Genomic DNA, 100,695 nt, shown 5'->3' on the forward strand with positions numbered 1-100,695 from the left:
CCCGCGGTCACCCGCGTGAGCTGATCCGCGGTGGGATAAGGCACGCTCGGGCGCCGGCCTTCGTGCGCGACTTCGACGGTCAACCCGCCATCCGGGCGCAGCGAGGAGACCAGATTGGCGAAAGCGAGCGACTGACGTTGCGCGCTCGGCAGGCTGTCCTCGAACGGGTTGCCGACCAGGTCGCAACGCTTCACGGGCAGCTCATCGGTGGCCATGGAGTAGCCCTCGATGCCATTGCCGGTGAGACAGAACTCGCCGACGAAGGTCGCGATCTTCACTTTGCCTTTGAAGCCATTGGCGCGCAGCTGGCCCAGCATGTCGCGCAGCCGCTCCAGCCTGGCACCGGACAGCGGCGCCTCGCCATAAGGAACGGCTTCGGCGGTCACATTGTCGGGCTTGGTTGCGGCGGCCGCGACCAGCTGACCCGACTGAATGCTCGTCTGCAGCGTCGTCAGCTGTGCCTGCTGGCCATCGATGGTCGATTGCAGTGTCGTGACCGCGCTGCGCAGCGCCTTCGAGGTCTCGAGCTCTTTGGTATAGAACAGCGCCAGCACCAGCGCTGGAATCAGCGCGATGGCTCCGACTCCCGCCACCAACGGCCAGCGGCTTTGCCGCACGACGATGGTTTGAGTCTGCACCTCGGTCGGCTGCGGCGGCTGCTCCGGTGTGGTGCTCGCAGTTGCGGCAGGGACTGTGGGCGGCTTGCTTTCGGGCGCGATGCGGCGCGCGAAAGCCTCCAGACTGGCTAACACGAAGCGCCGCATCTCCGCGCTTTGCTCCTTGAGCAGCGGCGCGACAGCATTGCGAATCATGGTTTCGACATCGCCGCCGCTGGGGCGGGCCGGCTCAACCTGCACAGCGGTCGAATCTTCCTGGTGAGCAACCGTCGCTACTGGGCGCGGTTCGCGACGTTCGGGTAGCAATCGCAGCTGGTACAGCACCCGCGACACGTCGGAATGCTTCACGGTCTTCGGCAACACGCCAACGGCGCCGAGCGCGCGGGCCTGGCTGACGTACAGCTCGCCTTCCTGCGAGGTGTACATGATGACGGGAATGGTGGCCGTCTCCGGATTGCCCTTGATGGCCTGGATCGCCTGAAAGCCGTCCATGCCGGGCATGAGGTGATCCATAAAGATCACGTCCGGACGGCCCTGACGCAGGAACTCCAGGGCCGCTTCGGCCGACTCGGAGGAATCCACTTCCAGACCATAGCCTTCCAGCATGCGGCTCAATATGACGCGCGCGGAACGCGAATCGTCGACGATCAGGGCGCGCTTGCTCATGAGGAAGCAGGTGAGTGGGTAGTTAGTTCAAGGTGTGTAGGTTAAGCGTAGGGCGCGACAGCTCCAATAGGCTCGAAGCTTCTTAATGCCCGGTTGAGGAGTATGCTGGGGCTCGATCTCCGGTAAAGCGACGCAAGACGGCCACGCAGCCGTGGTCGTGGAGGTGATACCCCCATGGCAATCTCAGGGGCTCATTCGACCTCGGACATTCGCAACATCGCGCTGGTCGGCCAGGCGGGCTCGGGTAAAACCCTGCTGACCGAGAGCCTGCTGCTGGAGGCGGGCGTCATCCGCAACCGCGGCAGCCTGGAGCGCGGCACCACCGTTTGTGACTTCGACCCGCAGGAAAAGCAGCTGCGCCACTCGCTGGACGCCACGCTGGTGCATTTCCCGGTCTCGGACTGTCACATTCAACTGTTCGATACACCGGGCTACCCGGATTTCGCCGGCCGCGCTTTGACGGTGCTGGAAGCGGTCGAGACCGCCGCGGTCGTGGTCAGCGCCGTGAACGGGGTCGAGCCGGTCACTCAGCGGATGATGGATTTTGCCCGGGATCGCGAGCTGTGCCGGCTGGTCATCATCAACAAGATCGACGCCAAGGACGCGCAGCCCGAAGCGGTGCTGGCGCAGCTGCGCGAATTGTTCGGGCGCGAATGCCTGCCGCTGAACCTGCCCGCCCAGGGCGGCAACGCGGTGGTGGACTGCTTCTTCGATCCCGGGCCCGACGCCATCCAGCCGCCGGACTTTTCCTCGGTTGAGACCGCGCATACCGAGATCATCGACCAGGTGGTCGAGGTCGACGAGGATCTGATGGCGCTGTATCTGGAACAGGGCGAGGAGTTGTCCCCGGAGCAGCTGCACGACCCTTTTGAGCGCGCGCTGCGCGAGGGGCACCTCGTGCCGGTTTGTTTCACCTCGGCCGAGACCGGGGTTGGCATCAAAGAACTGCTGCAGATCTTCGCGCGACTCATGCCCAATCCTCTGGAGGGCAATCCGCCGCCCTTTCTTCGTGGCGAAGACGCGCATGCCGTGCGTGTCAAAGTGCGGCCGGATCCGAATGAACACGTGATCGCGCACGTCTTCAAGGTGAACATCGATCCGTTCGTCGGCCGGCTCGGCATCTTTCGTGTTCATCAAGGCACCGTGCGGTCGGGGGCGCAGCTGTTCGTCGGCGACGCGCGCAAGCCATTCAAGGTCGCGCATTTATATCGTCTGCAAGGCAAGGATCATGTCGAGGTGGCGCAGGCGATTCCGGGCGATATCTGCGCCGTGCCGAAAGTCGAAGAGATGCAATTCGATGCCGTGCTGCATGACTCGCACGACGAGGATCACTATCACCTGAAGTCCATCACCCTGCCGCCCGCGATGGCGGGCATTGCCATCGAGCCCGAGCGCCGCGGCGAGGAACAAAGGTTGTCGGACGCATTGCATAAGCTCGTCGCCGAAGATCCGGGCGTGCGTATCGAGCATCAGGCCGGCATGAATGAGACCGTGCTGTACGGCATGGGCGATCTGCACCTGCGCGTGCTGCTCGATCGCATGAAGGAACGCTATGGCGTCGGATGCAAGACCAAGTCACCGAGCATTCCTTATCGAGAGACCATCACGCGGCCTGCGGAAGGTCATCATCGTCACAAGAAACAAACCGGCGGCGCGGGGCAATTCGGCGAGGTGTATTTGCGCGTTGAGCCATTGCCGCGCGGCGAGGGGTTCGAGTTCGTCGACGAGGTCGTGGGTGGTGTCATTCCATCGCAATACATTCCTGCGGTGGAGAAAGGAGTGCGCCAGGCGTTGAGTGAAGGCGCGGTCGCTGGCTTTCCGCTGCAAGACATCCGCGTGATCGTTCATGATGGCAAGCATCACCCGGTGGATTCGAAGGAAGTGGCATTCATCGCGGCCGGTCGTCGCGCGTTTCTAAATGCGGTCGAGGAAGCGGCGCCGATCGTGCTCGAGCCGCTGGTGCGCGTCGAAGTCACCTCGCCGAGCACCGCGACGGGAGATATCACTGGTGATCTCGCGACTCGTCGCGGTCGGGTGAGTGGCAGTCAGGCGTTGGCCAATCAGCGTACGCGCATCAGTGCATTGGTCCCGCTTGCCGAAATCAACGACTACCAGTCACGCATCAAATCGCTCACCGGCGGTGAAGGTGCGTACACCATGGAGCTGAGTCATTACGATCCGGTGCCGCCGCGCAAACAACAGGAACTCGCGCAAGCATTCAAGCGTGCGGCGGACTAGCAACGACGTTTCAGTGTTTTGCCTGCTTGTTGACGTAGAGAAGGCTGCTGTTAGATCCACCGGCCGTAGCAAACGGCGCATCTCGAAACTGATTCAACAACGGAGTGCTGATCATGATGAGAAAGAAGTGGGTGGCGGCTGCTGCCCTATTGGCGATGTCCGCGGGCGCGCTGGCCGATGGGACGTATGAGTTCGACAGCGTCACCAATCTCACGCACAGCGGCAATAGCATCACTGGTGTCCTGGTCAACGATACCGTCCCTACCACACTGACCCTGCCTCTGCAGAGTCAGTGCTTCAGCTGGATGCAGCTAATGATGACCAATCCCGGCGCGTTTACGCTCACTCTCACTATTGCGAGTTCGTCGGGAGGAGGCGGCCCGCCGCCGCCGCCCACTCTCAACTGCCAGTTGAACGCGAAGCCTTGAGGTAATCCTTAGAGGGCACCGGGTCAGGCGACTGACCCGGTGTTTGCAAAGTTGTAAACCCAAGGTTGCGCTCAGAGCGCCTTCCTGAACCGATACATCACCTGATCCGTCTTGTGTCGAACTGCTGGATCGAACACGGGCTTGGTGTGATCGTCTTCGGCATTGGCGAACGCCTTGCTGTCGGCTTCGAAAGTCAGGCCCGCTGCTTCGAAGTCACGCTTGATGATGGCGGGGTCGATGCGATGAAGTGCGTCGACGCTGGTGGCCGGATCCGCGCCTGCGGCAGCGACGTGGTCCACTACGACGACTGACGCGCCCGGCTTCAACGCCGGAACGAGTTTGGCGAGCGCCTGCGCCGGATCGGTGTTCGGCCACGAGCCGTCCTTCGCTTTCCAGTGCAGATCGTGATACGACATCACGAACAAGGCAGCGTCGAGAGTGTTCGGCTCGAACGGCGCTTCCTCGGGCGGCATGGTGAGCTGCACGACGTTTGCCAGGCGATCGTTGCCGTAGCGCTGCGCCGGCTTCTCGCCCGAGAATTTCAGATACTCGGGATTGTTATAAGCGATCACCTGACCATCCGGGCCGACGATGCGCGCCAGCAGCTCGGTGTAGTAGCCGCCGGCGGACAAGTAATCGACCACTTCCATGCCCGGCTTCACTTCGAGGAACGTCAATACCTCGCTCGGCTTGCGCCACGAGTCCTCATCCGTATCGCCGGGCAGGCGATCGATACTGCCGATGGACGCATGGATCGCAGCCTTGTCCTCGGCCGACAGCTCGGACGTGGTCGCAGCGGGCGCGGCTTGCTCGGCAGGAGGTTGTACGGGTGGCGGCGCTTTCTTGCAGCCCGCGACAGTCAGCAATGAAACGGAAACGGCCAGCAACAGGGCGCGACTCATGGCAGCTCCTTTGAATGTTTTCAATCAGCTTTGGATCATCGCTTCGAGCCGTTGTGCCAGTTGGGTCAGCTCGCGTTGCAGATGGCTGCGTTGCTCCGGAGTCAGTGATGTGTCGATGGCGCCCAGGACCACGAGCGATTGCTCGCGATTCTGCGCGGCCTTGGTCTGATAAGCGCGAGTCCACTGGCTTTCCGGCGTGCGCAGCAGCGCGAGAATACGCTCCTCGACTGCGGCCGGCGACTGACCTGCGGTGAAGCGTTCACGGAGCGCGTCGAACATCGCCTTGCGCCAGCGTGTCTGACTCTCGAGCCAGTCGGAGGTGGTGGAGTCGAAGCGTTTACTTTGCTCGGCGATCAACAGGCGCTGTTCCTTGGTGACCGAGCCGGTCCAGCGCTTCAATTGTTTCTCGATGTCCTGGGCGCGCTTCTCGTGCCACTTGCCGGCGGCGAGCGCCTTGAGCTCCTCCTCGTTGCGCTCGCGGGACTTCTGGGCGAGGTTGTTTTCGAATTCGGTGAGTTGCTCGGCCGACAGGCTCATCAATAGCCGCGCGGCGTCGGGTGCGGCTTGCTCGACCAGGCGCGAGCCGAACTGCTCCACCTGCGCTTCGATGCCTTTGTATGTCGAGGCGTTGCCCGGATGCGCGGCGGTCCCCGCCAGCTCGCGTAAAAATTTCGCGTAACGCACCAGCTCAGAGCTGCGATGCCATTGCAGCGTGCTTTCCAGCCACGAGCGCAGATCGCCGCGCTGACTCTTGTCGAGCGACACCAGATCCTGGATGTACCAGGCGGCCAGGGTGTCCAGCCGGTTATAGAAAAAGTTGGTGCAGGCGGAGACGCCGAGCGTCACCGCCAGCAACAACAATATTCGTGCACGAGCGGGAGACGCGGCGGTGCGAGTCATCCTGTCATTTGTGAACGACGGCCGTCGAAGCGCGGCACACCAGACGATACCCCAACCGCATGGATTGTGGAGCGCTTCCTGTTTGTAGCATTTGCAAGAGCAGGTTGGTCGCGGTGTAGGCGAGGTCGTAAGTGGGCTGATGCACGGTCGTGAGCCGCGGCCAAACGGTTTTCGCGATGTAGGTGTCGTCGAATCCCGCCACCGACAGGCGTTCAGGAACATTGATGCCCAGCTCGTGCGCGGCCATCAGCACGCCGGCGGCCATGTCGTCGTTACTTGCGAAGATGGCGGTGGGCGCATCCGGCTGTGTGAGTAACTCTTTGGCAGCGTCCATGCCCGACTCGAAGACGAAGTAGCCCTGGCGCACGAACCGATCGTGATACTCGATGCCGTGCGCTTCGAGCGCCGCCTTGTAACCGAGCAGCCGCTGACCGCTGGCGAAATGATCCGGATGGCCGATGATGAAGCCGATGCGGCGGTGACCGAGCCCGATCAGATATTCAGTCATTTCGCGCGCGGCGCCGGCATCGTCCATGTCCACGTACGGCGTTTGATGTGGCACATCGTTCGGGGCGACTCGAACGAAGGGCAGGGCGCGCCGGTCCAGAGCTCGCATCAGATCCACGGACTCGCTCAGCGGCGCGGTCACGATCAAGCCGTCGAGATGGGTCTGGTCGACCAGCCCGAGCACGTCACGCTCCATTTCTTCGCCGCGGCCCGTGACCTGATGCATGAGCAGCTGGAAGCGGTCCTCACGGCAGCGGGCCATGGCGCCGTGTTGTACATCGACGATGTAGTTGGCGCTGGGATTCTCGTAGATCAGCCCGATCAGGAACGAGCGTCGGCCCGCCAGGCTGCGCGCCGACAGGCTCGGGTGATAGTTGAGTTTCTTGACGATGGCGAGCACTCGCTGACGAGTTTCCTCGCGCACGTTGGGCTCATTGTTCAACACCCGCGAAACGGTTTTTATGGCGACGCCGGCTGCTTCGGCCACGTCTTGGATTTTCGCCCGGCGGGGCGGTGCTTTGATCATTGCGGACACTTATAACAAATAACTCATTCGCAGCCGGCGATGTCGTTCAGGCCCGACTCCAGCCGTACGTTGGCGATGCCGAGCTCGAGCTTGCCAGCAGTGGTCAGCAGGAACGGCGCGGTGACATTGCGCAGGTCGGCGCCTTTGCTCTGAAAACAGTGCAACGGCATTTTCAGCTGGCGCCATTCTCCCCCCGGCGCCTGTTTCAGCTGCGCGTCGATGGGCAAGTCTCCACGACAACCCGGTCCGCATTCAATGCCAAGCGTGACTTTGCCGGTCGGCGGCGTGTCGACGCGGTACTCGAAGGTCACCGACAGCTGGCCGTTGGCCTCGCGTTGCAGGTCGATCGGAGCGTCGCCCTGCAGAGCGAAGGTGGCGGGGCTGCGGCCCGACCACTTCGCCAGCCGGGCATCTTCCTGAGCGGCATGATCCAGGGCGCTGACGCTCAGCGCATCGTCTTGTGAGTTGCCGCTCGCCGTGGCCAATACGGTTCTAGCTGCGTCGCCATTGCCGACTGCGAGCTGCCACCCCGCGGCCGGGCGGCCAGCGGCGAAATAGCTGTGAGTCGAGGTCTGGCCCGCAGGTGTAGCCGGGATTGCTTCGGACAGCAGGGGAAAGTCGGAGGTGTCCTGATAGGTCAGGCCGTAGCCGTAATCGAACAGCGGGGCTTCGGGTGCGCCTTCGCTGTTGAGTTTCAGCGGGCTGCGCGGCCACGCAAACGGCAGCTTGCCTTTGAAATCGTAGTTCACCGAGCCATCTTTCTTGGCGAACAGCACGTCCGCGATACCGCCGCCTTCCGAGCCGGGCAGCCACGCCGCGACGAACGCATCCGACGCGTTCAAATAGGGGTTCACCCACATCGGGCGGCCCGACAGGAACAGCGCGATCACCGGAATTTCCTCGGCACGCAGCTTCTTCAGCAGCTCGAGATCCTTGGTGTCGCCAGGCTTGTATTGCAGAGTCGCTACATCGCCCTGGAATTCCGCGTACGGATCCTCGCCGAACACGACGACGGCGACGTCTGGCTTACGCGTGTAGCTGCCGTCCACGCTCAGGGTCGCCTGGCCGCCGCCCGCCGTCACTGCGGAGCGGATGCCCGCAAAGATGGATTCGGCCTTGGGGAATTGTTTGTTGGTGATGCCGGTGCCTTGCCAGGTCAGCGTCCAGCCGCCGTTTTGTTTCGGCAGATTGTCCGCGCCGTCGCCGGCCACCAGCACTTTCATGTTGGGCTTGAGCGGCAACACCTTGTTGGCGTTCTTCAGCAGCACCAGCGACTCGCGCACTGCTTGTCTGGCGACTGCGCGATGCTCGGGTGCGCCGAGCAGCTCGAACTTGCCACCGGACGGGCGGCTCGACGGCTTGCCCGCTTCGAACAGGCCGGCACGCAGCTTCACGAGAAGAATGCGCCGCACGGCGTCGTCGAGTCGGGCCATCGGAATTTCGCCGGCGCGGACCTGAGCCAACGTATTTTCATAGAGCCCTTTCCAGCTATCGGGCGCCATGAACATATCGAGGCCGGCGTTGACGGCGGCGGGACAGCTCACCGTCGTGCAGCCCTCGACCTGGCCGTGCGCATTCCAGTCGCCGACAACGAACCCGTCGAAGCCCATGCGCTCCTTGAGCACATCGGTCAGCAGGCCCTCGTGACCGGTAATCTTCTTGCCCTGCCAGCTGGAGAAAGACGCCATCACGACCTGCACGCCAGCGCCGATCGCGGCGACATAGCCGGGCGCATGCAAATCGCGCAGCTGTTCTTCGGTGATGCGGGCGTCGCCTTGATCGCGGCCTTCGAACGTGCCGCCGTCGGCGAGGAAATGTTTGGCCGTGGCGATGACGTGATTGCCACCGCGCAGGAAGTCCGGCTTGCCTGGATCGCCTTGCAATCCCAGCACGATGGCGTGCGCGTACTCGCGCACCAGCATCGGATTTTCCGAGTATGACTCGTACGCCCGGCCCCAGCGCACGTCCTGTGCGACGGCGATGGTCGGGGCGAACGTCCATTCCTGCCCGGTGACGCGCAGCTCGGTCGCCGTGATCGCGCCGATCTTGCGCATCAGGTCGGCATTGCGAGTCGCGCCGAGTGCGACGTTATGAGGGAACAACGTCGCGCCAATGATGTTGTTGTGGCCATGAACCGCATCGACGCCCCACATGATCGGAATGGCATGCTTGCCGTCGCGCGTGTCCATCGATGCTTCGTAGAACGCGTCCGCAGCGGCGAGCCACACCCTCGGCGGCGCGAGGTCATCGCCGCCGGGCGCGGAGTTGCCGCCATTGAGCACCGAGCCGAGCCGATACTTACGCACGTCCTCGGCGGTGACGCTGCCGACGTCCGCTTGGATGATCTGGCCGACCTTCTCTTCCACACTGAGCGAGCTCAGCAGATCGTTCAGGCGTGGTTCGAGCGCGGTGTCATCCAATGCGGGCAGCGAAACTTGAGGCCAGATTTCCGGATGCACATTGGACGCGGTGGTGATGCGACTGGGCTGAGTCTCGCCCGTCGTTGCTTCCTGCTTCGAGCATCCCGCCACAGTCACGGCCAGCAGTGTTGCCACTATGGCGCGACGAAGCTCGGCGTGCGCGCATGCGTCGATCATTGTTTGCCCCCGTTGGATCGCTGTTCTGACCAAACAGAATTCCACAGCCGTGACAACGTTGTCAATTTGTCTATGTGCGAATTCACCCGGAGCCCGGCTTGGCGGGCCCGCGCGGGCTCGTCATGATGCCGCCGATGACGAGCGTCTCCGGCTTACAACAATCGCAGCGACCGACACGCGTTCGTGCTCGCAATCTTGCTGCGATAGTCGCGGTGGTCGGTGGCGTCGTGCTCACAACAGCCGTGCGCGCGGTGGACGATGTGACCTTACACATCGAGCGCATCGACGGTGACGGCTGGAGCGCGAGCGACGTGGTCGTCGACCTGGGATTACCCGAGAACAATGCGCTGGTCCGCGCGCGAGTGGGCAAGCTGAACGTTACCGCGTTCTCGCAAACACTCACCGATGTTCAGATCGAATGTCCGTCGCTGGATCTGAGCGGCGACGTCATTGCGTGTCCCAAAGCGCGGGTGCTCGCGGATTGGCCGGCGTTGGGCAAACAGTCGCTCGATGCAAACTTGAAATATGGACGGGCCGACGGCTCGCTCGACGTGGCAATACAGGGCTTGCGCGTCGATGACGGGCGCGTCGCCTTACAGGGCGCGCTCCGCGATGCAGGCTGGAATGCGAAAGCTCATCTGCAGCAGGTGCCCATCGAGCGACTGATGAAGCTCGCCGCGGATCTCAAAGCACCGCTGCCCGCGGGGCTGGCGGCCACCGGGCTCATCGATCTCGACATCTCGGCGCGCGGCAAGCAAACAAATCTCAGCGAGGCGAAAGTCACCGGCTCCGTGCACGAACTGACGGCCAACAATGAGGAGGGCAGTCTGGCCAGCGACAAGTTGTCCTTGCAGGTGGAGGCGAGCGTGCGAGGCTCGGCGCAGCAGTGGACGTTCGATGTCGCGGTCAAATCGTCACAAGGGCAGGCATTCGCGCAGCCGATCTTCGTCGACCTGTCGGCGCATGCGATGTCGCTGCAAGCGCAGGGCAAGCTGAGCGAGGGCAAGTCGCTGACGTTCGATCGTTTCGCGCTGGATCATGCGGATGTCGCGCAAGCATCTGGCAGCGGCCGATTGGAACTGGATCTGGAACAGCCCGTGCGCGATCTCAATGTCGAGCTGACTGCGCTGCAATTCCCCGGCGCGTATGAGAGCTACTTGCAGCCGCTGCTCCTCGACACGAGCTTCAAGTCGATGCAGACCGCCGGCAGCATCGGCGGCAAGCTGTCGATGACCGACGGCGAGCCCCGTCGCATCGATCTGCGCTTCAACGATCTTACTGTCGATGATGGCGCGGGCAATCTGAATCTGTCGACGCTGAGCGGCGACTGGCACTGGCTCGGGGAAGAGAGCGGCGACGATTCTGAAGAGGACGAAGCTCCGGCCAGCCGCACGCTGCAGGTCGCGCAATCGCAATTGAAGTGGCAGGGCGGCGCGCTGCTGGGACTGGACCTGGGCGCGAGCGAGCTGAACTTCACGACTCAGGGGCGACAGTTCCGGCTCACGCAGCCCGCGCGCATTCCTCTGCTCGATGGCTCTATCGATCTGGAAACGTTCCGTGTCCGCAATGCCGGTCTGCCTTCGGTGGCGTTTTTGGTCGACGCGACGCTGCAGCCGATCAGCGTGCAGAAACTGTGCAACGCCTTCGGTTGGCCGGAGTTCGGTGGAAGCGTTGGTGGCGCGATTTCAAAGCTACGCATGCGCGAAGGCATCATCACGCTCGGCACGACACTGCACGCGCAGGTATTCAACGGCGAAGTCACGATCAGCGATCTGCGCCTGGAGCAGCCGTTCGGTCAGTGGCCGCGGTTCTATTCGAGCATCGCGCTCAATAATCTGGACCTCGAGCCGATGACCAGCGCGTTCTCTTTCGGGCGCATCACCGGCCGGCTGTCGGGCGCGATCAATGGACTGCAGCTGTTCAACTGGACGCCAGTCGCATTCGACGCGCAGCTCTACACGCCACGCAACGATCGATCCCGCCATCGCATCAGCCAGCGCGCGGTGGAGAACATTGGCAGTATGGGTGGCGGCAGTGCTGGCGTGACTGCGGCGCTGTCGAGCGGCTTCCTGCGCTTCTTCGAGGACTTCAACTATGACCGACTGGGCATTTCCTGCCGGTTGCATAACGAAGTGTGTGTCATGGACGGCGTGGCACCGGCGCCCAATGGCAATTACTACCTGGTGAAGGGCAGGGGGCTGCCGCGAATCGATGTCATCGGCAGCTCGCGTCGCGTCGACTGGCCGCGCCTGGTGGAGCAATTGCTGGCGGCGACCCAGTCTGGAGGGCCGGTGATGCAATGAGCGAGGCGTCGCTTTGCTAACTCTGTTGACGGCTTGCCAGCAGCCGACTGTAATCGCGTTCGAGTCCCAAGGAGCTTCTGATGCGTTCCGTCTCTTACAAATTTGCCACGTTGTTGTGCCTGGCCGCGTGCCTGATGGTCGCCGCGTGCGTCACCATCAATGTTTATTTTCCAGCTGCCGCGGCCGAAAAGGCGGCTGACAAGATCATCGACGACGTGTGGGGGTCGAGCGGCCAGCCCGCCAAGAAGGGCGACCAGCGCTCGGCGCTGCCCGCTCAGTCCGGCGACCTGCTGCTGGCAGCTGCGCATTCCGTATTGAATCTGCTGGTGCCCGCCGCTGAAGCGGCACAGGCCGACCTGAACGTCGCGACGCCGGCGGTTCGGCAGCTGACCCAATCGATGGAAGAGCGCCATGCGCGCCTGAAGAAGTACTACGACTCCGGCGCTGTCGGTCTCACCCGCGATGGCCTGGTGGAAGTGCGCGATCAGAATCTGGTGCCGCTGCCGGAGCGCAATGCCACGCGCAAGCTGGTCGCCGATGAGAATGCCGATCGCGCCAACTTGTACCGTGAGATCGCGACCGCCAACGGCCATCCGGAATGGGAAGCGGACATCCGCACCACCTTCGCCGAGCGCTGGGCCAGCAAGGCCGCGCCGGGTTGGTTCTATCAGGACAAGGACGGCAACTGGAAACAGAAGTAGCGGTGCTGGGCAGGATGCCCGAATGGCGGGAGCGCAGGGATGCGCAGGACCGGCCTCCAGCTGGCAACAAAAAAAAGCCCCGCATACGCGGGGCTTTTCGTTTCCGAGTCGACGAGTCTTCGAGTTGTTGGGTGGCGTCGGCTAAATCTGGAAACGTCGCTGTTGTCGCTCAACCCTTCTAGCTCCCGCCTCGCCTGATTATTACCAGGACGGAAGGCTGCGCATCCCTGTCGCTTGTGATTCGCTCCCACTCCCCTCGCGGTGCCATCCCCGCTTCTCTGCCACTTCACTGCTCCGTTCCCGGTAGCAGCGCTGGACCTATCCAAGCAAGCCACATGCCGTTCGGCTTGCGGTGCGTGCTGGGACAGGAACTTAGTACTAATCGTCGCGCTAACGCAACTACTATTTGGGGAGGCTTGCACGAGGCCTGTAAGGAATCTCGACGCCGATGCGCCATCGTAGTCACCAGACTACGCGCGGCTTTGGCTAAGTCCTTGGAATCTCCAGGGCGATGCTGACGCCCTGCTGGTCGGGCAAGTTCGTTGCGGTGACGCCACTACCGTGGAAGTCGGCGATCAGGCGCACGATATAGAGGCCGAGCCCGAGATGGGGTTTGCCATCGGAGCTGCCGCGGCTGCTGACCAGCGACTCGAACAATCGACCGTCCAGATGGGGAGGCAGGGGCGGACCTTCGTTACTGACGCTGAGTCGGTACTCGCGCGGCCCGACGTCCAGTGCCAGGGTGATCCGCTTGCCGGCCGGCGTGAAGTCGCTGGCGTTGTCCATCAGCTTGTCGAGCAGCTGCGCAATCAAGTCGGGCGAGCCGTCGATCATGCATGACTCGCCAGGGACGTGGGTCTCGATGCGATGCTGCACGAAGCTCTGGCGATAGGCCTGGCCCATATTGCGCACCAGTTCGCTCAGATCGAAACGCACGCGATCGGTGTGCTCGATGCTTTGCTCCACGCGCGTCGCCTCGCTCAACGCGGTCAGGATCGCATGCATGCGGTTCGTCCCGCTGCGGGCCCGATCCACATAGCTCTGCGCATTCGGCGGCAAGGTCTCTTCGGAGACGAGGTTGTCCAGCGAGGAACTGACAATGGTCAATGGCGTGCGCAGCTCGTGCGACAGCTTGGTGCCGAGCGTTTGCAAATAGATCGTGTATTCCTTCACGCGGCCGAGCAGCGTGTCATAACTGCGAGCGAGTGCGCCAAGCTCGTCTCTTGCTTCCGTGCCGGGGATGCTGTGCTCGATCCGACCTTCCGCCGTCAACGCAGTTCTCGCGGCACGGCTCAGTCGGCGAATGCGATGCGAGAGGCGCGCGGCGAACACCAGCGTCACGATGACTGAGAACAGCGTCGCGACCAATGTGATATTCAGCAGACGAGTGAGTGCCAACTCGCGGACCAGCACGAGCTGCTCGCCCGGCTGTTCGACCACTAGCGCGCCCAACAACTCATCGCCATAACGCACCGGCACGGCGGCACGCACCAAGGAAGGTTCGCCACTCGCCTGATCGAACCAGATCGCGGCGTTCTTGCCAGCGCGAGCTGCATCGACCGGCGGACCCCACATTCCATATGGCAAGCCATACGGCTGAGGTTTCACCGAGCTGCTCGGAAACAACCCGCGATACATCGAGCGCATGAAGCCGTACTCGTCCGTTTGCAGGCCAGGATAGGTCGATGATGTATTCACCGTGACCGCCCCCGCGCGCGCAAGCAGCCAGCCATTCACGTCGACGACCGACACGCGAACGCCATCGGGTGCGTACTGCTCCAGTCGCTGCTTCAATGCTTCCGATCCGGTGTGGACCCACGCGAGCCCGCGCGTGCCAGCAATGGTCGCGTTGTCTTTGTCGAGCGCGTACACCGCCAACTGGGTGCCAAATAAATTCTGCGGTCCGCGTAGTTCGACTGCGTAGCCCGTCGATGTTTCACGCCACACGCCGGTGATGTATGGCATGTCTTCGGAATGCGGGCGCCAGGGAGAGCCGATGTCACAAGGGCGCACGATGATGGGGCCGGGTGCCAATGCGCTGATGGACCACGCGCGTTCGCGACTGAATTCGTCGCGCGTCAGAATGATCAGGCGATCGGCGCCCCGGACCGGGACAGTCTCATTGTCGGTCGGCGTTTCGTAGGCGCGGCGTGTTGTTTTGACTTCTGCGTACATGTGCAGGAAGCGACCGTGCACGCCGAGTCGAAGCAGTGGCGCGTTCGGCTGAGTGCTGCCAAAGCCAGGCACGGGGCGCGTCGGCTCGGGCCATTCATCCGCGAAGCCATCGATGAGCGGCTGCGTCAGCAGCAGCGGAGCAAACAAATCGCCGCGATTCGGATCGAACGTGTCGCGCAGGTCGCCGGTGCGATACAGCAACTCAGGCTCGCTGGCCACTACGCGGCCCAGCACATCGGCGGTTGTCAGCAGCGCCGCTTCCTGGCCACTGCGCAGCGTGTTTTCCATCTGCTGCGCATATTTCCAGCCGGCCCACGGCAGGATCAGCGTCAACAGACTCAGCAGCAGCAGCTTGGTACGAAGAGACATCCGGGCGGTCGCGTCAGGCTTCCTTCCAGCGATAACCCATGCCGTACATGGTCTCGATGTTATCGAAGGACGGCTCGATGGCCTGGAACTTGCGGCGAATGCGTTTGATGTGCGAGGTAATAGTGTTGTCGTCGAGCACGACGTTGGCGGCATCCATCAGCTGTTGCCGATTCTTCACGTGGCCGGGATTCTTGGCCAGCGCATGCACGATCCAGAACTCGGTGAGCGTCAGGCCGAGCGGCTGGTCATTCCAGGTGGCGTGCAAGCGAGCGGCATCGATCATCAGCGCGCCCCGCGAGATCACCTGGTCACGATTCGACGGTTGAGTCAGCGCATCGATGCGGCGGAAGAGGGCGGTCACGCGCGCGATCAGGTGCGTGAGCGAGAGATCCTTGGTCAGATAATCGTCGGCGCCCAGACGCAGTCCGGACACGGCATCGAGCTCACTGTCACGAGCGGTCAGAAAGATGATCGGCAACTCCGCCGACATCGAGCGCAACTCGCGACACAACTCGAAGCCCCCTTCGGGCTCCTCCTTCAGACCGACATCGATGACGGCCAGGTCCGGCAAGCGAGCGCGGAATGCCTCGATGGCTTCCTTGCGCGAGCCGTAGGTGCGCACGGCATAGCCATTGCGCTGAAACGCAGCGGCATAGTTGTCGCGGATCGCAGGTTCGTCTTCGACGATGGCAATGACTTTCTTCATGGCGCCCAGTGTACCGCCGCCCCGGCCCCGGGGCTCCCTGGCCATAATTAATCACAATCTGCCCGCGGCACGCCCTCTGACAGCGATCATGCGTCCGCCCTGAGGAGCGGTAATAGCCCCAACGCCGAGCATCACCGGCGTTGGAGAACCGCCATGATCGACCGACAGCTTCCCGCCAACCCCCGCGTCCGCGCCGGCTCGTTGCCGCAGCAGCCTGCGCCCGAACAGCCCCGCCATTGGATGCACGGTCACGCGCCCAGCTTCAAGGCGCTGGCCCGCGATCGTCAGCGTCGTGAGCAGGCTTGGGCTTGGTTATCGCTGGTAGTGCTGATCGTTTGCTGGGACGCTTCCTCACGCTTGGGCGAGCGTGTCTCGCCGCCCCGCGCCCGGATTGCGCACGCGGTTGCGGAGGAGGAGATGTTTCGGTCGTCAGCTTCGTTTAGCGTGGATTTGTGAATTGTTTGTTTAGGGCGAGTGTCGGTGGAGCTTGCCGGATGAGAGCGTTGGTGGCTCGGCGGTGGCTGTCGGGGGTCTCGGGAAACTCGCGAGCGTCTTCACTGTTGGTGGGCTTTGCGTTTGATGGCTGCCGCATGATTTGGGCAGTGGCCGTTTCACCGGCGGTGTCGCTCGCCCTGAACGCGCTAACGCGCTGCGAGCTGCAACGCGCGTCAGCAGAGGTACCGCCAGCGTGCAACGGTTTGCTCGAATGGCGGCGGGCTTAGAGTCACCGTGCTTGCGAACTTCCCGAGACCCCCGACAGCCACCGCCCCGAACGAACTGATGTGAGTTCACCGGAGCGGCCGCGCTCTAGCGCGGCCGCAACTGTCGTCGCGACAAGGATCAGCCCCAAATTCACAATCAACGGTTGGGGGTGGGAGAAGAGTCACGCGCGACGCCGCTGTGACGTTTCGGCGGCGTCGGGAGTGTCTTAGCTCCTTCCGGCAGCTTTGCGGCACATGGACGGGGCCGCAACAGCAGGGCTCATCATGGACGTGCGGTGAGGAGCGCAATGCGCTCCGGCCGTGCCCGATGCCGGAAGGAGCTAAGACACTCCCGGCGCCGCGGACCGCCGAGCCCCTCTTAACTCTGGCCTCGGCGTCAACGCATAGTTAGAACGCGCTGATCCCCGTCAAAGCACGACCAACGGTCAACTGATGAACCGTCTCCGTGCCCTCGTATGTAATCACGCTCTCCAAATTCAGCGCATGACGAATCGGCGAGTATTCAACGCTAATACCAGCTCCACCCAAAATGTCACGCGCATCCCGAGCCACTTCAATCGCCGCCCGCGAGTTGTGCCACTTCGCGACGGACACTTGCGTCGGCTGCATGATGCCTTGATCTTTCAAACGTCCGAGCTGCAGTGACAGCATCTGCGAGGTCGTGATCTTTCTTGCCATCTCCGCCAGGCGAATCTGGATCGCTTGCGTCGCCGCGAGCGGCTTGCCGAACAGGATGCGCGTCTTCGAATAATCGATGACGTCTTTCAAGCACGCCTGTGCTGCGCCGGTCACGCCCCAGCAGATGCCGTAGCGCGCCTGAGTCAAACACGACAGCGGGCCTTTCAAACCAACCACGTCGGGCAGCACGTTTGCTTCCGGCACCACCACGTTGTCGAAGAACAAGCTGCCCGTCAGCGAGGCGCGCAAGCTCATCTTGTGTTTGATCGTGGCCGTGGTGAAACCCTTGAAGTCTTTCTCGACCAGGAAGCCGCGGATGCCTTCGTCAGTGCGCGCCCACACGATGGCCACATCGGCGATCGGCGCGTTGGTGATCCACATTTTCGCGCCGTTCAACACCCAGTCTTTGCCCTGGCGTTTGGCGTGCGTCTTCATGTTCGCTGGATCGGAGCCACCGTGCGGCTCGGTCAGGCCGAAGCAGGCGATGGTTTCGCCTTGGGCCATGCTCGGCAGCCAGCGTTGTTTCTGCTCCTCGCTGCCGAAGGCGTAGATCGGATACATACACAGGCTGGATTGCACGGAAACAAAGCTGCGCAAGCCCGAGTCGCCGCGCTCCAGCTCCTGGCAGATCAAACCATACGACACGCCATTCAAGCCGGCGCAGCCATAACCTTGGATGGAGCTGCCCAGCAAGCCCAGCTCTGCAACGCCGGTGACCAGCTCGCGCGGGAAGCGCTCGTGCTCGAAGCAGTCGCCCATGATGGGAATGACCTGCTCGTCGACGAATTTCGCCACCGAGTCCTGCACCAGCCGCTCTTCATCGCTGAGCATGGCGCGGACGTTGTACAGATCGACGGGATCGAGTTCGGCGGCCGCGGACGGCGCCGCTTTGGGTTTGGCTGACATGTGGGGTCTCCTGATCGGGGCCAATAATAGCGCACGCAACCGCTAGTCACTTGGTGCGCACTTGTGCGCAGGTGGTGTCGTCAGCAGCCTGAAACAGCGCGATCGAACGCGCGAAACCCTTGATTTTCCGGCAGCCACGCCGGTTTGCAGGCACGATACTGCACGGCAAGCCTACAATTCTTGTCGGTCGCCGCTGACCGGCGTAGCGTGTCGACCGCAACGAAGAAAAAGTCACGATGAGCAAAGGGGGAACGATGCGCACCGTGGAACAATGGCTGGACGAATATGGCGAGAGCCACCGCAATGCCATCAACAAGACGTTGCACTGGGTCTGCGTGCCCATCATCGTCGTCAGTCTGATCGGACTGCTGTGGTCGGTGCCGGCGCCGCGCACCTGGCAAGAGATATCGCCGCTGCTGAACTGGGGATTGCTGTTTCTGTTCGCCGGCGTGCTGTACTACCTGGTGATGTCGTGGTCGCTCGCGGTTGGCATGGCGATATTCGCCGCGCTGGTGACGCTGGCCATCGTCGGCTTGCAGAGCCTGCCGTGGCCGTTGTGGAGCGTGTGCCTCGCGTTGTTTGCGGTGGCGTGGGTCGGTCAGTTCATCGGACATCACTACGAAGGGCGGCGACCGTCGTTTTTCAAAGACATTCAGTTTTTGATGATCGGTCCGCTATGGTTGTTGAGCTTCATCTATCGAAAACTGCGAATCCCTTACTAGCTTCAGCAGCGAGCCGCGGCGGACACTCACGGATTCAGTGGCGGTTCAGTCCGTTTTTTCCAGGCTGATCGCGACTGATGCGCGGGTGCATAGTGCTGCGCGCTTTATTCAGCGGAGAGGAAACCTATGGTCGATCGTTTTTCCAAGCTCGCCGGTGTCGGCATCGTCGTGTCCTGCCTGCTCGCAGGCTGCACCACGGTCAATCCGTATACACGCGAGTCGCAAACCAGCAAAGCGGCCAAGGGCGCGGGCATCGGTGCCGCGGCTGGCGCCGTGGCGGGCTTGCTGACGAAAGGCGACAAGTTGCAGAACGCACTGATCGGTGCAGGCGTGGGCGCGCTCGCCGGTGGTGGCGTGGGTTATTACATGGACGTGCAGGAGGCGAAGCTGCGGCAGAAGCTGGAAGGCACGGGCGTGAGCGTGACTCGTATCGGTGACAACATCACGTTGAACCTGCCGAGCAGCATCACGTTCGCGACTAACAGCGCGGATCTGAATGGGCAGTTTTATAACGCGCTCGGCGGCGTCGGAATGGTGCTGAAGGAGTACAACAAGACTGTCATCGAAGTGGCCGGTCACACCGACAGCACGGGCAGCGATCAATACAATCAGCAGCTGTCGGAGCGTCGCGCTGCGTCAGTGGCGAACTACCTCGTTGGCCAGGGCATCACTCAACAGCGTCTGCTGACCGTGGGTGCGGGCAAGACGCGTCCGGTCGCGTCGAACGATACGGAAGCGGGGCGTGCGCAGAACCGTCGTGTCGAGATGACGATCGTGCCCATCACCAAGAGCTGATCGCGAGCCTCACAGGGCAAAGAAAAAGGGCCGGGCTCTTCACGAGTCCGGCCCTTCTGTTTACAGGGTCCATAAACCTAGTTTATTCCCTTGGTTCGCTCATGCGGCGTCAGCCACCAGGCCGCGCAGTTTCTTGATCGCGTTCGCCTCGATCTGGCGAATGCGCTCTGCGGACACGCCGTACTTGTCGGCCAGCTCGTGCAGGGTCGATTTCTCGTCCTGCATCCAACGGCTGCGCAGGATGTGCTGGCTACGATCGTCCAGCGTTTCCAGCGCCTGAGACAGCCGCTCGGCAGTGTCTTCATCCCATTGCTCGCGTTCCACGGCGACCGACGGATCGGCTTCCGGGTGCTGCAAGTAGGCCGACGGCGAGTACGAGCCATCCTCATCATCCGCATCCGGGGCCGGATCGAAGGACAGATCTCGCGAGCTCAACCGCTGTTCCATGTCGGTCACTTCGGCGGTGGTCACGCCGAGGTCGCTGGCGATCTGCTTGGTTTCCGCGTCGTTCAACCAGCCCAGGTTCTTCTTGAACTTGCGCAGGTTGAAGAACAGCTTGCGCTGCGATTTGGTGGTGGCGATCTTCACCAGCCGCCAGTTACGCAACACGTACTCGTGGATCTCGGCGCGAATCCAGTGAACGGCAAACGATACCAGTCGTACGCCCACATCCGGATCGAACCGCTTTACCGCCTTCATCAGGCCGACATTGCCTTCCTGAATCAGGTCGCCGACGGGCAGGCCGTAGCCGCTGTAGCCGCGGGCGATGTGCACCACGAAGCGCAAGTGGGACAACACGAGTTGGCGGGCCGCGTCCAGGTCTTCCTCGGTACGCAGACGGCGAGCCAGATCCAGCTCCTCCTCCCGCGACAACACCGGAATACGCGACACACGATCGATATACGAATCAAGGCTGCCGACCGGACCGGCCAGCATGAGCAACGGGCTGGCGGCGAGTTCGGTGCTTGAGCGAACAAGCGCAGTTGATGTCATGTCGAAGATTCCCCTCCAGGCAGTGGTCAGAAGTTTAGCAATCGCGGTGTTGGAGTGCTAAGTCGCCTTGAAAGTTCCGGGAGCGGCCTTAGGTTCCGACAGATTGCGCGCAGCTAAGTACCTGAAAGTACTGTGGTCTTTTGACCAGGACCCCGCCAGTGAACCTCAGTCACGAATGCCGTGACTGAGCATGCGGATTGGCGCTAGGGAAACGCGGGATCAGGTGGGTTCGATGGCCCGCAAATGGCGGGTGGCCGCCAGATAGGACCCCAGCCAGCCCAGAACGATCCCGCTGCCGAGCAGGACCAGGGTGGCTCGCGGGTCCAGGCCGCCGAGTTCGAAGGCGCTGCCGTACAAGCCAGCGAGGCGGCCGATGGGCTCCCGCAGAACGCCGATGACGGCGGCGGTGATGATCCAGGCGGTAATGCCGCCGCCCAGCCCGTACCAGATGCCATTGTAGAGGAAGGGCCGACGGACAAAGCCGTCGCTGCCGCCTACCAACTTGGTTACCTCGATCTCGGCACGCCGGTTCTGGATATCCAGCCGGATCGTGTTGCCGACGATGACCATGACCCCCAAGGCCAGCAACGCGGCCGCCACGACCAAGCCCCGGCGGACCGTTTCGAGAATGGCGTTGAGCCGGCTCACCCATGCGGTGTCGAGCTGCACGATCTCGACCGACGGCATGGCCCGCAGATCGGCGGCGAGGCTGTCGAGATTGGCGGAGGTTGTGAAATCCGCCGCCGGTGTCACCACCAGCGTATGCGGCAACGGATTCTCGTTGAGCGCATCGATGGCGGCGCCGAAGCCGGAGTCATGACGAAACTCTTTCAGCGCGTCGTCCGAGGTGATGACTTCGATATTGCTGACATCGCGGCGTTGTCTGATCCGGTCGGCGGTGCGAGTCGCCTCTTCGGCGGAAGTCGGACGCTTGAGAAACACCGTGAGATCGACGGCTTTGTTCCAGTTGCCGGTCGCGGTCTGCGCGTTGCTGATCAAAAGGTGCAGACACGCGGGCAGGGCGAGCGCAATGCCGATGACCAGCACCGTCAACAGCGTCGCGAGCTTGTGTTGCGACAGTCGGCCGAGCGAGCCGATCGACGTTTGCGCATGTCGAGTGAGCCAGGCGCTCATCGCATCGCTCCTTCGGCGCCGGTGATGAGCTTGGCCGGGTCGACGAGCTTCTCGCCGGCACTGATGCCGGCCGGGATGTCATCAGCGACGCGGCCGCCTTCCAGGCGAACCCGTCGCACCGGGAAATGTTCGAGCAGATACAAGTCGTGGCTGGCGACCAGCACGGTGACGCCGACTTCGTTGAAGCGGCGGAAGATATTCATCACTTCCAGCGACAGCTCGGGGTCGAGGTTGCCGGTCGGCTCGTCCGCGATCAGCACCGGTGGCTTGCTCACGACGGCGCGAGCGATGCCGACGCGCTGTTGTTCGCCGGTGGAGAGTTCGAGCGGTGCGCTCTGCTCGCGACCGAGCAATCCGACCTGATCCAGCGCCGCACGCACACGCTTGCCGATTTCCTTCGTACCGACGCCCGCGATGATCAGCGGCAGCGCGACGTTGTCGAAGATGGTGCGATCGTGCAGCAGCTTGTGATCCTGGAACACCATGCCGATCTGGCGCCGGAACGCCGGCACTTTACGACGCGACACGCCGTTGACGTTCAGACCGTTGACGATCAGTTGGCCGCGCGTCGGACGCTCGATCAATGAGATCAGCTTCAGCAGACTGGATTTGCCCGCGCCCGAGTGGCCGGTGAGGAACACGATCTCGCCGCTGTCGATGTCCAGTGACAGATCGCTGAGTGCCTCGCGGCCGTTTGGATAGCGTTTGAAGACGTGATCGAAACGAATCATGCGTATCGCGTCAGTCCCGCTTGAGCAACGCATCGACGAAGGCTGCGGCCTCGAAGCCGACGAAGTCTTCGACAGTTTCGCCGACCCCGAGATAGCGGATCGGCAGTTTCAATTCGCTGGCGATGGCGAACACGATGCCGCCCTTGGCGGTGCCGTCGAGCTTGGTGAGCACGACGCCGGTGACCCCCAGCGCTTCATGAAACAGCTTGGCCTGCTGGAGCGCGTTCTGCCCCTGGCTGGCGTCCAGCACCAGCAAGACTTCGTGGGGCGCGCTGGGATCGAGACGCCCCATCACACGCTTCACTTTCTTGAGCTCGTCCATCAGGTTCGATTGCGTGTGCAGGCGACCCGCGGTGTCCGCGATCAACACATCGAACTTGCGGGCCTGAGCGGACTGCAAGGCATCGAATGCAACGGCTGCAGGATCGGCACCCGTGGCTTGCGCGACTACCGGCACATCATTGCGCTGACCCCACACTTGCAACTGCTCGACGGCTGCAGCGCGGAAGGTGTCGCCTGCGGCCAGCATCACTTTCATGTCCGCTGCTTTGATGATGCGGGCCAGCTTGCCGATCGTCGTGGTCTTGCCGGCGCCATTCACGCCGACCACCAGCACCACGAACGGGATGTATTTGCTGTCGATGACCATCTGGCCCTGGACCGGCCGCACGATGTCCATGAGCTGCTCGCGCAGGGCTTCCAGCAACGCATCCAGATTGTCGAGTTCATGGCGCGCCACTTTCTTACGCAGCGCCGTCAGAATTCGTTCGCTGGTCTCGACGCCGACATCGGCGGTGATCAGCCGCATCTCCAGCTCGTCGAGCACGTTCTCGTCGATCTTGCCGCCGGGAATCAGGCTGGCGAGATCGTAGGTCAGCCACGAGTCGCCCCGGTTCAACTTGGCGCGCAGGCGCGTGAACAGGCTGCCCTGCTCCTGGACAGGGGCGGCAGGCGGCGGGGCGGCGGGCGGCTTGTTCTTGAAACCGAACATTCGTGGAGCTTGGGTCAGAGTCTCGCAGCGGAGCGCGCAATTCTAACAGCACTGGCGGCGCTCGCCGGGGCTATCATCCGCCGCGCACATGCCCAGAGCCCCTAGCAAGCGCCGCCCCGTCGGCAAAACCCCCGCCCAAGCCGGCCAGCCGCCGAATCGTCTGCGCATCGTGGGCGGGCGCTGGCGCGGCATGCGAATCGATTTTCCCGCCATCGAGGCGATCCGCCCTTCGCCGGACCGGGTCCGAGAGACGCTGTTCAACTGGTTACAGGCGCACATTGCCGGCGCGCGCTGCTTGGATTTATTCGCGGGCAGCGGCGCGTTGGGTATCGAAGCGCTGTCGCGCGGCGCCTCCGCGGTGACATTCGTCGAGCGCGAGCCGCAAGTGGGGCGGCATTTGACGCAAACCTTGCAGCGTCTCGGCGCAACCGGCGCAACCGTCGAGATCCAGGACGCAATCCGTTTCCTGGAGCGAACGCCGCAGCCGTTCGATGTCGTTTTCCTCGATCCGCCGTTCGCTTCGACACTGTTGCAGGCGGTGTTCACCAAATTGCCGCAGGGCTGGCTCGCGCCGGATGCGCACATTTACGTGGAATGTCCTGCGGATGTGCCGTTACCACCGCTGTCACCCGGCTGGACGGTGTACCGTGCCAAGCAGGCCGGTCAGGTCGGCTATCATCTGCTGCGAGTCACGATGGCTCGCATCCGTTCCGCTGAAGAGGTTTTGCCATGACCGGCGCCATGTATCCCGGCACCTTCGATCCAATCACCAATGGCCACTATGACCTGGTGCGTCGGGCTGCCGGCATTTTCTCTCGCGTGGTGGTCGCAGTCGCTGCCAATCCCGGCAAAGCTCCGTTGTTCACGCTGGACGAGCGCGTCGAGCTGGCGCGCGAAGTGCTGCATGACGTGCCCAATGTGGAGGTCACGGGTTACTCGGGCCTCACCGTCGAGTTCGCACGACAGCATGGACTGGGCGTGGTGGTCCGCGGTTTGCGGGCGGTCTCCGACTTCGAGTTCGAGTTTCAGCTCGCGACCATGAGCCGACATCTGTCGGATAAGGTGGATTATGTGTTCCTGACGCCCACCGAGCAGTTCAATTTCATTTCCTCCACCCTGGTGCGCGAGATCGCCAGTCTCGGCGGCAACGTCGCGCAGTTCGTTCATCCCAAGGTCGAGGCTGCCTTGCAGCGCGCGTGGGCCAAGCGTCGCGCGCAGTAGTCGCCATCGTCTAGCGCTCGCCAGCTCATTCATCGGGTTTGGCGGGCGCGCCGAGATCTCATGAAAGTCATTCCCCTGCTGCGTGCTCGCGTTTTATTGGTTGCGTTGTTGGTGTTGCCGCTGACGACGCTGGCGGATCAACCGCAGCGTCCAGGCAGAGCTGGAATCGCGAGCGCGCATCAGTTGGCGACCGAAGCGGGTATGGAAATTCTACGCCAGGGCGGCAATGCATTCGATGCGGCAGTCGCGGTGAGCGCCGCGCTCGCAGTGGTCGAGCCGAGCAGCTCGGGCTTGGGTGGTGGCGGCTTCTGGTTGTTACATCGCTCGTCCGACGGTTTCGAGACAATGGTCGATGCGCGCGAAGTCGCGCCCGGCGCCGCCACTCACGACATGTTTCTCGATGAGCAGGGCAATGTCGTCAAAGGCCGCTCAACGTCGACTGCGCTTGCCGCAGGCATTCCGGGTGAGCCCGCCGGTTTCGAACATCTTTCCAAGACGTACGGCAAGCTGCCGTTCAAGACCGTCTTGCAGCCGGCGATTCGGCTGGCGCGTGAAGGCTTTCCACTGAATGAGCGACTGCGCGGTGGCATCGTCGCCAAGCGTGAGACGTTCAATGCCGGTGCCGCAGCGAAAATATTCCTACGCAACGGTGAGGTGCCGGCGGTCGGCACCTTCATCAAACAACCGGAGCTGGCGAAGACGCTGACGACGCTCGCCGAGCGCGGCGCTGACGGCTTCTACAAAGGCCCGGTGGCGAAGCAGTTGGTCGACGGCGTGAAGAAGATGGGCGGCATCTGGTCGCTGCAGGATCTCGCCGAGTACAAAGTCGTAGAACGCAAGCCGCTGTATGGCGAATATCACGGCGCGCGCATCGTCACTGCGCCGCCGCCGTCATCGGGGGGTGTCGGTCTGATCAATGCGTTGAATATTCTTTCCGGCTACGACCTGAAGTCCCTCGACGCAGCGACGCGCGTGCATCTGATCGTGGAAGCGGAGCGCCGTGTGCACCGTGATCGCGCCGAGTATCTGGGCGATCCGGATTTCGTGAAGGTACCGGTCGAGCAGTTGCTGAGCCCGCATTACGCCGCGGGTCAGCGCGCGTCGATTCGCATGGATCGCGCCACGCCGAGCGATTCGCTCCCCAGCATTGCTCCGGCCCCGGCAGGTCCGCAGACCACGCACTTTTCCATCATCGATGCCGATGGCAATCGCGTCGCCGGCACCATGTCGATCAACTTTTTCTTCGGCTCCGGCTTGATGGTGCCGGGCGTCGGCATTCTGCTGAACAACGAAATGGACGATTTCGTCGCCAAGGCCGGCGTGCCGAATGGCTTTCGCCTGGTGGGCGCCGAAGCGAATGCGATCGCACCGGGCAAGCGACCGTTGTCGAGCATGACGCCGACATTTGTCGAACGACCGGATGGCGTGATGGTGCTCGGCACGCCCGGCGGCAGCTACATCATGGGCATGGTGTTGCTCGCGACGCTGGATTGGATGCACGGCATGTCGCCGGACGAATTGGTGAAGAAGGGCCGCTTCCACCATCAATACATGCCTGACGTTCTGTCGTTCGAGCCGGGTGCGTTCAGCGCCGACGTGCAGGAGACGCTGAAGAAGTACGGCCACAACCTGCGCGAGTCGCGTCAGCCCGGCAACATGCAGATCGTCACGTGGGACTACAAGACCGGTGAGGTCAGGGCCATCTCCGATCCGCGCGGTGTTGGCGTTGGCGTCGTCTACTAGTTATTTCTACTGGTCATTTCTGACATTGCGGACAGAAATACGTCGAGCGTTGCCCCTGCACGAGTTGTTTGATCGGTGTCTTGCACACTCGACACGGATCCTTGGTGCGCTCGTACACGAATAGCTTCTGCCGGAAATAGCCGGGCATGCCTTCCGGGTTGATGTAATCGCGCAGCGTCGTGCCGCCTTCGCGGATCGCGTCTTGCAGCACGTCTTTGATCGCTTTCACCAAAGCGTCGAACTCAGGCCGCTTCAGCCGGCCGGCGGCGCGGCGCGGGCGCACACCGGCCCGAAACAGCGCCTCGCTTGCGTAAATGTTTCCCACCCCGACCACGACCTGGCCGTTCATGATCAATTGCTTGATCGCGACGCTGCGGCCCTTCGCGACCCGCGCCAGATATTCGCCATTGAACTCGTCCAACAGCGGTTCCGGTGCCAGCGACTTCAGCAGTTTGTGCTGGAGTGGGTCGCCGTCGGTCCACAGCAGGCTGCCGAAACGGCGGGGATCATTGAATCGCAGGCATTGCCCCCCATTCATGACGATGTCCACATGGTCGTGCATGGAAGGCGGTGTCGAGGCTGGCAGGACGCGCAGGCTGCCCGACATACCCAGATGCAGGATCATGCTGCCGCGCTCGAGGTCGAACACCAGGTACTTCGCGCGCCGTCGCAGCTGAACCACGCGCTGCCCGGCCGCCAGTTCAGGCAGCTGTTTCGGAATTCGCCAACGCAGGCGCGGCTCGCGGACTACGATTTTTTCGATGATGTGTCCCACCACCGACGATTCGATGCCGCGGCGGGTGGTTTCTACTTCAGGAAGTTCAGGCATGGGACGCCGTGCTCAGGGAATGGCTCATTTGTGGGGGCTTTCCAGCTCCGTTATAGTCCGGCGAGAGCCATTTTCTCCAATCCTATAAGCTTTGCGTTCGATGCAGGGGCACCAGTGAACCTCGATTTTCTGTACGGCATTTTGAATCTCAGCTTCTGGGAATACGTGCTGGTGACCTTCGTGTTGATCCAGATCACGTTCATGGGCGTGACGCTGTATCTGCACCGGGATGCCACGCATCGCAGCCTCGACCTGCACCCAGCGCTGCGTCATTTTTTCCGCTTCTGGCTGTGGATGACCTCGGGCATCGTCACCAAGGAATGGGTGGCCGTGCATCGCAAGCACCACGCCCGTTGCGAGACGCCGGAAGATCCGCACAGCCCGGTTATCGTCGGCCTGAAGAAGGTGCTGCTGGAAGGCGCCGAGCTGTACCAGGCGGCGGCTCGCGATCCGGAAGTCACCGAGAAGTTCGGTCGCGGCACGCCCGACGACTGGATGGAGCGCAACGTCTACGCCAAGTACCGGAACATGGGCATCGTGCTGCTGATCGTCGTCGATCTGCTGCTGTTCGGCGTCCCCGGCATCATCATCATGGCGGCGCAGTTGATGGCCAATCCGCTGCTGGCGGCCGGCGTGGTCAATGGCGTGGGCCACTACTACGGCTATCGCAACTTCGAGTGCTCCGATGCAGCCCGCAATGTGATGCCTTGGGGCTTCCTGCTCGCCGGCGAAGAGCTGCACAACAATCATCACGCCTTCCCGAGCTCGGCGAAGTTCTCGGTGCAGCGCTGGGAGTTCGATATCGGCTGGCTCTACATCCGCATCTTCAAGGCACTGGGCCTGGCTCGTGTGCTGCGGACCGCGCCGGAGCCGGTGAAGGTCGAGCCTCGCGTGCACATCGATCTGGAGAACGTTCGCGCGGTGATCGTAAATCGCATGCACGTGCTGCGTGACTACACCCGCCATGTGACGTTGCCCGTCTTTCGCGAAGAGCTGCGCAATGCCGGCGGCGTGTTGAGCGGTCCGGTTCGCAAGCTGCTGGTCCGCGAGCCGACGCTGCTCGACGTGCAGGCCCGCTCACGATTGAGCGAAGTGCTGGAGGCCAATCAGACGCTCAAGACCGTGCACGAATTCCGCGAGCGCCTGGCGGTGATGTGGAGCGGGGCGCACATGAGCAACGACAAGCTCATTCAGCATCTGCGGGAGCTGATCGCGCAGGCCGAGGCCAGCGGCATCAAGGTGCTGCAGGACTTCGCGAACACGCTGCGCAGCTACTCGATGCCGATGCAGCCGCACGCTGCCTGATCTCCAGGCGTTGGCGCAACCGCCAACCGAAGAGCCCGCCGTAAGGCGGGCTTTTTTATTTACGACCCAAAGGTATTTGCAGCCCAAAAGCAAAAGGCCCACCGAAGTGGGCCTTTCGAGATTCAGCAAAGCGGTCCGCCGCCAGCGGACCTGCTCACTTACTTGATCTTCGCTTCCTTGTAGGCCACGTGCTTGCGGGCCTTGGGGTCGAACTTGCGCACTTCCATCTTGTCCGGATGCAGGCGCTTGTTCTTGGTGGTGGTGTAGAAGTGGCCGGTGCCGGCCGTGGACACGAGCTTGATCTTTTCGCGCATGGCTTGAAGCTCCTACTGGTTAGAGCGCAACGCCCTTGGCGCGCAGCTCGGCAACGACAGTATCGATGCCCTTCTTTTCGATGGTGCGCAGGCCGTGGGTCGACACGCGCAGGCTGATGAAGCGGCGCTCGCTCTCGACCCAGAAACGCTGCACGTGCAGGTTGGGGAGGAAGCGGCGACGACGCTTGTTGTTGGCGTGTGACACGGTGTTACCGGTCATCGGCCCTTTGCCGGTGATCTGACAGACTCTGGACATGGCGGATACCTAATCTGAAGGCGGCCAGCCCATAACACATGGGGGGCTGGGCCCAAAAACGAGTCGCGCTTTATACCAGCCGGCGCGGGCTTAGGGAAGCCGTCAACGCCGCGAAAATACCTGAAAGGCATTCTTTTACAGCCAACCCCGCTCGGCGAACGACTCGCAAACCCCATCGCCGACCACCAGATGGTCCAGAACTTTGATATCCACCAGAGCCAGCGCGTCGCGCAGGCGGACGGTGATGCTCCGGTCCGCCGGGCTGGGCTCCGCAATTCCGGAAGGGTGGTTATGGACCAGAATCAGGGCCGCGGCGTTCCGGGACAGAGCCAATCGCAACACCTCCCGAGGGTGCACGGTGGCGCCATCGATAGTCCCTCGAAACAGCTCCTCGAAGCCGACGACCCGGTAGTGGCTGTCCAGCAGCAGGCAGCAGAACACCTCATAAGGCAGGTCTCGCAGGCGGAGTTGGACAAATTCGCGGGTCGCTCTCGGATTCTCGAGGACCGAGCGGGCCGCCATCAGTTCCTGGTAGTGCCTGCGCGTCAGCTCCAGCGCGGCCTGGAGCGCCACATATCGGGCTGTTCCGAAGCCGCGAGCCTTACAAGCGCGCGTCTTGTCGGCCGTGAGAAAGGCACGCAGAGATCCAAAGGCAGCGATCAAGTCCCGCGCTAGATCCAGCGCGTTACGGCCGCGCACGCCCGTGCCCAGCAGGATGGCGAGCAATTCGGCCTCGCTCAGGCTCGCTGCGCCGATTTTCAGCAATTTCTCTCTCGGCCGGTCGCTCTCCGGCCAATTGCGAATCGACATCCTTGTCTCCCGCCGATGCTTTGAGCGTCTTGCCTGCATGCGGCTAGTCTGCCGGGCAGTGCTGCGCCCGATTTGGCTCGAATTGGTGCGATTTTGGCGCGAAATGTCCTGCTTTCCGCGGCTAAGTTGCGCTATGCGGGGCGCGGCCGAGGCTATACCCGCGCGGAATGCCGGTATGCGACGGCGACGTTTGCCGGGCCCTCCGCCCGCCCCCATAATCGGCTCCATGAGCTCGAAGCCTCGCAAAATTCTTCTGGGTGTCACGGGCGGTATCGCGGCCTACAAAAGCCCGGATCTGGTGCGCCGATTGATGGACCAGGGCGCCGAAGTCCAGGTCGTGATGTCACGTGGGGCCCAGCAATTCGTCACCGCACTGACGTTCCAGGCCGTGTCCGGCAAGCCGGTGCGCGATGATTTGTGGGACGAGAGCAGTGAAGCGGCGATGGGACACATCGAGCTGGCGCGCTGGGCGGACGAAATCGTGATCGCGCCGGCGACGGCCGATTTCATCGCCAAGCTGACCCATGGGTTTGCCGAAGACCTGCTGACGACGCTGTGTCTGGCGACCACCGCGCCGATCACCATCGCGCCGGCGATGAATCGTCAGATGTGGGCCAATCCTGCGACTCAAGCCAACGTTCGCATATTGAAGGAGCGCGGCGTGCGGGTGCTCGGTCCGGCCAGTGGCGAGCAGGCCTGCGGTGAAGTGGGTGTCGGTCGGATGCTCGAGCCGACGCAGATCGCTGCTGAAGTTTTCACGATCCGCGGTGGCGCGGGTCCGTTGCAGGGGCTCAAGGTCGTTGTTACCGCAGGTCCGACGCGCGAGAAGATCGACCCGGTGCGATTCATCAGCAATCGCAGCTCCGGCAAGATGGGCTACGCGGTCGCTGAAGCGGCGCGCGAAGCGGGCGCTCACGTCGTACTAGTGAGCGGCCCAGTGCAGATTCCGACACCTCGCGGCGTCGAGCGCGTCGATGTGGAAAGCGCTGAACAAATGTTGAGCGCAGTTCAGAGCAGTGTCGCCGATGCGGATATTTTCATCGCCGCGGCCGCGGTTTCCGACTATCGCTGTCGAGAGGTCGCCTGCGAAAAGATCAAGAAGACCAGCGACACGCTCAATCTTGCATTGGCGCGGGCGCCCGATGTGCTGGCCACGGTCTCTCGGGGCGAGTCGCATCCGTTCCTGGTGGGCTTCGCAGCCGAGACCGAGCACGTCGAGCGCAATGCGCTGACCAAGCTGGTCAACAAGAACCTCGACATGATTGCCGCCAACAAAGTCGGTGACGGTCTGGCGTTCGACAAGGACGAGAACGCACTCACCGTGTATTGGCAGGATGGCAAACGCGAGCTTTCGATGACCAGCAAAGCGGCTCTGGCGCGCCAGCTGGTCGAGCTGATCGCCGAGCGCTACCAGGCGCGCGGCAAGACTCAAAACCAAAACTCAACGCCTGCTTTGACCGCCGCTCATGCCCGCTGATGGAATGACTTCCGGCGATGGCGTCCGCCGTCGCTTGCAGATTCGTGTGCTCGATCCTCGCATCGGCCGCGACTATCCCTTGCCTCAATATGCAACCTCAGGCTCGGCGGGTGTCGACCTGCGCGCCTGTATCGATGCGCCGCTCGAGCTGAAGCCGGGCGATACGCAGCTGATTCCTTCCGGGATCGCGATTTATCTGCAGGATCCGGCGTATGCCGCCATCGTGCTGCCGCGCTCGGGGCTCGGCCACAAGCACGGCATCGTGCTCGGCAATCTGGTGGGGCTGATCGACTCGGATTATCAGGGGCAGATCTTCGTGTCGTGCTGGAATCGCGGGCAAAGCACTTTCACCATCCAGCCGGGTGAGCGCATCGCGCAGCTGGTGGTAGTGCCGGTGGTGCAGGTCGAGTTCGACGTGGTGAACGAGTTCGTCGCCACCGAGCGTGGCGCGGGCGGCTTCGGCAGCTCGGGCCGGGGCTGACTGAGGGTTATTAGAGCCCCTTCAGCTCTTTGAAGCGTTTGATATCCGCGCTGAAGGACGCTTTGACGTCGGCCTGTTCGGTCACGTTCTTTTCCAGCGATTCCTGGTACACGCGCAAGCTGTTCACGGTGTTGACCATGTCTTCGGCGAGATGGTCGGGCAGCGGCGGTGCGCCCGGTCTTTCGTTGTATGGCTTGAAGCGCGCGATCTGAGTTTCGAGGCGGTTCTGCCGCTCGCGCATGGTGACGATGGTCGCCTCGGTGGCGCGATGTTGCGCGACCAGCAGCTCGAGGCGTTGATCGCGCAGCCGCTCGATGTCTTCTACGCTCAGGTACGTTTCCAGGAGCATGCGATCGCGCAGCTGGCGTTCCTGCTTCAGCTTGCGTTCGCTGCTTTCGGTCGCTTCCCGCGACAGGCGGGCGGCACGGGTGCGGTCGCCCTCGATGACCCGCAACACCGAGCCCTGCGCATTCAGAACCTCGGTGTCCTGGCCGGTGCAGCCGGGCGGCATGCTGTCGCTGAACAGCTGTTGGCCATTGATGTCCTTGCAGCGGTAATAGGCTTCCTCGGACGACTTGGTCGGCCGTTGTCTTTGCGCGGCGAAAGCAGTACTCGATGCGACGCCCGATGCGACTATCGCAACAACGATCGTCAGTGTGCGTATCCCGCGCATCGGTTTGGAATTATCCCCTGGAGTTGGACGGTTATTGTGCCGCAGGGCGCTGTTGGGTCAACTTTGGACGGTTTTGGTCACATGTGACGTCGCTCCGGCCCGCGCTGGTTGGCACGGTAAGAGCGCACATCGGTTCAGCCCGACACCCCGTATTCACCGCGATAACGCTCGACTGCTGCCAGTTGTGCCGCGTCTCCGCTCTGCCTCAGATAGTCGATCAGATCGGCCAGGCGCAGGATGCTGGTCACCGGTAGTTGCAATGTCTGTTCCACTTCCTGAACCGCGGACAGCGGACCCTGGCCGCGTTCCTGCCGGTCCAGCGCGAGCATGACTCCGACGGGCTGTGCGCCGGCGCCGCGAATGATATCGGTGGCTTCGCGGATCGCGGTTCCCGCGGTGATCACGTCGTCGACGATCAGTACTCGCCCGCGCAGTGGCGCGCCGACGATATTGCCGCCTTCGCCATGGTCTTTGGCCTCCTTGCGATTGAAGGCCCAGGGCACGTCGCGGCCGTGCTGGTCATGGAGCGCCACCGCCGTGGTCGCCACCAGAGGGATCCCTTTATAGGCGGGGCCGAACAGCACATCGAACTCGATGCCGGCATCTTGAATCGCCTGCGCGTAGGCGCGCCCCAGCTCCGCCAGCGCCCGCCCCGAATTGAACAGACCGGCATTGAAGAAGTACGGGCTCACCCGGCCCGACTTGAGCTTGAACTCGCCGAAGCGCAGCACGCCGAGTTGCAGACAGAGGTCGATGAAAGAACGCATGCCAGAAGATGTATGAATGAGCTGAATGAATGACCGCGGGCGATGGTAGTCGATTTGCGCGCGACATCGGACATAGATCAAGCCTGATTTCGTGCTGGTTCGGGCCAATGGCCACGGCGGCCTTCTATAATCGCCCGCCATGAGCACAGTGGCAGCAGGCACAGCACAGGCAACCCCGGCATCCAAACCGAGGTGGCGTGACATTCTGGCCAGTCCGAAGATGGTCGCCATCATGGTGCTCGGGGCGGCTTCGGGTTTTCCGAATCAGATCACCGAAAGCGCCTTGCAGGCCTGGCTGAAGGACAGCGGTGCGAGCAACACGACCATCGGCATCCTGTCCTATGTCGCGCTGCCTTACCTGCTCAAGTTTCTGTGGGCGCCGGCCATCGATCGCTATCCGCTGCCATTTCTGGGCCGGCGGCGGGGCTGGATTGCGCTCATGCAACTGTGCCTGGCAGTGGCGATTGGCGTGTTCGCCTTGCAAAACCCCACGGTCTCGCTGACGCCGATCGCGGTATGCGCGGTCGCCATCGTATTCTTCTCTGCAACCCAGGACATTGCGATCGACGCCTATCGAACCGACGTCTCGCAACCGCATGAGCGCGGTCTGGCGGCCGCCGCGAATAATCTGGGCTATCGCACGTCGGCGTACATCGCGTCCGCGTTCGCGCTGGTAATGGCGGACTGGGCCGGATGGAAACCGGCGTTCCTGATTCTCGGCGTGGTCATGGCGGCCTTCTGCCTCGGCACGCTGCTGGCGCCTGAACCTCACTACGAACATCAGCCGCCGCGCAGCTTGAAGGAATCGCTGGTCGTGCCGCTGCGCGAGTTGCTGGGCACTCCGAGCGCCATCGCCTTCATCGCGCTGGTCATCCTGTTCAAGGTCGGGGACGCGTTCGCGCTGCGATTGTTCACGCCGTTCATGATGGACGTCGGCTTCACCAAGACCGAGATCGCCCTGGTGCTGAAGGCGCTGTTCACGGCCAGCGGCGTGATCGGTGCGATTCTCGGCGGCGTGGCGATGGTGCGGCTGGGATTGTTGAAATCGATGCTGATCTTCGGCGCGGTGCAAGCGGCCTCGAACTTCCTTTATTACGCGATGGCCCTGACGGGCAAAAACTACGCATTGATGATCGTTGCGGTGGGCGTCGACAACATCGCCGGCGCGATGGGCAATATCGCCTCGGTCGCGCTCATCATGGCGTTGTGCGATGTGCGCTACAGTGCCTTTCAATATGCGCTGCTGTCGGCGATTGCGCTGACGCCGCGCTATTTGCTCGGCGGTCCGGCCGGCTGGATCGCGGATAATGCCGGTTGGCCCATGTACTACGTCATCAGCGTGCTGCTGGCCATGCCAGGACTGCTGCTGGTGTGGCTGATGCGCCAGAAGATCATACAGCTGGATCAGCCTCGCGCCTGAGCGCGGGGCTGACCAAGAAACATCGGGACGATTACAAATCCCGCGGCGCCGGCCACTCGGAATAGCCCGAGGCTTCGGAGCGATCCAGGCTCATCAGCGGATCGGTCCAGACGCTGGCTGCGCTGATTTCCCGGTCGGACTCATAGTCCTCGGGCTCGACATCGACCGAGCCGGTCCAGTCCTCCGGCGCCTGCGCCTCTTCGAAATCCTGTTCGTCCCACGCTTCCAGATCGAACTCTTCGATGGTGCCATCGAAGTGCTGGACTTCCACGGTGCCGTCGTCGCGATCGACCGCAACTACTTCGAACAGGGCGCCATTGAGGCGGCGATACCAGTCACCCACGACGGGACTCGGCGAAGTCATTGACCATCCTCCAGCAGGAGTGAGGGAGCATCCTTGCGGAAGCATCCATGCGTCATGCGACATGCGCGTCGAATTGAGGTTTGTTTTAGACCTGCGCCGCGCTGGATTCAAGTGGGATTTTTTCTGCAAGGCATCAAGCAAAGTGACATCCGCGGGCGCGCGTGCGCTACAAATTCACCCTCACAGCGCGTGGTGCTAGTGGCGCAACATGAAATTCTTCTAGTGATGCCGGATGTGACTTTATTGTGATGATGAGCGCGTGCGTGTGTAGCTCAGGTCCCAGACGCCGTGGCCCAGGCGCTGGCCGCGCCGCTCGAAACGCGTAAGTGGGCGTTCTTCGCTGCGGGCGACGAAACCGGTGTCCGGCGCATCGTTCGCAAACGAGGCCGAGGCATCGATCACTTCGCGCATCTGTATCGCGTAATGTTCCCAATCCGTCGCCAGTCGCAGCTTGCCGCCCGGCGCGAGCACACGTGCCAGCAGCTCCACGAATTCCGGCTGGATCAGGCGGCGCTTGTGATGCCGTTTCTTGTGCCAGGGATCGGGAAAGAAAATATGGATGAACTGCACGGAGGCGGGCGCGAGTTGCTGTTGTAACACCTCGACGGCGTCGTGACAGATGACGCGTAGATTCTTCAGTCCGGCGCTCTCCGCGCCCAGCAGCAGGTGACCGACGCCGGGCTTGTGAACTTCCACGCCGATGCAATCCAGCTCCGGATGAGCCTGCGTGAACGCCAGCAAAGCCTCGCCGGCGCCGAAGCCTATTTCCAGCATGCGCGGCGCCTGACGGCCAAACATTCGATCCAGATCGACCGGCTGCGCGCTGAATTCGACGCCGTAACGCGGCCACAGCTCATCCATCGCGCGCTGTTGAGCGGCAGTCTGACGGCCGCCGCGGATCACAAAGCTACGGATGCTTCGACGCGACGGCGGGGTCGCCTCGTTTTCTGGAGACTGGTCTTCGGTCATTTCTGGACGGCGAGGGACTGCAAATGGTCGTAAAGCAATTTCGCAGCCGAGTGCAAAGGCACGCCAGTGCGAATACAAAGAAACAGCTGCCGATGCGCCCACGGATCGGTCAGCGGCACCGACGCGAGTGACAGCGAGCGGATGTAGGCGCTGGTCGCAGCTCTGGGCACGATGCTGACGCCGAGTCCGGATGCGACCATGGCGCAGGCCGCGTCGAAACTCGTGACTTGCACGCGCCAGTGCAATGAGCGATCTGCTTCGGTGGCCGCGCGGGTGAGCAAACGATGCAACGAGCTGCCGGCATGCAGGCCGACGATCGGTTCATCGATCAGTTCTGCGAACGACAGGTAGCCGCGTTTCGCCAACGGATGATCGGGTTTCAACACGACGACCAGGTCGTCATTTCTGAAAGGCACCGTGGTCAGGCCTTCGATCGCGGGCAGCTCGCTGACGATGCCCAGATCGGCGGAGTTGTCCGCGACCGCGGCCGCAATCGCCGAGCTCACATGTTCTTCGAGATGCACATGGATGTCGGGATGCTGTTTTGCAAACGAGGCCAGCGCATCCGGCAGGAATTCGACGATGGCGGAAATGTTTGCAAACATCCGCACGTAGCCGCGCGTGCCCGAAGCATGTCGTCGCATCTCATCGTCGAGCTGTGCCGCCTGATGCAGCAGCACGCGCGCTCTTGCGAGCAGCGCATGGCCCGCGGCAGTCAACTCGACGCCTTTCGCCCCGCGCAGCAACAGCGGGCAGCCCAGATTGTCCTCCAGGTCGGAGACGCGTTTGCTCACCGCCGAAGCGACGGTGTGCGACCGCTCAGCGGCGCGCGCGATGCTGCCCGCATCGGCGACGGCCACGAACAATTCCAGGTCACGTAGATCGAATCTCAAAGCCACGGAAGACATCGGCGGGGTGAATCGAGGAGCGGCAGTATACCGCCGAAGCCGCGCCCAGCCCCGCGCCAATTGATCGGCGGCGGATCAGCCCCTAGAATCGACCAAACGCGGGTGTAGCTCAGTTGGTAGAGCACAAGTTTCCCAAACTTGAGGTCGCGGGTTCGAGACCCGTCGCCCGCTCCAGATTCCAGCCCGGGTCCCTCGGACCCCGCCTGGACCCCATGCCTCATCCTGCCGCAAGTGCCACGGCAACCTCGTTGCCGCGAGCCGGCTCGTGATTCTTATTCAGAGGGATAGTCATCAGATGACCGCCAGCCGACGCGATTTCATAGTGGGCACCGGTGCCGCTGTGGCCCTGGCCAATCTGCCGCTGAGTGTTCGAGCCAGTCAGGCCAGTGCCGACAAGGCCGCCGAGGCAGTGCTCGCCGGGCTGGCTGAAGAATTGCTGGTCGACTATCCGGAAACCGCCAGCGGCCTGGGCATCGATACCGGCCCACGCGCGCCGTTGAAGTCAAAGTTGACGGACCGCTCTGCCGAGGGCCAGCGCGCGATTGCCCAGCGAGTCGCGCAACGCTTGCAGCGGTTGAAGGCCATCGATACGTCGAATCTGAGCGAGGCCACTCGCATCGATGTGGACGTCATGCGCACCGCGCATGAGTTTGCCACCGAAGGCTTCGCCTTTCCTTATGGCGATGTCGCCAATCTGAATCAGAACTGGTCGTATCGAAACGCGCCGTATGTGGTTGCTCAGAACACCGGTGCGTTCCTGGAAATTCCCAGCTTGCTCGACATCAGCCACACGGTGGAAAAGCCGGCGGATGCCGAGGCGTATCTGTCACGGCTGGAGGCGTATGCGGGGCAAATCGATGGCGAGACTGGCCGCCTGCATGCGGCTGCGGCGCAAGGCGTGATCGCCCCGGACTTCCTGCTCGACAAGACGCTGAACCAGCTGCGCCTGGCCAGCGCTGGCAACGTTGCTGAATGGTCGCTGGTCACTTCGCTGGCGAACCGGACCAAGAACATGAAGGGCGATTACGCGGCCAAAGCAGCGAAGCTCGCGAAGGACAAGATCGCGCCCGCGTTACAACGCCAGCTCACGGAATTGGAAGAACATCGCAAGCGGGCCACCGGCGATGCGGGCGTGTGGAAACTGCCGCGCGGTGACGAGTATTACGCTTGGGCGTTGAGCACGGCTACGACGACGCGCATGACGCCCGAGCAGATTCATGAGCGCGGCCAGGAAGAGCTGCGCGCGTTGCACGCCGAGATGGATGGAATTCTCAAAGCGCAGGGCATGACGCAGGGCACGGTAGGCGAGCGCATGACGGCGCTCGGCAAGCAGGAGCGCTTCCTGTTTCCCGACAATGATGAAGGCCGCAAGCAGATCATGGCGCTGCTGCACGATCGCGTCGCCGACATTCGCAAGCGGTTGCCGCGCGCATTCGCCACGCTCGTCCCCGGACATCTCGAGATCATCCGCATGGCGCCCGAAGTGGAGCCGGGGGCGCCCGGCGCCTACGGTGGTGCCGGCTCGATCGACGGCAAGTTGCCGGGCAAGTTCTGGATCAATCTGCACACGACCAAGCTGTGGACCACGTATGCCTTGCCGACGCTGACGTATCACGAGTCGATTCCGGGTCACGTCTGGCAGGGCGAATATACCTTCAAGCTGCCGCTGTTCCGTTCGCTGCTGCCATTCAACGCGTTCGCTGAAGGTTGGGCGTTGTATGCCGAGCAGCTGGCGGCCGAGCTGGGCGTTTACGACGACGATCCGTTCGGGCGGCTGGGCTATCTGCAATCCATCGCGTTCCGCGCCTGTCGTCTGGTGGTCGATTCCGGACTGCATGCGAAGCGCTGGACCCGTCGGCAGGCGATCGAATGGTTCGCTCGCACCAATGGCTCGGGTCTGGACGAAGTGACCAGCGAAGTGGATCGTTATTGCGCCTGGCCGGGCCAGGCGTGCGGTTACAAAGTGGGCCACAGCGAGATCAACCGGCTGCGCGCCAAGGCGCAGCAGGCGCTCGGTAACAAGTTCGACTTCCGTAAGTTCAACGATGCCGTGGTGAAGGGCGGCGACGTGCCGCTGGTCGTCCTGGCACGCAACATCGACGCGTTCATTGCGAAAGGCTGATTGACCGATGAGGATCGCTACATACAACGTCAACAGCATTCATGCTCGCTTGCCCAGTCTGCAGCGCTGGTTGCAGGAGACGGCGCCCGATGTGGCCTGCCTGCAGGAGTTGAAAACGCCTTCGGAGAAGTTTCCCGAAGCCGCGATCCGTGAGCTGGGCTATGGCGTGATCTGGCACGGGCAGAAGAGTTACAACGGCGTGGCCATTCTCAGCAAAGGCTGCGAGCCCACCGAGATCCGGCGTGCGTTGCCGGGCGATCCCGAAGATTCGCACAGCCGCTACATCGAAGCAGTGGTTCGCGATGTGACCATCGGATGTTTGTATTTGCCCAACGGCAACCCGGCGCCGGGCGAGAAGTTCGATTACAAGCTGCGCTGGCTCGAACGCCTGCGAGTGCACGCCGCCGAACTGGTCGGCAGCAGCAATGCCGTCGTGCTGGCCGGCGATTACAACGTCATTCCCACCGGTAACGATGTTTATAAACCCGAGCGCTGGGTCGATGACGCGTTGTTTCGCGTCGAGACGCGCGAGGCGTTCGGTCGTATCGTCGAGCAGGGCTGGCTGGACGCAATCCGGCATCTGCATCCGGACGCGACGATTTATACCTTTTGGGATTATTTCCGGAATGCCTATGGCCGCGACGCCGGCCTGCGCATCGATCACCTGATGTTGAATGCGCCAGCTGCGCGCCGGCTCAAGGCTGCAGGAGTCGATCGCGATGTGCGCGGCTGGGAGAAGCCGAGCGATCACGCGCCGACCTGGATCGAGCTGGAGGATTAGCCGTCCCTTGCTAGCCTGGTCGTGGCGGTCTGCCTCAATTACGACTTTCGGCTGATAATTTCCTGGCGCGCGGATCCCAAGACCCACTGCTCGCGTTAGTTCCTTCACCTGCTTCGATGACAGCGAGGATGGGGGACTCGATTGAGCAACGCGCATCCGCCTTTATGGCAGCGCCTGGCGTGGTACACCTGTGGCGCGCTCATCTTGCTGTTGCTGCCGGTGGTCAAGTACGCGGAGTTGTGGGGCACGCTGCCGCGACCGCAAAAGATGGCGCTCGTCGTGGCGCTCGGCGCGTTTGGAACTGCGTGCCTGCTGTCGCTGTGCGTGGATCGGCTGGCCAGCTGGCGGGCGGCCGGCAAGGCACTCGTCCGCTCGTTTGCCGTGTTGAGTTTGTTTCTCATTGCGGCGGCGGCGCTGTCGATTTCGTTGCCCCGGTTCATGCTGATTCCGCTGGTTGCGATCATTGCCGTCGTCGTGCCATTCGCGATCAGTCCCTTGGGATTGCGACGAGCCCCGCTCGCGGCCGTTGCTGTTCTGGCCGGCGTGGCAGGGGTCTACGCGTTCGGTCATGTCGATGTGTCCACGCAAGCCGAGCGCATCACGCGTGAAGCCTATTTCTCGACGGCTTTTTATCCGGTGCGGGCGACGATTCGTGAAGGATGGATACCGGAGCCGGCCACTCGCGGCGGTGGCCTGACCATGGTCGGCGATCGGGTGCTGCTCGGTACCGGCGATGGGCACTTGTATCTGATCGACGCGCCAGCTGCAGGCGCTGACTTCAAAGTCACCGAGCTGGCGGCGCAGGTACCGGCGAATCGTGAAGAGTTTGCCAAGGCCTTCGGCGGCTCGGCGCGACAACCCAAACGGTCCGTCGACTGGCGTGAGGGTGGGGCGCCGCGCGTACAAACATGGCGCTTCCGTGTGGCTGATGTGGTCGCCGCAATCGAGGGCGACCAGGTTCATCTGTTTGCCTCTCATCATTACTGGAACGCCAAGGATGAATGTTTCGTCGCCAGGGTCTCCGAGCTGACGGCGCCGCTGGCAAGTTTCGAGCGCAGCGTCGCTCAGGCGCAGTGGTCGACGGTGTTCGAGACCACGCCCTGCGTGTCGCTCGAAGGTCCGGATCGCAAGCGCGGCAAGAATCCGTTCCGAGGCGAAGAGATCGGCGGCGCGATGGCGCTGCTGGAAGGCAACAAGCTGTTGCTCACCGTCGGCGATTCGGGCTTCTCCGGCCTCGAGTCCAACCAGGTGTTTGCGCAGGATCCGGCGGCGGATTTCGGCAAGACCATCCTGATCGATCTGGCTACGCGCGAGCACCGCGTCTTCACGCTGGGGCATCGCAATCCCCAGGGCATCACGCGCAGTCGCGACGGCCGGGTGTGGCTGACCGAGCACGGCGAGCAGGGCGGCGATGAGCTCAACTTGTTACAGGAACAGGCGAACTACGGCTGGCCCAGGGTGACCTACGGCACCGAATACGGTTCGACCATCTGGCCACTCACTCAAAATCAGGGGCAGCATGCGGGCTATCACCAGCCGACGATGGCGTGGGTGCCAAGCATCGGCGCTAGCGACATTGCCGTCCTGAACAGCAAGTTGTTTCCGGTGTGGCAGGACAACCTGCTGGTGGGCTCGCTCGCCACTCGCTCGCTGTATCGACTGGTGGTGGTCGACGATCGGGTCGTCGTGCAGGAGCCCATTGCCTTGGGTAAGCGCGTGCGAGACATCCTGTCGATGCCCGACGGCCGCATCATGATCTGGAGCGACGATTGGGCGCTCACGTTGCTCGAGCCGGCGACCCAGCAGAACGGTGCCACTTTGTTCGCGACTCAATGTCAGGGGTGTCACACCATCAAGGATGGCATGAGCCATCGGATCGGGCCTGACCTGTTCGCCGTTGTCGGCCGCAGCGTCGGGGATGCCAAGGGCTTTGACGAATACTCAGCCGCCATGAAGGCCCGCAACGGCACGTGGGATGCGGCGACGCTCGACAAGTTCCTGCAGCAGCCGGCGGCGGCGGTACCGGGGACTTCGATGGCTTTCCCTGGGGTGTCCGATGCTGCGCATCGGCAGGCGATCATCGAGTATTTGCAGGTCAGCGAGCCGATCGACAAGCGAGGCCTGACGCGCGGCGACTGAGGGCCGGCCCCTTCGGCTGCAGCGGGTTGCCCCGTGAGAGGGCAATCTTTAAGCTGGTTCGCAGCGAGCTATCAGCTTTTCATAACGCGCGAGCCCCCTTTGCCAAACCGATCATTCTGCGCAGTGCTGCTGTGTCTGTGGTCCGCGTTCGCGTTCGCTGCTGGCTATGCGGCTGCGCCCAAGAAGCCCATCGACCTTACCGGGTCCTGGATCCTGAATACCGCTGCGAGCGACGATCCGGAAGCGCTGCTGTCCGCCAAGCAAGCCAAGGAGTGGGAGCGCTTCGATCGCATGCGGCGCCGGGAGGAAGAATCGCGGCCGGTCAATGTGCCGCCGCCGATCGATGTGGACGCGCCGCCGCCTGGCGATGCCAACCGTCGCCGCGGTCCTCGCCCCTGGCAGAAACAGCAGCAGGAAAACCTGCGCCGCATGCTCGGTGTCAGTCCCACGCTGGAGATCAAGCAGGTCGATACGGGGCGCTTCGATGTGATATCCGCCGTCGACTCACGACGCGTCCAAGCGGGCAGTCACACGCAGGTTTCCATGCCCGAAGGTCAGCTCGCGGATTCGTGGGTCGGCTGGGATGGCGAGTGGTTCGTGATCGAGCGCCGCGTCCGCAATGGGCCGCGGGCGCTGGAGCAGTTCCGACTGACCAAGGCCGGTCAGCTGGAATATCTGATGAAGTGGAGTGGCGACAGCGAGCTGTCCGGCATCAAAGTGCGGCGATTCTACGATCGCCGCACCGTGCCCGCGCCGGAAGGGAATCCGGATCACGGGCCCTTGCCGTGAGGCGCCCCGGTCAGGCCGCCGAGTAACCCATCATGGCCTTCACCTCGAGGAATTCCTTGAGGCCTTCCTTGCCCCACTCGCGGCCGTTGCCCGATTGTTTGTAACCGCCGAAGGGCGCGTTCATATCGCCTGAGGCGCCGTTCAGATGGACCATGCCGGTCCGCAGCTGGCGCGCGATCTTGCGAGCGTGCTCGATGTTGCCGGAATAAACATAGCCGGACAGGCCGTAGACCGTGTCGTTGGCGATGCGTACCGCTTCCTCTTCGCTCTCGTACGGAATCATCACCAGCACCGGGCCGAAGATTTCTTCGCGCGCGATGGTCATGCTGTTGTTCACGTTCGCGAACACGGTGGGCTTGATGAAATAACCCTTGTCGATGCCGTCCGGGCGGCCCGGGCCGCCGACTACTGCGGTGGCGCCTTCGTCGATGCCGGTCTGTAACAAGCGCTGAATCTTTTCGAACTGAGTCTTGTTGGCGACCGGGCCCATGGTGACGCCGTCCTTCTTCGGATCGCCGACCACCGGCTTCGCAGCGACCGTCTTCGCGATGTTGACTGCTTCCTCGTACAGCTTCTTCGGCACGAGCATGCGCGAGGGTGCGTTACACGACTGGCCAGTGTTCGACATCATCGACAACACACCGTTCTTCACGGCGGCGTTCAGGTCGGCGTCGTCCAGAATGATGTTGGCAGATTTGCCGCCGAGCTCCTGCGACACGCGCTTCACCGTGTCCGCCGCAGCCTTGGCGACCTGCACGCCGGCGCGGGTCGAGCCGGTGAACGACATCATGTCGATGTCCGGATGACGGGACAACGCTTCGCCCACGGTCGGACCGTCGCCATCGATCATATTGAACACGCCTTTGGGAACGCCGGCCTCATGCATGATCTCAGCAAAGATGTGCGCGCTGAGCGGCGCGACTTCGCTGGGCTTGAGAATCATGGTGCAACCGGCCGCGAGCGCGGGCGCGACTTTGCAGCCGATCTGATTGAGCGGCCAGTTCCACGGGGTGATCAAGCCACACACGCCGACCGGCTCGCGACGAATCAGCGTCGTGCCCAAGGTCTCTTCGAACTCGAATTCCTTCAGCGCGGCGAGCGTCGACATGAAATGGCCGAGGCCGCTGCCCGCTTGCGCATGCAAGGCGAACTTCATCGGCGCACCCATCTCGTCGGAGATCGCCACAGCGATGTCCTTCATGCGGCTCTGATAGACCTTGATGATGCGCTCGAGCAACGCGACGCGCTCTTCACGCGACGTCTGCGAATAGGTTTCGAAAGCAGCACGCGCCGCTTTCACTGCGACATCCACGTCCTCGGCCGTGCCGAGCATGATCTTGCCGACTTCCTGCTCGGTGGCTGGATTGATGACCGCCAACTCGCGGCGACCCGGCGGGGTAACCCAGGCGCCATCGATATAGAACCGCTTGAACTCGTACATGCATCCTCCGCCAAACGCGAGCGATCCGCACACCAGAACGCCCGCAGAGCGGGCCGGGTGTGCGGTGAAAAGGGGAGGACAATAATAACTCGTTAGCGCCTGACGTCGCCGCCTTTCTCGGAGAGCAACAGCTCCACGTCGGACACGCCCAGCAGATTGAAGTCGCCCGGAATGGAATGCTTCAGGCAGCCGGCGGCCGCGCCGAACTCGATGGCCTCCTGTGGCGTCATGTCCGTCAGCAATCCATGTAGGACGCCCGCAGCGAAGGCGTCGCCGCCGCCGATGCGATCTACGATGCTGTGCAAGGGATACGAGCGACTCCTGTAGGTGTTCTTCGAATCGAACAGCAGGCCCGTCAACTGCTGATGGTCGACGCTGTGGCGCGCGCGCTCGGTGCAGACGATGTAGCGCAGATGTTTGAACGTTTTGAAAGCGACATCGGCCGCTTCACGGCGGACATCCGTTGCCGATGTCTGGAAGCCGAGCATGAATCCAATGTCACGGTCGTCACCGAATATCACATCTGCCTGTTCACATAGACGAGTCAACAGCTGTGGCGCCTCGGGTGCCCGTGCGCCCCACAATCGGGCACGGAAGTTACAATCAAATGAAATTTTTATGCCAGCTGCGCGCGCCGCCTGCATAGCTTGTAAGGCAGCTTCCGCCGTGGCGCTGCTGACAGCGGGAGTAATCCCTGAAACATGGAGCCAGCGCACATTTTTCAGCAGCGACGCCCAGTCATAATTTGCCGGCGCCGCGATCGCGAAAGCGGAATTCGCCCGATCGTAGAGCACTTCCGCCGGACGATGGCCGGCGCCGTGCGTGAGGAAATACATTCCCATGCGCCCGTCGCCGAAATGAATCGAATCAGTTTCCACGCCGTGCCGGCGCAGCTCGTCGGCGCAGGCGCGGCCCAGTGTCGAGTCCGGCAGCGTGCTGACAACACGCGTGCGATGCCCGAATTTTTGTAACGAGACCGCAACGTTGGCTTCGGCGCCGCCGATATGGGCGTCGAAGCGTGGGGATTGCAACAGCAGCTCCTTGCCGGGTGACGACAAGCGCAGCAGCACCTCACCGAAGCAAATAATGGCCGGTTTCATGCGAGCGAAATATTCCTTTGGGAGTAATTGAGATGCTTTGCGACAGGATTGTAGGCGCATCCGCAGCGGAGTGTGACGTGTTGCAAGAAAACAAAATGTGGTCGCTTGCCGGCCGCAGGGGGCTCTGTTAGCCTCCGAGATGTCACCGGTGTCATTCTGCGTCGCAAGATGACACCGGTGTTCAGTTTCGGGATGGCCAACCCATGGTTGGCACAGACGGCCATACCCGGGCGCCAAGAGCCAATGGCCGTATCAGCGGTGTTTAAAGGCGATTTGGAATGGGGGTTATCATATGTCGAAGGTAGGACGCCACGGCACGATCCGCATTGCGGTTCAAACCGTGCTGGGAGTGGCTGCGCTGTCTGCCAGCGCTGCGGCATTATCGCAACAGTCGCCGGCACAGGAAGGCGCGCTAGAAGAGATCGTGGTGACGGGCTTCAGGGAGAGCTTGAGCCTGGCGCTGGATCAGAAACGCGCCTCGGTGGGTGCGCTGGACGCGATCGTCGCCGAAGACATTGCCGATTTCCCGGATCTGAACCTGGCTGAATCCATTCAGCGCGTGCCTGGCGTGTCCATTACGCGTGACGCCGGTGAAGGTCGAAACATCAGCGTGCGCGGTCTGGGACCGCAGTTCACGCGAGTGCGCATCAACGGCATGGAAGCGATGAGCGCGAACGGCGGCACCGACGCTGCCGGCGGCACCAATCGCGACCGCTCGTTCGACTTCAATACATTTGCTTCCGAATTGTTCAACTCGATCACGATCCGCAAGACCGCGGCCGCCGAGTTGGAAGAAGGCTCGCTGGGCGCCACCGTCGACCTGCGTTCAGGTCGGCCGTTCGACTATGACGGCTTCACGCTCGTCACCAGCGCGCAGGCCAGCTACAACGATATTCAAGAAGACGTCGACCCGCGCGGCGCATTCCTGATCAGCAACACTTTCGCCGACGGCCGGTTCGGCGCGTTGTTCTCGGTCGCTTACAGCAAGCGCAGGCTGCTGGATGAAGGCTCGAGCACTGTGCGTTGGCAGAACGGCGCGGGTTTGGCCGCCGATTCGAGTGCACCCGGCTTGAACGCAACGCAGCTCAGTGCGGCGTTCCGCCCACGCATTCCTCGCTATGACATCTACCAGCACGATCAGGACCGCCTCGGCCTCACCGGCTCGTTGCAGTGGGCGCCGACCGACCGGACCACGATCAGCCTGGATGCTCTGCACGCCAAATTCGAAGCAGAGCGCAATGAGATCTTCCTGGAAGCGACGGGGTTGAGCGGCAATAACACCAACACTGCGCTCGCCAAGGTGACCGATGGCGTGGTCGACTCCTCAGGCACGCTCGTTTACGGAGTGTTCGACGACGTCGACATTCGCTCCGAAGCGCGTCATGACGAGCTCGAGACCAAGTTTACTCACCTGACGCTCGAAGGCACGCATGAATTCAATGACCGCCTGCGCTTGAGGGGCCTGGCCGGTTATTCGAAGGCGGAGCACGACAATCCGATCCAGACCACACTGCTGTTCGATCGCGATGACGTCGACGGTTATAGCTATGATTTCCGCGGCAACAACCGACTGCCGTTGATTACGTACGGCAACGCCAACGTGGGCGATCCGGCGGCGTGGCGACTGTCACAGATTCGTCTGCGTCCGCAGAGCTCGGAAAACAACTTCAAGACAGCGTCCTTCGACGTGGCTTGGGACGTGACCGACGTGGTGACGTTGAAGGCCGGTCCGCAGTACAAAAAGTTCGAGTTCGAGTCCACCTCTCTGGCTCGCTCGAACGGTACGACGGCCAACCAGGAAGGCGTGCTGACGGGACTGCCCGCGTCGGTGGTGGCGCCCTACGCCACGGTGGCGCGTATCAGCAGCAACTTGAACGTGCCCAGGGGCACGCCGACCAGCTGGGTCATTCCGGACATCAACGCCGCCGCGGCACAGCTCGGGTTGTATGACCGTTCGCGCTTCCGGCTGGGCATCGAGCCGGCGCTGGGCAACAACTTCAGCATCGATGAAGAGGATCTGGGCGGTTACGTCCAGGCCGACTTCAATACGTTCCTGTTCGATCGCCCGCTGCGCGCCAATGTCGGCGTGCGCTATGTCGAGACCAAACAGAGATCGTCGGGTTACACGTTTACCTCTGGGGCGCCGCTGCTGACAACGGTCGAGCGGACCTACGACAACACGCTGCCGTCGTTGAACGTCGCGTTCGACTTGAGGGACGACTTCGTGATTCGCGCGTCGGCCGCGAAGGTGATGGTGCGTCCGAACGGCGGCGGTGGCGCGGCCGGTGGCCTGGGTATCCTGACGCCGGGCGCGTCGGTGCAGATCAGTGGCGCCAACAAGACCGTCAACGCCGGCAATCCTTTGCTGGATCCGTATATGGCCAAGGCGTATGACTTGTCCTTCGAGTGGTACTTCGCCAAGGACTCGCTGCTGTCGCTGGCGCTGTTCCAGAAGGACATCGACAGCTTCGTGCAGATCATTCGCAGCAGCGGCAACTTCTCGAGCAATACGCTCGGCTTGCCCGACAGCGTCGCGCTCGCTGCTTGCGGCACGGCCATTCCGGATGCGGCTACGTGCTTGGCCGACTGGCAATTCTCGTTGCCGGCCAATACCCCCGGCGGCGACCTGAAGGGCTTCGAAATCAACTATCAACAGCCGTTCTCGTTCCTGCCGGGCTTCTGGAGCAACTTCGGCCTGATCCTGAACTACACCGGCGTGGAGTCGGAGATTCAGTACCTGGCGCCGACCGGCCTGCCTGCGGCCAAGGATGACCTGACGGGCCTGTCGAAGTCGGCATACAACGCGACGCTGTACTGGGAAAACAAGAGGTTCAGCGCGCGCGTGTCGGCGGCTTACCGCGATGAGTACCTGACCACGGTGCCGGGTCGTAACGGCAACGATGTGGAAGGCACGGCCGAGACGTTGACCATCGATGCCTCTTCGACCTGGACGGTGAACGACCACCTCGGCATCACGCTCGAGGCGCTCAATCTTACCGACCAGTTCCAGGACCAGTACGTGAGCTCGACCGGCGATCGCCTGTCGTACTACCACCATCAGGGTCGTCAATTCTTGTTGGGTGCGCGTTACAAGTTCTAAACGGCGCGCAAGACGAGGGCCATAGTTTGGAAACAAGTCCGGCGGCGACCTGCCGCCGGACAAACATTCACTAGAAGGGGGACGTATGCGTGCGAACGGACTACTGCGCGCTGCATGCCTGTTGGCAGCTGTCGGCTGTGCAACGGCGAATGCGCATGATCGAAAGGACCTTGGTCGTGAAACGTTACCTGCCGGCAATGGCTGGGCTGCCAGTGGTGCCGGAGTAACCGGCGGTGCTGCGGCGGTACCTGAGCAGGTGTACGTCGTCACCAATCGCAGCGAGCTCATCGCAGCTCTCAACAACGGCGTGGCATCCTCGACCTCGCCAGCCAATCCTTCCAACGAACCCAAGATCATCTACGTCAAAGGCACCATCGATGCCAACGTCGATGATGCCAATGAGCCGCTGAGCTGCGCCGACTATTACCGCGACGGCTACACACTCGAAGACTTCCTTGCCACTTACGATCCGGCCGTTTGGGGCAGGGCGAATCCGTCGGGTCCGCTCGAGTCGGCGCGTGCAGCGTCGGCAGCGGCCCAGCAGCTGCGCGTGCGAATTCGCGTCGGCTCGAACACCACCATCGTCGGTCTCGGCAACGAGGCAGCGATTCTTGGCGCCTGGATGGACATCCGCGGTACGGCGGGCGTCGCCAACAGCCGCACCAACATCATCATTCGTAACATCACTTTCCAAGATACTTACGACTGCTTCCCGCAGTGGTCGCCGACCGACGGAGCGCTCGGTGCGTGGAATGCGTTGTACGATTCGATCTCGTTGCGCGACTCGAACAACGTCTGGATCGATCACAACACGTTCGAGGACAAGGCGACCGCGGACAGCGATGCGCCCAACTACTTCGGTGTGCTGTATCAACAGCACGACGGCGCGCTCGATATCACCAATGCCTCCGATCTCGTGACCGTCTCGTGGAACCGCTTCCGCAACCACGACAAGGTGATGCTGATTGGCTCTTCCGACAGCGCCACTGCCGACCGCGGCAAGCTCCGGGTGACATTGCACCACAACCACTTCGAGCTCGTTGGTCAGCGTGTGCCGCGGGTTCGCTTCGGTCAGGTGCACATCTACAACAATTACTACGACGTGCGTAACACGCCGAAGTATCAATACAGCTGGGGCGTGGGTATCGAATCGGCGATCTACGCCGAAGAGAACTTCTTCGTCGCGCCGGGCGACTTCACACCGGAGCGAGTTCTGGCGAGGTTCAACGGTACGGCATTGTCCGCTTCGGGTACGTTATTGATCGGGCCACCCGTGAGCAATCCGGTCGATGTCATCGCTGTCTGGAATGCCAGCAACGATCCCGACCTGGGCGCGGACGCGGGTTGGGTGCCCACGTTGAATTATCAGTTGTCGCCGGCGTGGACGACAGCGTTAACGGTGCCGTTGTTCGCGGGGCCGATGTTCATAGAGTAAGGCGGTGAAATGACGGAAATCAGTCGACGCCAGCTGCTGGGCTCGGCGATTCTGGGCGCGACGGCGGGAGCTCTTCCCGCCGCCGCACAGGGTGCGACTCCCTGTGAGAACGATCAGAAGGCGCCGTCGAAGACCTGGCGCCGAGGTATCGAAGGACAGCGCCAGGCCGATCTGGCCGATGGCACGTTTCTGAATCCCATCGTGCCGGGCGATCACGCCGACCCGACCATTCTCAAGGACGGCGACGACTACTACATGACGTTCTCGTCGTTCGATGCCTACCCCGGCATCGTGATCTGGCATTCGCGGGATCTGGTGAACTGGCAACCCATCGTAGCCGCGCTCACCCAGCCCATCGGCTCGGTGTGGGCCTGCGAGCTCATCAAGCACAAGGGCCGTTATTACATCTACATTCCCGCGCGCTGGCCGGATCGCAAGTCAACGTACGTCATTCACGCCGCTAACATCCGCGGGCCGTGGAGCGATCCCATCGATCTGAATCTGCCAAACCACATCGACCCTGGTCACGTGGTAGGCGAGGATGGCAAGCGCTATCTGTTTCTAAGCGGCGGCGATCGGGTGCGGCTGAGCGATGACGGCTTGAAAACCGACGGTGCGGTCGAGCACGTCTATGACCCGTGGCACTATCCGGAAGATTGGGTGGTCGAAACCTTCGCGCCCGAAGGCCCGAAGGTCATGCGGCACGGCCAGTACTTCTACATGATCACCGCGGTCGGTGGCACGGCGGGGCCGCCGACGGGACACATGGTAATCGTGGCGCGTTCCAAATCCATTCATGGTCCGTGGGAGAACGATCCCGCGAATCCCATCGTGCGCACTTACTCGGCGAAAGAGAAATGGTGGTCGCGAGGTCATGCCACGCTGATCGAAGGGCCGGCGGGCGACTGGTGGATGGTTTATCACGGTTACGAGAATGGTTTCTGGACGCTCGGTCGCCAGGCGCTGCTCGATCCGGTGGAATGGACCAAGGACGGCTGGTTTCGAGCGAAAGGTGGCGATCTGTCGGCGCCCATCGCCAAGCCCGCCAAAGGCAAGCCCGTGCCGAACGGCATGCCGCTGTCGGATGACTTCTCCACCAATCGCTTCGGTGTGCTGTGGGGTTTCTACAATCCGGGCCCGAACGAGATGTCGCGCGTGCAGTACCAGACCAAGGCGCTGCGCATTGCCGGTAAGGGCACGCAACCGAACGACTGTTCGCCGCTATCCTTCATCGCGCCGGATCCGGGATATAAAGTCACTGTGGACATCGAGCTCGAAGGCGAGGCGCAGGCTGGCCTGTTGCTGTTCTATAACAAGCGGCTGTACTGCGGCCTGGGCTTCGACAGTCGCGGTCTGACCATGCATCGCTACGGCCTCGAGCGTCGTGGCAGGATGCCGCCTGGCGTGGAACGGCGCCTGCATCTGCAGATCGAGAACGATCGTCACATCGTGACGATTCGCCACAGTCTCGATGGCAAGCAGTGGCAGAAGTTCGATGTGCAGATGGAAGTTTCCGGCTACCACCACAACGTGGCGTATGATTTCCTCAGCCTGCGGCCGGCGCTCTATGTGGCCGGTCAGGGGGCGGCGGTGTTTCGCGACATGCGCTATGAGGCGCTGGAGGATTCCACGAAGTCATGATTTCCAACAAGAACGTGCGCCGTGGGGCGCTGGGTTTGTGCGGATGGCTGGCGGTGATGGCATGCACCGAAGCGGCCGAGCCGCCCGCTCAGCCTTTGTACTCGGGTGATATTCCTGGCGCGATAGCAGCGCCTGACGAAGAGTCGGTGCGGGATCCCAAGGATCCGTGGCCGTTCCTCCTGAACACCTCCCGTCCAACGATCACGGCGTATCGCCCGGCGAAGCAGGATCCGAAGCGAGCGGCCGTCGTCATCCTGCCGGGTGGCGGCTATCGGGGCACGTCGGTTCTCAAAGAAGGTTATGACGTGGCGCGCGCCTTCAACGACATGGGCGTTACGGCGTTCGTCGTAAAATATCGAACGCCCAGCGACCGGCACATGAAGGACAAGCGCGTCGGGCCGCTGCAGGATGCACAGCAGGCCGTTGCATCGGTGCGGCGTGATGCGGAGAAGTGGCAGATCGATCCGAAGCGCATCGGAGTCATTGGTTTCTCTGCGGGCGGGCATCTCGCGGCGACGACGGGCACGATGTTCAGCACTCCCGTGCTGTCTCAATGGCGCAGTGCCGATGTGCGTCCTGACTTTCTGATGTTGATCTATCCGGTTATCACATTCACTGAATCGACCGTGCACCAGGGCTCGCGCCAACAATTGCTGGGCGCCACGCCGTCAGAGGCTGATATGAGACGCTTCTCGGCGGAGTTGGCCATCACACGCGAGACGCCGCCCACTTTCCTGATCCACGCCGCGGACGATCAAACGGTGCCAGTCGCGAACAGCATTCTGTTCTTCGAAGCTTTACAGGCGCAGATGATTCCCGCGCAGCTCATGATCTATCCGGCAGGCGGGCATGGCTACGGCCTGAACAACGCCACCACCGGTGACCGCTGGATCGAGCGTTGCCGTCAATGGCTGCAGAGCCAGGGCTGGATTTCGTAACTGCGAGTATCAGATGGCCAGCGGACGCTCGATTTCTCGTCGCGAGCTGCTCGGCAGTTCGTTGTTGATGGCCAGCAGCTCGATCCTGCCTTCCATCGTTCACGCAAGCTCGGGCAGGAGCAGCATCCTCAGTACGCGCGCTGGCAAGGTCGCGGGCGTCAAAGCGCAAGGTGTTCATATCTTCAAGGGCATTCCTTACGGTGCCGATACTCGCACTACACGCTTCCTGCCGCCGCAGCTGCCCGTCGCATGGAAGAAGACGCGCGACGCGTTGAACTACGGCCCGTCGTGTCCGCAACCCGGCTCTCACGAGCAAATGGGCGAGAACTGTCTGGTGCTCAACGTCTGGACGCCAGCGTTGCAAGACGGCCGCAAGCGGCCCGTGATGGTTTGGTTTCATGGCGGTGAGTTCAGTAGCGGCTCTGGATCGAGTGCGCTGTACGACGGCACGCGGCTGTGTCAGCGCGGCGATGTTGTAGTGGTCACCGTCAATCATCGCTTGAACGTGTTCGGTCATTTGTATCTGGCGCGTCTTGCGGGAGCTCAGTACGCATCATCGGGCAACGTTGGCATTCTCGATCTGGTGCAGGCTCTGGCGTGGGTGCGCGATCACGCCGCAGCGATTGGTGGCGATCCGCAGCGGATCATGGTGTTCGGTCAGTCGGGCGGCGGCGCGAAGATCGCAACGATGATGGCAATGCCGGTCGCGCAAGGCTCTTTCCAACGAGCCGCGACCATGAGTGGTCAGCAAGTCACCGCTGCCGGCCCGCGCGGCGCGACTCAGCGCGCGCTGACGATTTTGGAAACATTGAAGATTGCGCCGACCGATGTCGCGAAGCTGGGCGACGTGCCGGCCGGCGACTTGGTCGCCGCGACTCGCGCCAACGATCCATCGATGGTTGGGCGCAATATTTATTTCGGCCCGGTGCTCGATCAGTCGGCGCTGCTGCGCCATCCGTTCTATCCGGACGCTCCGCCTTTGGCCGCGGGCATTCCCATGATAATCGGCAATACGCTCGATGAGACGCGCGCCTTTCTTGGCAATGAGCCCGGTGTGCACGAGCTGACTTGGGAAGGATTGCCAGAGCGTCTGCTGCCGCAGTTGCATGTGGACATCCAGCCGGAGTACGTCATCGCCGAGTACCGCAAGCTGTATCCGAAATATTCGGCGACTGAGGTGTTCTTCGCAGCGACGACGGCGGGACGGTCGTGGCGGGGTGCTGTGATCGAGGCGGAGCTGCGCGCGTCACAAGGCTCGCCAGCGTATGCGTATCAGTTGAACTATCGCTCGCCACTCGAGAATGGCCGGTTCGGCGCGATGCACGGCATGGATATTCCGCTGGTGTTCGACAACATCGCTCAGCCCGGCTCGCCATCTGGCACAGATGCGGACACGCAGAAGGCCGCGGATCAGATGAGCGAAGCTTTCATTGCCTTTGCGCGCACGGGCAATCCGACGCACGCGGGCATTCCGGAATGGAAGCCGTACGAGTTATCGTCGCGTGCGACGATGGTGTTCGATGTGAAATCACAGCTGGTCAACGATCCTCGGGGTGAGGAGCGGAAGCTGTTTGCGCAGGTGCCTTACATTCAGCGCGGCACGTACTAGGGCCTGTGAACACAGGCCCTAGTCCGGCGCGGAGTTTTATTTCTTCGCTCGCGGTGTCATGTACCGCAGATCCCAAGCCTTCTCATCGAACTTCTGGCGAGTTTCCTTGTACGCAGGATAGCCGCCGACATCGTCCTCGCTGTCGATGATCTCGCCGCGGCCTTCGATGGTGTCCGCGACGATGCGTGCATCGATGGGATCGCGATCCCACGGACGCGCGCCAGCATCGAGAATCACTGCGTCTTGTACCTCAGCAGCGGCGATCGGTTGAACGCCAAATGGCAGCGCCGGCTTCGCCATCGGAATGAGCTTGGCCGATGAATTCGTGTAGCGGCCCAGTTTCGGCAGGTCCTGCCCGGTCCAATCCACCGCGATATTGTCGGCTTCGTAATATTCCAGATCGCCCGAGCCGCCCAGCATGAACAGCGGCAGATTCGGCGGCGTCGAAGGACCTCCGCGCAGTACGTTGCCGATCAGTGCCAGCCGGCCATTCTGATACGGCTGACCGCGCCACTCTTCAGCGATGAGGTTGTAGTGAACGGCACGCGGTCCTGGGTTGTAGATCAGATTGTTGATCACCATGCCGTGCACGCCGCCTTTGAACAGCGGGTTGCGCTCGTGGTTGTGCGCGTACAGGTTATTGATGATCAGAATGTCGGTGGCATTGTCGTGGATCAGCGAGCCCTTGGAATGCTCGCCTTTGGCATGAGTGGAGTGGCGCAAGCCTTCTGCAATGATGTTGTTGCTGAAGGTAATGCTGTGGGAAGTGCCCTTGCGCCAATCTGCCACCGTCTTGCCGGTGAAGCGTGGCCCGGATGCCGAGAGATTCTCGTCGACCGCCCAGGTCAGAGAGCAGTGATCGACGATGACGTTGTACGCGCCAATCGTCGAGAAGGCGTCGGGCTCCCAGCCTTTGCGTGGCTCGGCGCCGGCCGAACCGGTGCGCACGCGGATGTGCTGCAGGATTACGTCATGAGTGAGCACGTCGATGCCGGTTCGGATCAGTGTGATACCCGGCGATGGCGCGGTTTGTCCCGCGATCGTGAGGAACGGCTCTTTGATCTTGATCTCATGCTTCTGCATGTCGATCACGCCGCCGACTTCGAACACGACGATGCGTGGACCTTTGGTTTCCAGCGCTTCGAGCAACGAGCCGGGCCCGCTGGCATCGAGGGTGGTGACGCGGATGATGCGTCCTCCTCGACCGCCTGGGGTTTGAGCGGCCGCGCCCTGCGCGCCCGGGAAAGCCAGCAGATTGTCAGCCGCTGCCAGCGAGGTTGCCGCTGTTAACAATAACAGCAGCGAGCCCAACTTGAAGCGCAGCGACCACGGGTTGTTGTGCATGAGACCCCCTGAATCGGACTTGGTACGGGACCCGGTGGATTGTAAATGACACCGGTTTCCTATATACAGTTTTTCGCATCTCGCGGCGCCCCCTGGGGCCGCCGCTATCGGGAATTTAATGTTGTTGAAGGGGGAATACTGCGACATGAGTAGCGCGGTGTTGCATGGGGTGCCGGCTAGCGGCGCCGAGATGATTGCCGAGCAGTTCGTGCGTGCGCGGCTGGCCGGACAATCGCTGCCACAGTATCCGGGCACGCTGCCCACGACGCTGGCCGATGCTTATAGTTGTCAGGAGCTCGCCATCAAACGCTTCCCCGACAAGATCGTCGGTTGGAAGGTCGCGCGCATCGGCACGGCATTCGCTGAACAATTTCCTGAAGAGCGCCTGGTCGGTCCCGTGTTCGAGCGCAATCTGCGCATCGCGCGCGTCGGTCAGGTCATCGATTTTCCTTTGATCGAAGGCGGCTTCGGCGCGGTGGAAGCAGAGATCGTGCTGCGTGTTAGTGAAGATGCGCCGGCCAACAAGACGGTCTGGAGCATCGATGAAGCCGCGGAGCTGGTGCGGAGCTTTCATCTCGGTGTGGAAACCGCCGTCAGTCCGCTCGCGACGTTGAATGATCTGGGGCCCGGCGCCGTCATTTCCGATTTTGGTAACAACTGGGGCGTCGTGGTGGGCGCGAGCATTGGCGAGTGGCGCTCTATCGAAGAGATCGTTGCGCTGACTTTCATCGATGACGGTTTCGTGGGCCGCGGCACCGCGTTCATCCGACAAGGCGCACTTGGGGCGCTGGCGTTTGCTTTGAGCAAATGCGCCGAGCGCGGCCGCCCGCTGCGCGCGGGTGACTTCATTTCGACGGGTGCGATTACCGGTGTGCACGACATTCGCGCCGGACAACAGTCACGACATGTGTTCGAGGGCTGTGGCGAGGTCGAGTGTCGCGGCGTTCGCGCCGGTCATTATCTCTCGGGCGCTGCGCGCTGATTCTCATGAAGCGGCGCGAACTGTTGGTTGGAATCGGCGCGCTCTGCGCGACGGCGCGGCTACCGGCTGCGTCGTCGAGCCCATTCATGACAGCTGCCGACGTGCACGTCGATGGCTATCCCACCGTCGAAGCGGTGCGTTGGATTGGCAAGAGGCTGCAGCAGGAAACCAACGGACGATTGAACATTCGCGTGTACTACGCGGGCCAGCTGGGGCGCGAGTCCGACACGATCGACATGGCTCGATTTGGCGCGCTCGACATCACTCGCGTCAACTTCGCCTCGCTCAACAATCCATTTCCGCTGACGCAGATTTTTTCGCTGCCGTATGTGTTCGAGTCGGTCGAGCACATGCGTCGTGCGGCCGACGGCGACGCCGGTCGAGTCGTGCTGGAAAGTTTCGCCAAGCGCGATCTCGTCGGCCTGGCGATCTACGATGCGGGCGCGCGCTCGTTCTACAACACACGCCGGCCCGTGCATGAGCCCAAGGATCTGCAGGGCCTGAAGATTCGCGTACCGCCCTCGGACATCTTCATCCAATTGGCTCGCGCGCTCGGGGCGAATCCCACGCCGCTGCCGTTTGGTGAGTCGTACTCGGCGCTGCAGACACATCTGATCGAAGGTGCGGAAAACAACTGGCGCACCTTCCACACCAGCCGTCACTTCGAAGTGGCGCGCTACTGGTCGCATTCCATGCACTCGCATTCGCCCGAAGCGCTGCTCATGTCGCGGCGGACGTTCGAATCGTTGCAGCCGTCGGATCGAGAGTTGCTCCTGGCTGCCGCGCGCGAGTCCGTGCCAGTCATGCGGGAGCTGTGGGATCGGATGGATGGCGAATCCCGAGACATCGTGCTCGCGGCGGGTGTGCAGGCGAATGACGTGGATGCGCCTGCGTTTCATCGCGCAGCGCAGCCGTTGCTCAAGCAGTACTTGCAGCGCCAGGGACTCGGCGAGATCCACGCAAGCATCCGAGCGGTGGCCTGAGTCATGGCTGCAAATCAGCAAACCAAGATCGTTCCCGTCACGGCGCGCGTTGCCTCTGTGCTCGATAGGATCGATCGCGCAGCTCTCGTAGTCGCTTGTTTTGGCATTGGCGGCATGGCGCTCGTGCAGGGTTGGCAGGTCTTCGCACGCTACGTGCTGAATGATTCGCCGAGCTGGACCGAGCCACTCGCGCTGCTGTGTATGAGCACGACGATGATGCTGGGTGCTGCGTGTGGCGTCCGTTCCAACCGTCACTTCGGATTCTTCATTCTGGTGGAGACGGCCAAGCCAAAAGTGCGCTCGGCGTTGCTGGCGATGACCAGCCTGGTCGCCGCCGGCATCGGTCTGATGATGGCGATCTGGGGCGCGAAAATGGTGAGCGACGCCTGGGACTATCCCATCGCCGGCGCGCCGTTCCCGCAGGGCGTTGCTTATCTGCCGTTGTGCATCGGCGGATTGTTGATTGCGATCTTCGCGCTGGAGAAGGTGTTGATCCCGCCTCCCCATCAGGATCCGACGGCGGAGTAAGCGGCATATGTCTATCGCCATTCTGTTCGGTACGCTCGCGCTGCTGTTGCTGATCGGATTGCCGGTTGGCTTCGCGTTGATCGCATCGTCGCTCGCGACGGTGTTGTATCTCGGCTTGCCACCTATCGTAGTGGCCCTGCAGACGGCAGCGGGCGCGAATGCGGCGTCGCTGATCGCGATTCCGCTGTTCATCTTCGCCGGCGAGATGATGATGCGCGGTGGTATCTCAGAGCGCCTGATTGCGTTCGCGTCGTCGCTGGTCGGACATCTGCGCGGCGGATTGGGGCAGGTGAACGTGCTTGCTTCGTTGTTCTTCGGCGGCGTGTCCGGATCCGCAATTGCCGACGTGTCCGCGATCGGTGGCACGATGATTCCGCAGATGGTGAAGCGCGGCTTCGATCGTGACTTCGCCGTGAATGTTTCAATCACTGCGGCATTGGTGGCACTGCTCGTGCCGCCTTCTCACAACCTGATTCTGTATTCGGCGTCCGCGGGTGGCTCGATTTCCATTGCCGATCTGTTCGCGGCGGGCATCATTCCGGCGCTGCTGATGACGCTGGTGGTGATGTTCACGGGCTGGGCGATTGCCCGGCGTCGTGGCTATGCAACTGAAGCGTTCCCAGGAATGAAAGAGATCTTCGTTCGACTGGTCGCGGCGCTGCCGGGCCTGCTGTTGGTCGCGCTGATCTTCATCGGCATCCGGGCTGGCGTCTTCACCGCGGTGGAGAGCGCTGCGATCGCAGTGTTCTATGCCATTCTCGTGACCGGTCTGGTTTATCGTCGCCTCACCTGGCAGCACTTCCAAGAGACCTGCATGGGTGCAGTGCGCACCACCGGGTTGATCTTGTTTGTTATCGGTGCCGCCGCCTCGTTTGGCTGGCTGCTGGCTTACATGCAGGTGCCGTCGGCGGCGGTCGAAGCGCTGACCGCGGTGGCTGACAACAAGCACATGATTCTGATCATGCTGGTCGTGCTGCTGCTCGCCCTGGGCACGTTCATGGATCTCGCGCCCTTGATCATCATCTGCACGCCGATCTTCCTGCCGGTCGCCAAAGCATTCGGCGTCGATCCGGTGCACTTCGGCGTGATCCTGATTCTCAACGCCGGCATCGGCCTGATCACGCCGCCGGTGGGCTCGGTGCTGTTCGTCGGCACGGCGATCGGCAAGATCAGTGTGACACAGGCGCTGCGGACGATCTGGCCGTTCTATCTCGCAGCGCTGACTGTGTCGCTGATCGTTGTGTTCGTGCCTCAGCTGTCGCTGTGGCTACCGTCACTCCTCAAGCATTGATGCCTGCGAGCGCCTCGCCAAGTTGGGCGGGGCTCTCGACCGAAGACAGGCGCGCATAAGCGTTCTCGAGCGCCGCGCGGAATTTCTCGTTCCGTGCCAGGTCGGCGTTGAAGACCTTTTCCAGGCTGAGGAAAACGGACACATCATTGGCAGCGTCGCCGGTGCATCGCTTCGCGAGCTCGCCGAGCTGAGATGCCAGCGGGTCCATGATCTGGCGCTGATCGCGCGTCATCCGCCGAATGAAATGAAACCACGCCGCGAGTGGCACACACAGTCGTGCAATCGAGCGGCCACCAGCCAGATTCTCAGTGATGGTTGGCAGAATTCGGAACGGTAGCTTCTGCGAGCCGTCCCACGCGATCTGCGACAACAGATGACGGATCATGGGATTGCGGAACCGACGCAGCACAGCTTCGATGTATCGATCCAGATCGAGTCCCTGGGGAGCGTCGAGCCCCGAGCGGATGTTATCGAGCATCATGCGGCGGACGAAGCTCGCGAGCGCGGTGTCGCCCATCGCGGAGGAAACGGTCTCGTAGCCAGCGAGGCTGCCGGTGTAGGCCAGCGTCGAATGAGCGCCGTTCAACAGTCGCAGCTTGGCACGCTCGAAACCTGCGACGTCATCAGTCACGGTCACGCCGACAACGGCCCAGTCCGGCTGCGAACCTCGCAGTTTGTCCTCGATCACCCATTGGCAGAAAAACTCACGCTGCACGGGCCAGAGGTCCTCGATACCAAGCGCATCTTTCACACGAGCCCGGAGTGCGTCGTCGGTTGCCGGAGTGATGCTGTCCACCATCGTGCAGGGAAACGGCACTTCCTTCTCAACCCACGCGGCAAGACTTGGGTCGTTCGACCGAACAAACTCCAACACGGCGCGCCGCAGTCGATGGCCGTTGTCCGCGAGGTTGTCGCAGCTGATGACGTTGAAGGGTTCGTGACCGCGGTCGTGGCGCAAGCGCAAGGCGCGGGCCAGGAATCCAACGAACGTCTTCGGTGCTTCGGGATTCTGCAAGTCGTGCGCGATGTCGGGATGTGAGAAGTCCAGGCCGCCTTCCTTGTTCAGGCAATAACCTTTCTCCGTAATGGTCGCGCTGACGATGCGGGTCGTCGGAGCGATCATGCGCTCCAGGACAGTGCCCGGCGACTCCGGCGCCACCAGGACTTCCTTCACCGAGCCGATCACACGGAAGGAAGATTGCTCGTCGAGAATGGCGATGGTGTACAGACCATCCTGCGGCACGAGCGCGTCGCGCACGCCGGTGCTGTGCAGAGAGACTTCGCAGATGCCCCAGCGCGGATCCGTATGCAGTACGTCGTCGATGTAACAGGCTTGGTGAACGCGATGAAACGCGCCGGGCCCGAAGTGGACGATGCCGATGCTGACGGCGTTGCGATCGTAGGTAGGAATTCTCAGATCGCGGCTTCCCAGAACCGCGACCGACGCGAGCGATAGAGTCACAGAGTCACACCATCCTTCCAGATTGCAATTTCACGCTGCTCGTTTACTTCGTTGCGCGCGGGCTGGCCGGATGCGGTAGCAACGATCAGCTGCAGGAATTCATCGGTCACCGTTTCGGGATCGGCAGCGGTCAGCGCCTTGCCGGCGTCGAAATCGATCCAATGCGATTTGTGTGCGGCGAGCGCGGAGTTCGAGCTGATTTTGAGTGTCGGAACCGGGAAGCCCAGCGGCGTGCCGCGCCCGGTGGTGAACAAGAGAATCGTCGCGCCCGCGGCGACCAGTGCTGTCGATGAAACACCATCGTTGCCGGGTGCTTCGAGCAACGTGAGCCCGGGCTTGGTGGTGCGCTCGCCATAGCGGAGCACTTGCGTAACTGTCGCGTGCCCGCCTTTCTGTACGGCGCCGAGCGATTTCTCTTCCAGCGTCGTTATGCCGCCAGCTTTATTGCCCGGTGACGGATTCTCGTGCACCGGCTGGTTGTTGCGCAGGAAATATTCCTTGAAGTCATTCACCACGGTCACTATACCGTCGAACACCTCACGACTCGCGGCGCGCTCCATCAACAACTGTTCGGCGCCAAAGATTTCGGGAATCTCGGTGAGCACCGCGGTGCCGCCAGCTGCTGTGACGCGATCGGCGATGCGGCCAACCAGAGGATTCGCGGTGATGCCGCTGAAGCCATCGGAGCCGCCGCATTTCAGGCCGACCACCAGATCGTCGAGCCCGCACGGCACGCGCTGATCCCGCTCGGCGAGTTGCACCAGCTCTGACACCGCCTGCAGGCCCGCTTCAGTTTCATCTTCCGTTGCCTGCGCCGCGAAGTAACGAATGCGCTCGCGCTCTGGCTCGGGAATCTCGGTGAGCAATTTGGACAGCTGATTCGATTCGCAGCCGAGTCCGAGAATCAGCACGCCGCCCGCATTCGGATGACGCGCGAGCCCGGCAATCAGTCGTCGCGTGCGATCCAGATCGCCGCCGAGTTGCGAGCAGCCGAACTGGTGAGGAAAGGCGACGATGTTATCGACCCGCCCCGCATATTTCTGCGCGGCCAGTCGGGCGATGCGCTCTGCTGTGCGGCCGACACAGCCCACGGTGCACAGAATCCAGATCTCGTTACGTGTCCCAACTTTGCCATTGGCGCGGCGATAGCCAAGGAATGAACTGCCTTTGCTGCAGGTCTTTGTGATATGCGATGCACTCGAGGCGGCGTACTCGTATTGGTCGGTGCCGCTCAACAGCGTTTCCAGATTGTGTGAGTGGACGTGCGAGCCTACTGAGATATCAGAGGTGGCACGGCCGATCGGCCAGCCGTACTTGCGGACCACTTGTCCCGCGCAGACGGGTCTGATGGCCACCTTATGTCCACGGGGGATCGCGGCGGTAACCGCCACGGATCGGTCGCCAACAGTAAGGGTTTCCTGCGCGGACAAGTCACGCAAAGCGACGACAACGTCGTCCTCGGTCGAGACCCGATAGACCGCCGGTGGCACACAATTGACAGAAGCGGGCGCGTTCATGGTTTGCATGATGGCATTGATGGATGGGATCGGGAAACCGGTGTCAGCTGGCGTCCGGTTCTGGTACCGTTACTGCGCTGGAGGCTACATGCAGGGTATTCTGACGCGGCCCGACTTACAGCAGGTTCTCTCGTTCGATGGTGAAAAAATCGGCCAAGAAAGCGACTCGTCAGCCGACTCCCCCGGCAGCCGCCGCGCGCGCGCTCCCCGAAACCCGGCCGACGCCTGTCCCTGAGGCAGCTCCGGCGACCTTGCGCCGGATCCCGGAAAAGAAACACACCATCAACGACATCGCCCGCCTGGCGAATGTCTCGAAGAAGACGGTTTCGCGGGTCATCAATGAATCGCCGTTCGTGCGCGAAGAAACGCGCACTCGCATCGCCGAGATCATTCGCAGCACGGGCTTCACGCCGGACCCACAGGCCCGCGGTCTGGCGTTCCGTCGTTCGTATCTGATCGGTTTGGTTTATGACAACCCGAATGCGCCTTACGTAATCAACGTGCAGGAAGGCGCGCTCGGCGCGCTACGGCGGGTCGGTTACGAGTTGGTGGTGCATCCGTGCGACCGCAATAGCCCGGAATTCCTGAGCGACATTCGCCAGTTGGTGAGCCGCCAGAAGCTCGATGGCATGCTGATCCTGCCGCCGGTATCGGAGAACAACGCGCTCGCCGACATGCTGCGCGAGATCAGTTGCCCCTACATCCGCATTCTGTCCGCCGCGCTCGATGAGCCGCGCAATCTGGTGCAGTCCATGGATCGCCAGTCCGCCGCGGAGGTCGCCGAGCATCTGGCGAAGCTAGGCCATACACGTATCGCCATGATCATTGGCCCGCCGACGTATCGTTCTTCGCAGGAGCGTCTCGAAGGATTCTCCAATGCGTTGGCCGATCGTGGCCTGACTCTGGCGCCCGACTATATTGCAGAAGGCTCGTACACCTTCGAATCCGGCGCAGCTTGCGCCGAAATGCTGTTATCGCGCTCGCCGCGACCCACTGCGATCTTCGCCGGTAACGACGAGACCGCGGCCGGCGTTTATCGAACCGCGTACCTGCGCGGGCTGCGCATACCGCATGATTTGACGATCATTGGCTTCGACGATAGCCCCTTGGCCTCGCGGCTCTGTCCCTCGTTGACCACGATGAGACAACCGATCCGGGACATGGGCCGACTCGCGGCAGAAAAGCTCATCGCAAAGATTTCGCGTACCGAGGGACCGTCGGCGGCAGCCACTACGGTTTTCCCGCATCTGGTGGTGCGCGAGTCATCAGGCCGCCCAGCAAATTAGGGCACCGGCGCTTCAGACTTTGCGCACGGTTCAGGTTTCCAGGGGTAGAGATTGCTGGCGGTGGACCATGACACCGGTTACCATTTACTTCATTGAGCCTGTCCGCAAGGGCAGACGAAAGAGCCATGAGCACACCTTTACACCTGCACGAAGACCGCTTGTTTCCGGCCGATCCCGCCGTTCGACAGATTGCGCGCCGTCTGTATGCGGAAGTCCGTGATCTGCCCATCCTGAGCCCGCATGGTCACACCGATCCGCAGTGGTTCGCCGACAACGCATCGTTCGGCAACGCCACCGAGCTGTTGCTCGCGCCGGATCATTACTTGTTTCGTATGTTGTACAGCCAGGGTGTCGATCTGAACGACCTGGGCGTCGCCTCGCGACGTGGGCCGTCGAACGCCAATCCGCGTGAGGCGTGGCGCAAGTTCGCGGCTAATTTCTATTTGTTCAACGGCACGCCGTCGTGGCTGTGGCTGAACTATGTGTTCGCGAAGGTGTTCGATATCAAGGTGCGGCTCGAGCCTGCCACCGCCGATAATTACTTCGACGCGATCGGCGAGAAGCTCGCGCAGGATGCATTCCGTCCGCGCGCGCTGTTCGAACGTTTCAACATCGAAGTGCTGGCGACCACCGAGTCGCCGGTGGATACGCTCGATCATCATCACAAGATTCACAACAGCGGCTGGCAAGGTCGGGTCATCACTGCCTATCGCCCGGACGCGGTGATCGATCCAGAGCATGAGCAATTCAAGGATGCGTTGCGGCGCTTTGCCGAGATCACCGGCGAAGATGTCTACTCATGGCAGGGCTATCTCGCCGCGCATCGCAAGCGTCGCGCTGATTTCGCCAAGGCCGGCGCGACGTCGACCGATCATGGCCATCCGACTGCGGCGACCGCTGATCTCAGTCCCGTCGAGGCGCAACGCCTGTTCGAAAAAGTCACGTCGGGACAGTTCACACCGGCCGATGCCGAGCTGTTTCGCGCGGCCATGCTGGTCGAGATGGCCAGAATGAGCGAGCAGGACGGTCTGGTGATGCAGATTCACCCGGGCGCGTTCCGCAATCACAACCGCGGGTTGTTTGAAACATTCGGCCGCGACAAGGGCGCGGACATCCCGGAGAAGACCGAGTATGTCCAGGCGCTGCGTCCGTTGCTGGATCGGTTCGGTAACAGCAAGACACTGAGCATCATTCTGTTCACGCTGGACGAGACGGTATACAGCCGCGAGCTCGCACCGCTCGCCGGTCATTATCCGGCGCTCAAGCTCGGCCCGGCGTGGTGGTTCCATGACAGTCCGGAAGGCATGTTGCGTTTCCGCGAATACACCACCGAGACTGCGGGCTTCTACAATACCGTCGGTTTCAACGACGACACGCGCGCGTTCCTGTCGATTCCAGCGCGCCACGATGTGGCACGTCGTATCGATTGTGTTTATCTGTCGCGCCTGGTCGCCGAGCATCGCATCGACGAAGACGCGGCGGCGCAAGTCGCTCGCGACCTCGCCTATCGGTTGCCGAAGCAGGCTTACAAGCTCTGACGGCACCGTTCTTCCTGAAGGGGAATTCACGTGTTCAAGAAAACGTATCACGCCACGCATCCGGACATGATGGCCGGCGCCACCACCGAGCAGCTGCGCGAGCGCTATCTGGTGCAGGATCTGTTCAAGGAGAACCAGATCACGCTGAATTACACGCACTACGAGCGCTTCGTCATCGGCGGCGCCATGGCCGCCGGCCAGGCGTTGAAGTTGCCCGAGCAGACCGAGCCTGCGTCCGCGAAGGGCAAGCCATTCCTGGAGCGCCGCGAGCTGGGCGTTGTAAACATCGGCAAGACCGCCGGCAAAGTGACGCTCGACGGCACTGTTTATAACCTCGCGCCCAAGGACGGTCTGTATGTGCCGATGGGCACGAAGGACGTGGTGTTCGAAGCCGCCAAAGCCGGCGAGACCGCCAAGTTCTATCTCGCTTCGACGCCGGCGCATGCGCGCTTCGAAGCTGTGCACATCTCGATCGACAAAGCAGTGCCGCTGGAGCGCGGCGCGTTGGAAACGTCCAACGAGCGCACCATCTATCAGTACATCGTGCCGGCAACCTGCAAATCCTCGCAGCTGCTGTTGGGCATGACGCTGCTGAAGACCGGCAGCGTGTGGAACACCATGCCGCCGCATCTGCACGATCGGCGCTCGGAGATTTATTTCTATTTCGACCTGGAAGGCGATCAGCAGCGCGTCATGCATTTCATGGGCGAGCCCGACGAAATGCGCAGCCTGGTGATCGGCAACGAAGAGGCTGTGATGTCGCCGCCGTGGTCCATTCACATGGGCGCCGGCACCCGCAACTACAGCTTCATCTGGGCCATGGGTGGCGAGAACCTGGATTACACCGACATGAACGTCCTGGACATCTGCCAGCTGCAATAACATGAGCCAAGCCGTTTCGTTTTCGCTCGCGGGCAAAGTGGCGCTGGTGACCGGCGCCAACACCGGTCTGGGACAGGGCATCGCTGTGGCGCTGGCGCAAGCCGGCGCCGACATCGTCGGCATTGCCCGCTCCAGCACTATAGACACCGAAAGAGGCGTGGTCGCCGCGGGGCGCAAGTTTCATTCGCTGTACGCCGATCTGGAGCGCAGCCATGAAGCCCATCAAGTCGTCGCGCGCGCCGTCGATGCGGCTGGGCGTGTAGACATACTAATCAACAACGCGGGCATCATCCGTCGCAACGACGCGCTGGTGTTCACCGAACAGGATTGGGATGCGGCGCTCAATGTGAATCTGAAAACGCCGTTCTTCCTCGCTCAGGCCGTGGCCAAGTCCATGGTGGAAGCGGGGCGGGGCGGGAAGATCATCAACATTGCGTCGATGCTGTCGTTCCAAGGCGGCATTCGCACGGCCTCTTATACGGCCAGCAAGAGCGGCTTGGCGGGGGTGACCCGGTTGCTCGCCAATGAATGGGCGGCGTACGGCATCAACGTGAATGCAATCGCGCCCGGCTACTTCGAAACGAACAACACGACGGCGCTGCGCTCGGACGAGCAGCGTAACAAAGACATCCTCAATCGCATTCCCGCCGGGCGCTGGGGTAAGCCGTCGGATCTGGGCGGCGCGGCCGTGTTTCTCGCGTCGGAAGCGTCGGACTATGTCCACGGAACGATCCTCCCCGTGGACGGCGGCTGGCTCGCCCGCTAACAGCCGCGCTCTCAACCGAAGCCTAGGCCCCTCCGGGGCAAGGTGGGTCCGCGCTACCGGCGGAGGCCAGGGGAGCTACCCCGCCCTGGTCTCCGCAAGCCACCGACATTCTTAGCGCCCTGTGCACCATCGTTAGGGGAAACCCCTAACCGAGCGCCGACGCGCGCCACAACACACTTTCTCGGCACGGATTTGTTCAGACTCCGGCACTTGCGGCCCGAGGGTGGCCGGTTATGTCACTCATCCAAACTCGCAAGTTAATCGAAACCCTGAGTTCATGCCTGTCGCCGACCGCATTACTGACATCGACGCGTCTGTCGCGCTCGATGCCGTCGTTCACGGGATCGCCATCGCGACCCGCAACGGCGTGCAGGTCGGATTGATCCATGTGAATGCCGCCTTCTGCCGCCTGACCGGATACGACCGTGACGACCTCCTGCACGGCGGCCTGCAACTGCTGGCCGATTCTGGCAACGACTCGCCTGTCTACCGGCACCTGCGCCAGGCGCTCATCGCCGGCGACGACTTCAGCGCCGAATGGCTGATCCGTTGTAAAGACAGCCAGATGGTATGGACTCGCGTGACCACGCGCGCCGCCGATTCCAGACAAGTCCTCATCACGCTGGAAGACATCACCGACTACAAGTGCACTCGCGAGTCCTTGCGGGCCAGCGAAGCGCGGCTGGAGCTGGCGATGGAAGCGAGCGAGCTGTCGATGTGGGATTGGAATGTCGAACAGAACCAGGTTTCCTACAACGATCAGTGGCGCATTTCTCTCGGCATCGACCCGAGCGAGTTATTGAAGCGCGCAGAGCTCAGCGACCGTTTGATGCTGCCGGCCGACGATCAGGGGGTGCTCGAAAAATTCGAGCGGCACTTCCACGGCGGCACGCCTTACTTTCAATCCGAGTATCGCCTGGCTACGCACGATGGAACTCCCAAATGGTTTCTCGCGCACGCCAAAGTCGTGCGCCGAGACGCCGCGGGTAAGGCGACGCGTGTGATTGGTGTTCTGCAGGACATCTCACGTAGCAAACAAGATCAGCGCACGGCGATCGAAGTCGAACAACGTTGGGAGCGCGCGATTCGCGGCACGTTGGATGGCTTGTATGAATGGGATCTGCTGTCTGGCCATGTCTGGTATGCCAGCCGGTTCCGCGACATCATCGGCTGTGGCGATGTGAATTTCGCCAACACCTTTCAAGCGTTCCAGAACGTGCTGCATGCGGATGACCGGGTCGCGGTGCTCGGCAAGATCCGCGCCCATCTGGAGAATCAGAGTCGGCTCGATACTCGCTGTCGCGTCGTCACTCGCAAAGGAAACATTGTCTGGTGTCGTTTGCGTGGCGAAGCGGAGCGCGACGCCTCAGGTCGCCCGACGCGCCTGGCGGGCTCGCTCAGCGATATCAGTGCGCAGATCGATGCGGAGAAGGCACTGAGCCGCAGCCAGGATTTCTACGGCACCGTGTTGGATTCGTTGCCGCTGTTCGTTGCATACGCGGATCGCGACGAGCGCATCCTCTACGCCAATCGAGTCTTCCAACAGTTCTTCGCGACACCGCTGGCCGACACTCGCGGACGCATCATCAAGGACGTCATTGGCGACCGCCGTTACGGTGCGATCGGCCCTTATGTGCGTGAAGCTCTGCGAGGCAAGACGCTCGAAGGTCAGGGTCGATATCGAGATGCGAGCGGCAAGCAGGTCGATCTGGAAGCCGCATTCCTTCCTCACTACGACGACAACGGCGAGCTGCAGGGATGTTTCGTGGCTGCACGTGACATCACGGAGAAACGTTTGCTCGAAGCCGAGCTGCGGCAGAGTCAGAAGATGGAAGCGGTCGGTCGCCTCACCGGCGGTATCGCGCACGACTTCAACAATCTGCTCTCGGTCATCATCGGCAACATGCAGTTGTTGACGCGCTCGTTGCAACAAACGCCGCGTTTGTTACGACAGGCCGAGACTGCGCTGAATGCAGCCATGCGTGGCGGCGAGTTGATCAAACGCCTGCTGGCCTTTGCTCGGCAGCAAGTGCTCGAGCCCAAGATCGTGGATCTGAATGAGTTGATCGGCGGGATGTACGAATTGCTGCGACGCTCATTGACAGGCGATATCGAGATCCACAGGCAGCTGTCGCCGAGTACGTGGTTCACACGAGCCGACCCGGGGCAGTTGGAGAACGCGGTGCTGAACCTGGTGATCAATGCGCGCGATGCCATGCCTGGCGGCGGCGCCATCACCATCGCAACCCGGAATGTGACTATCGGCGCCGACCGACAGCCGCGTGAAGAAGGCCTGACGCCAGGTGAATACGCGTTGGTGGAAGTCGCCGACACGGGCGCCGGAATGTCCACCGAGACGCTCAAGCGTGTCTTCGAGCCGTTCTTCACGACCAAGGAAGTGGGCAAGGGCAGCGGCCTGGGCCTGTCGATGGTGTACGGCTTCGTGAAGCAATCCGGAGGCCACGTGCACATCCGCAGCGCTCCTCAGCAGGGCACGACCGTGCAATTGTATTTTCCCCGGTCGCAGGCCGGTGCCGATGAAACGCAGCCCGAAGGCACCGAGCAGGCCGATCTGCCACGCGGCCATGAAACCATCCTCGTAGTGGAGGACAATGCCGAGGTGCGGGGGACGACGATTGAAATTCTTACCAGCCTCGGCTATCGAGTACACGAGGCTGCCAACGGGCATCAGGCACTGGAGCGGTTCATGCGGCATCCGGACATCGCGCTGGTGTTCACCGACATCATGTTGCCCGGTGGTCTGCTCGGTCCGCAGCTGGTGGAGAAACTCACCGAGCGGCGTCCCGAGCTGAAAGTGCTGCTCACCTCGGGGTTCAGCGACAGCACCCTGATGCATCGGAGTCTGCTCGATGGCACGGTCGAGCTGTTGCCCAAGCCTTATCAATTAGAAGAGCTGGCGCGACGAGTTCGCGCCCTGCTGGATGGAAATGAGGAGATCAAGCGTGTTCCGGCGTGAGAGGAATCTATTACTGGCGGTCGATGATGAAGCGGACTTCCTGGAGCTGATCGAGCAGATCGGCAAAGGCGTCGGCTGCACCGTCATCACTGCCGATACCGCCGCCAGCTTCCGCGAGCAGCTGTCGCATCGGCAGCCCGCGTTGATCCTGCTCGATCTGCAAATGCCGGGCATGGATGGCATCGAGGCCCTGCGTTATCTGGCTCGGCAGAATGTGACTTCCGGAATCCTGCTCGCCAGCGGCATGGATCAACGCGTGCTCGCGAGCGCGCGCCAGCTCGGCGAGTCGCTGGGATTGAAGATGCTCGGCACCCTGCAGAAGCCGGCGATGCTCGAAGACATCGAGACGCTGCTCGCCAAGCATCTCGAGCCGAGCTCGCGCATTTCGGTGGAAGAGCTGCGTACCGCGATCGACGAGCACGAGCTCATCGTGCACTACCAGCCGAAAGTCGTGCGCTCCGCGAACGATTGGCACGTGCGCAGCGCCGAGGCGCTGGTGCGCTGGCGTCATCCGCGCTTGGGATTGTTATATCCGGGCGAGTTCCTGCCGCTGGCGGAACAGTCCGGTCTGATCGTCGATCTCACCGACTTCGTGCTCACCGATGCGATCCGTCAGATCGGCCACTGGGGCACTCGCGGTCTGGACCTCGGCGCGGCGGTGAACCTGTCGCCGCGGTTGGTGCAGGATCTGGAGTTCCCGGAGCGTCTGTCACGTGTACTGCGTGAGTTCGAGGTGCGGCCCGAGCAGCTCACGTTGGAAGTGACGGAAGCGGCGTCGGTCGACGATCCGGAATTGGTGATGGATATCTTCACGCGCCTGCGCGTAAAGGGCGTCGGCCTGTCGCTCGACGACTTCGGTATCGGCACGTCATCGCTGACACTGCTGTACAAGATGCCGTTCAGCGAGGTGAAGATCGACGGCCTGCTGATCTCGGAGATCTCACAAAGCAAGGCGGCGGCGACAGTCGTGCGCGCCATTGTCGAGCTGGCGCATAACCTTTCGCTCACCGCGTGCGCGGAAGGTATCGAGAACTCGCCGGCGTTCGAATTCCTGGAGCAGTGTGGCTGCGATGCGCTTCAGGGCGACTTCATCGCGCCGTCGATGCCGGCGTCGGAGATCGAATCCTTCATCGACGTGTGGAACGGCGCGGATCACACGCTCGTCCCAGTCGTTCGCAAATAGCTAGCCGCTCGCTGCCAGGCGCTTCTTGTCCTTGCTCTGCCGGAGCAAGTGCAGAGGCGCTGTCAGCGTAATGCGTGTGCCCGCGCCGGGCTCATCGAAGCTGATCGTGCCGCCGAGCATGCGCGCGCGGTATTCCATGATCTTCAAGCCCATGCCGGGACGGCCTTGCGCGAGGCCGGCGCTCAAGCCGATGCCGTCGTCGGCGATCGACAGTTGCAGCTTGCGCCCGGTCGAGCGCAGATCGATGTTGATCGACGTGGCACGCGCATAACGGGCTGCGTTCGTCGACGCCTCCTGCGCGATTCGATACAGATGAGTCGCGGCACCCTCTTCGAGATCCGGCAGCTTCTGTCCGCCTATCGTAAAGGTGCACTCCAGGCTGTACATATCGGTGCAGCGAGCCACCAGATGCTTCAACGCCTCCGGCAGACCACCACGCTCCAGATTCACCGGCGCAAGCCCGCGCGCCAATGAGCGCGTGCTCTGAATCGCCCGCGCCAGCAGATCGGTGATCTTGGTGACTTGCGCCGAGTACTGCGGCGACTCGCGCGCCATCTGCATCTCCAGGCCTTTCATCAGCAGCGACAGACCGGTGAGCTCCTGGCCCAGGCCGTCGTGCAGGTCGCTGCCGAGACGGCGCTGCTCGCGATTGGAGATCTCCAGGATCTCCTGCTCCAGCTCTTTACGCTGAGTCACTTCCTGCACCGTGCAGACCAGGCCCGACACGGTGCCATGATCGCGCAACGGTACATGCGTAATCGTGAACCAGCGGACCGAGCCGTCGAGGCCGATCCACGCGCGCTCCTGATCGGTGAGCGGCCGGCCGGTGCGCATGGTAGTCCCGGCCTGCGCTTCGATGTCGACGACGTTCTCTTCGGTCCACAGCTCGGACAGGCGCCGACCGATCACGTCCTCGCGCTTCTTGTTCAACGTCTCCAGCAGTGCGCGATTGACGATAGTCACGCGATTCTCGGTGTCTACCGCGTAAATGATCTCGGGCAGGCTGTCGATGAGCGTGCTGAGCAGGATGCGTTGCTCTTCCAACGCAGTTTCGGCCCGGCGCCGCTCGCGACGCACGCGCGTTTCGGACAGCGCGCGATTGACCACCATGGGCAGTCGTTGCAGTCGGTCCTTCAGCACGTAGTCGGTGGCACCACTCTTGAGTGCTTCGATCGCGCGCTCTTCGCCGAGCGAGCCGGAGACGAAAATGAAGGGAATGTCGGCCGATCGCTCCAAAACGATGCGCAATGCCGTGAGACCATCGAAGCCGGGCAGCGTGTAGTCGGCGAGCACCAGATCGGGCGGTGTGCCAGCGAGTGCCGCGCGAAAATCGCTCTCCGACATCACGTGGCGCCACGTGATGTCCAAGTCGTTCCTCGCCAGCTGCAATTGAATCAGCTCGGCATCGTTGGGATCGTCCTCCAGCAGGACGAAATGCAGCGGTTCTGTAGAATCCTTTTTCATGTCACTGTGCCCAGGTCGTATACGGGCGCGCGGGGGTGGAACGTATCACCCTGAGGGCGTTGTGGAAAATGGGGATTGCTCCATGCTTGTGCCCTCGCAAGATTGACGGTACTACGGGGGCACGAGGCAGTCCCCTTTGAGGAAAGACTATGGCCGATCCAACAAGGATCCTGATCGTCGATGACCATCCATTTGTCCGTGAAGGATTGAAGCAACTGCTGGCAGGGCAGAGCGAATTTGTCCTGCAGGGAGAGGCTGCGTCGGTGCAGGCGGCGCAAACCGCCATTGCCGGCGAAGAGCCCGATGTCGCGGTCGTCGATCTGGCGCTGGGCCCGGATGACGGCATCGAACTGGTGCGCTGGATTCGCAATGACCATCCAAATGTCCGCGTGCTGGTGCTCTCGATGCAGGACGAAGCGCTCTATGCCGAGCGGCTGCTCCGCCTCGGAGTCAGTGGTTATGTAATGAAGAACGTCGCCGGCACCGATTTCCTTGGCGCGTTACGCAAGGTGGCTCGGGGCCAGCGGCATGTCAGTTCTGCCATGGGCGAGCGTTTGCTCAGCCAGGTGGCACGCGGCCGCTCGCCGGCGGCCGACGAAGATCCGGTCTCGGCATTGACCGATCGTGAGCTCGAAGTGTTTCGCCTGATCGGTGAAGGCATCAGCACCCGTGAAATTTCGCAACGGCTCGACCTGTCGATGAAGACGGTCGATGCGCATCGTCGTCACATGCGCGAAAAATTGAATCTGCGCTCGACCAGTGAGTTGATTCGCTACGCGACGCAGTGGGTGTCCGACAAAGGCGATGCTTCGGATGCCGCCGCGTCCCCTAGTGGGACTCACTGAGTAAAAACTACTAAGCGCCTCCCAGTGAGTGTGACAAGCATCACACTCACTGCGTTCCCCAGCGCCTCGTTTCGGCTAGCGCGCCACATATAAGTAATTGCCCTGGTTGGCTTTATCCAACCAAGCGAGAAACACGCCACACTCCACGCAAAGGCGCGCACACCGCCTGTGACATTAAGGGAGTGGCTGATATCCCCTACAACGCCGCTCCAACACCATGCTGCCCTTAGTGCGTGGGCAGCTTGTTCTGCCCCCACGCGTTCTGCCTTTGTCGCCCCCGCAGGGAACAGCACGGCTTGAATATCGCGAAAACATTCGACCTTCCGCTCGGCGGCGCTACGCCCGTCGAGGCTGGGCTGCGCACGACGCTGCAGACGGACACGATCCGGCAGCTGGTCGGCGCGGTTGCCGAATTCGTATTCGTGGTCGATCGCGGTCTGCGGGTGTTGATGGCGAATCGCGGTATCGGTGAGCGCTCAGCCAAGCAGCTCGAAGGCGCGCTGGTCACCGATCTGTTCCCGCAAAGCCTGCATGCGCGCGCTCTCTCGACGATGCATCGAGTGCTCGCCAACGGTCAGGTCGACGGCTACGTCGCCGAGATCGAGGGCAACGACGGTCAGTCCCGCCATTTCGATGTGCGTGTCAGCCCGATCCGTGACGAGCAGAAAATCGTCGCGCTCGCGGTCGTGACCACTGAAACCACCGAACAAGTCCGGGCCGAGCGCGCCATCGCGACCCAGGCACGCATGATCGAATCCATGCTCGAAGGGGTCGCGGTGATCAACGAGCAGGGCGTCATCGAGATCACCAATCCGGCCTTCGACATGTTGTTCGGCTATCGGCGCGGCGAAGTCATCGGCCGCAACATGGCGCAGCTGGCGGGCTGGCCGTTCGAGCAGCCCGAGCGTTGGCAACCGCTGTCAGCGAAACACGGCCGCTCCATACAGGTGGAGTTCGACGGCCGCCGCCACGACGACACGCACTTCGCCGCCATGGGCGTGCTGTCCCGCTTCGAGGTCGCGGGTCGCAATCACAGCTTGCTGACGCTCCAGGATGTCAGTGAGCGCAAGCAGCTGGAGCGCGCCATCCTGCAAGCGGTCAGCCGCGAGCAATATCGCATCGGTAACGATCTACACGACGGCCTGGGTCAGGAGTTGACCGGCATCGCGCTGATGTTGCGCGGTCTGGCCGGCCGATTGACCAGCGAATACCCGGCGATTCTGCCGGAGATCGAGGGCATTACCCGGCTGGTGAACAGCTCGATCGAGAGCACGCGTGCGCTGGCGCGTGGTCTGTCGCCGGTCAATCTCGAGCGGGGCGGCCTGTCCGACGCGCTCGAAGGCCTGGCGATGCACGCGCAGGAGCTTTATGGGGTCGATGTCACTTGTACTCATCGAGTGAAGACGATTCGCCCGATGAGCACCGAATTGGCCAATCACCTGTATCGGATTGCGCAGGAAGCGGTTCGAAACGCGGTCCGCCACGGCCAGGCGCGGTCTATACGACTGCATTTACATGGGGCGCGCGCTAAGGTTCGGCTGACGGTAACCGACGACGGCATTGGCATGCCGTCCGACGCGGTGGACGCACCGGGCATGGGGCTGAAGATCATGCGGTATCGCGCACGGATCCTGGGCGGCGAAGTTCGTTTCGAGCGAGGCATGCCGGATAGCGCCTCTACCGAGGCCCGGCCCGGCACGCGGATCATCTGCGAATGTCCGCTCGAGCCGGCGGCCGATGCCGCGAAGGCACGTCGTCCCCGGCGGCGCGCCAGCTGAACGAGTTCATGGAAACGGCCTCGGCCGTTTCGACCAGTCAAAGTAGGAGTGATTGAAATGAGCGTTGGGCCTTCTCTGTTCAAACCGGCACACAAGCCCCCTGGTGTGTCCAAGGACCAGAAGCGCCGCGTGCTGATCGTCGACGACCATCCCATCGTCCGTCAGGGATTGCGGCGTTTGATCGAAGCGGAGGCGGATCTGGAAGTGTGCGGTGAGGCTGAGACGGCCCGTGACGCAAAGTCGATGATCCGCGAGCAGGAGCCGGACGCCGTCATCGTCGACGTGTCGCTCAAGCAGGGCGATGGCCTGGAATTGGTGAAAGACGCGCGCGCTCACTATCCGGCGCTGCCGTTGCTGGTGCTGTCGATGCATGACGAGGCGATCTATGCCGAGCGCATGCTGTCGGCGGGTGCGAATGGTTACATCATGAAACAGGCGGCCTCGGATCAATTCCTGATCGCGCTCCGGCGCGTGCTCGATGGCGGCATCTATGTGAGCGAAGCCGTCGGCAACAGCATGATCGAGAAGTTCGCCTCCGGCGGGGCGTACATCTCTTCGAATCCGGTCGACAGCCTGACCAATCGTGAGCTGCAGGTGCTGCACATGATCGGCAAGGGCCTGTCGACCCGACAGACTGCGGAAGCCTTGAACCTCAGCGTGAAGACCGTGGAATCGCATCGTCAACGTATCAAGCGCAAGCTGTCGCTGCGTACTTCGGCGCAACTGATGCAATACGCGGTCAACTGGTATGCCGGGAGGGAGCCGGGCGCGAAGCCTTAATTGCTCGCGCGCGACCGCGCAACAATGAACTCACTGCAAGGCCTGCTCGGCGGGAATCTCGTCAGTCTGGCCGTGGGCGTCGCCCTCGGCCTGGTGCCGGCGATCATTTCTCTCGCGCTGCTGGGCAAGCTCCGCGCCCACCTGCGCCGCCGACACGCGCAACTCACGGCCGCCAATCGACGCAATCAATCCATCGTCGAGGGCTCGGGCGAGGGCGTGCTCGAGCTCGATAACGTCGGCCATGTTCGTTACGCCAATCCAGCGGCGGCGAAGATGCTCGGCTACGAGACCGAAGAGCTCGCCGGCCTGGACTATCGCGTGCTCATCAATACGCAAGAGGACGGCGATTCGCGCACGGATCCGGTTCGCCGCGTGCGTTACACGACCGACATCATGCGGGGCGTCGGCGCGTTGCTGCGGAAGAAGAACGGCACGTTCCGGCCGGTCGAATACAAAATCCTGCCGGTGACCGAGGAAGGTGCGTCGGTCGGCACCGTGCTGGTGTTTCGTGACATCGGCGAGCGCGTGCGGCTCGACAACCTGCTCAAAGACATGCAAGCCACCGCCAAGATCGGCGGCTGGGAATACGATGTCACCAGCAAACAATTGCACTGGACCGAGGCGCTGTACGCCATCCACGATCTGCCGGTCGGACATCTGATCGATGTCGAGGCGCATCGGGCGTTCTTTCATCCCGAAGACCGCGTCAAGATGCAGAGCGCCGAGCGCATGGCGATCGATGCCGGCCTGCCGTCCGATCTGCTGTTGCGAATGACCAGCGCGCGCGGTCGTCAGCTCTGGGTGAGAAGCATCGTCAAGGCCGAGCGCCGTGGCGGCAACACGGTGCGTCTGCATGGCACGATCCAGGACGTGACCGATCTGGTCAGCGCCGAGCGCAAGCTGCGCGAGACGCGCGACTTCTTCGAGCTCACATTGAATGCCGTGCCGACGCCGGTGACCTACGTCAACGCGAACATGATCGTGACGTACGTGAACCGCGCGCTCGAAGAATGGCTTTCGCAGCCTGCGGACGCAGTGCTGGGCCGGCCGTTACGCGACAACATCAGCGACGAGCAGTTTTCCGAGATCGATCCGCTGATCAGAAAGGTCATGGCCGGCGAGTTCGTGCGCGTCACGCAGAGCGGCGTGCGCAATGGCCGGCATCGCGAGTGGCAGAATCACTTCGTGCCGCAGCTCGGCCCGAACGGCGAAGTGCTGGGTTTCTTCTCCATCGTCTACGACCTGACCGAGCAGAAGCGCCTCGAAGCGCGCCTCCTGCAGGCGCAGAAGATGGAAGCCATCGGTCAGCTCACCGGCGGCATCGCGCACGACTTCAACAATCTGCTCGGCGTGGTCATCGGCAACCTGCAGTTGCTCGATCGCAGCGTCGCCGAGACGCCGACGTTGGCGAGAAAAGTTCATACCGCCATGCGTGCCGCTGCGCGTGGTGCCGATTTGACGCGTCGCCTGCTCGCGTTCGCGCGTCGGCAGATCCTGGAACCGGCGGTGCTCGATTTGAATCGTCAGCTGTCCGGCTTGAGCGAGCTGGTCCAGCGCACCATTGGCGAGTCCATCGAAGTGCGTATGATTCAGGCGCACGATTTGTGGCACACCAGTGCCGACCCGGGCCAGTTCGAGAATGCGATCTTGAATCTCGCCATCAATGCGCGCGACGCCATGCCTCAGGGCGGGCGGCTCACGGTGCGCACTCAGAACGTCACGCTGGATGCCAAGTTCTGCAGCGACTATCCGTCCATCGAGCCCGGCGATTTCGTGGCCATCAGCGTCAACGACAATGGCGTCGGCATGGAGCCCGACGTGCTCAAGCGCGTGTTCGAGCCGTTCTTCACGACCAAGGAATCGGGCAAGGGCAGCGGCCTGGGCCTGGCGATGGTCGGCGGCTTTGCCGAGCAGGCGGGCGGTATCGCCACCATCGAAAGCACGATGGGAGTGGGCACCACCGTGAGCATCTTCCTGCCGCGCTCGAAAGAGGAACAATCCGATCGCGAAGACACCATCGTCACCCGGGTCGCACCGGGCGGTACCGAGACCATTCTGGTCGTCGAAGACGATGCCGATCTGCGCGATACCGTCGTGACCGCGCTGACTCAGCTCGGTTATCGCGCGCTCGCGGCTGCCAATGGCGCCGCGGCGGTGCGTATTCTTTCCGGACCGGAACGAATCGATCTGTTGTTCACCGATGTGATGATGCCTGGCGGCATGCTCGGACCGGCGCTGGCCAAGCGCGCCCGGGAGCTGCGCCCGGACATCGATGTGCTCTTTACAACCGGCTACGCCGACAACGCCGTGCTCGCAGGGACCGCCGGGCTCACGTCGTCGGATGTAATCCATAAACCCTATCGCAACGAAGATCTGGCTATGCGTATCCGCCATGTCCTCGATAGGGAGGCCCGTGTCGCCTGATCAATCCAACAAGCTGCTCGTCATCGACGATCAGCCCGACCTGTGCGAGTTCATCTCGGAGGCCGCGGCCGGTCTTGGCTTCGAATCCAAGGGCGTCACCGATCCGGAAGCGTTCCGGCGGGCCGTGCAGGAATTCCAGCCTTCGGTGGTGGTGCTCGATCTGCAAATGCCCGGTGCCGATGGCATCGAGCTGTTGCGTTATCTCGGCGAGCGCGGCAGCAAAGCCCAAATCCTGGTCGCCAGCGGCATGGATCAGCGGGTGCTGGCGACTGCGCAACAGATCGGCAAGGCCCACGGCCTGCAGATGCTGGGCGCGCTACAAAAGCCCATCCTGCTCGCCGATCTCGAAGCGACGTTGCGCCAATGTCTGAGCAGCGACACGCCGATCAGCGCCGCGGCGCTGACGGCCGCGCTCGATAAGCGAGAGATCACCGTTCACTATCAGCCGAAGGCGACGCGGATTGCGCCCAATCGCTGGATCGTCGAAGGCGTCGAAGCGCTGGCACGCTGGAATCACCCGTCGCTGGGGTTCGTCTCGCCGGTGCGGTTCATTCCTTTGGCCGAGAAAAACGGCCTGATTCGCCGGCTCACCGAGCAGGTGCTGGAAACGGCGCTGTCTCAATGCCGCGCGTGGGATGCCGTGGGCCTGCAGTTGTCCGTGGCGATCAACCTTTCGCCCCAGCTTTTGAACGATCTCGCCTTCCCCGATCAGGTCGCCCGCATGGCGGCGCAGGTCGGCGCCGATGCGCGGCGGATCATTTTCGAAGTGACCGAAAGCGCGGCCATGTTCGATCCGGGCACGACCATGGACGTGCTAACCCGCATGCGCGTGAAGAACTTCGGCCTGTCCATCGACGATTTCGGCACCGGCTACTCGTCGCTCAAGCAGTTGTACCTGATGCCGTTCAGCGAGCTGAAAATCGACAAGTCATTCGTGCGCGATGTCTTCGCTCACGAAGATGCCCGGACCATGGTGGAGACAATGGTGCTGCTCGCTCACAAGCTGCGCCTCACCGCCTGCGCCGAAGGCGTCGAATCCCAGGAAGTCCTCGACTTCCTCGACTCGGTCGGCTGCGACCGCGCGCAGGGCTATTTCATCGGCCGCCCGATGGCCGGCACGGCGCTGGAAATTGCCGTGCGCGAGTGGAACAGCAAGCAAAAGTAACGCTCGAGCCTATGGGCCGAGCCTCCGACGTTCGCATCGCGTGGCGAGCCGCCTGCGGCTCGCCTGTGAACCTCGGCCAAATTTAGTGCGACCAATGAACCGCGAAGCCGTCGTCCGGGCCTTCTGTCCTCCCGGCATTTAAAACGACAGGGAAGTCGTTTTGAAAGCGCCACAGGGACGTGAAGCAACGGCCGCGCGAGCGCGGCGAAGGGCTATGCGCGGTGCCGGGAGGACAGAAGGCCCGGACGGCGGCGCCCTGAATGCCCCAGCAACCCTTTTCTGCGACGATCCACGAGCAAAAAGCCCTTTACTGCTAAGCTCTTACCTAGGAAATCATCCGACCGCCCCCGGGCTTAAACCTTCCAGGCTGAAGCCGCATCGAACTCAACAAAGGCGGACGTAACACGCGAACGGAGTAGAGGGCGGAACTTGCAATACGGCGCTGGCGCCAATCAACCAGTCCCAGGGACTGGGGACCCTCTGCTCTCCGACGCGAGCCTGGTGACGGCTGCCCGGGGGGGCGATACGCGGGCGTTCGAGCGCCTGTATCGCGCCCACAGCGGCAAAGTTATGGGCCTGTGCCTGCGGATGACGCGGCGGCGGGACGTGGCGGAGGATTGCGTGCAACAGACATTCATCAGAGCGTGGCGGAACCTGCAGGCCTTCGAGGGCCGCAGCGCCTTCGGCACCTGGTTGCACCGGATCGCGGTGAACGAGGTGCTGAGCCACGGCCGCAATCACGGCACGCGCTCTGAATCCAATGAAGATGCGATCGAGAATGCCATCGCGGAGCCCGGCGACGGCAACAAAGAATACGACGCCGGCGAAGTGATGGATCTGGAGCGCGCGCTCACGACGTTGCCCGAGGGCGCGCGTCACGTGGTCGTGTTGCAGGCTGTGTATGGTTACAGCCACGAAGAATGCGCCGACATGCTCGGCATCGCAGTCGGTACCTGCAAGGCGCAACTGCATCGCGGACGAAAGTTGTTACGCGAGCGCATGGGCCTGGCGGCGGAGGCGGTCGATGACTAACACACGTAACGATTCTGGGAATCAACCGGACGATCCGTTGAGCCAGATGCTGGCGGCACTGCCCAAGGACGTGCAGCCCGAGCGCGATCTGTGGCAAGGCATTCAAGCCGAGATCACCCAGACGCCCATCGTCACCGACCGCGCACCGGTCGTGCACTTTGCCTCCTCGCGCTGGTTTCAGCTCGCTGCGGGGGTGCTTCTCGTGCTCGCCACATCTCTCACTACGTTTGTCATTACGCGTCAGTCCATGGAGAAGGACGCCGCCATGCAGATGGCTCAACAGCAACAGCAGGCCCCCGTGCCGACGGCCACCGCGCCGCTGAATGCGATGCCGGTGAGCTTCGGTCCCGAAGCGCTCGGCGCCGACTACTTGAAAGCCCGCTCGGAGCTCGACCGACGCTTCGAGGAGCGGATCAAGACACTGGCGCCCTCGACGCGCGCCAAGCTGGAACGCAACCTCGCCGATCTGCGGCACGCGGCTAACGAGATTTCCGAGACACTGGCCGAGAACCCTTCCGATCCGCTGCTGCAGGATCTGTTGATGTCCACTTATCAGCGCGAGCTGCAGCTGCTCGCCGACGTTGGCGAAGTGCCGCTTTCCCATCCCCTGAGGACCGATCTATGAATGCCACCGTGTCAGCAGCGCTGCGAGCAGCCTTGGCCATGGCCATGCTGACGGCGGCAGCGCACGCCGGTGCCGAGGAGATTTCCAAGACTTTGCCGGCCGATGCGCGCGGCGAGGTGGAGATCGTCAACGTCGCGGGCGTGGTCGAAGTCACAGGCTGGGATCGTGCCGAAGTGCAGGTCGATGCCGACCTCGGCCGCAGCGTCGAGCGGCTGGATTTTCGCAGCGAAGGTTCGCGTACCTATATCAAGGTCGTACTGCCGAGGGGCGGCGGCTCCGGTGCCAGCGAGCTGCGGGTGAAAGTACCCAGGGACAGCGGCCTGACCATCAACACCGTGAGCGCCGATCAATCGATCAAGGCGGTGCGCGGCTCGCAGCGCCTGCAGGCTGTCAGCGGCGGCATCGAAACCGAGTTCGGCCCCGGCGACCTGGAGTTGAAAACTGTCAGCGGCGACATCATCGCGCGCGGCGACGGCAAGGGACTGGTTCGTGCCACCACGGTGAGCGGCGATATGCAGATCGCCAAGGGCGGCCCGGAGATCGATCTGAACACCGTGTCCGGCGACATGATCGTGACGCTCGACCAGCTCGATCGCGGCCGGATCAAGACCACCAATGGCGATCTGAATCTGACCGCGGCACTCGGCAACGACGCCCGCGTCGAGGCCGAAGCCATCAACGGCGATCTGCATTTCACTTTGCGCGGCGAGGTCAATGCCGAGTTCGATATTGAGACTTTCAATGGCGATATCGACAACTGCTTCGGTCCCAAGCCGACCCGCACTCGTCAATTCGGTCCAGGCAATGAGCTGCGCTTCACACAAGGCAAGGGCGATGGACGCATTCGTATCAAGACGCTGAATGGCGGCGTCATGGTCTGTAAGCGTTAGTCTTGCAAGGTTTGGCAAGGAATGTGACGTCCTTCGCACCGCTGCGCGATGATTCGGCAACAGGCGCACCGTAGCGGGCCGGATATATAACTTCCGCCAGGGATAGCGCTGTCGCCTCTGAGGGGTGGCCGTAAATGTGATTAATTGCCACCGTGGCGCTTTGCGGCAGAAGCCGCCACCGGGTACGATCCGCGGCGATGTCTGCAACCCCCTCCGACAATCCCGCTGCACAACCAGCCTGGCGGATTCTGCTCGTCGATGACGAGCCGACGCAGCGTCTGATCGTGGCGCGGCTGCTCAAGCGGGCCGGTTACGAGGTCGAGATGGCGGCCAACGGTCGCGAGGCGCTCGCCAAGCTGGAGCAGGGCGACTTCCCGTTGATGATCACCGACTGGGAAATGCCGGAAATGGACGGCGTGGCGCTGTGCCGCGCGTTGCGCTCCAAGGAGCGGGGCTACACATACACCATCCTGCTCACCTCGCGAGATGCCATCGAGCACCTGGTCGCGGGTCTGCAGTCCGGCGCCGACGATTATCTGATCAAGCCGGTGGTCGAGCCGGAGCTGATCGCGCGGTTGAGCACCGGTCGGCGCATTGTCACGCTGGAGCGTTCGTTACGCGCCGCGAATGAAGAAAATCGGCGGTTGTCGATCACCGACCCGCTGACCGGCGTATACAACCGTCGTTATTTGATGGAACAACTGCCGCGGGAGATCGACCGCGCGGCCCGCTATGGCCGCCAGCTCGCCGCCATCATGTGCGACGTCGACTTCTTCAAGAAGATCAATGATACCCACGGCCACCTGACCGGCGACGAAGTCTTGAAGTGGTTCGGTCACGCGCTCAAGAAAGGCGTGCGCTCCAGCGACTGGATCGCCCGCTACGGCGGCGAGGAATTCGTCATCGTGCTGCCGGAGACCAATGTCGCCAACGCCGCCCTGGCAGCCGAGCATCTGCGCAAATACATTGCCGAGCAGCCGTTCAAACCGGCGTCTGGCGAGGAATTCACCGTGTCCGCCAGCTTTGGTGTCTCTGGCTGGCGGGACAAGGTGCCGCAGGGGGCCACGCTCGATAGCCTGATGGCGCGCTGTGACTCCGGCGTCTACGCCAGCAAGGCCGCCGGCCGGAATCGCATCTCTACTGAAAGCCAGGACTGATCAGCCCGCCTTGGCCGCAGGCTCCGGCGCGTACTGAATCAGGAATTCCTTGGCGCGCTCCAGCTCTGTCGCCAGCTGCGCGACCAGCTCGCCCAATCGCTGCTGATCCAGACTCGAGGCTTGTGCTTCGAGCATGTGCGACAGATCGCGCAAAGGCTCGGCATGCACATTCGCACTGGCGCCCTTCAGCTTGTGCGCGATGCGGCTCAAGCCAGCGCGATCGAGCGCGGCCAGGGCGGCACGTGCTTCATCCAGCGCCTGCTCGCCGCTGGCGATGAATGTCGCCACCAGTTCGCGGGTGAATTCCGGATCGCCGTCGGTCAATTCGTTGAGCCGTGACAAATGCACCGGCACATTGGCATCGGCGCTGTCCGCCGATGTTTCCTCGGCCGTGATGCGCAGGCCGAACTTGGTCAATACTTCGTGCAAGCGGGGGATTTCCAGTGGCTTGGTGAGGAATGCATCCATGCCCGCTTCCATGCAACGTTCCAGTTGACTGGCCATGGCATTGGCCGTCAGCGCCACGATGGGCGCGTTCGGCCGGCCGTCGCCAGTCTCGCGTTCGCGGATGCGCAGCGTGGCGGTGAGACCGTCCATCACTGGCATCTGCAGGTCCATGAGAATCAGATCGAATGTGGTTTCTTCGCAGGCGCGTACCGCTTCGACACCGTTGTCCGCGACGCGCACCGTGCAGCCCATGCGCTCCAGGAAACGAACCGCGACCTTCTGATTGACCGCGTTGTCTTCCACCAGCAGCACGGTGCCGCGATAGGCTTCAGCGATGTGCGCCGCCAGCGTGTTGCGAGTAACGATCGGCTGGCTTTTCATGTGCCACGTCTTGGCGTCATGTGCGAGTACGCGATCGAGGCACTCGAGCAATTCGCGGGCGCGAATCGGTTTGGTGAGATAAGCGGCGAAGCCCAGCGCTGCGAAGCGATGGATGTCGCCATGGCCGTCCATCGAGGTGAGCATCACCAGGCGTGCCTGCGATAGTTGCGCATCGGCGTTGATGCGCTCGCCGAGCGTCGCGCCGTCCATGTCGTGCATGCGGTGATCGGCGAGGACCACTTCGAACGGCTGACCGTCGACAGCCGCTGTATGTAACAAGCTCATCGCCTCGATGCCGCCCGCGGCGAGGCTCACCTCGAAACCGGCGTGCATGAGCTGGCCAGCGACCACGCGTCGATTCGTTTCGTTGTCGTCGACCACGAGCACACGTCGGCCGACGCGTGTGAGAACGAGCGCCGGCGCTGCCGCCAGCGCGGCTTGAGCCTCCGCTCCGGGCAGCGGCAGCGTGAACCAGAAGCGCGAACCTTTGTTGAGCTCGCTCTGCGCGCCGACTTCGCCGCCCATCATCTGCACCAGCCGCCGCACGATGGACAATCCGAGCCCTGTGCCACCGAAGTGACGGGTGGTCGACGAGTCCGCCTGGACGAACGGTTGAAACAGGTTCTGCAACGTGCCGGCAGCGATGCCGATACCCGTGTCGCGCACTTCGAAGCGCGAGCGGAGTTGGCCGTCGCGCCAATCGACGCTGCTCACCTCGATGACGATCTCACCTTCGCGGGTGAACTTGATGGCGTTGCTGATCAGGTTGATCAAACATTGACGAATGCGCTGCGGATCGCCGACGACGCGATCCGGCACGTCCGGATGGATGTGCACGACCAGCTCGAGATTCTTCGCGGCGGCCTGGAACGCGAGCATCACCGCGGCATCTTCCACTGTGTTGCGCAGGTCCAGCTCCAGCGCTTCGATATCGAGCTTGCCGGCCTCGATCTTGGAAAAATCCAGGATGTCGTTGATGACGATCAGCAGCGAATCGGCGCTGGAGCGAATGGTTTCAGCGTAATCGCGCTGCGTGCGATTGAGCGGACTTTCCAGCAACAGGCCAGTCATGCCGATGATGCCGTTCATCGGCGTGCGGATCTCGTGACTGACGTTGGCGAGGAACTCGCTCTTTGCCCGGTTGGCGCTCTCGGCAGCCTCGGTCGCGCGCAGCAGTGCTTCTCGCGCGGAGCGAGCTTCGGTCACATCCTGCAACGAGCCGGACAAACGCAAGGGTCGACCTTGCGCATCGCGTTCGGCGGTCGCGCGGGCGCGGTACCAACGATATTCGGCCCACTTGGTTCGCAAACGAATTTCGACGTCGTACGGCATGCGCTGCTGGAAATGCAAGCGCGTGGCGTTGGCGACGGCTTCGGCGTCATCCGGGTGCAGGCATTGTTTGAGGAAATTTGCGCCGGCCGGCAATTCCGAATATTCATAACCCAGCAACTCGGCGAGACGCGGCGAATGCCAGCTCGAGCCGTCTGCATCCATTTCCCACAAGCCGTCCTGCGTGCCATTGATGGCGCGCTCCAGGCGTTGCTGAGTGAGCCGCAGCGCATCTTCGGCGAGCTTCTGTTCGTGCACGTCTTGAATGGAGCCGGCGATCGACAGGGCGCGTCCCTGCTCGTCGCGTTCGGCCATGCCGCGATGGCGGAACCAGCGATATTCGCCGCTCTTCATGCGCAGACGTAGCGAGGTATCCAGCGGCACGGCTTCTTCCACATGTCGCAGCCAGGCTTCTCGCGCTCGTCCCACATCCTCCGGGTGGACGCGGTGTGAAGCCCCATCCGCGCCGGTGTCGAGCTCGCCATCTTCGTAACCCAGCAAGGCGTGATAGCTCGAGGAGAACCACATACGCCCGCCATGCATCAGGTCTTTTTCCCAATGACCTTCGGAGCTGGAGAGGGATGCGCGCTCCAGTCGCTTCTCCACCTCCCGCAGCATCTGAGTCTGCTGTTGCAGGCGTTCGGCGGCTTCGATTTCATCGGTGATGTCACGGGTGACGCCGATCAATTCACCCTGCGGACGGGCCGGGCTGGCCGGCAACTTGCGGAAATGGGTTTGAATGTGACGGATCTGAGCGTCGCCGCGAACGATGCGAGTCCGCACCGAGCCGCCGTGGTTCGGTCCATCGGCCTGCGAGTACAGCTCCAGGTGGGTCCGTTCGCGATCGTCGGGATGGACGGGCTGCATGCCATCGCCGACCACGGCGTCGCAGGCGAGGATGCGTTGCAGAGTGGGATCGCAGACCACGCGGCGCGTGGCGATATCCAGGCGCCAGACACCGATGCCGGCGATCTCCGTCGCAAGCTTCAGCTCGGCACGCAAGGTGTCTTCCTCGAGCTCGCCAGACTGACGCGATACGCCCCGCGTGCGCAAATACGCCCACAACGCGCCGGCGCCCAGCAGGGCGCCCAGCACGATGCTGGCGAGGTGCGTAACGTCGAACTGAACCATTGATCCGCCAATCCGATGGCCTGGGGGAGGCACGACACCATCTGTATCGGCAGGGGACAAGGAAGCCTGCCCATCCCATCGGATTTTCAGGCATTGCCTTAGTTGCGGCGCGAATCGACCCGTCGGCCACTGTGAACCAGTCCCACATCCCGGCTGTTAGAATCCCGTAGCTTGTGACCTTGCTCACAAAGGAGCGGACATGCGGGCATTGAAGATCGCCGGGATCGTGGTCGGCAGCATCGTGGCACTGATCGTGGTGGCACTGCTGGCGGTGGTGTTGTTCGTCGACCCGAACGATTATCGCGACGACATCGAGCGCATCGTCGAGAGCAAGACCGGCCGGCAGCTGAGCTTGAGCGGCGACCTGCATTTGTCGATTTTTCCCTGGCTGGCGCTCGAGGCCGGCCCTGCCAGCCTGGGTGACGCGCCCGGCTTCGGCGATGAGCCCTTCGTGTCCATTCAGCAAGCGCGGGTCGGGGTGCGCCTGCTGCCATTGCTCCGGGGCAAGATCGAAGTCGGCAATGTTCGCCTGGCGGGTGCGCGGATCCGCCTCATCACCGACGAGCAGGGGCGTAACAACTGGGCCGACCTGGGCGAGCAGAAAGAGGCCACCACGCCGGCGCCTGCCGGTGAGCAGCCCATGGAAGTGCCGACCATCGCGGGCCTGGAGATCGAGGACGCTGCGGTCACCCTGGAGAACCGCCAGGAGAAAACGCGCCAGGTGGTGCGTAATTTCAATCTGAAGACCGGCCGCCTGGCCTCGGGCGAGCCGTTCGATCTGACCACCGACTTCGTGCTCGACCAGGAACCGTCGCTGTCCGCGAAAGTGCGTCTCGCGACCACGGTGACTGCGGATCTCGAAGCCAACGCGCATCGGCTGGCGAAGCCGCAGATCGATGTCACGCTCACCGGGCAGGGTTATCCCAGGGAAGGTATCCCGGTAAAGATCGCTGCCAATGCCCTCAGCGCGGATGTCGGCAAGGAGCTGTATCGTCTCGATGCATTGCACGTGACGACGACCTGGAAGGGCGAAGGCTTTCCGAGCACCGGTGTGCCGGTCACGCTGCAAGCGAAAGATTTCAATGCGAACCTCGCGGCACAGACGCTCGAGCTCAGCGGTCTCGATCTGGATGTGGCCGGCGGTCATCTCACCGGCTCGCTCACCGGCAAGGAAATTCTCGACGCACCGGCGCTGACTGGCCCGCTCAAGCTCGATCAGATCTCGCTGCGCACCTGGGCGCCGAAGCTCGGTGTGTCGCTGCCCACGACCACCGATCCGAAAGTGTTCGAAAAGCTGAGTTTCTCCGGCACCGTGTCGATGACCAAAACCAGCGCGGACGTGGGCGACATCGTGCTGCAGCTCGATGACACGATCGCCAAAGGCATGCTTGGGGTCGCGGACTTCGCCTCCAAGGCATTGCGCTTCGATCTGAACGTCGATCGCATCAACGCCGATCGTTACCTGCCGCCGCCAGCGGAGCAGCCGGCCAAGACTGCTACCAAAGAGCCGCCGACACCGATTCCGGTGGAAACATTGCGAGCGTTGAACGCGCGCGGCCAGCTGCAAGTCGGTGAGGCGATCTTTGCCGGCATCAAATTCACCAAGCTCAAGCTCGGCGTGAACGCGCGTGACGGCAAGGTGCGCTTCAATCCTTCGCAGGCCTCGATGTACGGCGGCAATTACACTGGCGACATCGGCATCGATGCCACGGGCAATGTGGCGCGCATCACGCTTGATGAGCACATCAGCGGCGTCGACTTCGCGCCGTTGTTCAAGGATTTCTTCGAGACCGAGCGCGTCTCCGGCAAGGGCAGCGCCAATATCAAACTGGCCGGCTCGGGCAAGAACACCGACGACGTCATGAAGACGCTCGACGGCACGGTCGATTTCAAAGTGGCGGATGGTGCGCTCGAGGGCGCGGATCTTTGGTATGAGATTCGTCGTGCTCGCGCGGTGCTGAAACAACAGGCGATTCCGGAACGTACCGGTCCGGCGCGCACACCCTTTACTGCGCTGACGGGCAGCGGCGTGATGAAGAACGGCGTGCTTTCCAACAACGACTTGAACGTCGCCATGCAGTACCTGAAGGTGACGGGGCAGGGCACGGTCGACATTCCGGCCAGCACGCTCGACTATCGGTTGATTGCTGCGGTGCTGAAGATTCCGCGTGAAGGCGCCGATACCGCGGAAATGCAGGATATGGTGGATGCGGAGATCCCGGTGAAAATTACCGGCTCGCTCACCGATCCGAAGGTGCGCCCCGATCTGGAGGGCTACCTGAAGAACGAGCTCAAGCAGCGCGTCGACAAGGAAAAGGGTAAGGTCGAGGAGAAGCTGAAGGACAAGCTCAAGGACTTGTTCAAGCGTTGAAACCAAAGCGCCATGGCGGGCGACTTATGCTGTATGTGTCGCGCACATGTCCCCGGGTCGCTGGATGGCAGCTCTGAAGTCACGTTGGCCGCATCGTCATGCTCTGCTCGTAGCGGCGCTGCTGTCAGCAGCGCCCGCCGCACACGCCTTCAACATCGAGCACAGCGAAGCGCGCTACGCGGATAAGCACTTTCAGTACGAGCTGGTCGTCACGCTGAACGCGCCCATCGATCGCGTCGACGCCGTGTTGCGGGACTACACCGACTATCCCGCGCTCAACCATCGCATCCTCAGCGCGAACGTGCTGGACCGGCCCGCGCCGGATGTGGTCATCCTGGAAACCAAGGTCGAAGTTTGCTTCGGCTGGTTCTGCCGCAATGTCACTCGCGTCGAGCGCGTGCAGGAATCCAAGCACGCGCTGGTGGCGATTGCGGATCCGGCGCGCAGCGACGTGAAATTCAGCGAGACGCGCAGCGAGCTGACCCTCGAGCATCACGGCATGACCCGGGTGAAGTATGTAACCAATGTGGTCCCCGGCTTCTGGGTCCCATCGGTCGGCGGGCGACGCATGCTGCTGCGGACGCTCGAACACGAGACTCGGGATCTTTTCATGAACGTGGAGCAAAAGGCGCAGGGGCCAGTGCCCACCTCGCCTTGATCTACGCGCCCCTCGCAGGCGTGGCATCATGTCGCCATGCCCGCTGCCGCCAAGCCCGCTGTCTCCAACCAGTTGACTCTCTCGGAATCCTCCCCGCGCCCGCGCGCCGGTGCTGCGGGGCCGACCGGCGAGAAATTCGCCAGCGCTCTGCTGGCCTGGTTCGATGTTCACGGTCGCAAGCACCTGCCCTGGCAGCAGCAGATCACGTCCTACCGCGTCTGGATCTCCGAGATCATGTTGCAACAGACGCAGGTGGCCACGGTCATTCCTTACTACGAGCGCTTCATGCAGCGCTTCCCGGACGTGCGGGCCCTGGCGGCCGCGGATGACGATGAAGTGCTGCACCTGTGGACTGGCCTCGGTTACTACGCCAGAGCACGCAATTTGCTGAAGGCCGCACGGACCATCGTGGCCGAGCATGGCGGTGAGTTCCCGGATACGCTCGAAGCGGTGCAAGCCTTGCCGGGCATTGGCCGCTCGACCGCGGGCGCCATCCTCGCCATCTCGAAATCCCAGCGCCATCCCATCCTCGACGGCAACGTCAAACGCGTGCTGACGCGCTGCTTCGGCATCGCAGGATTTCCAGGCGAGACCGCGGTGGAACGTGAGTTATGGTCGATCGCGGATACCTGCACGCCGGTGCAACGGGTGGCTCACTACACACAAGCCATCATGGATCTGGGTGCGACGGTTTGTGTTCGATCGCGACCACTGTGCGTCGTGTGCCCCATGCACGAGCTGTGCGTCGCACGACGCGAAGGGATGCAAGCCGTCCTGCCGACACCGAAGCCGCGCAAGGAACGCCCCGAGCGCGCTGCATACGCTGCGATCCTTCGACGGGCCGATGGCGCAGTGTTGTTGGAGCGTCGACCGCCTGTGGGAATCTGGGGCGGGCTGTGGACGTTTCCCCAGTTCGATGCACGTGAAGACGCCATTGCGTGGATGGAGCGGCACACCGGCGACTCGGCTCTGGCAACTCGGGCGCTGCCACCCTACTCCCATTCGTTCACTCACTTCGACCTCACATTACAACCGCTCCTGGTGCGCGATGCGCGCGAGCAGCCCTCGATTGCTGACGCCGATCGGTATTGCTGGTACGACGTGAAACAGCCCGCGAAGATCGGCCTGGCCAAACCGGCCGTCGATCTGATCCGCGGCCTGGCCGAGCAGGAGTAGCGATGAGCGTGATTGACCCACAGGATGTGAGTCGCTCGCGATGGCTGCAGGTGGGCTGGGCATTCATGCTGCTCGGCGCGTTGCTGGCCGCAGCCAATGCCATCCTGTTCATGAGCATCGATGCCTATGGGCATCCGGGCATCAAGTCGCGCTTCATTGCTACCGAGATTGCCGGCTGGATGCACACACGCTAGGTGGCGCAATTGCCGTCATGCTCGGGCCGTGGCAGTTCCTGAGCCGCGTGCGAGTCCGCTGGCCACGTGTCCATGTTTGGACGGGGCGCGCGTATTTGCTTGCGGTTCTGAGCGGCGCGCTCGGCGGGCTATACTTTGCGCCGACCAGTGTTGCCGGTCAGCCGGGCGTCGTCGGCTTCGGCTTGCTAGCGGTGTTCTGGTTGTACACCGGAGCGCAGGCCTATATTTCCATTCGCCGGCGGGATGTCGTGGCGCATCGGCGCTGGATGATCCGCAACTACGCGCTGACGTTCGCGGCGGTGACTCTGCGTCTGGAGCTCGGCTTGCTGCAGTTGGGCGGGCTGAGTTTCGACGTCGCGTTCCCGATCGTTGCGTGGAGCTGCTGGGTGTTGAACTGGCTGGTCGCTGAGATGTGGCTGCGCCGGCGATGATTTGCTTATCCGGGGTGGAATCGATATGGCTCGAATGGTGAAGTGTGTTGTGCTGGGGGTCGAAGCCGAAGGGCTCGACTACGCGCCGTACCCCGGCGAGCTGGGTCAGCGCATTTACGAGAACGTTTCCAAGGAGGCGTGGCAGCGCTGGCTCAAGCACCAGACCATGCTGCTCAACGAATATCGCCTCACGCCCATCGAGCCCAAGGCGCGCAAATTCCTGGTCGAGGAGATGGAGAAGTTCTTCTTCGGCGGCGGCTCGAAGAAGCCTGATGAATTCGTGCCCGAAGGCGAGTAACTAACTCGCCTTCCGCTGCCACTGCTTGTCGAGCAGCGCGCGCATCTGTTCCGAGGCGCGCTCGAACTCCGCAGAGATCATTTTCAGCTCTTCGCTCCAATCGTTGCGGCCCCCGGCCTTGGCGCGGGTTTCCACGTCGGCGGTCAGCAGTCCAAGCCGGTCCACGTGCAGATTGTTGGCAGCGCCTTTGAGCTTGTGAGCTGCGCGGGCCAGCTGATCGAGATCCTGGCGATGTGCGGCGGCGCGCAGCTCCAGAATCGCCTCTTCGCCGCTCATGACGAAGGCGTTGACCAGCTCGGCCGCGAATTCCTCGTCGTCGCCCGCGATTTCCTGGATCCGCGCCTGCAATGACTCATCGAGATTGCGGTTCATCGAAGCGATGACCGTGGGCTCGGTGTCCGACGACACTGCACCCATGAAGCGGTCGAGCACGTCCTGCAGACGCGAGATGTCGAGCGGCTTGGTGAGGTAGTCGTCCATACCGGCTTCGAGACAGCGCTCCAGCGTGCCCATCATCGCATTCGCGGTGAGCGCCACGATCGGGGTGCGGTGGCCCGCACCTTCGAGCTGACGAATGCGCTGTGTGGCTTCGAGGCCATCCATCACGGGCATCTGCATGTCCATGAGAATGAAACCGTAACTGTTGCTCTCGAAGGCATCCACGGCCTGCTTGCCGTCGCCGACGACGTGCACCTCGCAACCCAATCGTTCAAGGAAGCGACGCGCGACGCGTTGATTGATGGCGTTGTCCTCGACCAGCAGCACGCGGCCCGAGTAGATGCGCTTGACCTCGTTCGCTACCAGCGTGCCGCGAGTGATGATGGGCTGGCTGTGCATATGCCAGTCCTCGGCCTCACGCGACAGCGCGCGCTTCAGGCAATCGAGCAGCTCGCGAGTGCGCACCGGCTTGGTCAGATAGGCCGAGAAGCCGATATCGGCGAAGCGCTGCATGTCGCCGGAACGATCCAGCGACGTGAGCAACATCAGGCGCGTCGGAGGAATGTCGCGCGCCTTCATGATCTGCTCGCCGAGCATGGAGCCGTCCATGTCGGGCATTTGATAGTCGAGCACGACCGCATCGAACGCACCGTTTCCCGCGCGCAGGATGGTCAGCGCTTCGTTAGCGTGCGACGCCGTGATCACTTCGTAGCCAGCGTGAACCATCTGGCTCGACAGCACGCGACGGTTGGTCTCGTTGTCGTCCACCAGCAGGATGCGGCGACCTTCCCGAAGCGCAGGTTGCTGCGGCTCGTAGTCGCCCAAGCTCGCCGGTTCTTCGACCGGCAGCGTGAACCAGAACGTCGAGCCCTTGCCGACTTCGCTCTGCGCGCCCGTCTGTCCACCCATCATCTCGACCAGCTTGCGCACGATCGACAGACCGAGACCGGTACCGCCGAAGCGGCGCGTGGTCGACGAATCCGCCTGAATGAACGGCTGAAACAATTTATCCAGCGACTCGCGCGGGATGCCGATGCCGGTGTCGCGCACTTCGAAGTGCAGCAACGCGCGGCCGTTCTGACGGCCCAGCAGACACACTTCCAGCACCACTTCGCCGGTCTGAGTGAACTTGATCGCGTTGCCGACCAGGTTGAGCAAACATTGACGGATGCGCTGCGGATCGCCGAGCACGCGCTCCGGCACTTCGGGCCGCACGTTGACCACCAACTCCAGGCTCTTGGCCGCGGCCTGGAACGCCATGATGGAGCCGACGTCATCGACATTGGAGCGCAGGTCGAGCTCGAGGTTTTCGATGTCGAGCTTGCCGGCCTCGATCTTCGAGAAGTCGAGGATGTCATTGAGAATGGTCAGCAGCGAATCGGCGCTGGCGCGGATGGTCTCGGCGTAGTCGCGCTGCACGCGATCCAGGCCGGTATCCAGCAACAATCCGGTCATGCCGATGATGCCGTTCATCGGGGTGCGGATCTCGTGGCTCATCGTGGCCAGGAACGAGCTCTTGGCACGGTTGGCCTCTTCGGCCTCTTCCGCTGCGCGCTCCGTCGCGACGCGGGCAGCGCGCTCGTGCGAGATGTCGTGAATCGAGCCTGCCAGCCATAGCGGGCGATCGTCTGCATCGCGTTCGGCGGTGGCGCGCGAGCGCACCCACAGCCAATCGCCATCTTTCTTGCGCAAACGATATTCGATGTCGTACGGAACGCGACGTTGCAGATGATCGCTCATCGCCCTGCCGACGATGGCGCCGTCATCGGGGTGCACGAACGCTTCGGGACGACCTTCGTCGCTGCGCTCCGTACCGTCGTAGCCCAGCATCTTGCGGAACTGCGGTGAGTGCCAGATCTCGCCGGTCTGCAGATTGAATTCGAACAGTGCGTCCTGGGTGCCGGACACGGCGCGCTGGAACCGTTCCTGCGCTTCCTTGATCTCGGTCGCCTGGCGAGAGATCTCTTCCTTCGCCGCCTCTTCCTTGGTGACGTCCCAATCGATGCCGAGCACGCTGATCGCGCGGCCATTGCTATCACGAAGAATGCTGCCGTGAGTCTGGACGTGATGCACTTCGCCCGTCGCATCGATCACTCGGTAACGCTGCGAGAGGAAGGTGCGATTGCTGCGGATGGTCTCACGGAACATCTCCTGCCACGCCGCCTGCTCATCGGGATGCACGAAGCGGCTGGAATATTCGGTGCCCTTGAACTCGCGCATGCCGCCGCAGCGCTGGATCATCGGGCCGCCTTCATCGATCACCAGCCAGTCCTGCGCAATGTTCCATTCCCATACCGACAGGCCGGCCGATTCGTTCGCCATGCGCATGCGTTCGACCATGCTGCGATTGTTGGTTTCGGCCGCCTCGGCGCGTTCCAACGTCGCACGCAGCTCCGCGGTCTCGTTGCGAGAGCGCAGAGCTTCGGCCAGCGCCACCGTTTCCGCTTGCGTCTTGCGCATGTTGGCGGAGCCGAAGAACGCAGTGACGAAGATCGCAAACACTGCGACCGCATGACTTTCGAGATAGGCCCACCAGCCACCGTGATACGACGAGAGGATGGGTGAGACGAGCAAACACACCGCGCTCACGAAACCGATCACACCGACATGCCAATGACGGTTGGAAGAGAGTGCGAGGATCACGGCCAGCACGTAACCGATGCCGATGATCGAGTCCTGTACGTCGATCAGATCAGCCGCAAATACCAGCGCACAGATACCGAACAACCATGGCAACAGATTGCGACGATTACGCGGTGCGTCGTACAAGCCCTGGCTGATGAGCCGGCGGCGCTCGTCCTCGGGCAGCTCAATCAACGAGCGCAGGTAGTGGCGCAAGCCGAACACGCCCAGCAGCAGCAGCCCGACCAGAATGTAGCCCACCGCGTTGGAGGAAAGATAAGACTGACCGAAGAAGCGATAGATGATCGCCTGCTCGCGGGCCATCGGCAGATCGATCAGCAGCGCGCCACCCGCCCGATCGGGTACGGCATAGAACAAGTGCGGCGTTCCCGCCAGGTCCTTGAAATGGACGTAGGGCTGCTTGTCGTTGGCGCGCAGCGCCGCGACGGCCTGCGCGCCGATCTCGTTGTCGGGCTCAGCCTGCCCGCCAGCCAACGCGTCGGGAAAGTGCAGGGCTGTGAACGCCTGATTGAACGTGTCCAGCGCCTGACCCGGGACAGCATGGGACAACAACGCCTCGCTGAGCGCATAGGCCTTGGTAATGGCGACTTCCGTGCCGATGTTCTCCGCCACCACCTTCTTCTGTTGCAGCAACGGTGCGCCCGCGACGGCCAGTATCAGTACCAGCACCAGAATCGCGACCACCGAGCTCTGTCCGGCGATGACTGCGAGCAGGTTTCTTGATTGTTTCACCGCCACTCCCAGCGATGCGTATCCTCCCGAAGGGCGCAGTACAGTCAGCGGGGAGCATTGCGGCAAGTACCAATGTCGCGTTATGACCGATCGGCAGCGAGATCGTGTGGATTTGTGACGCGACTCGCACTACGCCGGCCTATCGAGCCAGGAAATCAGCGGTCAGAGTGAGCATCGCACGCACGCCGGTGAGCATTCCCGCTTCATCGAGATGAAACAGCGGCGAGTGATTGAACGGCACCTTGGCCGGGTCTCGATCGCGCGGTGTGATGCCCACCCAGAAATAGATCGACGGGACCTGCGCGCCGAAGAAGGAGAAGTCGTCGGCGGTGGTTTGCAGACCGATCTGCTGCACATTGTCCTTGCCGACCAGTTGTTCGAACAAAGGCACGGCCCGCTGGGTCAGCTCGGCATCGTTGACGACCGGTGGGATGGACACTTCGGCTCGCAACTTCACCTCGGCCTTCGCGCCGCTGGCCTCGGCGATGTTGCTGGCGGTGATCTGCATACGTTTGACGATGTCATCACGCATATCACGGTCGAAGTTGCGAACGGTGCCAATCATTTCCACCGAGTCGGGAATGATGTTGAAACGAATGCCGCCCTTGATGGCGCCGACCGTGATGACCGCCGGCAAGTGCGTGATATCGATCTGACGGGACACGATGGTCTGTAAGCCGCCGATGATCTGGCCAGACACCGTGATGGGATCGACACCCGCCCACGGCCGCGAGCCATGCGTCTGCGAACCGGTCACGACAATCGAGAACGCGTCGGATCCCGCCATGAGCGGGCCCGGCTTGTAGCCGATCACACCTGTGTTGAGCGAGGCCATCACATGCAGGCCAATCATCGCGTCCGGCTTGGCGATGTTGAACAGGCCTTGTTCGATCATCAGCTGCGCACCGCCACGCTCACCTTCCGGTGGACCTTCCTCGGCCGGCTGGAACACGAACAGCACCTGGCCCGGCAGGGAATCTTTCATCTTCACCAGTGTTTCAGCGACACCGAGCAGAATCGCAACGTGCGCATCGTGACCGCAGGCGTGCATCACGCCTACCTTTTCGCCCCGAAAATCGGTGGTGACCGTTGATTTGAACGGCAGATCGTTTTGTTCGGTGACCGGTAGCGCGTCCATGTCGGCACGCAGCGCGATGGTGCGTCCAGGCTTGCCGCCCTTCAACAGAGCAGCCACGCCAGTGATACCGATGCCGGTCTTCACTTCCAGGCCCATGGCTTGCAAACGTTTCGCGATGAAGTCGGCTGTCTTCACCTCCCGGTTACTCAATTCGGGATTGGCATGCAGGTGGCGCCGCCACTCGATTACGCGAGGCTCGACCGCCTTTGCGGCTATATCCAACGGCGCTACGTCGGCGCTGGCGAACATCGGGGCAGCCAGGGCCAGGGCGCCGCCGGTGAGGATGGTTTTGATTTTCACGGAACGATGCATGCTGACCTCCGTTGACCTCAATGCAGTGTACAAGCCTGGCCCGGAGGGTGGTATTTTTCCCGTCATGCGCGTCCTCGCCCTGAACTGCGGCAGCTCTTCAGTCAAAAGTGCCCTGATCGATACGGTGCAGGGCCGGCGTATGCAGGAAATCCACGTCGACGAGGTGGGCGGTGATTTACCAGCCGCGGTCGACAAATTACTGGCCTCGTATCGAAAGCTCGCCTCTTCCCAGGCGCCGGAGGCGGTCGTTCATCGAGTGGTGCATGGCGGGGAGACGTTTCGCGACCCGACGCGCCTGGATGATTCGGTGCTCGCGCAGATCGAGCAGCTCAATCACCTGGCGCCTCTCCATAATCCGCCCGCATTGGCTGCGATCAATCGTGCCCGTGCCGACTTGCCGGACGTTCCGCATTTTGCGGTGTTCGATACGGCGTTCCATGCGACGCTGCCCGATTACGCGCGCGAGTACGCGCTGCCGAGCGATATTCGCCAACGGTTTGGCATTCGCCGCTTCGGCTTTCATGGCATCAATCACGCTCACGTGGCTCACAGCGTCGCCGCATATTTGCGAGCAGATGTGCAGACGCTACGGATCATTTCCTGCCACCTGGGGAACGGCGCCAGTGTGACTGCCATCGACGGTGGGCGCAGTGTGGATACGAGCATGGGAATGACGCCGCTCGAAGGGCTGGTGATGGGGACGAGGGCAGGGGATGTCGATCCCGGCGTGTTGTTACAGCTGCGCCGCGAAGGGCATCTCGATGCAGATCAGTTGGATGACCTGTTGAACAAACGTTCCGGATTGAAAGGGCTGGCTGGCACGAACGATGTGCGAGAGATCGAGCGGCGCGCGAATGCGGGCGATGAGGGCTGCATTCTCGCAATCGCGATGTACGTGCATCGAATTCGAAAGTACATCGGGGCGTACGCGGCAGAGATGGGCGGCGCGGATGTCATCGCATTTACGGCGGGCGTAGGAGAGCACAGCGCGCTGATCCGGCGACGTTGTTCGGAACGGCTGGAATTCATGGGGGTTGCGCTCGATGTTGCGAGCAACGATGCGCTGAAATTGTCGAGCGATCATCCGCTCGCCGCCTTCAACGCCGCAGGATCGAGAGTTCACCTCTTCGCCGTTCGTGCCGACGAAGAGCTTTCGATGGCTCTCGCTACCGCCTCTGCACTGGGCGTCAACGCAAAGTCGTAGCTATCAGCCACTGAATGACTTTCAGCAGTGCCTCCAGGCTGTCATCGCCCGTCGCGCGACTGTCGTTATAAATCTTCAGCTGCTGATGCGCGCTGGTGCCTTCGCTAAGAATGCGCTCGATCGGCTGCAGCGCCTCGGCAGCACCGAGCCGATCGATCTGCTCGCTGCATGCACTCATCAAGTCGCTCACGACCTTGGCGACTGGCACAACCTCATTGCAGGTTTCGAAAATGAACTCGGCCTTGACGCCATCCCGCTTGGCGCGCCAGCGATTCTCATCGATCAGCCGACGTGTGTGCGAGCTGCGTGCCTTGCCCATCTCCGGGTTGGCGACCAGGGTTGCGACCAGGCAGCGATACAAGGCCGCAATCGCCAACGCATCCTCCAGCCTCGTGCAAACATCCGCGATCCGCATCTCCAGCGTCGGGAAGCGCAGCGCCGGCCGAATCGACCACCACAACTGCGAGGAGTCGCTGATCGCGCCCGCCATCCGCATGCGCTCCGTGAACGCCTGGTAGTCGGCCTCGTCTTGAAAAAAGTCCGGAATCCCGCTGCGCGGCCACTCGTCGTACAGCGCTTGCCGATAGCTCAGCAACCCGGTAACGCGGTGATTCCAGAATGGCGACGAGGTGCTCAATGCGAGGAATAAAGGCAGCCAATGCATGGCCCGGTTCATCACATCGATGCGATCGACGTCGTCGGGAATGGCCACATGGATGTGCAGCCCGCACACCAGATTGCGCTGAGTGATGATGCGGAAGTCGGCGATCAGCTTGTCGTAGCGAGGCTTCTCGGTGATGAGCTGCTCCTGCCACACACCCAGCGGATGCGTGCTCGCCGCAACGATATTCAACCCATGTTCCGCGACGACCTCATGCAACCCGCGCCTGGTCCGCGACATAACCTCATGAGCTTCCCCGTGACTGCGCAGAATGGGCGACGCAATCTCGATCTGGGATTGCAACAATTCCGATGTGACGACATCGCCAAGCCTGGCGCGTGCGTCGTTCATCAGCCGATCGAGCGCCGGCGTGCCGAGCACCCCCGTCTTGGCATCCACGAGAAAGAATTCTTCCTCGATGCCGAATGAGTGGTCGAATGCCATGCCCTATGCAGTGGGATGAGGAGGGGGAACGACAGGCGGTACGGTCTGCAGCCAGCGCAGCACTTCACTGACACCGCCCAGCCGGTGCTTCGCGCGAGTCGCAGCCGCCTGGCCCACGCGAATCGACATGCCATTCAACTCATTCACGACTTCGAATGCATCCTCGTCGGTGACGTCATCGCCGATGAAGACCGGTGTGCGACCGATGAACGGTGCTTCCTGCATGAATGAAGTAATGGAGCTGCCTTTGGTCCACGCGCCGGGCCGCAACTCCAGCACGCTCTTGCCAGCCTGCAGCGCGAACGTCGGCCCCAGCTGCACCAGAGCCTGGTTCATGACGCGATAGACCTCGTCCTTCATGTCCGGTGCGCGGCGAAAGTGCATCGCGACCGCGTAATGTTTGTCTTCCAGCAATAGTCCCTCGTGGCTGCGCACGAAATCAGCGAGCTGACTGCGCACGCGCGCAATCGTCGCTGCGTCGACTTCAGGACGCAGCACATGCCCATCGGCGGTGCGTCGCTCGCAGCCATGCACACCCGAGGCAATGAACTTCAGCGGTGAGAACAGGTTGTCGAGATTCGCCAGGCTGCGGCCGCTGACGAGCGCCAGCGCCCCGTCGAGGCGCCAGCGGACATCTTCGAGCAAGTGTTTGAGGGCGGTAGACACATGCACTCCCTGCGGCGTCTCGGCGAGCTCCAGCAGCGTACCGTCGACATCAAGGAACAGCGCCCACCCCTGCGTGCTGGGAGCAGATTCTGACATGGGCGTGGACCTTACGTGGCTTTGCCTTCGGGCTCAACTGGCGCAGGCCCGTCGGTAGTTCTATTGCAGGCGTGCCGGCTCCAGCAATTGCACGCTGAACAGCCTGTTGGGATCCATCCAGACGCGCTTGACCGCCAGGCCGGCGGTTGCGGCCAGCTCACTGAAGCTGTCGAGCGTGTACTTGTGGCAATACTCGGTGCGTAGATGCTCACCGCGACCGATGCGAACCTTCTCGCCGCCGAGGTGCACGGTCTGATCGCGCTTGCTGACCAGATGCATCTCGATGCGGCTCTCGTTCTCCACCCACACGGCGAGATGATCGAAGGCATCGAGGTCGAAGTCCGCCCCCAGCTCGCGATTCACATGACGCAGAGCGTTGATGTTGAATTCGGCCGTGACGCCGGCGGCATCGTCATACGCTCGCTCGAGAACACGTGGATCTTTGCGTAGATCGATGCCGATCAGCACCGCGCCATTCTTGCCGACCAGATCGCGCATTCGACTCAGCAAAGCACGCGCCTGCCTGCGGTCGAAATTGCCAAGCGTCGAGCCCGGGAAATAAACGATGCGACGCTCCGCCGCACGGATGAATTGCGGCAGCTCGAAATTCTGCGTGAAGTCGGCGCATACCGGCACGATGTGCAGATGCGGGTAATCCTTCGCGAGAGTGCCTGCCGCTGTAAACAAATGTTCACGCGAAATGTCGACCGGCACGTACGCCAGCGGATGCTCCAGCCGATCCAGCAGCAACCGGGTTTTCAAGCTGGTGCCGCTGCCGAACTCGATCAATGCCGCTTCCGGACCGATGTACTGCGCCATCTCGGTCGCATGGCCGTGCATGATTTGCAGCTCGGTGCGCGTGATGTAGTACTCGGGCAGCTCGCAGATGTTGTCGAACAGGAACGAGCCCAGCTCGTCATAGAACCACACCGGCGAGAGTTCCTTGGGCTCCTTTTTCAGCCCATCCAACACGTCATTGGTCAGTGCGTCCTGCGTGGATTTGGCGGGAACGGTACTCGGATGCTTTGCCATCGTTCTTCCTTCGGTTACAGGTCGCGCGCCAGGCGCACACCCATGAACCTGTCTCTTATACACATCTGACGCTGC

The 100,695-nt window shown here is 62.3% G+C and carries 82 protein-coding genes and 1 tRNA gene (1 of these 83 cut by a window edge); 50 read left to right on the forward strand and 33 right to left on the reverse strand.

What is annotated here, in order from left to right; genetic code table 11:
* On the reverse strand, nucleotides 1–1,283 hold the 5' portion of the coding sequence (locus tag D0550_RS08975; RefSeq protein WP_116808783.1) for a response regulator. 67 nt of this gene lie to the left of the window's left edge; the window shows 1,283 of its 1,350 coding nt (coding positions 1–1,283); its start codon is at nucleotides 1,281–1,283; the stop codon falls past the left edge of the window.
* A gap of 174 nt (nucleotides 1,284–1,457) precedes the next feature.
* On the opposite strand from D0550_RS08975, the gene fusA reads away from it, so the two are divergent.
* Nucleotides 1,458–3,521 carry an elongation factor G gene (fusA, locus tag D0550_RS08980; protein WP_116808784.1) on the forward strand — a complete coding sequence of 688 codons (2,064 nt, stop codon included), beginning with the start codon at nucleotides 1,458–1,460 and terminating at the stop codon, nucleotides 3,519–3,521.
* 113 nt (nucleotides 3,522–3,634) lie between these two features.
* A complete protein-coding gene (locus D0550_RS08985) occupies nucleotides 3,635–3,949 on the forward strand; it encodes a hypothetical protein (RefSeq protein ID WP_153067098.1) in 315 nt (104 codons plus the stop codon).
* A 71-nt stretch (nucleotides 3,950–4,020) separates the two neighbouring features.
* Here the strand turns inward: D0550_RS08985 and D0550_RS08990 are convergent, their stop codons facing one another.
* From D0550_RS08990 to D0550_RS09005, 4 genes are read right to left on the reverse strand one after another with little or no spacing between them, the layout of a single operon-like run.
* Nucleotides 4,021–4,851 carry a class I SAM-dependent methyltransferase gene (locus D0550_RS08990; protein ID WP_116808786.1) on the reverse strand — a complete coding sequence of 277 codons (831 nt, stop codon included), beginning with the start codon at nucleotides 4,849–4,851 and terminating at the stop codon, nucleotides 4,021–4,023.
* 24 nt (nucleotides 4,852–4,875) lie between these two features.
* Complete coding sequence (locus tag D0550_RS08995) at nucleotides 4,876–5,751, reverse strand: DUF6279 family lipoprotein (RefSeq protein WP_116808787.1); 876 nt, start codon at nucleotides 5,749–5,751, stop codon at nucleotides 4,876–4,878.
* A gap of 4 nt (nucleotides 5,752–5,755) precedes the next feature.
* Nucleotides 5,756–6,784, reverse strand: coding sequence for a LacI family DNA-binding transcriptional regulator (locus D0550_RS09000; protein ID WP_116808788.1), 1,029 nt, complete (start codon nucleotides 6,782–6,784; stop codon nucleotides 5,756–5,758).
* Nucleotides 6,785–6,807: 23 nt separating this feature from the next.
* Entirely contained in the window at nucleotides 6,808–9,381 is a 2,574-nt protein-coding gene (locus tag D0550_RS09005; RefSeq protein WP_116808789.1) for a glycoside hydrolase family 3 protein, read from the reverse strand.
* A 134-nt stretch (nucleotides 9,382–9,515) separates the two neighbouring features.
* Between D0550_RS09005 and D0550_RS09010 the strand changes: the two genes are divergently transcribed.
* Both D0550_RS09010 and D0550_RS09015 read left to right on the forward strand, forming a co-directional pair.
* The gene (locus tag D0550_RS09010) at nucleotides 9,516–11,684 is read left to right on the forward strand and encodes an intermembrane phospholipid transport YdbH family protein (RefSeq protein ID WP_153067099.1); all 2,169 of its coding nucleotides are present in this window, start codon (nucleotides 9,516–9,518) and stop codon (nucleotides 11,682–11,684) included.
* Nucleotides 11,685–11,764: 80 nt separating this feature from the next.
* Nucleotides 11,765–12,385, forward strand: coding sequence for a YdbL family probable chaperone protein (locus D0550_RS09015; protein WP_116808791.1), 621 nt, complete (start codon nucleotides 11,765–11,767; stop codon nucleotides 12,383–12,385).
* A gap of 486 nt (nucleotides 12,386–12,871) precedes the next feature.
* Here the strand turns inward: D0550_RS09015 and D0550_RS09020 are convergent, their stop codons facing one another.
* Both D0550_RS09020 and pdsR read right to left on the reverse strand, forming a co-directional pair.
* Nucleotides 12,872–14,929: an ATP-binding protein gene (locus tag D0550_RS09020; RefSeq protein WP_116808792.1), complete on the reverse strand. Its 2,058-nt coding sequence runs from the start codon at nucleotides 14,927–14,929 to the stop codon at nucleotides 12,872–12,874.
* 13 nt (nucleotides 14,930–14,942) lie between these two features.
* Nucleotides 14,943–15,635, reverse strand: a complete 693-nt coding sequence (gene pdsR, locus D0550_RS09025; protein ID WP_116808861.1) for a proteobacterial dedicated sortase system response regulator — start codon at nucleotides 15,633–15,635, stop codon at nucleotides 14,943–14,945.
* Between the two features lie 153 nt (nucleotides 15,636–15,788).
* On the opposite strand from pdsR, the gene D0550_RS09030 reads away from it, so the two are divergent.
* On the forward strand, nucleotides 15,789–16,091 hold the full coding sequence (locus D0550_RS09030; protein ID WP_116808793.1) for a hypothetical protein: 303 nt from the start codon (nucleotides 15,789–15,791) through the stop codon (nucleotides 16,089–16,091).
* 653 nt (nucleotides 16,092–16,744) lie between these two features.
* Here the strand turns inward: D0550_RS09030 and D0550_RS09035 are convergent.
* Nucleotides 16,745–17,941, reverse strand: coding sequence for an acyl-CoA dehydrogenase family protein (locus D0550_RS09035; RefSeq protein ID WP_116808794.1), 1,197 nt, complete (start codon nucleotides 17,939–17,941; stop codon nucleotides 16,745–16,747).
* A gap of 254 nt (nucleotides 17,942–18,195) precedes the next feature.
* Here D0550_RS09035 and D0550_RS09040 point away from each other — a divergent pair, with 254 nt between their 5' ends.
* Nucleotides 18,196–18,663, forward strand: a complete 468-nt coding sequence (locus D0550_RS09040) for an Mpo1 family 2-hydroxy fatty acid dioxygenase (protein ID WP_116808795.1) — start codon at nucleotides 18,196–18,198, stop codon at nucleotides 18,661–18,663.
* A gap of 126 nt (nucleotides 18,664–18,789) precedes the next feature.
* Complete coding sequence (locus tag D0550_RS36330; RefSeq protein WP_116808796.1) at nucleotides 18,790–19,458, forward strand: YiaD family glycine zipper/OmpA-like lipoprotein; 669 nt, start codon at nucleotides 18,790–18,792, stop codon at nucleotides 19,456–19,458.
* A gap of 99 nt (nucleotides 19,459–19,557) precedes the next feature.
* Here D0550_RS36330 and rpoH read toward each other — a convergent pair whose 3' ends face one another.
* The 4 genes from rpoH to ftsY form a co-directional block, all read right to left on the reverse strand.
* The gene (gene rpoH, locus D0550_RS09050) at nucleotides 19,558–20,394 is read right to left on the reverse strand and encodes an RNA polymerase sigma factor RpoH (RefSeq protein ID WP_241520770.1); all 837 of its coding nucleotides are present in this window, start codon (nucleotides 20,392–20,394) and stop codon (nucleotides 19,558–19,560) included.
* A 276-nt stretch (nucleotides 20,395–20,670) separates the two neighbouring features.
* Nucleotides 20,671–21,585 (reverse strand): permease-like cell division protein FtsX, encoded by a 915-nt coding sequence (gene ftsX / locus D0550_RS09055; protein WP_116808798.1) that lies wholly within the window; start codon nucleotides 21,583–21,585, stop codon nucleotides 20,671–20,673.
* Nucleotides 21,582–22,316 carry a cell division ATP-binding protein FtsE gene (gene ftsE / locus D0550_RS09060; RefSeq protein ID WP_116808799.1) on the reverse strand — a complete coding sequence of 245 codons (735 nt, stop codon included), beginning with the start codon at nucleotides 22,314–22,316 and terminating at the stop codon, nucleotides 21,582–21,584. Before ftsE ends, ftsX begins: the two co-directional genes overlap by 4 nt.
* A 10-nt stretch (nucleotides 22,317–22,326) precedes the next feature.
* Nucleotides 22,327–23,307: a signal recognition particle-docking protein FtsY gene (gene ftsY / locus D0550_RS09065; protein ID WP_116808800.1), complete on the reverse strand. Its 981-nt coding sequence runs from the start codon at nucleotides 23,305–23,307 to the stop codon at nucleotides 22,327–22,329.
* 88 nt (nucleotides 23,308–23,395) lie between these two features.
* On the opposite strand from ftsY, the gene rsmD reads away from it, so the two are divergent.
* The 3 genes from rsmD to ggt are packed head-to-tail and all read left to right on the forward strand — an operon-like array spanning nucleotide 23,396 to nucleotide 26,271.
* Nucleotides 23,396–24,040, forward strand: a complete 645-nt coding sequence (gene rsmD, locus D0550_RS09070; protein WP_116808801.1) for a 16S rRNA (guanine(966)-N(2))-methyltransferase RsmD — start codon at nucleotides 23,396–23,398, stop codon at nucleotides 24,038–24,040.
* Nucleotides 24,037–24,528 (forward strand): pantetheine-phosphate adenylyltransferase, encoded by a 492-nt coding sequence (coaD, locus tag D0550_RS09075; RefSeq protein ID WP_116808802.1) that lies wholly within the window; start codon nucleotides 24,037–24,039, stop codon nucleotides 24,526–24,528. Before rsmD ends, coaD begins: the two co-directional genes overlap by 4 nt.
* A 60-nt stretch (nucleotides 24,529–24,588) precedes the next feature.
* Nucleotides 24,589–26,271: a gamma-glutamyltransferase gene (gene ggt, locus D0550_RS09080; protein ID WP_116808803.1), complete on the forward strand. Its 1,683-nt coding sequence runs from the start codon at nucleotides 24,589–24,591 to the stop codon at nucleotides 26,269–26,271.
* Nucleotides 26,272–26,284: 13 nt separating this feature from the next.
* Here ggt and mutM read toward each other — a convergent pair whose 3' ends face one another.
* Nucleotides 26,285–27,100 carry a bifunctional DNA-formamidopyrimidine glycosylase/DNA-(apurinic or apyrimidinic site) lyase gene (gene mutM / locus D0550_RS09085; protein ID WP_116808804.1) on the reverse strand — a complete coding sequence of 272 codons (816 nt, stop codon included), beginning with the start codon at nucleotides 27,098–27,100 and terminating at the stop codon, nucleotides 26,285–26,287.
* Nucleotides 27,101–27,214: 114 nt separating this feature from the next.
* On the opposite strand from mutM, the gene D0550_RS09090 reads away from it, so the two are divergent.
* Nucleotides 27,215–28,405 (forward strand): DesA family fatty acid desaturase, encoded by a 1,191-nt coding sequence (locus D0550_RS09090; RefSeq protein WP_206606169.1) that lies wholly within the window; start codon nucleotides 27,215–27,217, stop codon nucleotides 28,403–28,405.
* A 158-nt stretch (nucleotides 28,406–28,563) separates the two neighbouring features.
* Here the strand turns inward: D0550_RS09090 and rpmG are convergent, their stop codons facing one another.
* The 3 genes from rpmG to radC all read right to left on the reverse strand — a co-directional run bounded on the left by rpmG (nucleotide 28,564) and on the right by radC (nucleotide 29,785).
* On the reverse strand, nucleotides 28,564–28,719 hold the full coding sequence (gene rpmG / locus D0550_RS09095; RefSeq protein WP_116808805.1) for a 50S ribosomal protein L33: 156 nt from the start codon (nucleotides 28,717–28,719) through the stop codon (nucleotides 28,564–28,566).
* A gap of 19 nt (nucleotides 28,720–28,738) precedes the next feature.
* Complete coding sequence (gene rpmB / locus D0550_RS09100) at nucleotides 28,739–28,975, reverse strand: 50S ribosomal protein L28 (RefSeq protein ID WP_116808806.1); 237 nt, start codon at nucleotides 28,973–28,975, stop codon at nucleotides 28,739–28,741.
* A 135-nt stretch (nucleotides 28,976–29,110) separates the two neighbouring features.
* Nucleotides 29,111–29,785 carry a RadC family protein gene (radC, locus tag D0550_RS09105; protein ID WP_116808863.1) on the reverse strand — a complete coding sequence of 225 codons (675 nt, stop codon included), beginning with the start codon at nucleotides 29,783–29,785 and terminating at the stop codon, nucleotides 29,111–29,113.
* Nucleotides 29,786–30,011: 226 nt separating this feature from the next.
* On the opposite strand from radC, the gene coaBC reads away from it, so the two are divergent.
* Together coaBC and dut are read left to right on the forward strand one after the other, a co-directional pair.
* Complete coding sequence (coaBC, locus tag D0550_RS09110; protein ID WP_116808807.1) at nucleotides 30,012–31,262, forward strand: bifunctional phosphopantothenoylcysteine decarboxylase/phosphopantothenate--cysteine ligase CoaBC; 1,251 nt, start codon at nucleotides 30,012–30,014, stop codon at nucleotides 31,260–31,262.
* A complete protein-coding gene (gene dut, locus D0550_RS09115; protein WP_322109536.1) occupies nucleotides 31,252–31,743 on the forward strand; it encodes a dUTP diphosphatase in 492 nt (163 codons plus the stop codon). The genes coaBC and dut overlap by 11 nt, the downstream gene beginning before the upstream one ends.
* A 10-nt stretch (nucleotides 31,744–31,753) precedes the next feature.
* Here the strand turns inward: dut and D0550_RS09120 are convergent, their stop codons facing one another.
* Together D0550_RS09120 and pyrE are read right to left on the reverse strand one after the other, a co-directional pair.
* Entirely contained in the window at nucleotides 31,754–32,416 is a 663-nt protein-coding gene (locus tag D0550_RS09120) for a DUF4124 domain-containing protein (protein WP_116808809.1), read from the reverse strand.
* A 134-nt stretch (nucleotides 32,417–32,550) separates the two neighbouring features.
* Complete coding sequence (pyrE, locus tag D0550_RS09125; protein ID WP_116808810.1) at nucleotides 32,551–33,183, reverse strand: orotate phosphoribosyltransferase; 633 nt, start codon at nucleotides 33,181–33,183, stop codon at nucleotides 32,551–32,553.
* A gap of 139 nt (nucleotides 33,184–33,322) precedes the next feature.
* On the opposite strand from pyrE, the gene D0550_RS09130 reads away from it, so the two are divergent.
* Complete coding sequence (locus tag D0550_RS09130; RefSeq protein WP_116808811.1) at nucleotides 33,323–34,603, forward strand: AmpG family muropeptide MFS transporter; 1,281 nt, start codon at nucleotides 33,323–33,325, stop codon at nucleotides 34,601–34,603.
* A 31-nt stretch (nucleotides 34,604–34,634) separates the two neighbouring features.
* Here D0550_RS09130 and D0550_RS09135 read toward each other — a convergent pair whose 3' ends face one another.
* The 3 genes from D0550_RS09135 to D0550_RS09145 all read right to left on the reverse strand — a co-directional run bounded on the left by D0550_RS09135 (nucleotide 34,635) and on the right by D0550_RS09145 (nucleotide 36,835).
* Nucleotides 34,635–34,967, reverse strand: a complete 333-nt coding sequence (locus D0550_RS09135) for a DUF6763 family protein (protein WP_116808812.1) — start codon at nucleotides 34,965–34,967, stop codon at nucleotides 34,635–34,637.
* 240 nt (nucleotides 34,968–35,207) lie between these two features.
* Nucleotides 35,208–35,936, reverse strand: coding sequence for a tRNA (guanosine(46)-N7)-methyltransferase TrmB (trmB, locus tag D0550_RS09140; RefSeq protein ID WP_116808813.1), 729 nt, complete (start codon nucleotides 35,934–35,936; stop codon nucleotides 35,208–35,210).
* Nucleotides 35,933–36,835: a LysR family transcriptional regulator gene (locus D0550_RS09145; protein WP_206606170.1), complete on the reverse strand. Its 903-nt coding sequence runs from the start codon at nucleotides 36,833–36,835 to the stop codon at nucleotides 35,933–35,935. Before D0550_RS09145 ends, trmB begins: the two co-directional genes overlap by 4 nt.
* A gap of 107 nt (nucleotides 36,836–36,942) precedes the next feature.
* On the opposite strand from D0550_RS09145, the gene D0550_RS09150 reads away from it, so the two are divergent.
* The 5 genes from D0550_RS09150 (at nucleotide 36,943) to D0550_RS09170 (ending at nucleotide 42,675) form a co-directional block, all read left to right on the forward strand.
* A tRNA-Gly gene (locus tag D0550_RS09150) sits at nucleotides 36,943–37,018 on the forward strand.
* 121 nt (nucleotides 37,019–37,139) lie between these two features.
* Nucleotides 37,140–38,966 (forward strand): DUF885 domain-containing protein, encoded by a 1,827-nt coding sequence (locus tag D0550_RS09155; protein ID WP_116808814.1) that lies wholly within the window; start codon nucleotides 37,140–37,142, stop codon nucleotides 38,964–38,966.
* A gap of 7 nt (nucleotides 38,967–38,973) precedes the next feature.
* Nucleotides 38,974–39,747: an exodeoxyribonuclease III gene (gene xth / locus D0550_RS09160; protein WP_116808815.1), complete on the forward strand. Its 774-nt coding sequence runs from the start codon at nucleotides 38,974–38,976 to the stop codon at nucleotides 39,745–39,747.
* A gap of 141 nt (nucleotides 39,748–39,888) precedes the next feature.
* On the forward strand, nucleotides 39,889–41,886 hold the full coding sequence (locus tag D0550_RS09165; protein ID WP_116808816.1) for a PQQ-dependent sugar dehydrogenase: 1,998 nt from the start codon (nucleotides 39,889–39,891) through the stop codon (nucleotides 41,884–41,886).
* 99 nt (nucleotides 41,887–41,985) lie between these two features.
* Nucleotides 41,986–42,675 carry a hypothetical protein gene (locus D0550_RS09170; protein WP_153067100.1) on the forward strand — a complete coding sequence of 230 codons (690 nt, stop codon included), beginning with the start codon at nucleotides 41,986–41,988 and terminating at the stop codon, nucleotides 42,673–42,675.
* A 10-nt stretch (nucleotides 42,676–42,685) separates the two neighbouring features.
* Here the strand turns inward: D0550_RS09170 and D0550_RS09175 are convergent, their stop codons facing one another.
* Both D0550_RS09175 and D0550_RS09180 read right to left on the reverse strand, forming a co-directional pair.
* Complete coding sequence (locus D0550_RS09175; RefSeq protein WP_116808818.1) at nucleotides 42,686–44,116, reverse strand: aldehyde dehydrogenase family protein; 1,431 nt, start codon at nucleotides 44,114–44,116, stop codon at nucleotides 42,686–42,688.
* 92 nt (nucleotides 44,117–44,208) lie between these two features.
* Nucleotides 44,209–45,216, reverse strand: a complete 1,008-nt coding sequence (locus D0550_RS09180) for a sugar kinase (RefSeq protein WP_116808819.1) — start codon at nucleotides 45,214–45,216, stop codon at nucleotides 44,209–44,211.
* 292 nt (nucleotides 45,217–45,508) lie between these two features.
* Here D0550_RS09180 and D0550_RS09185 point away from each other — a divergent pair, with 292 nt between their 5' ends.
* The 5 genes from D0550_RS09185 (at nucleotide 45,509) to D0550_RS09205 (ending at nucleotide 53,939) form a co-directional block, all read left to right on the forward strand.
* Nucleotides 45,509–48,316, forward strand: coding sequence for a TonB-dependent receptor (locus D0550_RS09185; RefSeq protein ID WP_116808820.1), 2,808 nt, complete (start codon nucleotides 45,509–45,511; stop codon nucleotides 48,314–48,316).
* Between the two features lie 85 nt (nucleotides 48,317–48,401).
* The gene (locus D0550_RS09190) at nucleotides 48,402–49,751 is read left to right on the forward strand and encodes a pectate lyase family protein (protein ID WP_116808821.1); all 1,350 of its coding nucleotides are present in this window, start codon (nucleotides 48,402–48,404) and stop codon (nucleotides 49,749–49,751) included.
* A 9-nt stretch (nucleotides 49,752–49,760) separates the two neighbouring features.
* Entirely contained in the window at nucleotides 49,761–51,392 is a 1,632-nt protein-coding gene (locus D0550_RS09195) for a family 43 glycosylhydrolase (RefSeq protein ID WP_116808822.1), read from the forward strand.
* Nucleotides 51,389–52,330 carry an alpha/beta hydrolase gene (locus tag D0550_RS09200; RefSeq protein WP_206606171.1) on the forward strand — a complete coding sequence of 314 codons (942 nt, stop codon included), beginning with the start codon at nucleotides 51,389–51,391 and terminating at the stop codon, nucleotides 52,328–52,330. The genes D0550_RS09195 and D0550_RS09200 overlap by 4 nt, the downstream gene beginning before the upstream one ends.
* Before the next feature lie 13 nt (nucleotides 52,331–52,343).
* Nucleotides 52,344–53,939, forward strand: coding sequence for a carboxylesterase/lipase family protein (locus tag D0550_RS09205; RefSeq protein WP_116808823.1), 1,596 nt, complete (start codon nucleotides 52,344–52,346; stop codon nucleotides 53,937–53,939).
* A 36-nt stretch (nucleotides 53,940–53,975) separates the two neighbouring features.
* Here the strand turns inward: D0550_RS09205 and D0550_RS09210 are convergent, their stop codons facing one another.
* The gene (locus D0550_RS09210) at nucleotides 53,976–55,283 is read right to left on the reverse strand and encodes a pectate lyase family protein (protein ID WP_116808824.1); all 1,308 of its coding nucleotides are present in this window, start codon (nucleotides 55,281–55,283) and stop codon (nucleotides 53,976–53,978) included.
* 145 nt (nucleotides 55,284–55,428) lie between these two features.
* On the opposite strand from D0550_RS09210, the gene D0550_RS09215 reads away from it, so the two are divergent.
* The 4 genes from D0550_RS09215 to D0550_RS09230 are packed head-to-tail and all read left to right on the forward strand — an operon-like array spanning nucleotide 55,429 to nucleotide 59,067.
* Nucleotides 55,429–56,265, forward strand: a complete 837-nt coding sequence (locus tag D0550_RS09215) for a 2-keto-4-pentenoate hydratase (RefSeq protein ID WP_116808825.1) — start codon at nucleotides 55,429–55,431, stop codon at nucleotides 56,263–56,265.
* The gene (locus tag D0550_RS09220; protein WP_174842482.1) at nucleotides 56,265–57,248 is read left to right on the forward strand and encodes a TRAP transporter substrate-binding protein; all 984 of its coding nucleotides are present in this window, start codon (nucleotides 56,265–56,267) and stop codon (nucleotides 57,246–57,248) included. The genes D0550_RS09215 and D0550_RS09220 overlap by 1 nt, the downstream gene beginning before the upstream one ends.
* Nucleotides 57,249–57,251: 3 nt before the next feature.
* Entirely contained in the window at nucleotides 57,252–57,776 is a 525-nt protein-coding gene (locus D0550_RS09225; RefSeq protein ID WP_116808827.1) for a TRAP transporter small permease, read from the forward strand.
* Nucleotides 57,777–57,783: 7 nt separating this feature from the next.
* Nucleotides 57,784–59,067 carry a TRAP transporter large permease gene (locus D0550_RS09230; protein ID WP_116808828.1) on the forward strand — a complete coding sequence of 428 codons (1,284 nt, stop codon included), beginning with the start codon at nucleotides 57,784–57,786 and terminating at the stop codon, nucleotides 59,065–59,067.
* Here D0550_RS09230 and D0550_RS09235 read toward each other — a convergent pair.
* Both D0550_RS09235 and D0550_RS09240 read right to left on the reverse strand, forming a co-directional pair.
* Nucleotides 59,057–60,529, reverse strand: a complete 1,473-nt coding sequence (locus D0550_RS09235) for a mannitol dehydrogenase family protein (RefSeq protein WP_206606173.1) — start codon at nucleotides 60,527–60,529, stop codon at nucleotides 59,057–59,059. The two genes, D0550_RS09230 and D0550_RS09235, sit on opposite strands and share 11 nt — an antisense overlap.
* Entirely contained in the window at nucleotides 60,526–62,046 is a 1,521-nt protein-coding gene (locus D0550_RS09240; RefSeq protein ID WP_116808867.1) for a UxaA family hydrolase, read from the reverse strand. The genes D0550_RS09235 and D0550_RS09240 overlap by 4 nt, the downstream gene beginning before the upstream one ends.
* 137 nt (nucleotides 62,047–62,183) lie before the next feature.
* Between D0550_RS09240 and D0550_RS09245 the strand changes: the two genes are divergently transcribed.
* The 6 genes from D0550_RS09245 to D0550_RS09270 all read left to right on the forward strand — a co-directional run bounded on the left by D0550_RS09245 (nucleotide 62,184) and on the right by D0550_RS09270 (nucleotide 70,678).
* Nucleotides 62,184–63,332 (forward strand): LacI family DNA-binding transcriptional regulator, encoded by a 1,149-nt coding sequence (locus D0550_RS09245; protein ID WP_116808829.1) that lies wholly within the window; start codon nucleotides 62,184–62,186, stop codon nucleotides 63,330–63,332.
* A 125-nt stretch (nucleotides 63,333–63,457) separates the two neighbouring features.
* Nucleotides 63,458–64,870 (forward strand): glucuronate isomerase, encoded by a 1,413-nt coding sequence (uxaC, locus tag D0550_RS09250; protein WP_116808830.1) that lies wholly within the window; start codon nucleotides 63,458–63,460, stop codon nucleotides 64,868–64,870.
* A gap of 30 nt (nucleotides 64,871–64,900) precedes the next feature.
* The gene (gene kduI / locus D0550_RS09255; protein ID WP_116808831.1) at nucleotides 64,901–65,752 is read left to right on the forward strand and encodes a 5-dehydro-4-deoxy-D-glucuronate isomerase; all 852 of its coding nucleotides are present in this window, start codon (nucleotides 64,901–64,903) and stop codon (nucleotides 65,750–65,752) included.
* A gap of 1 nt (nucleotide 65,753) precedes the next feature.
* Nucleotides 65,754–66,518: a 2-dehydro-3-deoxy-D-gluconate 5-dehydrogenase KduD gene (gene kduD / locus D0550_RS09260; RefSeq protein WP_116808832.1), complete on the forward strand. Its 765-nt coding sequence runs from the start codon at nucleotides 65,754–65,756 to the stop codon at nucleotides 66,516–66,518.
* 277 nt (nucleotides 66,519–66,795) lie between these two features.
* Nucleotides 66,796–69,495, forward strand: a complete 2,700-nt coding sequence (locus tag D0550_RS09265; protein WP_116808833.1) for a hybrid sensor histidine kinase/response regulator — start codon at nucleotides 66,796–66,798, stop codon at nucleotides 69,493–69,495.
* Entirely contained in the window at nucleotides 69,482–70,678 is a 1,197-nt protein-coding gene (locus D0550_RS09270; RefSeq protein ID WP_161965725.1) for an EAL domain-containing response regulator, read from the forward strand. Before D0550_RS09265 ends, D0550_RS09270 begins: the two co-directional genes overlap by 14 nt.
* Here the strand turns inward: D0550_RS09270 and D0550_RS09275 are convergent, their stop codons facing one another.
* The gene (locus D0550_RS09275; RefSeq protein WP_116808835.1) at nucleotides 70,679–72,142 is read right to left on the reverse strand and encodes a PAS domain S-box protein; all 1,464 of its coding nucleotides are present in this window, start codon (nucleotides 72,140–72,142) and stop codon (nucleotides 70,679–70,681) included.
* Nucleotides 72,143–72,291: 149 nt separating this feature from the next.
* Between D0550_RS09275 and D0550_RS09280 the strand changes: the two genes are divergently transcribed.
* From D0550_RS09280 to D0550_RS09320, 9 genes are all read left to right on the forward strand, one after another.
* A complete protein-coding gene (locus D0550_RS09280) occupies nucleotides 72,292–72,987 on the forward strand; it encodes a response regulator (RefSeq protein WP_116808836.1) in 696 nt (231 codons plus the stop codon).
* A 296-nt stretch (nucleotides 72,988–73,283) separates the two neighbouring features.
* Nucleotides 73,284–74,765 carry a PAS domain-containing sensor histidine kinase gene (locus tag D0550_RS09285; protein ID WP_161965726.1) on the forward strand — a complete coding sequence of 494 codons (1,482 nt, stop codon included), beginning with the start codon at nucleotides 73,284–73,286 and terminating at the stop codon, nucleotides 74,763–74,765.
* A gap of 57 nt (nucleotides 74,766–74,822) precedes the next feature.
* On the forward strand, nucleotides 74,823–75,545 hold the full coding sequence (locus D0550_RS09290; RefSeq protein ID WP_116808838.1) for a response regulator: 723 nt from the start codon (nucleotides 74,823–74,825) through the stop codon (nucleotides 75,543–75,545).
* A gap of 24 nt (nucleotides 75,546–75,569) precedes the next feature.
* Complete coding sequence (locus D0550_RS09295) at nucleotides 75,570–77,969, forward strand: PAS domain-containing protein (protein WP_116808839.1); 2,400 nt, start codon at nucleotides 75,570–75,572, stop codon at nucleotides 77,967–77,969.
* Nucleotides 77,959–79,134 carry an EAL domain-containing response regulator gene (locus tag D0550_RS09300; RefSeq protein ID WP_161965727.1) on the forward strand — a complete coding sequence of 392 codons (1,176 nt, stop codon included), beginning with the start codon at nucleotides 77,959–77,961 and terminating at the stop codon, nucleotides 79,132–79,134. Before D0550_RS09295 ends, D0550_RS09300 begins: the two co-directional genes overlap by 11 nt.
* A gap of 501 nt (nucleotides 79,135–79,635) precedes the next feature.
* A complete protein-coding gene (locus tag D0550_RS09305; protein ID WP_161965728.1) occupies nucleotides 79,636–80,166 on the forward strand; it encodes an RNA polymerase sigma factor in 531 nt (176 codons plus the stop codon).
* A complete protein-coding gene (locus tag D0550_RS09310) occupies nucleotides 80,159–80,791 on the forward strand; it encodes a hypothetical protein (protein ID WP_153067101.1) in 633 nt (210 codons plus the stop codon). The genes D0550_RS09305 and D0550_RS09310 overlap by 8 nt, the downstream gene beginning before the upstream one ends.
* On the forward strand, nucleotides 80,788–81,681 hold the full coding sequence (locus D0550_RS09315; RefSeq protein ID WP_116808843.1) for a DUF4097 family beta strand repeat-containing protein: 894 nt from the start codon (nucleotides 80,788–80,790) through the stop codon (nucleotides 81,679–81,681). The genes D0550_RS09310 and D0550_RS09315 overlap by 4 nt, the downstream gene beginning before the upstream one ends.
* A gap of 197 nt (nucleotides 81,682–81,878) precedes the next feature.
* Complete coding sequence (locus D0550_RS09320) at nucleotides 81,879–82,838, forward strand: diguanylate cyclase (RefSeq protein ID WP_116808844.1); 960 nt, start codon at nucleotides 81,879–81,881, stop codon at nucleotides 82,836–82,838.
* Here the strand turns inward: D0550_RS09320 and D0550_RS09325 are convergent, their stop codons facing one another.
* On the reverse strand, nucleotides 82,839–86,126 hold the full coding sequence (locus tag D0550_RS09325; protein WP_116808845.1) for a hybrid sensor histidine kinase/response regulator: 3,288 nt from the start codon (nucleotides 86,124–86,126) through the stop codon (nucleotides 82,839–82,841).
* A 199-nt stretch (nucleotides 86,127–86,325) separates the two neighbouring features.
* Here D0550_RS09325 and D0550_RS09330 point away from each other — a divergent pair, with 199 nt between their 5' ends.
* The 6 genes from D0550_RS09330 to D0550_RS09350 all read left to right on the forward strand — a co-directional run bounded on the left by D0550_RS09330 (nucleotide 86,326) and on the right by D0550_RS09350 (nucleotide 91,254).
* On the forward strand, nucleotides 86,326–88,497 hold the full coding sequence (locus D0550_RS09330; RefSeq protein ID WP_116808846.1) for an AsmA family protein: 2,172 nt from the start codon (nucleotides 86,326–86,328) through the stop codon (nucleotides 88,495–88,497).
* A 64-nt stretch (nucleotides 88,498–88,561) separates the two neighbouring features.
* Entirely contained in the window at nucleotides 88,562–89,155 is a 594-nt protein-coding gene (locus D0550_RS09335; protein WP_116808847.1) for an SRPBCC family protein, read from the forward strand.
* Nucleotides 89,156–89,191: 36 nt separating this feature from the next.
* Nucleotides 89,192–90,331, forward strand: coding sequence for an A/G-specific adenine glycosylase (gene mutY / locus D0550_RS09340; RefSeq protein WP_116808848.1), 1,140 nt, complete (start codon nucleotides 89,192–89,194; stop codon nucleotides 90,329–90,331).
* 2 nt (nucleotides 90,332–90,333) lie between these two features.
* Nucleotides 90,334–90,525 (forward strand): hypothetical protein, encoded by a 192-nt coding sequence (locus tag D0550_RS34860; RefSeq protein ID WP_161965729.1) that lies wholly within the window; start codon nucleotides 90,334–90,336, stop codon nucleotides 90,523–90,525.
* A 17-nt stretch (nucleotides 90,526–90,542) separates the two neighbouring features.
* Nucleotides 90,543–90,956, forward strand: coding sequence for a DUF2306 domain-containing protein (locus tag D0550_RS09345; protein WP_161965730.1), 414 nt, complete (start codon nucleotides 90,543–90,545; stop codon nucleotides 90,954–90,956).
* A 25-nt stretch (nucleotides 90,957–90,981) separates the two neighbouring features.
* A complete protein-coding gene (locus D0550_RS09350) occupies nucleotides 90,982–91,254 on the forward strand; it encodes an oxidative damage protection protein (RefSeq protein WP_116808850.1) in 273 nt (90 codons plus the stop codon).
* On the opposite strand, the gene D0550_RS09355 is transcribed toward D0550_RS09350, so the two are convergent.
* On the reverse strand, nucleotides 91,255–95,067 hold the full coding sequence (locus tag D0550_RS09355) for a hybrid sensor histidine kinase/response regulator (protein ID WP_153067102.1): 3,813 nt from the start codon (nucleotides 95,065–95,067) through the stop codon (nucleotides 91,255–91,257).
* A 139-nt stretch (nucleotides 95,068–95,206) separates the two neighbouring features.
* Nucleotides 95,207–96,517 carry an amidohydrolase gene (locus D0550_RS09360; RefSeq protein WP_116808852.1) on the reverse strand — a complete coding sequence of 437 codons (1,311 nt, stop codon included), beginning with the start codon at nucleotides 96,515–96,517 and terminating at the stop codon, nucleotides 95,207–95,209.
* Here D0550_RS09360 and D0550_RS09365 point away from each other — a divergent pair.
* Nucleotides 96,516–97,721 carry an acetate/propionate family kinase gene (locus D0550_RS09365; RefSeq protein WP_206606174.1) on the forward strand — a complete coding sequence of 402 codons (1,206 nt, stop codon included), beginning with the start codon at nucleotides 96,516–96,518 and terminating at the stop codon, nucleotides 97,719–97,721. The genes D0550_RS09360 and D0550_RS09365 overlap by 2 nt on opposite strands.
* Here D0550_RS09365 and D0550_RS09370 read toward each other — a convergent pair.
* Genes D0550_RS09370 through egtD form a run of 3 tightly spaced genes read right to left on the reverse strand, consistent with a single transcriptional unit; the run spans nucleotide 97,705 to nucleotide 100,620 of the window.
* The gene (locus D0550_RS09370; protein WP_116808853.1) at nucleotides 97,705–98,826 is read right to left on the reverse strand and encodes a carboxylate-amine ligase; all 1,122 of its coding nucleotides are present in this window, start codon (nucleotides 98,824–98,826) and stop codon (nucleotides 97,705–97,707) included. The two genes, D0550_RS09365 and D0550_RS09370, sit on opposite strands and share 17 nt — an antisense overlap.
* Before the next feature lie 3 nt (nucleotides 98,827–98,829).
* The gene (gene otsB / locus D0550_RS09375) at nucleotides 98,830–99,588 is read right to left on the reverse strand and encodes a trehalose-phosphatase (protein WP_116808854.1); all 759 of its coding nucleotides are present in this window, start codon (nucleotides 99,586–99,588) and stop codon (nucleotides 98,830–98,832) included.
* 60 nt (nucleotides 99,589–99,648) lie between these two features.
* A complete protein-coding gene (egtD, locus tag D0550_RS09380; RefSeq protein WP_116808855.1) occupies nucleotides 99,649–100,620 on the reverse strand; it encodes an L-histidine N(alpha)-methyltransferase in 972 nt (323 codons plus the stop codon).
* Between the last annotated feature and the right edge of the window lie 75 nt (nucleotides 100,621–100,695).

The sequence above is a fragment of the Steroidobacter cummioxidans genome (genome assembly GCF_003104955.1).

What these genes read in the sequence shown, in the direction of transcription:
- fusA (WP_116808784.1), top strand. Translation starts at nt 1,458, where the DNA reads ATGGCAATCTCAGGGGCTCATTCGACCTCGGACATTCGCAACATCGCG.
- D0550_RS08985 (WP_153067098.1), top strand. Translation starts at nt 3,635, where the DNA reads ATGATGAGAAAGAAGTGGGTGGCGGCTGCTGCCCTATTGGCGATGTCC.
- D0550_RS08990 (WP_116808786.1), bottom strand. Translation starts at nt 4,851, where the DNA reads ATGAGTCGCGCCCTGTTGCTGGCCGTTTCCGTTTCATTGCTGACTGTC.
- D0550_RS08995 (WP_116808787.1), bottom strand. Translation starts at nt 5,751, where the DNA reads ATGACTCGCACCGCCGCGTCTCCCGCTCGTGCACGAATATTGTTGTTG.
- D0550_RS09000 (WP_116808788.1), bottom strand. Translation starts at nt 6,784, where the DNA reads ATGATCAAAGCACCGCCCCGCCGGGCGAAAATCCAAGACGTGGCCGAA.
- D0550_RS09005 (WP_116808789.1), bottom strand. Translation starts at nt 9,381, where the DNA reads ATGATCGACGCATGCGCGCACGCCGAGCTTCGTCGCGCCATAGTGGCA.
- D0550_RS09010 (WP_153067099.1), top strand. Translation starts at nt 9,516, where the DNA reads ATGACGAGCGTCTCCGGCTTACAACAATCGCAGCGACCGACACGCGTT.
- D0550_RS09015 (WP_116808791.1), top strand. Translation starts at nt 11,765, where the DNA reads ATGCGTTCCGTCTCTTACAAATTTGCCACGTTGTTGTGCCTGGCCGCG.
- D0550_RS09020 (WP_116808792.1), bottom strand. Translation starts at nt 14,929, where the DNA reads ATGTCTCTTCGTACCAAGCTGCTGCTGCTGAGTCTGTTGACGCTGATC.
- pdsR (WP_116808861.1), bottom strand. Translation starts at nt 15,635, where the DNA reads ATGAAGAAAGTCATTGCCATCGTCGAAGACGAACCTGCGATCCGCGAC.
- D0550_RS09030 (WP_116808793.1), top strand. Translation starts at nt 15,789, where the DNA reads ATGATCGACCGACAGCTTCCCGCCAACCCCCGCGTCCGCGCCGGCTCG.
- D0550_RS09035 (WP_116808794.1), bottom strand. Translation starts at nt 17,941, where the DNA reads ATGTCAGCCAAACCCAAAGCGGCGCCGTCCGCGGCCGCCGAACTCGAT.
- D0550_RS09040 (WP_116808795.1), top strand. Translation starts at nt 18,196, where the DNA reads ATGCGCACCGTGGAACAATGGCTGGACGAATATGGCGAGAGCCACCGC.
- D0550_RS36330 (WP_116808796.1), top strand. Translation starts at nt 18,790, where the DNA reads ATGGTCGATCGTTTTTCCAAGCTCGCCGGTGTCGGCATCGTCGTGTCC.
- rpoH (WP_241520770.1), bottom strand. Translation starts at nt 20,394, where the DNA reads ATGCTGGCCGGTCCGGTCGGCAGCCTTGATTCGTATATCGATCGTGTG.
- ftsX (WP_116808798.1), bottom strand. Translation starts at nt 21,585, where the DNA reads ATGAGCGCCTGGCTCACTCGACATGCGCAAACGTCGATCGGCTCGCTC.
- ftsE (WP_116808799.1), bottom strand. Translation starts at nt 22,316, where the DNA reads ATGATTCGTTTCGATCACGTCTTCAAACGCTATCCAAACGGCCGCGAG.
- ftsY (WP_116808800.1), bottom strand. Translation starts at nt 23,307, where the DNA reads ATGTTCGGTTTCAAGAACAAGCCGCCCGCCGCCCCGCCGCCTGCCGCC.
- rsmD (WP_116808801.1), top strand. Translation starts at nt 23,396, where the DNA reads ATGCCCAGAGCCCCTAGCAAGCGCCGCCCCGTCGGCAAAACCCCCGCC.
- coaD (WP_116808802.1), top strand. Translation starts at nt 24,037, where the DNA reads ATGACCGGCGCCATGTATCCCGGCACCTTCGATCCAATCACCAATGGC.
- ggt (WP_116808803.1), top strand. Translation starts at nt 24,589, where the DNA reads ATGAAAGTCATTCCCCTGCTGCGTGCTCGCGTTTTATTGGTTGCGTTG.
- mutM (WP_116808804.1), bottom strand. Translation starts at nt 27,100, where the DNA reads ATGCCTGAACTTCCTGAAGTAGAAACCACCCGCCGCGGCATCGAATCG.
- rpmG (WP_116808805.1), bottom strand. Translation starts at nt 28,719, where the DNA reads ATGCGCGAAAAGATCAAGCTCGTGTCCACGGCCGGCACCGGCCACTTC.
- rpmB (WP_116808806.1), bottom strand. Translation starts at nt 28,975, where the DNA reads ATGTCCAGAGTCTGTCAGATCACCGGCAAAGGGCCGATGACCGGTAAC.
- radC (WP_116808863.1), bottom strand. Translation starts at nt 29,785, where the DNA reads ATGTCGATTCGCAATTGGCCGGAGAGCGACCGGCCGAGAGAGAAATTG.
- coaBC (WP_116808807.1), top strand. Translation starts at nt 30,012, where the DNA reads ATGAGCTCGAAGCCTCGCAAAATTCTTCTGGGTGTCACGGGCGGTATC.
- dut (WP_322109536.1), top strand. Translation starts at nt 31,252, where the DNA reads ATGCCCGCTGATGGAATGACTTCCGGCGATGGCGTCCGCCGTCGCTTG.
- D0550_RS09120 (WP_116808809.1), bottom strand. Translation starts at nt 32,416, where the DNA reads ATGCGCGGGATACGCACACTGACGATCGTTGTTGCGATAGTCGCATCG.
- pyrE (WP_116808810.1), bottom strand. Translation starts at nt 33,183, where the DNA reads ATGCGTTCTTTCATCGACCTCTGTCTGCAACTCGGCGTGCTGCGCTTC.
- D0550_RS09130 (WP_116808811.1), top strand. Translation starts at nt 33,323, where the DNA reads ATGAGCACAGTGGCAGCAGGCACAGCACAGGCAACCCCGGCATCCAAA.
- D0550_RS09135 (WP_116808812.1), bottom strand. Translation starts at nt 34,967, where the DNA reads ATGACTTCGCCGAGTCCCGTCGTGGGTGACTGGTATCGCCGCCTCAAT.
- trmB (WP_116808813.1), bottom strand. Translation starts at nt 35,936, where the DNA reads ATGACCGAAGACCAGTCTCCAGAAAACGAGGCGACCCCGCCGTCGCGT.
- D0550_RS09155 (WP_116808814.1), top strand. Translation starts at nt 37,140, where the DNA reads ATGACCGCCAGCCGACGCGATTTCATAGTGGGCACCGGTGCCGCTGTG.
- xth (WP_116808815.1), top strand. Translation starts at nt 38,974, where the DNA reads ATGAGGATCGCTACATACAACGTCAACAGCATTCATGCTCGCTTGCCC.
- D0550_RS09175 (WP_116808818.1), bottom strand. Translation starts at nt 44,116, where the DNA reads ATGTACGAGTTCAAGCGGTTCTATATCGATGGCGCCTGGGTTACCCCG.
- D0550_RS09180 (WP_116808819.1), bottom strand. Translation starts at nt 45,216, where the DNA reads ATGAAACCGGCCATTATTTGCTTCGGTGAGGTGCTGCTGCGCTTGTCG.
- D0550_RS09185 (WP_116808820.1), top strand. Translation starts at nt 45,509, where the DNA reads ATGTCGAAGGTAGGACGCCACGGCACGATCCGCATTGCGGTTCAAACC.
- D0550_RS09190 (WP_116808821.1), top strand. Translation starts at nt 48,402, where the DNA reads ATGCGTGCGAACGGACTACTGCGCGCTGCATGCCTGTTGGCAGCTGTC.
- D0550_RS09195 (WP_116808822.1), top strand. Translation starts at nt 49,761, where the DNA reads ATGACGGAAATCAGTCGACGCCAGCTGCTGGGCTCGGCGATTCTGGGC.
- D0550_RS09200 (WP_206606171.1), top strand. Translation starts at nt 51,389, where the DNA reads ATGATTTCCAACAAGAACGTGCGCCGTGGGGCGCTGGGTTTGTGCGGA.
- D0550_RS09205 (WP_116808823.1), top strand. Translation starts at nt 52,344, where the DNA reads ATGGCCAGCGGACGCTCGATTTCTCGTCGCGAGCTGCTCGGCAGTTCG.
- D0550_RS09210 (WP_116808824.1), bottom strand. Translation starts at nt 55,283, where the DNA reads ATGCACAACAACCCGTGGTCGCTGCGCTTCAAGTTGGGCTCGCTGCTG.
- D0550_RS09215 (WP_116808825.1), top strand. Translation starts at nt 55,429, where the DNA reads ATGAGTAGCGCGGTGTTGCATGGGGTGCCGGCTAGCGGCGCCGAGATG.
- D0550_RS09225 (WP_116808827.1), top strand. Translation starts at nt 57,252, where the DNA reads ATGGCTGCAAATCAGCAAACCAAGATCGTTCCCGTCACGGCGCGCGTT.
- D0550_RS09230 (WP_116808828.1), top strand. Translation starts at nt 57,784, where the DNA reads ATGTCTATCGCCATTCTGTTCGGTACGCTCGCGCTGCTGTTGCTGATC.
- D0550_RS09240 (WP_116808867.1), bottom strand. Translation starts at nt 62,046, where the DNA reads ATGAACGCGCCCGCTTCTGTCAATTGTGTGCCACCGGCGGTCTATCGG.
- D0550_RS09245 (WP_116808829.1), top strand. Translation starts at nt 62,184, where the DNA reads ATGGTGAAAAAATCGGCCAAGAAAGCGACTCGTCAGCCGACTCCCCCG.
- uxaC (WP_116808830.1), top strand. Translation starts at nt 63,458, where the DNA reads ATGAGCACACCTTTACACCTGCACGAAGACCGCTTGTTTCCGGCCGAT.
- kduD (WP_116808832.1), top strand. Translation starts at nt 65,754, where the DNA reads ATGAGCCAAGCCGTTTCGTTTTCGCTCGCGGGCAAAGTGGCGCTGGTG.
- D0550_RS09265 (WP_116808833.1), top strand. Translation starts at nt 66,796, where the DNA reads ATGCCTGTCGCCGACCGCATTACTGACATCGACGCGTCTGTCGCGCTC.
- D0550_RS09275 (WP_116808835.1), bottom strand. Translation starts at nt 72,142, where the DNA reads ATGAAAAAGGATTCTACAGAACCGCTGCATTTCGTCCTGCTGGAGGAC.
- D0550_RS09280 (WP_116808836.1), top strand. Translation starts at nt 72,292, where the DNA reads ATGGCCGATCCAACAAGGATCCTGATCGTCGATGACCATCCATTTGTC.
- D0550_RS09290 (WP_116808838.1), top strand. Translation starts at nt 74,823, where the DNA reads ATGAGCGTTGGGCCTTCTCTGTTCAAACCGGCACACAAGCCCCCTGGT.
- D0550_RS09295 (WP_116808839.1), top strand. Translation starts at nt 75,570, where the DNA reads ATGAACTCACTGCAAGGCCTGCTCGGCGGGAATCTCGTCAGTCTGGCC.
- D0550_RS09310 (WP_153067101.1), top strand. Translation starts at nt 80,159, where the DNA reads ATGACTAACACACGTAACGATTCTGGGAATCAACCGGACGATCCGTTG.
- D0550_RS09315 (WP_116808843.1), top strand. Translation starts at nt 80,788, where the DNA reads ATGAATGCCACCGTGTCAGCAGCGCTGCGAGCAGCCTTGGCCATGGCC.
- D0550_RS09320 (WP_116808844.1), top strand. Translation starts at nt 81,879, where the DNA reads ATGTCTGCAACCCCCTCCGACAATCCCGCTGCACAACCAGCCTGGCGG.
- D0550_RS09325 (WP_116808845.1), bottom strand. Translation starts at nt 86,126, where the DNA reads ATGGTTCAGTTCGACGTTACGCACCTCGCCAGCATCGTGCTGGGCGCC.
- D0550_RS09330 (WP_116808846.1), top strand. Translation starts at nt 86,326, where the DNA reads ATGCGGGCATTGAAGATCGCCGGGATCGTGGTCGGCAGCATCGTGGCA.
- D0550_RS09335 (WP_116808847.1), top strand. Translation starts at nt 88,562, where the DNA reads ATGGCAGCTCTGAAGTCACGTTGGCCGCATCGTCATGCTCTGCTCGTA.
- mutY (WP_116808848.1), top strand. Translation starts at nt 89,192, where the DNA reads ATGCCCGCTGCCGCCAAGCCCGCTGTCTCCAACCAGTTGACTCTCTCG.
- D0550_RS34860 (WP_161965729.1), top strand. Translation starts at nt 90,334, where the DNA reads ATGAGCGTGATTGACCCACAGGATGTGAGTCGCTCGCGATGGCTGCAG.
- D0550_RS09345 (WP_161965730.1), top strand. Translation starts at nt 90,543, where the DNA reads ATGCTCGGGCCGTGGCAGTTCCTGAGCCGCGTGCGAGTCCGCTGGCCA.
- D0550_RS09350 (WP_116808850.1), top strand. Translation starts at nt 90,982, where the DNA reads ATGGCTCGAATGGTGAAGTGTGTTGTGCTGGGGGTCGAAGCCGAAGGG.
- D0550_RS09365 (WP_206606174.1), top strand. Translation starts at nt 96,516, where the DNA reads ATGCTGACCTCCGTTGACCTCAATGCAGTGTACAAGCCTGGCCCGGAG.
- D0550_RS09360 (WP_116808852.1), bottom strand. Translation starts at nt 96,517, where the DNA reads ATGCATCGTTCCGTGAAAATCAAAACCATCCTCACCGGCGGCGCCCTG.
- D0550_RS09370 (WP_116808853.1), bottom strand. Translation starts at nt 98,826, where the DNA reads ATGGCATTCGACCACTCATTCGGCATCGAGGAAGAATTCTTTCTCGTG.
- otsB (WP_116808854.1), bottom strand. Translation starts at nt 99,588, where the DNA reads ATGTCAGAATCTGCTCCCAGCACGCAGGGGTGGGCGCTGTTCCTTGAT.
- egtD (WP_116808855.1), bottom strand. Translation starts at nt 100,620, where the DNA reads ATGGCAAAGCATCCGAGTACCGTTCCCGCCAAATCCACGCAGGACGCA.